General features: G+C 60.2%; 111 protein-coding genes, 1 tRNA gene and 1 riboswitch (1 of these 113 cut by a window edge). Of the genes, 48 read left to right on the forward strand and 64 right to left on the reverse strand.

The genetic code is table 11. The features are described 5' to 3' along the window. From D7241_RS08185 to pdxB, 3 genes are all read right to left on the reverse strand, one after another. Window positions 1–227, reverse strand: the 5' portion of a protein-coding gene (locus D7241_RS08185; RefSeq protein WP_019339308.1) for a YbaB/EbfC family nucleoid-associated protein. 100 nt of this gene lie to the left of the window's left edge; 227 of the gene's 327 nt are visible here — the first part of the coding sequence; it begins with the start codon at window positions 225–227; its stop codon lies beyond the left edge, outside the window. A gap of 15 nt (window positions 228–242) precedes the next feature. After that, window positions 243–2,288 (reverse strand): DNA polymerase III subunit gamma/tau, encoded by a 2,046-nt coding sequence (dnaX, locus tag D7241_RS08190; protein ID WP_408101061.1) that lies wholly within the window; start codon window positions 2,286–2,288, stop codon window positions 243–245. Window positions 2,289–2,403: 115 nt separating this feature from the next. After that, entirely contained in the window at window positions 2,404–3,549 is a 1,146-nt protein-coding gene (gene pdxB / locus D7241_RS08195) for a 4-phosphoerythronate dehydrogenase PdxB (protein ID WP_408101062.1), read from the reverse strand. Between the two features lie 122 nt (window positions 3,550–3,671). Here pdxB and D7241_RS08200 point away from each other — a divergent pair, with 122 nt between their 5' ends. Next, entirely contained in the window at window positions 3,672–5,060 is a 1,389-nt protein-coding gene (locus D7241_RS08200) for an MATE family efflux transporter (RefSeq protein WP_408101063.1), read from the forward strand. A 16-nt stretch (window positions 5,061–5,076) separates the two neighbouring features. Here the strand turns inward: D7241_RS08200 and D7241_RS08205 are convergent, their stop codons facing one another. After that, window positions 5,077–5,832, reverse strand: coding sequence for a sulfite exporter TauE/SafE family protein (locus D7241_RS08205; RefSeq protein WP_255976620.1), 756 nt, complete (start codon window positions 5,830–5,832; stop codon window positions 5,077–5,079). Window positions 5,833–5,938: 106 nt separating this feature from the next. Here D7241_RS08205 and D7241_RS08210 point away from each other — a divergent pair, with 106 nt between their 5' ends. Further along, a complete protein-coding gene (locus tag D7241_RS08210) occupies window positions 5,939–6,895 on the forward strand; it encodes a LysR family transcriptional regulator (protein ID WP_255976622.1) in 957 nt (318 codons plus the stop codon). Window positions 6,896–6,908: 13 nt separating this feature from the next. Here the strand turns inward: D7241_RS08210 and D7241_RS08215 are convergent, their stop codons facing one another. Beyond that, entirely contained in the window at window positions 6,909–7,250 is a 342-nt protein-coding gene (locus D7241_RS08215) for a ribonuclease E inhibitor RraB (RefSeq protein ID WP_408101064.1), read from the reverse strand. Between the two features lie 341 nt (window positions 7,251–7,591). Beyond that, window positions 7,592–8,452, reverse strand: a complete 861-nt coding sequence (gene speE, locus D7241_RS08220) for a polyamine aminopropyltransferase (protein WP_408101065.1) — start codon at window positions 8,450–8,452, stop codon at window positions 7,592–7,594. Between the two features lie 167 nt (window positions 8,453–8,619). Here speE and D7241_RS08225 point away from each other — a divergent pair, with 167 nt between their 5' ends. Next, window positions 8,620–9,564 carry a DNA-3-methyladenine glycosylase family protein gene (locus D7241_RS08225; RefSeq protein ID WP_408101066.1) on the forward strand — a complete coding sequence of 315 codons (945 nt, stop codon included), beginning with the start codon at window positions 8,620–8,622 and terminating at the stop codon, window positions 9,562–9,564. Here D7241_RS08225 and D7241_RS08230 read toward each other — a convergent pair. From D7241_RS08230 to aroC, 8 genes are all read right to left on the reverse strand, one after another. Beyond that, window positions 9,521–10,048 carry a histidine phosphatase family protein gene (locus D7241_RS08230; protein WP_408101067.1) on the reverse strand — a complete coding sequence of 176 codons (528 nt, stop codon included), beginning with the start codon at window positions 10,046–10,048 and terminating at the stop codon, window positions 9,521–9,523. The genes D7241_RS08225 and D7241_RS08230 overlap by 44 nt on opposite strands. A gap of 29 nt (window positions 10,049–10,077) precedes the next feature. Beyond that, a complete protein-coding gene (locus D7241_RS08235) occupies window positions 10,078–10,269 on the reverse strand; it encodes a PLDc N-terminal domain-containing protein (RefSeq protein WP_255976632.1) in 192 nt (63 codons plus the stop codon). 4 nt (window positions 10,270–10,273) lie between these two features. Beyond that, the gene (locus D7241_RS08240) at window positions 10,274–10,483 is read right to left on the reverse strand and encodes a PLD nuclease N-terminal domain-containing protein (protein ID WP_255976634.1); all 210 of its coding nucleotides are present in this window, start codon (window positions 10,481–10,483) and stop codon (window positions 10,274–10,276) included. Window positions 10,484–10,557: 74 nt separating this feature from the next. Then, complete coding sequence (gene mtnC / locus D7241_RS08245) at window positions 10,558–11,241, reverse strand: acireductone synthase (protein WP_408101068.1); 684 nt, start codon at window positions 11,239–11,241, stop codon at window positions 10,558–10,560. 2 nt (window positions 11,242–11,243) lie between these two features. Then, entirely contained in the window at window positions 11,244–11,789 is a 546-nt protein-coding gene (locus tag D7241_RS08250; protein ID WP_408101069.1) for a 1,2-dihydroxy-3-keto-5-methylthiopentene dioxygenase, read from the reverse strand. A 91-nt stretch (window positions 11,790–11,880) separates the two neighbouring features. Beyond that, on the reverse strand, window positions 11,881–12,501 hold the full coding sequence (locus tag D7241_RS08255; protein ID WP_408101070.1) for a methylthioribulose 1-phosphate dehydratase: 621 nt from the start codon (window positions 12,499–12,501) through the stop codon (window positions 11,881–11,883). Beyond that, window positions 12,498–13,649, reverse strand: a complete 1,152-nt coding sequence (locus D7241_RS08260; protein ID WP_408101071.1) for an MFS transporter — start codon at window positions 13,647–13,649, stop codon at window positions 12,498–12,500. The genes D7241_RS08255 and D7241_RS08260 overlap by 4 nt, the downstream gene beginning before the upstream one ends. 75 nt (window positions 13,650–13,724) lie before the next feature. Beyond that, the gene (gene aroC / locus D7241_RS08265) at window positions 13,725–14,816 is read right to left on the reverse strand and encodes a chorismate synthase (RefSeq protein ID WP_408101072.1); all 1,092 of its coding nucleotides are present in this window, start codon (window positions 14,814–14,816) and stop codon (window positions 13,725–13,727) included. 154 nt (window positions 14,817–14,970) lie between these two features. Between aroC and D7241_RS08270 the strand changes: the two genes are divergently transcribed. Together D7241_RS08270 and D7241_RS08275 are read left to right on the forward strand one after the other, a co-directional pair. Then, window positions 14,971–15,936, forward strand: a complete 966-nt coding sequence (locus D7241_RS08270) for an alpha/beta hydrolase family protein (RefSeq protein WP_408101073.1) — start codon at window positions 14,971–14,973, stop codon at window positions 15,934–15,936. 66 nt (window positions 15,937–16,002) lie between these two features. Continuing rightward, window positions 16,003–16,791 carry a hypothetical protein gene (locus D7241_RS08275; RefSeq protein ID WP_408101074.1) on the forward strand — a complete coding sequence of 263 codons (789 nt, stop codon included), beginning with the start codon at window positions 16,003–16,005 and terminating at the stop codon, window positions 16,789–16,791. 41 nt (window positions 16,792–16,832) lie between these two features. Here D7241_RS08275 and prmB read toward each other — a convergent pair whose 3' ends face one another. Beyond that, window positions 16,833–17,753: a 50S ribosomal protein L3 N(5)-glutamine methyltransferase gene (gene prmB, locus D7241_RS08280; protein ID WP_255976650.1), complete on the reverse strand. Its 921-nt coding sequence runs from the start codon at window positions 17,751–17,753 to the stop codon at window positions 16,833–16,835. A 188-nt stretch (window positions 17,754–17,941) separates the two neighbouring features. Between prmB and D7241_RS08285 the strand changes: the two genes are divergently transcribed. The 8 genes from D7241_RS08285 to D7241_RS08320 all read left to right on the forward strand — a co-directional run bounded on the left by D7241_RS08285 (window position 17,942) and on the right by D7241_RS08320 (window position 27,029). After that, entirely contained in the window at window positions 17,942–18,535 is a 594-nt protein-coding gene (locus D7241_RS08285) for a cysteine hydrolase family protein (protein ID WP_408101075.1), read from the forward strand. A gap of 89 nt (window positions 18,536–18,624) precedes the next feature. Then, entirely contained in the window at window positions 18,625–18,942 is a 318-nt protein-coding gene (locus D7241_RS08290; protein WP_255976654.1) for a hypothetical protein, read from the forward strand. Window positions 18,943–18,985: 43 nt separating this feature from the next. Beyond that, a complete protein-coding gene (locus D7241_RS08295; protein ID WP_408101076.1) occupies window positions 18,986–19,543 on the forward strand; it encodes a Smr/MutS family protein in 558 nt (185 codons plus the stop codon). A gap of 104 nt (window positions 19,544–19,647) precedes the next feature. Further along, a complete protein-coding gene (folE, locus tag D7241_RS08300; RefSeq protein WP_255976658.1) occupies window positions 19,648–20,193 on the forward strand; it encodes a GTP cyclohydrolase I FolE in 546 nt (181 codons plus the stop codon). Between the two features lie 916 nt (window positions 20,194–21,109). Next, a complete protein-coding gene (gene nirB, locus D7241_RS08305; RefSeq protein ID WP_408101077.1) occupies window positions 21,110–23,668 on the forward strand; it encodes a nitrite reductase large subunit NirB in 2,559 nt (852 codons plus the stop codon). Next, window positions 23,668–24,045, forward strand: coding sequence for a nitrite reductase small subunit NirD (gene nirD / locus D7241_RS08310; RefSeq protein WP_408101078.1), 378 nt, complete (start codon window positions 23,668–23,670; stop codon window positions 24,043–24,045). Before nirB ends, nirD begins: the two co-directional genes overlap by 1 nt. A 78-nt stretch (window positions 24,046–24,123) precedes the next feature. Continuing rightward, entirely contained in the window at window positions 24,124–24,939 is an 816-nt protein-coding gene (locus D7241_RS08315; protein ID WP_408101079.1) for a formate/nitrite transporter family protein, read from the forward strand. Window positions 24,940–25,307: 368 nt separating this feature from the next. Next, window positions 25,308–27,029: a protein kinase domain-containing protein gene (locus D7241_RS08320; protein WP_408101080.1), complete on the forward strand. Its 1,722-nt coding sequence runs from the start codon at window positions 25,308–25,310 to the stop codon at window positions 27,027–27,029. Here the strand turns inward: D7241_RS08320 and D7241_RS08325 are convergent. Continuing rightward, a complete protein-coding gene (locus D7241_RS08325; RefSeq protein ID WP_408101081.1) occupies window positions 27,015–27,350 on the reverse strand; it encodes a hypothetical protein in 336 nt (111 codons plus the stop codon). The genes D7241_RS08320 and D7241_RS08325 overlap by 15 nt on opposite strands. 241 nt (window positions 27,351–27,591) lie before the next feature. Between D7241_RS08325 and D7241_RS08330 the strand changes: the two genes are divergently transcribed. Further along, the gene (locus tag D7241_RS08330) at window positions 27,592–29,040 is read left to right on the forward strand and encodes an FAD-dependent oxidoreductase (protein WP_408101082.1); all 1,449 of its coding nucleotides are present in this window, start codon (window positions 27,592–27,594) and stop codon (window positions 29,038–29,040) included. Here D7241_RS08330 and D7241_RS08335 read toward each other — a convergent pair. Then, window positions 29,037–29,690 (reverse strand): acetoacetate decarboxylase family protein, encoded by a 654-nt coding sequence (locus D7241_RS08335; RefSeq protein WP_408101083.1) that lies wholly within the window; start codon window positions 29,688–29,690, stop codon window positions 29,037–29,039. The genes D7241_RS08330 and D7241_RS08335 overlap by 4 nt on opposite strands. A gap of 133 nt (window positions 29,691–29,823) precedes the next feature. Between D7241_RS08335 and D7241_RS08340 the strand changes: the two genes are divergently transcribed. Together D7241_RS08340 and D7241_RS08345 are read left to right on the forward strand one after the other, a co-directional pair. Further along, window positions 29,824–30,132, forward strand: a complete 309-nt coding sequence (locus tag D7241_RS08340; RefSeq protein WP_408101084.1) for a hypothetical protein — start codon at window positions 29,824–29,826, stop codon at window positions 30,130–30,132. Between the two features lie 306 nt (window positions 30,133–30,438). Continuing rightward, the gene (locus D7241_RS08345) at window positions 30,439–31,116 is read left to right on the forward strand and encodes a TIGR04211 family SH3 domain-containing protein (protein ID WP_408101085.1); all 678 of its coding nucleotides are present in this window, start codon (window positions 30,439–30,441) and stop codon (window positions 31,114–31,116) included. Between the two features lie 25 nt (window positions 31,117–31,141). Here the strand turns inward: D7241_RS08345 and D7241_RS08350 are convergent, their stop codons facing one another. Continuing rightward, window positions 31,142–33,259 carry a putative bifunctional diguanylate cyclase/phosphodiesterase gene (locus tag D7241_RS08350; RefSeq protein ID WP_408101086.1) on the reverse strand — a complete coding sequence of 706 codons (2,118 nt, stop codon included), beginning with the start codon at window positions 33,257–33,259 and terminating at the stop codon, window positions 31,142–31,144. A gap of 647 nt (window positions 33,260–33,906) precedes the next feature. Between D7241_RS08350 and D7241_RS08355 the strand changes: the two genes are divergently transcribed. From D7241_RS08355 to D7241_RS08380, 6 genes are read left to right on the forward strand one after another with little or no spacing between them, the layout of a single operon-like run. After that, window positions 33,907–34,758, forward strand: a complete 852-nt coding sequence (locus D7241_RS08355; RefSeq protein WP_408101087.1) for an STAS domain-containing protein — start codon at window positions 33,907–33,909, stop codon at window positions 34,756–34,758. Continuing rightward, window positions 34,758–35,120, forward strand: a complete 363-nt coding sequence (locus D7241_RS08360) for an STAS domain-containing protein (protein ID WP_408101088.1) — start codon at window positions 34,758–34,760, stop codon at window positions 35,118–35,120. The genes D7241_RS08355 and D7241_RS08360 overlap by 1 nt, the downstream gene beginning before the upstream one ends. After that, entirely contained in the window at window positions 35,117–35,521 is a 405-nt protein-coding gene (locus tag D7241_RS08365; RefSeq protein WP_255976680.1) for an anti-sigma regulatory factor, read from the forward strand. The genes D7241_RS08360 and D7241_RS08365 overlap by 4 nt, the downstream gene beginning before the upstream one ends. Beyond that, a complete protein-coding gene (locus D7241_RS08370; protein ID WP_408101089.1) occupies window positions 35,518–36,528 on the forward strand; it encodes an ATP-binding protein in 1,011 nt (336 codons plus the stop codon). Before D7241_RS08365 ends, D7241_RS08370 begins: the two co-directional genes overlap by 4 nt. Further along, complete coding sequence (locus tag D7241_RS08375) at window positions 36,521–37,384, forward strand: sensor histidine kinase (protein WP_408101090.1); 864 nt, start codon at window positions 36,521–36,523, stop codon at window positions 37,382–37,384. The genes D7241_RS08370 and D7241_RS08375 overlap by 8 nt, the downstream gene beginning before the upstream one ends. Then, window positions 37,374–39,362, forward strand: coding sequence for a response regulator (locus tag D7241_RS08380; RefSeq protein WP_408101091.1), 1,989 nt, complete (start codon window positions 37,374–37,376; stop codon window positions 39,360–39,362). The genes D7241_RS08375 and D7241_RS08380 overlap by 11 nt, the downstream gene beginning before the upstream one ends. Window positions 39,363–39,505: 143 nt before the next feature. On the opposite strand, the gene D7241_RS08385 is transcribed toward D7241_RS08380, so the two are convergent. The 3 genes from D7241_RS08385 to arsS form a co-directional block, all read right to left on the reverse strand. Further along, on the reverse strand, window positions 39,506–40,186 hold the full coding sequence (locus D7241_RS08385; protein WP_408101092.1) for an RES family NAD+ phosphorylase: 681 nt from the start codon (window positions 40,184–40,186) through the stop codon (window positions 39,506–39,508). Continuing rightward, a complete protein-coding gene (locus D7241_RS08390; RefSeq protein WP_408101093.1) occupies window positions 40,186–40,587 on the reverse strand; it encodes an MbcA/ParS/Xre antitoxin family protein in 402 nt (133 codons plus the stop codon). The genes D7241_RS08385 and D7241_RS08390 overlap by 1 nt, the downstream gene beginning before the upstream one ends. 127 nt (window positions 40,588–40,714) lie before the next feature. Then, window positions 40,715–41,692: an arsenosugar biosynthesis radical SAM (seleno)protein ArsS gene (gene arsS / locus D7241_RS08395; RefSeq protein WP_408101094.1), complete on the reverse strand. Its 978-nt coding sequence runs from the start codon at window positions 41,690–41,692 to the stop codon at window positions 40,715–40,717. A 146-nt stretch (window positions 41,693–41,838) separates the two neighbouring features. Between arsS and D7241_RS08400 the strand changes: the two genes are divergently transcribed. Both D7241_RS08400 and D7241_RS08405 read left to right on the forward strand, forming a co-directional pair. Beyond that, window positions 41,839–42,537 carry a DUF2064 domain-containing protein gene (locus D7241_RS08400; RefSeq protein ID WP_408101095.1) on the forward strand — a complete coding sequence of 233 codons (699 nt, stop codon included), beginning with the start codon at window positions 41,839–41,841 and terminating at the stop codon, window positions 42,535–42,537. After that, entirely contained in the window at window positions 42,530–43,249 is a 720-nt protein-coding gene (locus tag D7241_RS08405; RefSeq protein ID WP_408101096.1) for a glycosyltransferase, read from the forward strand. The genes D7241_RS08400 and D7241_RS08405 overlap by 8 nt, the downstream gene beginning before the upstream one ends. 32 nt (window positions 43,250–43,281) lie before the next feature. Here the strand turns inward: D7241_RS08405 and D7241_RS08410 are convergent, their stop codons facing one another. Continuing rightward, window positions 43,282–45,645 carry a DNA polymerase II gene (locus D7241_RS08410; protein ID WP_408101097.1) on the reverse strand — a complete coding sequence of 788 codons (2,364 nt, stop codon included), beginning with the start codon at window positions 45,643–45,645 and terminating at the stop codon, window positions 43,282–43,284. A 400-nt stretch (window positions 45,646–46,045) separates the two neighbouring features. On the opposite strand from D7241_RS08410, the gene D7241_RS08415 reads away from it, so the two are divergent. After that, the gene (locus D7241_RS08415) at window positions 46,046–47,164 is read left to right on the forward strand and encodes an SMP-30/gluconolactonase/LRE family protein (protein ID WP_408101098.1); all 1,119 of its coding nucleotides are present in this window, start codon (window positions 46,046–46,048) and stop codon (window positions 47,162–47,164) included. 293 nt (window positions 47,165–47,457) lie between these two features. Here the strand turns inward: D7241_RS08415 and D7241_RS08420 are convergent, their stop codons facing one another. Both D7241_RS08420 and D7241_RS08425 read right to left on the reverse strand, forming a co-directional pair. After that, complete coding sequence (locus D7241_RS08420; protein ID WP_408101099.1) at window positions 47,458–48,366, reverse strand: chemotaxis protein CheV; 909 nt, start codon at window positions 48,364–48,366, stop codon at window positions 47,458–47,460. Between the two features lie 124 nt (window positions 48,367–48,490). Further along, on the reverse strand, window positions 48,491–49,678 hold the full coding sequence (locus D7241_RS08425; protein WP_408101100.1) for an acetyl-CoA C-acyltransferase family protein: 1,188 nt from the start codon (window positions 49,676–49,678) through the stop codon (window positions 48,491–48,493). Window positions 49,679–49,991: 313 nt separating this feature from the next. Here D7241_RS08425 and D7241_RS08430 point away from each other — a divergent pair, with 313 nt between their 5' ends. The 3 genes from D7241_RS08430 (at window position 49,992) to D7241_RS08440 (ending at window position 51,149) form a co-directional block, all read left to right on the forward strand. After that, a complete protein-coding gene (locus tag D7241_RS08430) occupies window positions 49,992–50,303 on the forward strand; it encodes a hypothetical protein (RefSeq protein ID WP_408101101.1) in 312 nt (103 codons plus the stop codon). An 85-nt stretch (window positions 50,304–50,388) separates the two neighbouring features. Further along, the gene (locus D7241_RS08435) at window positions 50,389–50,688 is read left to right on the forward strand and encodes a GNAT family N-acetyltransferase (RefSeq protein ID WP_408101102.1); all 300 of its coding nucleotides are present in this window, start codon (window positions 50,389–50,391) and stop codon (window positions 50,686–50,688) included. Window positions 50,689–50,807: 119 nt separating this feature from the next. Continuing rightward, the gene (locus D7241_RS08440; RefSeq protein ID WP_408101103.1) at window positions 50,808–51,149 is read left to right on the forward strand and encodes an FKBP-type peptidyl-prolyl cis-trans isomerase; all 342 of its coding nucleotides are present in this window, start codon (window positions 50,808–50,810) and stop codon (window positions 51,147–51,149) included. Between the two features lie 35 nt (window positions 51,150–51,184). Here the strand turns inward: D7241_RS08440 and D7241_RS08445 are convergent, their stop codons facing one another. The 10 genes from D7241_RS08445 to D7241_RS08490 form a co-directional block, all read right to left on the reverse strand. Further along, the gene (locus D7241_RS08445) at window positions 51,185–52,450 is read right to left on the reverse strand and encodes a D-amino acid dehydrogenase (RefSeq protein WP_408101104.1); all 1,266 of its coding nucleotides are present in this window, start codon (window positions 52,448–52,450) and stop codon (window positions 51,185–51,187) included. A gap of 162 nt (window positions 52,451–52,612) precedes the next feature. Continuing rightward, window positions 52,613–52,710: riboswitch (glycine riboswitch) on the reverse strand. Window positions 52,711–52,915: 205 nt separating this feature from the next. Then, window positions 52,916–56,035: an ATP-binding protein gene (locus tag D7241_RS08450; protein WP_408101105.1), complete on the reverse strand. Its 3,120-nt coding sequence runs from the start codon at window positions 56,033–56,035 to the stop codon at window positions 52,916–52,918. Window positions 56,036–56,267: 232 nt separating this feature from the next. After that, on the reverse strand, window positions 56,268–56,618 hold the full coding sequence (locus tag D7241_RS08455) for a hypothetical protein (protein ID WP_408101106.1): 351 nt from the start codon (window positions 56,616–56,618) through the stop codon (window positions 56,268–56,270). 161 nt (window positions 56,619–56,779) lie between these two features. Further along, window positions 56,780–58,186 carry a DegQ family serine endoprotease gene (locus tag D7241_RS08460; RefSeq protein WP_408101107.1) on the reverse strand — a complete coding sequence of 469 codons (1,407 nt, stop codon included), beginning with the start codon at window positions 58,184–58,186 and terminating at the stop codon, window positions 56,780–56,782. A gap of 410 nt (window positions 58,187–58,596) precedes the next feature. Then, window positions 58,597–59,859, reverse strand: coding sequence for a DUF2254 domain-containing protein (locus D7241_RS08465; protein WP_408101108.1), 1,263 nt, complete (start codon window positions 59,857–59,859; stop codon window positions 58,597–58,599). A gap of 97 nt (window positions 59,860–59,956) precedes the next feature. Further along, window positions 59,957–60,628 (reverse strand): HAD family hydrolase, encoded by a 672-nt coding sequence (locus D7241_RS08470; protein ID WP_408101109.1) that lies wholly within the window; start codon window positions 60,626–60,628, stop codon window positions 59,957–59,959. A gap of 115 nt (window positions 60,629–60,743) precedes the next feature. Further along, a complete protein-coding gene (locus D7241_RS08475; protein ID WP_408101110.1) occupies window positions 60,744–61,217 on the reverse strand; it encodes a DoxX family protein in 474 nt (157 codons plus the stop codon). A 1-nt stretch (window position 61,218) separates the two neighbouring features. Further along, window positions 61,219–62,013 carry a putative DNA-binding domain-containing protein gene (locus D7241_RS08480; protein ID WP_408101111.1) on the reverse strand — a complete coding sequence of 265 codons (795 nt, stop codon included), beginning with the start codon at window positions 62,011–62,013 and terminating at the stop codon, window positions 61,219–61,221. Beyond that, window positions 62,010–62,852, reverse strand: a complete 843-nt coding sequence (locus tag D7241_RS08485; protein ID WP_408101112.1) for a DUF692 domain-containing protein — start codon at window positions 62,850–62,852, stop codon at window positions 62,010–62,012. Before D7241_RS08485 ends, D7241_RS08480 begins: the two co-directional genes overlap by 4 nt. A 15-nt stretch (window positions 62,853–62,867) precedes the next feature. Continuing rightward, window positions 62,868–63,140 (reverse strand): DUF2282 domain-containing protein, encoded by a 273-nt coding sequence (locus D7241_RS08490; RefSeq protein ID WP_255976730.1) that lies wholly within the window; start codon window positions 63,138–63,140, stop codon window positions 62,868–62,870. Between the two features lie 214 nt (window positions 63,141–63,354). Here D7241_RS08490 and D7241_RS08495 point away from each other — a divergent pair, with 214 nt between their 5' ends. The 3 genes from D7241_RS08495 (at window position 63,355) to D7241_RS08505 (ending at window position 65,237) form a co-directional block, all read left to right on the forward strand. Next, entirely contained in the window at window positions 63,355–63,921 is a 567-nt protein-coding gene (locus D7241_RS08495) for a sigma-70 family RNA polymerase sigma factor (RefSeq protein WP_255976732.1), read from the forward strand. Further along, a complete protein-coding gene (locus D7241_RS08500) occupies window positions 63,918–64,559 on the forward strand; it encodes a DUF1109 domain-containing protein (RefSeq protein ID WP_408101113.1) in 642 nt (213 codons plus the stop codon). The genes D7241_RS08495 and D7241_RS08500 overlap by 4 nt, the downstream gene beginning before the upstream one ends. Before the next feature lie 90 nt (window positions 64,560–64,649). Then, complete coding sequence (locus D7241_RS08505) at window positions 64,650–65,237, forward strand: LysE family translocator (protein ID WP_408101114.1); 588 nt, start codon at window positions 64,650–64,652, stop codon at window positions 65,235–65,237. Between the two features lie 39 nt (window positions 65,238–65,276). Here the strand turns inward: D7241_RS08505 and D7241_RS08510 are convergent, their stop codons facing one another. Beyond that, window positions 65,277–66,122 (reverse strand): AraC family transcriptional regulator, encoded by an 846-nt coding sequence (locus D7241_RS08510; protein WP_408101115.1) that lies wholly within the window; start codon window positions 66,120–66,122, stop codon window positions 65,277–65,279. A 249-nt stretch (window positions 66,123–66,371) separates the two neighbouring features. Here D7241_RS08510 and fdhF point away from each other — a divergent pair, with 249 nt between their 5' ends. Together fdhF and D7241_RS08520 are read left to right on the forward strand one after the other, a co-directional pair. After that, window positions 66,372–69,332 carry a formate dehydrogenase subunit alpha gene (fdhF, locus tag D7241_RS08515; RefSeq protein WP_408101116.1) on the forward strand — a complete coding sequence of 987 codons (2,961 nt, stop codon included), beginning with the start codon at window positions 66,372–66,374 and terminating at the stop codon, window positions 69,330–69,332. Beyond that, window positions 69,332–69,814, forward strand: coding sequence for a DUF1641 domain-containing protein (locus D7241_RS08520; RefSeq protein WP_408101117.1), 483 nt, complete (start codon window positions 69,332–69,334; stop codon window positions 69,812–69,814). The genes fdhF and D7241_RS08520 overlap by 1 nt, the downstream gene beginning before the upstream one ends. Window positions 69,815–69,926: 112 nt before the next feature. On the opposite strand, the gene D7241_RS08525 is transcribed toward D7241_RS08520, so the two are convergent. Beyond that, window positions 69,927–70,889, reverse strand: a complete 963-nt coding sequence (locus D7241_RS08525) for a hypothetical protein (RefSeq protein WP_408101118.1) — start codon at window positions 70,887–70,889, stop codon at window positions 69,927–69,929. A 197-nt stretch (window positions 70,890–71,086) separates the two neighbouring features. Between D7241_RS08525 and D7241_RS08530 the strand changes: the two genes are divergently transcribed. Next, window positions 71,087–72,232, forward strand: a complete 1,146-nt coding sequence (locus D7241_RS08530; protein ID WP_408101119.1) for a DUF1615 domain-containing protein — start codon at window positions 71,087–71,089, stop codon at window positions 72,230–72,232. Window positions 72,233–72,343: 111 nt separating this feature from the next. Here D7241_RS08530 and D7241_RS08535 read toward each other — a convergent pair whose 3' ends face one another. The 13 genes from D7241_RS08535 to D7241_RS08595 form a co-directional block, all read right to left on the reverse strand. Next, window positions 72,344–72,598 carry a hypothetical protein gene (locus D7241_RS08535; RefSeq protein WP_408101120.1) on the reverse strand — a complete coding sequence of 85 codons (255 nt, stop codon included), beginning with the start codon at window positions 72,596–72,598 and terminating at the stop codon, window positions 72,344–72,346. Next, the gene (locus tag D7241_RS08540; RefSeq protein WP_408101121.1) at window positions 72,595–73,242 is read right to left on the reverse strand and encodes a cytochrome c oxidase subunit 3; all 648 of its coding nucleotides are present in this window, start codon (window positions 73,240–73,242) and stop codon (window positions 72,595–72,597) included. The genes D7241_RS08535 and D7241_RS08540 overlap by 4 nt, the downstream gene beginning before the upstream one ends. Beyond that, window positions 73,229–74,854 (reverse strand): cbb3-type cytochrome c oxidase subunit I, encoded by a 1,626-nt coding sequence (locus tag D7241_RS08545; RefSeq protein ID WP_408101122.1) that lies wholly within the window; start codon window positions 74,852–74,854, stop codon window positions 73,229–73,231. Before D7241_RS08545 ends, D7241_RS08540 begins: the two co-directional genes overlap by 14 nt. 28 nt (window positions 74,855–74,882) lie before the next feature. Then, entirely contained in the window at window positions 74,883–75,851 is a 969-nt protein-coding gene (gene coxB / locus D7241_RS08550) for a cytochrome c oxidase subunit II (protein WP_408101123.1), read from the reverse strand. Next, window positions 75,844–76,752 (reverse strand): SCO family protein, encoded by a 909-nt coding sequence (locus tag D7241_RS08555; RefSeq protein WP_408101124.1) that lies wholly within the window; start codon window positions 76,750–76,752, stop codon window positions 75,844–75,846. Before D7241_RS08555 ends, coxB begins: the two co-directional genes overlap by 8 nt. Further along, on the reverse strand, window positions 76,749–77,180 hold the full coding sequence (locus tag D7241_RS08560) for a hypothetical protein (protein ID WP_408101125.1): 432 nt from the start codon (window positions 77,178–77,180) through the stop codon (window positions 76,749–76,751). The genes D7241_RS08555 and D7241_RS08560 overlap by 4 nt, the downstream gene beginning before the upstream one ends. After that, window positions 77,177–78,175 (reverse strand): hypothetical protein, encoded by a 999-nt coding sequence (locus tag D7241_RS08565; RefSeq protein WP_408101126.1) that lies wholly within the window; start codon window positions 78,173–78,175, stop codon window positions 77,177–77,179. The genes D7241_RS08560 and D7241_RS08565 overlap by 4 nt, the downstream gene beginning before the upstream one ends. Next, on the reverse strand, window positions 78,172–78,690 hold the full coding sequence (locus D7241_RS08570) for a c-type cytochrome (RefSeq protein WP_408101127.1): 519 nt from the start codon (window positions 78,688–78,690) through the stop codon (window positions 78,172–78,174). The genes D7241_RS08565 and D7241_RS08570 overlap by 4 nt, the downstream gene beginning before the upstream one ends. Before the next feature lie 8 nt (window positions 78,691–78,698). Next, window positions 78,699–79,226, reverse strand: coding sequence for a DUF3341 domain-containing protein (locus D7241_RS08575; RefSeq protein WP_408101128.1), 528 nt, complete (start codon window positions 79,224–79,226; stop codon window positions 78,699–78,701). Next, window positions 79,219–80,574: an NrfD/PsrC family molybdoenzyme membrane anchor subunit gene (gene nrfD, locus D7241_RS08580; RefSeq protein WP_408101129.1), complete on the reverse strand. Its 1,356-nt coding sequence runs from the start codon at window positions 80,572–80,574 to the stop codon at window positions 79,219–79,221. The genes D7241_RS08575 and nrfD overlap by 8 nt, the downstream gene beginning before the upstream one ends. Beyond that, entirely contained in the window at window positions 80,567–83,518 is a 2,952-nt protein-coding gene (locus D7241_RS08585; protein ID WP_408101130.1) for a TAT-variant-translocated molybdopterin oxidoreductase, read from the reverse strand. The genes nrfD and D7241_RS08585 overlap by 8 nt, the downstream gene beginning before the upstream one ends. Window positions 83,519–83,522: 4 nt before the next feature. Next, on the reverse strand, window positions 83,523–84,179 hold the full coding sequence (locus D7241_RS08590) for a cytochrome c3 family protein (protein ID WP_408101131.1): 657 nt from the start codon (window positions 84,177–84,179) through the stop codon (window positions 83,523–83,525). Window positions 84,180–84,537: 358 nt separating this feature from the next. Beyond that, entirely contained in the window at window positions 84,538–84,849 is a 312-nt protein-coding gene (locus D7241_RS08595; protein WP_408101212.1) for a general stress protein, read from the reverse strand. Between the two features lie 442 nt (window positions 84,850–85,291). On the opposite strand from D7241_RS08595, the gene D7241_RS08600 reads away from it, so the two are divergent. After that, complete coding sequence (locus D7241_RS08600) at window positions 85,292–85,459, forward strand: hypothetical protein (RefSeq protein WP_255976776.1); 168 nt, start codon at window positions 85,292–85,294, stop codon at window positions 85,457–85,459. Between the two features lie 99 nt (window positions 85,460–85,558). Here the strand turns inward: D7241_RS08600 and D7241_RS08605 are convergent, their stop codons facing one another. The 5 genes from D7241_RS08605 to D7241_RS08625 all read right to left on the reverse strand — a co-directional run bounded on the left by D7241_RS08605 (window position 85,559) and on the right by D7241_RS08625 (window position 91,446). Beyond that, entirely contained in the window at window positions 85,559–86,746 is a 1,188-nt protein-coding gene (locus D7241_RS08605; protein ID WP_408101132.1) for an MFS transporter, read from the reverse strand. A 176-nt stretch (window positions 86,747–86,922) separates the two neighbouring features. Continuing rightward, entirely contained in the window at window positions 86,923–87,828 is a 906-nt protein-coding gene (gene yedA / locus D7241_RS08610) for a drug/metabolite exporter YedA (protein WP_408101133.1), read from the reverse strand. Between the two features lie 326 nt (window positions 87,829–88,154). Further along, window positions 88,155–90,038, reverse strand: coding sequence for a methyl-accepting chemotaxis protein (locus tag D7241_RS08615; protein WP_408101134.1), 1,884 nt, complete (start codon window positions 90,036–90,038; stop codon window positions 88,155–88,157). 217 nt (window positions 90,039–90,255) lie between these two features. Beyond that, a complete protein-coding gene (locus D7241_RS08620; RefSeq protein ID WP_408101213.1) occupies window positions 90,256–90,975 on the reverse strand; it encodes a pirin family protein in 720 nt (239 codons plus the stop codon). 54 nt (window positions 90,976–91,029) lie between these two features. After that, window positions 91,030–91,446, reverse strand: a complete 417-nt coding sequence (locus D7241_RS08625) for a DoxX family protein (RefSeq protein WP_408101135.1) — start codon at window positions 91,444–91,446, stop codon at window positions 91,030–91,032. Window positions 91,447–91,561: 115 nt separating this feature from the next. On the opposite strand from D7241_RS08625, the gene D7241_RS08630 reads away from it, so the two are divergent. Then, on the forward strand, window positions 91,562–92,464 hold the full coding sequence (locus tag D7241_RS08630; RefSeq protein WP_408101136.1) for a LysR family transcriptional regulator: 903 nt from the start codon (window positions 91,562–91,564) through the stop codon (window positions 92,462–92,464). Window positions 92,465–92,600: 136 nt separating this feature from the next. Here D7241_RS08630 and D7241_RS08635 read toward each other — a convergent pair. Next, window positions 92,601–92,690, reverse strand: a tRNA-Ser gene (locus D7241_RS08635). 130 nt (window positions 92,691–92,820) lie between these two features. Here D7241_RS08635 and D7241_RS08640 point away from each other — a divergent pair. The 7 genes from D7241_RS08640 (at window position 92,821) to D7241_RS08670 (ending at window position 97,026) form a co-directional block, all read left to right on the forward strand. After that, window positions 92,821–93,489, forward strand: coding sequence for a Bax inhibitor-1/YccA family protein (locus D7241_RS08640; protein ID WP_255976895.1), 669 nt, complete (start codon window positions 92,821–92,823; stop codon window positions 93,487–93,489). 89 nt (window positions 93,490–93,578) lie between these two features. After that, on the forward strand, window positions 93,579–93,971 hold the full coding sequence (gene tusD, locus D7241_RS08645; RefSeq protein WP_408101137.1) for a sulfurtransferase complex subunit TusD: 393 nt from the start codon (window positions 93,579–93,581) through the stop codon (window positions 93,969–93,971). After that, window positions 93,971–94,330: a sulfurtransferase complex subunit TusC gene (gene tusC, locus D7241_RS08650; protein ID WP_408101138.1), complete on the forward strand. Its 360-nt coding sequence runs from the start codon at window positions 93,971–93,973 to the stop codon at window positions 94,328–94,330. Before tusD ends, tusC begins: the two co-directional genes overlap by 1 nt. Continuing rightward, on the forward strand, window positions 94,330–94,632 hold the full coding sequence (gene tusB / locus D7241_RS08655; RefSeq protein WP_408101139.1) for a sulfurtransferase complex subunit TusB: 303 nt from the start codon (window positions 94,330–94,332) through the stop codon (window positions 94,630–94,632). The genes tusC and tusB overlap by 1 nt, the downstream gene beginning before the upstream one ends. Continuing rightward, a complete protein-coding gene (locus D7241_RS08660; protein ID WP_408101140.1) occupies window positions 94,629–94,964 on the forward strand; it encodes a TusE/DsrC/DsvC family sulfur relay protein in 336 nt (111 codons plus the stop codon). The genes tusB and D7241_RS08660 overlap by 4 nt, the downstream gene beginning before the upstream one ends. Next, the gene (locus tag D7241_RS08665; protein WP_408101141.1) at window positions 94,961–95,941 is read left to right on the forward strand and encodes a glycosyl transferase family protein; all 981 of its coding nucleotides are present in this window, start codon (window positions 94,961–94,963) and stop codon (window positions 95,939–95,941) included. The genes D7241_RS08660 and D7241_RS08665 overlap by 4 nt, the downstream gene beginning before the upstream one ends. An 86-nt stretch (window positions 95,942–96,027) precedes the next feature. Next, complete coding sequence (locus D7241_RS08670; RefSeq protein ID WP_408101142.1) at window positions 96,028–97,026, forward strand: glutathione S-transferase family protein; 999 nt, start codon at window positions 96,028–96,030, stop codon at window positions 97,024–97,026. 31 nt (window positions 97,027–97,057) lie between these two features. Here the strand turns inward: D7241_RS08670 and cysG are convergent, their stop codons facing one another. The 6 genes from cysG to ftsK form a co-directional block, all read right to left on the reverse strand. Beyond that, window positions 97,058–98,455 (reverse strand): siroheme synthase CysG, encoded by a 1,398-nt coding sequence (gene cysG, locus D7241_RS08675; RefSeq protein ID WP_408101143.1) that lies wholly within the window; start codon window positions 98,453–98,455, stop codon window positions 97,058–97,060. 157 nt (window positions 98,456–98,612) lie between these two features. Further along, window positions 98,613–99,893: a serine--tRNA ligase gene (serS, locus tag D7241_RS08680; protein ID WP_408101144.1), complete on the reverse strand. Its 1,281-nt coding sequence runs from the start codon at window positions 99,891–99,893 to the stop codon at window positions 98,613–98,615. A gap of 72 nt (window positions 99,894–99,965) precedes the next feature. Then, window positions 99,966–100,340 carry a fluoride efflux transporter CrcB gene (crcB, locus tag D7241_RS08685; RefSeq protein WP_408101145.1) on the reverse strand — a complete coding sequence of 125 codons (375 nt, stop codon included), beginning with the start codon at window positions 100,338–100,340 and terminating at the stop codon, window positions 99,966–99,968. Beyond that, complete coding sequence (locus D7241_RS08690; RefSeq protein WP_408101146.1) at window positions 100,337–101,662, reverse strand: replication-associated recombination protein A; 1,326 nt, start codon at window positions 101,660–101,662, stop codon at window positions 100,337–100,339. Before D7241_RS08690 ends, crcB begins: the two co-directional genes overlap by 4 nt. 73 nt (window positions 101,663–101,735) lie before the next feature. Then, the gene (gene lolA, locus D7241_RS08695) at window positions 101,736–102,359 is read right to left on the reverse strand and encodes an outer membrane lipoprotein chaperone LolA (protein ID WP_408101147.1); all 624 of its coding nucleotides are present in this window, start codon (window positions 102,357–102,359) and stop codon (window positions 101,736–101,738) included. Window positions 102,360–102,375: 16 nt separating this feature from the next. After that, a complete protein-coding gene (ftsK, locus tag D7241_RS08700) occupies window positions 102,376–104,778 on the reverse strand; it encodes a DNA translocase FtsK (RefSeq protein WP_408101148.1) in 2,403 nt (800 codons plus the stop codon). Between the two features lie 213 nt (window positions 104,779–104,991). On the opposite strand from ftsK, the gene trxB reads away from it, so the two are divergent. From trxB to infA, 4 genes are all read left to right on the forward strand, one after another. Beyond that, on the forward strand, window positions 104,992–105,939 hold the full coding sequence (gene trxB, locus D7241_RS08705; RefSeq protein ID WP_255976925.1) for a thioredoxin-disulfide reductase: 948 nt from the start codon (window positions 104,992–104,994) through the stop codon (window positions 105,937–105,939). Between the two features lie 50 nt (window positions 105,940–105,989). After that, window positions 105,990–106,670, forward strand: coding sequence for a leucyl/phenylalanyl-tRNA--protein transferase (aat, locus tag D7241_RS08710; protein WP_408101150.1), 681 nt, complete (start codon window positions 105,990–105,992; stop codon window positions 106,668–106,670). A 52-nt stretch (window positions 106,671–106,722) separates the two neighbouring features. Then, window positions 106,723–107,430, forward strand: a complete 708-nt coding sequence (locus D7241_RS08715; RefSeq protein WP_255976926.1) for an arginyltransferase — start codon at window positions 106,723–106,725, stop codon at window positions 107,428–107,430. A 97-nt stretch (window positions 107,431–107,527) separates the two neighbouring features. Further along, entirely contained in the window at window positions 107,528–107,746 is a 219-nt protein-coding gene (infA, locus tag D7241_RS08720) for a translation initiation factor IF-1 (protein ID WP_002553999.1), read from the forward strand. A 175-nt stretch (window positions 107,747–107,921) separates the two neighbouring features. Here infA and clpA read toward each other — a convergent pair whose 3' ends face one another. Next, window positions 107,922–110,192, reverse strand: a complete 2,271-nt coding sequence (gene clpA / locus D7241_RS08725) for an ATP-dependent Clp protease ATP-binding subunit ClpA (protein ID WP_408101151.1) — start codon at window positions 110,190–110,192, stop codon at window positions 107,922–107,924. A 30-nt stretch (window positions 110,193–110,222) separates the two neighbouring features. Beyond that, entirely contained in the window at window positions 110,223–110,585 is a 363-nt protein-coding gene (gene clpS, locus D7241_RS08730) for an ATP-dependent Clp protease adapter ClpS (protein WP_408101152.1), read from the reverse strand. A gap of 214 nt (window positions 110,586–110,799) precedes the next feature. On the opposite strand from clpS, the gene cspD reads away from it, so the two are divergent. Beyond that, complete coding sequence (gene cspD, locus D7241_RS08735; protein WP_408101153.1) at window positions 110,800–111,057, forward strand: cold shock domain-containing protein CspD; 258 nt, start codon at window positions 110,800–110,802, stop codon at window positions 111,055–111,057. A gap of 51 nt (window positions 111,058–111,108) precedes the next feature. On the opposite strand, the gene icd is transcribed toward cspD, so the two are convergent. Next, entirely contained in the window at window positions 111,109–112,365 is a 1,257-nt protein-coding gene (gene icd / locus D7241_RS08740; protein WP_408101154.1) for an NADP-dependent isocitrate dehydrogenase, read from the reverse strand. Between the last annotated feature and the right edge of the window lie 163 nt (window positions 112,366–112,528).

The raw sequence follows: 112,528 nt of genomic DNA on the forward strand, positions 1-112,528 counted from the left end.
ACCGCAGCGGCGATCAGGTCTTCGAGGATTTCCTTGTCTTCCTGCATCAGACTGTCGTCCAGACTGACGCGTTTGACGTCGTGCCGGCCGTTCATCACGACGCTCACCAGCCCGGCGCCGGATTGGCCGGTCACCTCAGCGTTGGCGAGTTCCTCCTGCATTTTCTGCATTTTTTCCTGCATCTGCTGCGCCTGCTTCATCAGGCCGGCCATGCCACCTTTCATCATGGGGTCTACCTCGGATCAGGGTTCGGAGTGTTCTACGGGTTCGATAGTACCGTCGCGAATGACCGCGGCGAACTGTTGCATCAGTTGCTGTACCACGGGATCGGCCTGGATCGATTGCTCAGCTGCCCGTTGCCGCTCGCCGCGACGGCGGGCTGCCGCCTGGGCTGGCGTTTCCTGCTGCGGTGTCTGCAGTTCGATATCCAGCTGCAGCGTACGCCCGTGGTATTGATTCAGCGCATCGTTCAAACGTCGATGTTGCGTCGAATTGAACAGCGCACTCTGCGCCGGGTCCAGGTGCATCAGCCAGCGATCACCTTCCACGGAAATCAGAGTGCAGTTCGCCGCGATGCTACCAGTCAGACCACCCAGGCCGAGTTTCAGATAAATATCGAGCCACTCCGCAGCCAGCCCGGTAGCAGGCTCGACAGCCGGTGTCGGCTCAGCGACCTGCGAATCTGGCGCCAGCTCATCCAGCCCATCGAGATAGGCTTCAGCCTGCGTCTCGACTTCGAAATAGTCCTCATCGGTCAGTGGCGGCTCATCGTCATCCGGCTCGTTGACCTCGACCACTGCAGCGACATGTTCAGGCTCAGCAATCGGCGTGGCCCGCTGCTCCAATGTCTCGCTTTCTACCGCAACCGGCGGTGTATCGGGCGGCTCGTTCCAAGGCACGTCGACAACCGGGGGCGCGGGCTCCAACTTTGCAGACTCGGGCAGAGCTTCAGCCGGCACGGCATTCGTCGGGAGGACCTGTTCGGGCGCGGCAATGACTTTTGCCGGAGCAGGCGCCGGTTCCGACGGTTGCACGGGCGAAGGGGCAACGGCAGCCGGCTGCGCGGGCGCCACCGGCACTGCAACCGGATCGCGAACCGGCGCAGCCAACGTTGCTGTACCGGCCACGTCTGTTGTCGTGGAATCAGTCGTGGCCGGACTGACTCCCAAATTCTTTAGTGACGTTCGCGGCGCGTCTTCACTGTTGGCGGGACGAAACGCGAGCATGCGTAAAAGGACCATCTCGAAGCCGCTGCGCGGATCAGGTGCCAGCGGCAGATCGCGGCGGCCGATCAAGCCCATCTGGTAGTAAAACTGCACGTCCTCGGCCGGCAATGCCTGCGCCAGCGCCAACACCCGGTCGCGATCGCCCTGCCCGTTGTCCACCGCTTCGGGCAGCGCCTGGGCGATAGCGACGCGGTGCAGCACGTTGAGCATTTCCGCCAGCACACCGCCCCAGTCGGGCCCCTGTTCGGCCAGATGGCGAACCGCCTCGAGCAGCGCGCGGGCGTCGCCTTCCAGCAAGGCCTGCAGCACACCATAGACTTGTCCATGATCGAGCGTGCCGAGCATGCTTCGGACGTCATGCGCGAGGACCTTGCCCTCGCCAAAAGCGATGGCTTGGTCAGTCAGGCTCATGGCGTCGCGCATCGATCCGTCGGCAGCACGACCGAGCAACCACAACGCGTCTTCCTCGAACGGCACCTGCTCGACGCCCAGAACATGGGTGAGGTGCTCGACCACGCGCTCCGGCGGCATATTCTTCAGCGAAAACTGCAGACAGCGCGAAAGAATGGTCACCGGAAGCTTTTGCGGATCGGTCGTGGCCAGCAGGAACTTGACGTGTGGCGGCGGCTCTTCGAGCGTCTTGAGCAATGCATTGAACGAATGCGACGAGAGCATGTGAACTTCGTCGATCAGGTAGACCTTGAAGCGCCCGCGGCTGGGCGCATATTGCACATTGTCCAGCAGCTCGCGGGTATCTTCGACCTTGGTTCGGCTGGCAGCGTCGACTTCGATCAGATCGACGAAGCGCCCCTCATCGATCTCTCGGCAGACCGAACACTCGCCACAAGGCGTGGAGCTGACACCGGTTTCGCAGTTGAGGCATTTGGCGATGATTCGCGCGATGGTGGTTTTACCCACCCCACGAGTACCGGTAAACAGATAGGCATGGTGCAGGCGCTGGCTGTCCAGCGCGTTGATCAGGGCCTTGAGCACATGCGTCTGGCCGACCATTTCGCGGAACGAGCGCGGACGCCATTTACGGGCTAGAACCTGATAACTCATAACACCATCGCGGGATAAAGCAGAGGACGGGTAATGCTAGCGGAGCAGGCCGCAAATTGCATCCGGCCTGTCATCCGCAACACTGATGCATATCCCGATTGCGCCGCCCGCCGAGTCAGTCCTTCAAGGTTGCACCGAGGGCTCGGACAAGCTGCTCCACCTGCGGCTGACCGGCACCAACCTCGATCTGCAACCCATCTATCTCGCGACGCGGCGGGTATTGTTTGCGCAATTGATCGAAGCCGATACGGCGCTGGCCCTCGTCTTCGATCAGGCTTCGGCGAAAGGCGGCGTCATCTTTTCTCGGGTCATAGACGGCCCGACAGATTGTCGCCAGCACATCCATGGGCTCGGCCGAGGCATCGAACGACATTGCCCGCAACGGAGGGACAGGCATCAGCCCAGCCAACTCGACCTTCGGCTCCAGCCCCTTGCTGGCGCAAAACGCCTGGTACACCTGAGCCGTCCCTCGTAGTTTGCCGTCCAGGCTGTAGCCCGCAATATGTGGTGTCGCGATCCAGCACAGCTCAGCCAGCTCGACATCGATCTGCGGCTCCCCTTCCCAGACATCGAGCACTGCCTGAATGTCCGGACGCCTGGCCAACTGCCCGCGCAGGGCTGCGTTGTCGACAATTGCACCACGTGCCGCATTGATCAGCCAGGCGCCAGAACGCAGCTGTTCCAGGCGAGACTGGTCAAACAAGTGGAAGGTGGAATGCCTCCCCTCCAACGTTAGCGGCGTATGCAGACTGATGACATCGCATTCCGCGAGTATTTCGTCCAGGCCGACAAACTCACCGACTTCATGTGCCTGGCGCGGCGGATCGCAAACACGCACATCCCAACCCAAGCCGCGCAACACCTCCACTAGCCTTCCACCGACCTCCCCAGCACCGATCACACCATACCGACGGCTGGCCAGATCGACACCCTGGCCCTCCGCCAGAGCCAGCAGGCTGCCGAGCACGTAATCGACGACGCCGCGGGCGTTGCATCCCGGTGCGCTGGTCCAGCTGATTCCCGCTTCCTCGAAATAGTCGATATCCAGATGATCGGTGCCAATGGTGCAGGTGCCGACGAAGCGCACAGCACTGCCTTCAAGCAGCTCACGATCGACACGGGTGACCGAGCGCACCAGGAGCACATCGGTCTGCTCCAGCGCCGCTCTGTTGATACTACGTCCGGGCATGCGGCGAATCTCGCCATGCTCAGCAAAGAAGGCTTCGACCAGTGGGATGTTTTCGTCGGCAAGGATGCGCATTGGCGGGCTCCGTCAGTAGTCGGTCCATTCTAGACCGCGCCGAGCCGCTCTGCTGCCTTCCCGTGAGCGCCTCGTGCGGCGTAGACTAGACCGCTTCCTGTATACAATTGGATAGCCCAGCAATGCCCACTGAGCTAAGACTCAGACGGGTTCGCGTTGAATTGCGCACCCTCTTCGCCCTCGCCTTGCCGATGATGATCGCCCAGCTGGCGAACACCGCCATGGGCTTTGTCGATACCTTGATGGCCGGGCGCGTCAGCCCGCGAGATCTTGCCGCGGTAGCCTTGGGCAATTCGATCTGGGTTCCGGTATTTCTGCTGGTGACCGGCATCATCCTGGCGACGACACCCAACGTTGCCCAGCGCTTCGGCAGGAACGAGCACGAGCAAATCGGTCCGCTGGTGCGCCAAGCGATGTGGATGGGGTTCGGCGTCGGCTCACTGTTCGCGTTGCTGATGTGGAATGCCGAGCCGGTGCTGCACCTGATGCAGGTCGAACCGGCGTTGATCGATCCGACAATGGCCTATCTGCGCGCAGTCGCCTGTGGCTTTCCGGCGGTGGCCCTGTATCAGGTCCTGCGCTGCTACAGCGATGGGCTCGGGCACACCAGACCGAGCATGGTGGTGGGCATCCTCGCGCTGATGCTCAACATCCCACTGAACTACATTTTCATATACGGCAAGTTGGGCCTACCGGCCATGGGTGGCGTCGGCTGCGGCTGGGCCACCGCGCTGGTCATGGGCTTCATGTTGCTGGCGATGCTGTTCTGGGTGCGACGGGCCGACTATTACCAGCCGAGCCGGCTGTTCGCTGAATTCGATTGGCCGCAATGGGCGGTACTCAAACGCCTGCTTTCCGTTGGCGTGCCGATCGGCATCGCGGTGTTTGCCGAAGCCAGCATCTTTTCGGTGATAGCACTGTTGATCGGCGGCCTGGGTGCCACCGTGGTGGCCGGGCATCAGATTGCGCTGAACTTTACCTCGCTGATCTTCATGATTCCGCTATCGCTGGGCATGGCCATTACCGTGCGCATCGGCCAGGCGCTGGGTCGTAACGCGCCGCGGGATGCGCGCTTCGTTGCCGGCGTCGGGATCGTTTCGAGCCTGGTATATGCCTGTTTCTCGGCCGGTACCATGCTTTTGTTCAGTGAGCAGATCGCACGTATCTACACCACCGACCCTGCAGTCATCGCCGTCGCCGCCAGCTTGTTCTTCTACGCCGCGCTGTTTCAATTCTCCGATGTGGTACAGGTCACCGCGGCAGGCGCGCTACGTGGTTATCAAGACACGCGCATGACTATGATTTTCACGCTTTTCGCCTATTGGGGGCTTGGCCTGCCAGTGGGCTACATACTCGGCCTCACCGACAAGTTTGGCGAGCCGAGCGGACCAGCCGGGCTGTGGCAGGGCCTAATCGCCGGCTTGAGCTGCGCCGCGATACTGCTGACCATCCGCCTGGCGCGCAGCGCCCGGCGCGAAATACGCCGGCAGGCGAGCCTGACAGCAGCGTAGCCGGCAGATCAGGCGTTTAGACCTCTAACACCAGCATCACTGCGCTCAGCAGCAGGAAACCGCTGAAGAGTAGACGCAGCAGGCGTTCGGGGAGTGAATGCGCCAATTTCACGCCAAGGCTAATGCTCAGCAGACCACCCACGGCGAGCGGCAACCCCAGCGACCAGTCAACCTGTCCATGGGACGCGTAAGTGACCAATGTCACGCCAGTGCTGGGCGCCGCCAAGGACAGCGAGAGACCTTGAGCGACGACCTGTGAAGTGCCGAACACCGCCGTGAGCACCGGAGTGGCGAGTACTGCGCCGCCTACACCAAACAACCCGCCCAACGCACCCGCACCCGCACCCAGCGCGCCCAACCAGGGCCAGGGATGACGCAATTCGGTACCGCCAGGCTGCGGCTGGAAAAAAACCCGCAAGAGCATGTAGGCGGCCAAAGCCAGTAAAAAACCGACAAAGGCAATGCGCATGTGTCCTGCATCCAGCGAAACCGCAACCGCGGCGCCGGCAATGGCGAAGCAGAAGCTGGTGATGCCGAGCGCTGCCGCATGGCGCGGGTCGATACGGTTGCGTTGATGATATCGCCAGATGGCAAGCAATACGTTTGGCACCACCATTACCAGTGCCGTGCCTTGCGCAACCTGCTGATCCAGGCCGAACAGCACGCCGAGCACAGGAATCGCAATCAGCCCACCGCCGATACCGAACAGCCCGCCGAGCGTTCCCAGCACCAAGCCCAACACGACATTCAGCCCGAATTCGACGAGATCCATCAATTCACTTCCTAAAAAACAGCAATGCTACTCAGCGCCGGCTGGCACGAACATGCAAAGCCACGCACAATCGCTTTGCCATTCACGCAAAAGCGAAACGAACGTTATGGATTCGAATGCCCTGACCGATCAGTTCAGGCTGTTCCTCGATGTGCTCGACACCGGCAGCTTCTCCGCCGCGGCTCGCCTGCATGCACTCACACCCTCCGCCGTCGCGCGACGCATCGATTCGCTCGAACGTTCGCTTGATTGCCAGCTTGTCAGCCGCAGCACTCATGCAATCAAGCCCACCACCGCAGGCCAGGTCTTTGCCGAGCGCGCCAGACGCATCGTTCAGGAGCTGCAGCTGGCCCGCGCCGAAATGACTTCGCTGCAAAGTGCACCGGAAGGTCGTATCCGCATCGATGCGCCGGCACCTTTCGGTCGCAGGCATCTGGCGCCCGCGCTTGCGGAATTCCTGCTGGTTTATCAGGGCGTCGACATACAGCTACGTCTGATCGACAGCTTCATCGACCTGCAAGGCGAGCATCTGGGCGAAGTCGATCTGGTGCTACGTATCGGACCACTGGCCGACACACGCCTAGTCGCTACACCCCTGGCGCCGATGATGCGAATAGCCTGCGCCAGCCCGGCCTACCTTGAACGGCGAGGCATGCCGCGCACCGTAGCGGAACTGCCGGAACATGACGGACTCGACTGGGATGCTCTGGCACCACCTCATGCCTGGCGGTTCGAGCATGAAGGGAAACGACAACTGCTGCGCCCGCGTCGCCTGCGAATGGTCACCAATAATGCCGAAGCGCTACTCAGCGGCACGCTGGCCGGTTTGGGTATAGCGCATCTGCCGACCTGGCTGATCAGCGATCATCTACTGCGTGGCGAGCTGCTGCCGTTGTTCTGCGAGCATGGTTTGCCAATGCCAGAGGCGAGCGGAATCTATGCCCTGCGCCTGACCAGGGAAGCCGATTCGCGCAGCCGACTGTTGCTGGAGTTTCTGAAAAGCCGCTTCGGCCCGGTCCCGCCATGGGACCAGGCACTGCAAAGCGGACTCGGTTTTGGTTGAAGACGGTTGCAGATCAGACAGCGCAACTCGAGAGTTCCTGAGTCACGCCCCAGCCATCGATTACACCTCCAAGCGGCTCGACCAGATTCTCCAGATCCTGCTCGAAGTCGCCAATACCATCGAAGGTGGCATACATCACCTTGCTGACCTGGAGATCCCAGGCGCCGTCGTCACGGGGTGATATCTGAGCATTGACGCACTCGCCTTGAAAATTGCTGGCGGCTGCGCATGCGCACTCTCGGTTGGGGAAAACGGCGTAAAACTCGATCGGATGGACGCGGGCAAAATCGAAACCGCCCTCTTTCATCCTCAGTAGCACGTTGCTGCTTACATCCTCATGGAAGGTGGTACTCATAAAAACAACCTCCTCTCACTCATGGATGAACGGTCTCAGAAATAATGCAATAAGCCTCGTTACGGATGATTGCTGAGACAACGCCAGCCGAGCGCCTTGGACGGCGGGCACTGGGCGCGATAAACCTGATCGGTATTACTAATAGTCCTCTACAACGATAGGTAGTTCGATTCTGACGGAGTTGAAAACTATTGCACTTCGCAGCAGCACACATCCGCCTTTCGAACATACGGCGTATGCATTGCCGCTGCAATGGCCTTCTCGTCGGGCTATTGGCATTGACCAGGGCCAGGCACTGATTCTGTGTGCCCCGCAGCGGACGCTGCGAGGCGCTGAGCAGCTTAGTCGTTGCTCGGCTTGCCGATGGCCTGCAGCACGTATTGAGGCAGCGCGAACGCACCGAGATGGACGTGCGGATTGTAGTAACGCGTGACGATACCGCTGCCGGCGAAACGCTGAGAGAGCGTTTCCAGCGATAATTTGCGACTGTCGGAATCGCAGGCGCCCCAGGCGAAGGTCATGGCGCCGCCGATATAGGTGGGAACTGCCGCCTGGTAGAAGTGCCAGTCCGGGAATAGCCCATTCATGCGCTTGGCGGTGGTCTGCACTTCGGCCAGTTGCATGAATGGGGTACCGTTCTGCGTTACCAAGATGCCGCCATCGTTGAGGCAGCGACGGCAGGCCTGATAGAAATTTTCCGAGAACAATACTTCGCCCGGCCCGATGGGATCGGTCGAATCGGAAATGATCACGTCGAATTTCTCTTCGGTGGTCGCCACGAAGCGCATGCCGTCGTCGATGACCAGATTCAGCCGGGAATCATCGAACGCCCCCTTCGAATGCTCCGGCAGAAACTCCTTGCACATATCTACCACGGTGCCATCGATCTCGACCATGGTGATGCTCTCTACATCGCGGTGCTTGGCGACTTCGCGCAGCATGCCACCGTCACCGCCACCGATGATCAACACGCGCCGCGCCAGGCCGTGGGCCAGAATCGGCACGTGAGTGAGCATCTCGTGATAGATGAACTCGTCTGCCTCGGTGGTCTGGATCACGCCGTCGAGTGCCATGACGCGCCCCATGCGCGCGTTTTCGAAGATGACCAGATGCTGATGCTCGGTGCGCACTTCGTGCAGCATCTTGTCGACCGTGAAGCGCTGGCCGTATCCCTCATAGAGAGTTTCCTGATAGTCGCTCATGGGTGTCTCCCTGATGGATGGCGTAAAAGACAGGCAGCCCGCAGGCTGCGCGACTCGCCCATTGGCAAAGACGGGCATTCTACTTTGGTCCTATGACAGGCGAAACCTCATGCTTTCAAAGCGCATTCGGTGAAGACAGCTCCAGCAGGCGCGGCTATCGTCGGGTTATGACAACGCTTATACGCCTTCCCTATCTCGCCCCCTGGAGCTGGTCGCAATTTCATCAGCACTTCGCGCTGCGCTTGCTGCCAGGCGTCGAGACGCTCGATTCCGATTGCTACAGCCGTACCGTGCGCGTCGGTAGCAGCGTCGGCTGGATCAGCGTTCGCCCGTTGCCAGGACAGTACGCCCTTGAACTGACGCTGAGCGACTCGCTGCAGGAGCACGCATCCGTGCTGGCGTCGCGAGTTCGCAAGATGTTCGATCTCGATACCGATCCGGCCGCCATAGCGCGGCATTTCGCTAACGACCCGCTGCTCGGTCCGGTCGTCGCTGCTAATCCGGAGCTGCGCCTGCCCAGCGCCTTCGATCCATTCGAACAAGCCGTGCGGGCGATCGTCGGTCAACAAGTCACGGTCAAGGCGGCGGTCACCATCACTCGGCGTTTGGTCGAGCGGTTCGGCGAGAAACTACCATCAACTCCAGCAAACGAAGCAGCCGGTTTACTCAGACTGTTTCCCAGCGCCGAGGCTATGGCTAACGCCGTATTGGACAATATCGGCATGCCCGGCAAGCGCGTCGCGACGCTGCAGCGTCTAGCGGCCGCCGTGGCCGATGGCGCGCTGGAACTGCACGTTGAAAACGGCGCGGACGAGCTGATCGGACGATTATGCGAGCTGCCTGGGATCGGCCCCTGGACTGCCGAATATATTGCTTTGCGCGGGTTCGGTGAGCCGGATGCCTTTCCGGCAGCGGACCTTGGCCTGCTGAAAGCACCGCTGTGGGGAAGCGAAGGCATCACAGCCAGGCAACTATTAGCGCGGTCGCAAGCGTGGCGACCTTGGCGAGCCTATGCCGCAGTCCATATCTGGCAGAACTACAGCACCGCCGTAACGGAAACGAAGCAGGTCAAGGCGGTGGAATCTTCGCCAATACATTCGGTGGGTCCGTAACTGGCAAAGCCAGGATCAACCCCTCACCGGAACGAGGAACGACTCCAGTCAAAGCGGTTATGTTGACTTGATGAGTTATCAGCACCACCGGCGGAGCCGCCGGCAGCGAATTGACTAGCTGGCGTAGCGTGGCGGTCTGCACGTTTCGCCGATCAGACTGAGCGAAGAATGAATCAAGTGCCGGCAAGGGCTCAGCCATCGCCAACCCCATCTGCTCCGCGGTTTCCAACGCGCGACACCAACGGCTGCTGAGTACTCTTGGCCTGGAAATACGCTGCTGACGAAGCAGGTCGCCCCACCGCTGCGCCTCTAACCGCCCGACATGATTCAGATTGCGCTGGGTGCTGCAATCTTCGAGAACGAAGCCTGGCGGATCGCCTACTCCGGGTGCGGTTGCATGGCGCAGAAGCAGCACTGCGCGACCCTCGCGCAGTGCTGACCAAGCCTCATCATTAGCGGCAGGCGCATCAAACGCACATAGCATCAGCGCAACAACAATGCCCGCCGCGCAAGCTACAGCCTGACCTTGGCGAAATGCCCGGCAGCAACGAGCCACATAATCAGCCCGACAACTGGCAGCAGCACGATGACGAGGCTCCAGATGATCTTGCGTCCGATCTCGATGCGGCTGCGCCAAACCTGAACGATAGCCAGCAGGTCCGCCACCAGTACCACGACGGCCAACAGAGCGCTCCATGTCTCCACGCGCCTATGGCCTCAGGTTCCTGTCATCGGGACGGTTGCCACGCGGCCCCATGATGCCCCAGATGACCAGGCCGAGAACCGGCAGGATCACGATCAGCAGCACCCAGAGCGCCTTTTTGCCAGTTGTGGCGTCGCTGCGCACAACGCTGACGATGGCCCAGATATCCAATGCAAGAATAAGCAGGCCGAAAATACCGCCGAAGGCATCGGTCATGGCAAGACTCCAAATTACGGTGGGTTCGTAATTAGGATGCCTGGGCGGTTTGAGGGTTCAGTACTCCGATCCGCTCAGTAACGAGCCGGATCGATCGAACCAAAGCTGCCGACAACCTGATGACCCGCCAGCGCGCCACCGTCACGCGCCAGACCGCAGGTGTGCATACCGGCTTCGCGTGCGGCATCCAATTCTTCCACCACATCGGAAAGAAATAGGATCTCTTCGGTTGGCAGACCGATCGAACCGGCGATTTGCGAGTACGACTCGGCTTCGCGCTTATGGCCGGAACCCGTGTCGAAATAGCCGGAAAACAGCGGCGTCAGATCGCCTACCTCGGCACAGCCGAAAATAAGCTTCTGTGCCTGGACCGAGCCCGAGGAATACACGTATAGCGCATAGCCCTGCTCATGCCAGCAGCGCAACGCGTCCACGGCATCGGGATAGACGTGCCCCTTGAGCTGCCCGGCACGGTAGCCTTCGGCCCAGACCATGCCTTGCAGTGCTTTCAACGAGGTGGCCTTGCGGTCTGCGGCAATCCACTCAAGCAAAATCTCCACGACACGTTCGATATTCGCATCCGATTCGCCACTCTCACGGCGTACCGCATCGATCTGAGCAGAAACCGCCGGGTCCTCCGCGTGACCACGAACGAAAGCTGGCAGATGCTTGCGGGCATAGGGGAACAGTACGTCGAAGACGAAACTCACCGCACTGGTGGTGCCTTCAATATCGGTGAGGATGGCTTTGATCGGCATGCTCAGTCCTCCAGACGCGGAAAGCCGCCGGCGATATCTTCGCCAGTGAATTGCGCGACCCATCCTTCAGGATTGTTGAACAGGCGGATGGCGACGAAATGGGGATGCTCGCCCATGTCGAACCAGTGCCGGGTCCCGGCAGGAACCGAGATCAAGTCGTTCTTTTCGCACAACACGGCGTAGACCTTATCCTCGATATGCAGCGTGAAAAGCCCACGACCAGCAACGAAGAAGCGCACCTCGTCCTCGGCATGACGATGCTCTTCAAGGAACTTGGCACGCAACTCGGCCTTCTGCGGATGATCACTGGACAGGCTGATCACATCGACCGTGACGTAGCCGCGCTCACTCATCAACCGGTCGATTTGCGAGCGGTAGGCGGCAATCACCTCTTCCGGGCTGGCACCTGCACCAATAGGCGCACTGGCCTCCCAGCGTTCCAGGTGCACACCGACCTCGGCCAAGGTCGCGGCGATGTCCTCGATATGAGTGAGCACTTTGAGTGGCTGCTCGGGGGCTGTGTCCTGATAAACGCTGAGGATGCTCATGATGATCGTCTCTCCGACCGGGAATGACTCGCCGGCTTTGTCGTCGGTAATTCGGCGGCATGCGCCATGTACGGGTAAAACTACTGGCGGCTCATACGCGCTGCAGCGCCCGCATCTTCAATTCGCATTCGAAAAGGAATTCGAACGCCTCGATCTGGCGTAACGCATCGCTCATCTGCGGCCCCCAGGTATACAGGCCATGGCCGCGTATCAGATAGCCAACACAGTCGGGGTGCTCGTCGAGCCAGGGTTGCACGCGGGAGGCGAGTCGCTCGATATCCTGGTCGTTATCAAAAATCGGCACCAGCACCTGTGACTCGTGAGTCGCAACGCCGCTGAACGCCTTTTGCAGTTCGTAATCGGCAAAAACCAGTGAATCGCTGAGGCAGACACGCGACAACACGGTAGCGTTGACCGAGTGCGTATGCAGAACCGCACCAACCTCTGACCTCCAGCGATACAGCTGCGTGTGCAGCAAGGTTTCCGCCGATGGTTTTTTTCCTTCTTCCAGGCTACGACCATCCATGTCGACAGCCAGCAGATCGCTCACGCCCAGTTCGCCCTTGTGCTTGCCGGATACGGTCAGCAGCACTTCCGCATTGCTCAGACGTGCCGAGTAGTTGCTGCTAGTGGCCGGTGACCAGCCGCGTCCATAAAGGAAGCGCCCCGCGTCGATGATCGCCTGGGACAAATGTTCACGGATGACTGTCATGCCCGGTTCTCCTGCTTAGGGATGGCAATGATAACGGCAGCGGCGAGCGCCGCCAGGCTCGCGATGGCGAAGGTCCATATCGGACCGAGGCTCTCCCAGCTGTAGCCGGAGTAAAGTGCGCCCAGCGCTCCGCCGACACCCGCAAGCGTCGCGTACAGCGCTTGCCCCTGCCCTTGCTGGCGGTGGCCGAAACTCCGCTGGACGAAGTGGATTGCCGCCGCGTGAAAGCTGCCGAAAGTCGCCGCATGCATCAGCTGAGCGAGCAGCAGTACCGCAAGGTGATCGGCCAGCGTCCCCAGCAGCAACCAGCGGATTGCCGCCAGAACGAAGCTTGCCACCAATACCTGGCGCAGCGAGAAGCGCGTAAGCAACGGGGCCATTATCAGGAACACGAGGATTTCTGCTATCACACCCAGCGCCCACAGCAGGCCAATGGTGCCGCGCCCATAGCCGAGCGACTCCAGGTGGATACTGAAGAAGGTGTAGTAAGGTCCGTGGCTGACCTGCATCAGGCCGACGCAGGCGAAGAACGCCAATACACTCGGCCGGCATAGTTGGCGTATGAAACCACCCTGCCCCGCCGTCTCTGGCCGTTGCTCCGGAACCGCATTAGGCACCCACGCACTGCTGATGACGATGCCTGCCATGATCGCCATCATCGCGATGGGATAGACGTCCAGACCGAAGCGTTCGAACAGCACACCAAGCCCGACCACCGCCAAGATAAAGCCGATGCTGCCCCACAGACGAATCTGACTGTAGCGTGACGCCTGTTCGCGCAGATGCGCCAGGGTAATGACTTCGAACTGTGGCAGCACGGCATGCCAGAAGAACGCGTGCAGCGCCATCACCAGCACGAGCCAGGCGTAACTCTTGCTGTAAAAAATCAGACTGAACGAGAGCAGCGTGCAGAGCGCACCGATGCGCACAATGGTCAGGCGCTGACCCGTGGCATCACCAAGCCAGCCCCACAGGTTCGGCGCCAGGCAGCGCATCAACATGGGAATGGCCACCAGCTCGCCAATGCGCTCGGCAGAAAAACCGAGGTGGTCGAAATAAAGCCCGAGATACGGCGCAACGGCACCCAGCACGGCGAAATAGAAGATATAAAAACCGGACAGGCGCCAGTAGGGTAAAGCTGCAGTCATGCCGGCCTCACGCGGCCGACATGCTACGGCCAGGCTGGCAGCGACATGCACGACCCGAAGCGGGAGCCTGGTGACTCATAGTTGCGGGAGGATCGGCGTGCCGACCAAAACATCGGCGTTCTGCCCACGATGACGTAGCAAATGATCCAACAGCACGATGGCCATCATCGCTTCGGCGATCGGCGTGGCACGGATACCCACACAGGGGTCGTGGCGGCCTTTGGTGATGACCTCCACCGGATTGCCATCGACATCGATCGAGCGCCCTGGTGTGGTGATGCTGGACGTCGGCTTCAAGGCCAGGTGCGCGATGATCGGCTGACCCGAAGAGATGCCACCGAGGACACCGCCGGCGTTGTTCGACAAGAAGCCTTCCGGGGTCATCTCGTCCCGGTGTTCGGTGCCGCGCTGGGCGATACTGGCGAAACCGGCGCCGATCTCGACACCCTTGACCGCGTTGATGCTCATTAAGGCGTGCGCCAAATCGGCATCGAGGCGGTCGAAGATCGGCTCGCCAAGCCCCGGTGGCACGCCCTCGGCGACGACGCTAATCTTCGCGCCGACCGAATCCTGGTCACGACGCAGCTGGTCCATGTAGGCCTCCAGCTCCGGTACCTTGTCTGGATCGGGGCTGAAGAAGGCGTTCTGTTCGACGCTTTCCCACGTCTTGAACGGAATCTCGATCGGGCCCAACTGGCTCATATACCCGCGCACCTGAATGCCCAGCGTCGCCAGATACTTCTTCGCGATTGCACCGGCTGCGACGCGCATGGCTGTCTCGCGCGCCGAGCTGCGGCCGCCGCCGCGGTAGTCGCGCAGGCCGTACTTGTGGTGATAGCTGTAGTCGGCGTGAGCCGGGCGGAACAGATCTTTGATCGCCGAGTAATCCTTGGATTTCTGATCGGTGTTGCGGATCAGCAGACCGATCGGGCACCCGGTGGTGCGCCCTTCGAACACGCCGGAGAGGATTTCAACCTCGTCAGCCTCCTGGCGCTGGGTGGTGTGTCGGCTGGTGCCGGGCTTGCGCCGATCGAGGTCTCGCTGCAGATCCGCAACGGACAATTCCAGCCCCGGCGGACATCCATCAATGATGGCGACCAGTGCCGGGCCATGGCTTTCGCCAGCAGTGGTGACGGTGAACAGCTTGCCGTATGTGTTGCCGGACATGCAGGGCGCTCCGCAATCGACCTAAACAGGGGGCGGAAGTATACCCGAGCCGCCGGAGGTTTCACTGCCTCGGGTGGCGGCGCATACTGCTGTCCGCGAACCAAGCGCCCTGCATCGCATCCAACCCGCTTCGTTAGTCATCGAATCTCTGCTCATGCGTTTTCTTTTCCTGCTTGCCCTTCTTGCCATGCCCGCTTCTTACGCATACGCCCAAACGCTGCTGAACGAGGGGATGACTGTGCAGGTGACGGACGGTCGCCTGCATGGCAGCCTGCTGCTGCCAAAGACCACCGAGCCTTTGCCGGTGGCTCTGCTGATCGCCGGGTCGGGCCCTACCGACCGCAACGGCAACAATCCCATGGGCCGCAACGACAGCCTCAAGCGGCTGGCGCAGGCGCTTGCCAAACATGGCGTCGCAAGCCTGCGCTACGACAAGCGCGGCGTAGGTCAGAGCCTGGCGGTGGCGCCGGCCGAAAAACAACTAAGCGTGGATAGCTATGTTGCGGATGCAGTAGCCTGGGCGCGTCAGCTAAAAGCAGACCCGCGCTTTTCCGAGGTGGTGCTGATCGGCCACAGTGAAGGCGCACTGATCGCCAGCCTTGCCGCACCTATCGTCGAGCCAGCCGCGTTGATCAGCATTGCCGGCAGCGGCCGACCCATCGATCGGCTTCTGCGTGAACAACTGCAAGGCCGCCTGCCGCCACCCCTGCTGGCGACCGCGCACTACCTGATCGACGAACTCAAGGCGGGACGCCAGCACGGACAAGTGCCTGAAGAACTGCAGATCCTGTTCCGCCCGAGCGTACAGCCTTATCTGATTTCGCTGTTCCGCCAGGATCCGATACAAGCGTTTGCCAACGTGACTGCGCCTGCGCTGATCATTCAGGGCACACATGACATACAGGTCGATCACGAAGATGCCGAAGCCCTGCAACGCGCCCGCGAAGAAGCCGAACTGGCGCTGATACCTGGGATGAATCACGTGCTGCGCATTGTTCCGATGGACCGCGACAGACAGACCGCGTCCTACAACCAGCCCGAGCTACCTATCGCCCATGCTCTGACCGAGCGAATCAGCCGGTTTTTGCAGAAACATGGCGTATTGCCAGCCTCCAGTTAGCCAATCGGCGGCCGATACGCACCTTACCTGCCGCAATGAATCGACCGCCAGGCTCTGGACGCCGACATGACCGATAGCTCACCAGCACCGAACGACGAAGAAGCCCAAGCGCCCGCAACCCCACAGCCGCACCCCTGGGCCGAGCTTGCCCCGGATCGCTTCCGATTGCTGCGTCTGTCGCCACTACCGACCGACCGAGATACCGGCGTGCGACCGCTACGGTTCGTTGAACTGGCTCAGATCGAACGGCATACGCCTCAGCAAAGCCTGTTGAAGCTGTTCGTGCGACTACCTGGCCAGCTGCTGTCGAAGAAACACAACGTGCTAGAAATCTGGGCAGACCATCGTACCAAGGAGCTGCGCTTCGGCCCCGATTCCGGCCTGCACATGGAGCCTGCCAACCGCGGTCTAGGACGTTTTCTACTGGCGCAGGGAGCCCTTTGGGCGCAAAAGCGTTGGGCGCACTATCTTGTGGAAGGCGGCGCCCTTCCTGCCAAAGATATAACGAGCGAAAACATACGTTTGCGGCGTGATCATTGCCTGCAGACGCAGGGCTTCGATGTGCTCTATCCCGAGCCCCAGCAGCTCAAGGCAACTTACGGTGCGTCTCGTGTCAGCACGCTGCGCCCCGACTGGAATACTGAGAAGGTGCAGATCATCGAGTTGAAGGATGCTGCGGCGATGCTCGAACAGGCTGATCGCAATTTGCAAGAGCAGGAAAACCAGATTCGCGGCATCCAGGAGCGTCTGGACAAATTTCGCCGGGAAGACGGCACCCTCCGGTTCACCATCGCCTGCCTCATCGCATTCTCGCTATTCCAGGCAGGCTTACTGATCTGGATTGCGACTCGCTGACATGCGTGGCATCAACGCGACGTCGAGTGCCTCCCTGCCTTTTACCGTTTGAGCCGCGCGCGAAACAACGCCTGGTGCTCACGGCACTGGCTTGCGGCGAGCAGAAACACGCCATGCCCGCCCGCGGTGAATTCCAGCCAAGTGAAATCCACCTCCGGATAAAGCGCCTCGACATGCACCTGACTGTTACCGACCTCGACGATAAGCGTGCCGGTGTCGGTCAGGTGATCTGCTGCCTCAGCCAGCATCCGCCGTACCAGATCCAGGCCATCGTCACCACACGCCAATCCCAAGGCGGGTTCGTGATGATACTCATCGGGCATGTCGGCGAAGTCTTCCGCATCCACGTAGGGAGGGTTGGAGACGATCAGATCGAAGCGCTGCTTGGGCAACCCATCGAATCCGTCGCTTTGCACGGTATACACACGCTCTTCCAGACCGTGCTGTTCTATGTTGCGACTGGCCACTTCGAGCGCCTCGAAAGACAGATCAGCCAGCACCACTTCAGCATCGAGAAACTCGTAGGCGCAGGCAATGCCGATGCAGCCGGAGCCAGTACACATGTCCAGAATCCGTGTCGGACTCCGCGCCAACCAAGGTTCGAAACGTCGTTCGATCAGCTCGCCAATGGGTGAGCGTGGAATCAGTACACGCTCATCGACAATGAACGGTAGTCCGCAAAACCAGGATTGACCAAGCAGGTAGGCGGTGGGCACGCGTTGCTCGATCCGACGGCGCAGCAAGTTCTGCAGATGCTCGCGCTCGTCATCCTCCAGACGGCAATCCAGATAGCTATCGGTGATTTCCCAAGGCAGGTGCAGAGCGCCGAGCACTAACTGGCGCGCCTCGTCCCAGGCATTGTCGGTGCCGTGGCCAAAAAATAATTGCTCGGCATGGAAACGGCTGACAGCCCAGCGAATATGGTCACGCAAGGTGCGCAAGCGGGAAGGCGAAGCGGTCACGTCGGCATCTCCTGTCAAAAGCGCGAAAGTTTAGCCGAAGGCAGGTCGGGTTTCTCAGACTTATGCGACCGCAATACTGGCCTATCGCCCGTTATTGCCGATTCAGCTGACGAATCATCGGTTTGGGCAGTTCACATCTTGGTCATCTGGCGCCACAATCATGCCCCTCTCACAACAAGGAGTCAGTCATGTCCAAGCCACAGACCATGCTTCAGCTCAGTGGCCGCAGTTATGCACCGGCGACTCTGGCTAATGCGACCCTTGTGGTCATCGACGTTCAGGAAGAATATCGGACAGGAACTCTCGCGCTACCGAACTTGAGCTCGGCGCTGGAGGAGATCAACAGTCTGGTGACCGCTGCCCGCGCGGCTGGAGCGCCGGTCGTGCATGTACATCATCTTGGCATTCCCGGCGGCCTGTTCGATCCCCAGGGCCTGCGCGGGCAGATCATGCCGGAAGCAGCTCCGTTGCCTGGTGAAGCCGTGATAGGCAAAACGCTGCCCAACGCGTTCGCCGGCACCAAGCTTCACGAGCTATTGCAACAGCACGGACGTCTCGACCTTATTGTCTGCGGTTTCATGACCCATTCCAGTGTGAGCACCACCGTTCGGGCGGCGAAGGATTATGGCTATCGCTGTACGCTGGTGGACAAAGCTTGCGCCACTCGCGATCTGCCGATGGGTGAAGGTTCGATCGATGCGGCACAGGTCCATCGCATGGAAATGACCATTCTTGCGGATAACTTCGCCGTCTGCGTCGCCGATGTCGGAGCGCTTGCATAAGCAGGCCGGGCATCAAGCGTTGCCAGACAGGCAAATGAACCTGGCCAGGCAGACCCGGTCATAGCCCTGGTCACGACGAGGTAACCGGAATGAAACGAACCGACGGTTTCGATGCGCGCCGCCTCCGCCCACGCGAGCGGCGAAGCTGGGGTTCGCGTTTCGGCGCGTTTCTTGGCTTGTTGCTGATTCTCGTCGGCGCGCTCCTGACCGCCTTTGGCGCGGCCTCCCTACTCAGTAGCAACGAAGCCTTCGCCCGTATGGCGCTCGATCGCGAGGCTGCCGTGACGCTGCTCGTGCTTGGCCTGATCCTTTTATTGATCGGCGCATTAATCAGGCGCCGAGTGCGACGCAACTTGCGCGAGCCCAGCGGACTCAGCCTCTCCCCCGGCCTAAGAAGGAAACGCTGATCAATACCTTTGGGGTAAAATCGCCAGCTAATGCGGAGGCCCCATGCAAGAAGATGACTTTTCCTTGTTCAAATCTGCGGTTCGCGGTGTCAAGCCGATCGAACACGACCGAGCCGACACCGGCAAACCACGCCGAAACAAAGCGCAGATAGCCACTCGACGAGCGAACGCAGTTATCAATGACGGCGAGGCCCGCATCGACGGGCTCTCGGATCAATTCGTCATCGACGTTGCCGCGGAAGATGAATTGTATTGGGTGCGCGACGGCGTCCAGGACAGCCAGATGCGCAAGCTGAAAGCTGGCCAGATCCCTTTCGAAGGTAGCCTCGACCTGCATGGACTGAGCGTTGAGAAAGCCCGCGAGTTGCTCTGGGATTTTCTGGCCGAAGCCTGCAAGTTCGAGATCCGCTGCGTACGGGTGACACACGGCAAGGCCGCGCGAATCGATGGAAAAAGACCGCTGATCAAGAGCCACGTCAACACCTGGCTACGCCAGCACGCCCAGGTACTCGGTTTTACATCATGCCTGCCTCGGCATGGCGGTACCGGTGCGGTTTACGTCATTCTCAAGCGAACTATGCTAGAAGGCCGTGACGAATAACCGTCGCGCTCAGCTACGCATTCTTCGGCGTGCTGCTTGCAGCCCAGCAGCTGAGTCCCTAACCTTCGCATTCGCGCTTTTTTGCAAGCCTGACAGGTAGTCAAATGTCTCTGGAAACTCATTACACCGCGATCCTTGGCCAGCTTGGTGAGGACGTCAACCGCGAGGGCCTGCTCGATACGCCCAAGCGCGCTGCCAAAGCTATGCAGTACCTGTGCAAGGGCTATCAGCAAACACTTGAGGAGGTCACCAACGGCGCGCTGTTCAGCTCCGACAACAGCGAGATGGTGCTGGTTAAGAACATCGAGCTGTACTCCTTATGCGAGCACCATATGCTCCCATTCATTGGCAAGGCCCACGTAGCCTACCTGCCTAACGGCAAAGTGCTCGGGCTTTCCAAGGTGGCGCGCATCGTTGATATGTATGCTCGCCGACTGCAAATCCAAGAGAATCTGACACGCGAGATTGCCGAAGCGATCCAGAAGGTGACAGGCGCCTGGGGCGTAGCAGTAGTAATCGAAGCGCAGCATATGTGCATGATGATGCGCGGTGTCGAGAAGCAGAACTCCTCGATGGTCACCTCGGTAATGCTCGGACAATTCCGCGAGAACGCCGCCACCCGCAGCGAGTTTCTTGGGCTGGTTAGATAAAGGAAGCTGGAAAGGAATTGTCTCTCCGCAGCTCGGAGAACAGCCGTAATACTCTAGCGCGGCGCTTTTTGTAGAAAGTCTATGTTCGCCCGCGAGCATTTCCTGCAATGTTCGGCTGATAGGCGGAGCCGTTTTTTCGACAGCGCAATGCAATCCTGAACCGCTTTCGGGCCAAGATGATCATGACTTGGATGGTTTTCAAGCCGCGATCCAGACAGCGCTGATATACGCTTGGCCCAACGAGCGGATCGCCGTGCGCCCATGGCTGCGTTGTAAAGCAACCGATGCAACGCCGGGGCGCTTTTCTGTTCGGCTTGCGAGCCCTGGACCTCATTTCTGAATCTCGCTCCCTCGCGTCCATTGCGAGAAGGAAAAATGCACCGGAGTTCTCAGTTGGCCGCGCTGGAACAAGCCGTTAAGGTCTTTTAGGACCTTCCAGTCAAAACATACAAGACGCTATCTGCGGCGAATACCAGGCAGATAACGAGCCATCACGTCGCCGCCCCAAAAAGAGACCAGACGGCAGCTGTCGCACCTATTTGGCTCAGCCGTCCGTCTCGCTGATTAGACTCGATTCGTGTCGCCGCGTCGCTCCGATCAGCCCGCAAAAGCCCGCCCTTGCGTACTCCCAGCCATCCAATAGAGCCAGGATCGAAGGCCGCGACGATCCTGGCACGCTAGATGCTTTGTCATCCGCAAAGCCTGCCGATCGATTCGGCAGAGCATCCCGCAGGTCAACGAAGACCATTAGCCGCAAGCGGCACGGGACGGGTGAAACGGGCAACGCGGCTCGAATCTGACCCCACCAATTTCCGAATACCAGGCAAAGGCGCCTGGAGCTGGCAGACAGCTCCAGGCTTTTTTTTGCTTTTTTGCTGGCGGCGCCTCGAAACGGCTTCGACTGAGGACAACGGTCATGAACGCAATCGTCACCCCGATCAAAAGTGAAACACTGATCATCATCGGCAATGGCATGGTGGGTCATCACTGCGTCGAGCAACTGATCGAGCGCGGCGCGCTGGGCCAGTACCAGCTGCACGTGTACGGCGAGGAGCGCCAGCGCGCCTATGACCGTGTCCATCTGTCCGAATACTTTGGCGGCCGGGATGCCGACTCCCTCGCCATGTGCGAAGCCGACTATTACGCCGCTCACGGCGTGCATATTCATCTCGGCGTGCAGGTACTGGAGATCGACCGCGAGCGCAAGGAAGTGGTCACCAGCGAAGGCCGCAAGGCGTACGACAAGCTGATCCTGGCGACCGGTTCCTACCCCTTCGTGCCGCCGATTCCGGGTGCCGAAGGTAACTCGCGTCTGGTCTACCGCACCCTTGATGACCTCGATGCCATTCGCGCCGCCGCCAGCAACGCCAAACGCGGCGTCGTCGTCGGTGGCGGGCTGCTCGGCCTGGAAGCGGCCAATGCGCTCAAGTCTCTCGGGCTCGAAGCCCATGTGGTGGAGTTCGCGCCCCGCCTGATGCCGGTACAGCTGGACGAGGAAGGCGGCAAGGCGCTCAAGGCTCGTATCGAGTCGCTGGGCGTCGGCGTGCATCTTTCGCGCGCCACGCAGGAAATCGTCATCGGCGAGGAATACGCCTACCGGATGAACTTCAACGATGGCGAATTCCTTGAGACCGACCTTATCGTGTTCTCCGCCGGTATCCGCCCGCAGGATTCGCTTGGCCGTAGCGCCGATCTGGAAATAGCCCCGCGTGGCGGCGTAGTGATCGACGCCGACTACCGCACCAGCGATCCTTCGATCTTCGCCGTTGGCGAATGCGCTTCCTGGAACGGCATGGTGTTCGGCCTGGTCGCACCGGGCTACACCATGGCACGCAATCTTGCCGCCCTGCTCACCGGCGAGCCGCACCAGCCTTTCAGCGGCGCGGACATGTCGACCAAGCTCAAGCTGCTCGGCGTCGATGTCGGCTCCATCGGCGATGCACATGCCGCGACGCCGGGCGCCAAGAGCTATCGTTTCATCGATGAAGCCAACGCCAGCTACCGCCGCCTGGTGCTCTCCGAAGACAGCAAGCGCGTCATCGGCGCGGTGCTGATCGGCGACAACAGCTACTACGACACCCTGCTGCAATACGCGCAGAACGGCATCAAGCTGCCGGCCGATCCGTCCAGCCTGATCCTGCCGCTCTCCGATGGCGCGCCAACCTTGGGCGCCGATGCCCTGCCCGACACGGCGACCATCTGTTCCTGCCACAACGTCAGCAAGGGCGCGGTGTGCTGCCAAGTCGACGCCGGCATCACCGACCTCGGCGAGTTGAAGGCCGCCACCAAGGCCGGCACCGGCTGCGGCGGTTGCAGCGCGCTGCTCAAACAAGTCTTCGAGCATGAGCTGACCGCCCGTGGCGTCGAGGTCGACAAGAGCCTTTGCGAACACTTCGCCCACACCCGCCAGGAGCTATACGGCATCGTTCGCGTCGAGGGCATCATCAGTTTCGAAGAGCTGCTGGCCAAGCATGGCCGCGGCCACACTGGCTGCGACATCTGCAAGCCGGCGGTGGGTTCGATCCTCGCCTCCTGCTGGAACAAGCCGATCACCGATCCAGGCCTGATTCCACTGCAGGACACCAACGACACCTTCATGGCGAACATGCAGAAGAACGGCACCTACTCCGTAGTGCCGCGCATCGCCGGTGGTGAAATCACGCCGGACAAGTTGATCGCCCTGGGTGCCGTGGCCAAGAAATACGACCTCTACACCAAGATCACCGGCGGCCAGCGCATCGATTTGTTCGGTGCCCAGCTGCACGAACTGCCGGATATCTGGGGCGAGCTGATCGAGGCGGGGTTCGAAACAGGCCACGCTTACGGCAAGTCGCTGCGCACGGTGAAATCCTGTGTCGGCAGCACCTGGTGCCGCTACGGCGTGCAGGACAGCGTCGGCATGGCGCTGCGTCTGGAGGATCGCTACAAGGGCCTGCGCTCGCCGCACAAGATCAAGTTCGGCGTCTCCGGCTGCACCCGCGAATGCGCCGAAGCGCAAAGCAAGGACATCGGCGTGATCGCCACCGAAAACGGCTGGAACCTGTACGTGGCCGGCAACGGCGGTATGCGTCCGCGCCACGCCGAGCTGTTCGCTACCGACCTCGATGACGAAACCCTGGTGCGCTACATCGACCGTTTCCTGATGTTCTACATCCGCACCGCGGACAAACTGCAACGCACCTCGGTCTGGCGTGAGTCCCTGGAAGGCGGCCTCGACTACCTCAAGAACGTCATCATCGATGACAGCCTGAACCTCGCCGCCGAACTGGAAGCGCAGATGCAGCTGGTGGTTGACCGCTACGAATGCGAATGGGCCAACGCCATCAATGACCCGGAAAAGCTCAAGCGCTTCCGCACGTTCGTCAACGACCAGCGCGGCGATCCGGACATCCACTTCGTCAAGGAACGCGGCCAGCGCCGGCCGGTGCACGCACATGAACTTCACCTGATTCCCGTAACCGAGGAGGTGCTCTGATGAGCCAGCCCAACGCCGTACGTGTCGATTCCGCTCAAGCCGCCGGCTGGCGTGCCCTGTGCAGCCGCCGCGATCTGGTCGCCAATTCAGGCGTGGTCGCCTGGGTCGATGGCGAGCAGGTGGCGCTGTTCCACCTGCCCAATACCGAGACCGGCGAACAGGTATTCGCGATCGCCAACAAGGACCCGAAATCAGGCGCCAATGTCATCGGCCGCGGCATTCTGGGGCAGCTCAAGGGCGATCTGGTGATTGCCTCGCCGCTGTACAAGCAGCACTTCCGCCTGGCCGACGGCAGCTGTCTGGAATATCCGGAACAGCACCTGCAGGTTTGGCCGGTGCGCCTGAACGGCGATGCGGTGGAAATAGCTGCGGCATGACCGCCGCCCAATACAACAAGTAGCGATACGCCAACGGCAGGCTCAGCCCTGCTTTGCCAACACAAAGAGAATCGAAAAATGTCCTACCTGGTTCCTTCGGAATTCGTCACCAAGATGGTCGACGCGGGCGAGTCCAAGATATTCATGTCCACGCGGGACACCCTGATCCGGGCTTTCATGGCCGGCGCGATTCTGGCCCTGGCTGCGGTGTTCGCAGTTACCGTCACCGTCCAGACCGGCTCACCGCTGCTGGGCGCGGTGATGTTTCCTGTCGGCTTCATCATGCTTTACCTGATGGGCTTCGACCTGCTGACCGGCGTCTTCGTGTTGGCACCGCTGGCCCTGCTCGACAAACGCCCGGGCGTCACCGTCAACGGCGTGCTACGTAATTGGGGCCTGGTGTTCGTCGGCAACTTCGCTGGGGCGTTGACCGTGGCGTTCATGATGGCCTTCGTCTTCACTACCGGCTTTTCGAGCGATCCAGGCGTGATCGGCGAAAAAATCTCTCACATTGGGGAAGCACGGACCTTGGGCTATGCAGAGTTCGGTGCGGCCGGCTGGGCGACCATCTTCCTACGCGGCATGCTGTGCAATTGGATGGTGTCGATGGGCGTGGTGGGCGCGATGATTTCCACCACCGTGGGTGGCAAGGCTATCGCGATGTGGATGCCGGTGATGCTTTTCTTCTACATGGGCTTCGAGCATTCGGTGGTGAACATGTTCCTCTTCCCGTCGGCGATGATCATGGGCGGCGACTTCTCGATCATGGATTACATGATCTGGAATGAAATCCCCACCGCGCTGGGTAATCTGGTGGGCGGTTTGGCGTTCACTGGCCTGACGCTCTACACCACCCATGTGAAGACCGCGCCGAAGCGCGCGCTGGTGCGCTGAGCCAGGCTATCCCCACCGAATGCAGTTATGGCGCCGTATTCGCGGGTATCGAAGCGTCATGTGCCGTGCTCACCGACGCCCCTCACCCCAGCCCTCTCCCCAATGGGGAGAGGGAGACAAGCCTGCGGCCACCGAACGTACCTGAATTACCTCCTACGCATCGCTGACCCAGCCACATCGGATTTGGCCAGCTCGGACTGCCCCCTCTCCCCTCCGGAGAGAGGGCTGGGGTGAGGGGCTGCGGTGACTAAAACGGTTGACGATCTCTCCTTCAGGCAAGACGCGCGAAGCGCCGCACAGCCAGGATGTATGAAACGTTGCTGTTTAACTCTAAGAATTCATTACAGAGAACTCGTCGATTGCAGCAGATGAGCAGTCAACTCAAGGTCTCGGTGGGCCAACACACCGACAAGGGTCGCAAGGAAAGCAATCAGGATTTCCACGGCGTCTACATTCCCAAAGAACCCCAACTGAGCAGCAAGGGCATCGCCATCGCGCTCGCCGACGGCATCAGCAGCAGCGCCGTCAGCCATATCGCCAGCGAATCGGCAGTCACCGGCTTCTTTGCCGACTATTTCTGCACCTCTGACGCCTGGTCGGTAAAGACCTCGGCGCAACGCGTACTGATGGCGACCAACTCCTGGCTGCACGCACAAAGCCAGCAGAGTCAATACCGCTACGACAAGGATCGCGGCTACGTCTGCACCTTCAGCGCCATGGTCATCAAATCGACCACCGCGCACCTGTTCCATGCTGGCGACTCACGCATCTATCGCGTCCTGGGCAATGCGCTGGAGCAGCTGACCAACGATCATCGGATGTGGGTCTCGGAAGACAAGAGTTACCTGAGCCGGGCGCTGGGCATTCATCCACAGCTGGATCTGGACTATCGCGCCGAACAGGTCGAGGTGGGCGATACCTTTATTCTGGCAACCGATGGTGTCTACGAATTCCTCAGCGCGTCGGTCATGCTCGAAGCCATCGCGCGCAGTCCGGAAGATCTCGATGCAGCCGCTCGGGAAATCGTCGCCCAGGCGTTGCAACAGGGCAGCGACGACAACCTCACGGTACAGATAGTGCGCGTCGATGAGCTACCGATCAGGGCGGCGGACGAACTCTACCTGCAACTCACCGAACTGCCCTTCCCACCCATTCTCGACGCGCGAGCCCGGTTCGACGGCTACACCATTATTCGCGAAGTGCACGCCAGTAGCCGTAGTCACGTTTACCTCGCGACCGACGACGACAGCCAAACGCCGGTGATCATCAAGACGCCGTCAATCGACCTGCAACGGGACGCGCAATACCTCGAGCGCTTTCTTACCGAAGAATGGGTCGCGCGGCGCATCGAAAGCGCCCATGTGGCCAAGCCATGTGTGCAGACTCGCAAGCGCAACTTTCTCTATAGCGTGACCGAGTTCGTCGAAGGCCAGACGCTGACCCAATGGATGATCGACCACCCCAGGCCGGACCTGGAAACGGTTCGCGGTATCGTCGAGCAGATCGCCAAAGGGCTACGCGCGTTTCACCGACTGGAGATGCTGCATCAGGACCTGCGGCCGGAAAACATCATGATCGACACCACCGGCACGGTGAAAATCATCGATTTCGGCTCAACCCGTGTCGCCGGCATCATGGAGATTGCTTCACCCATCGAACGCGGCGATCTGCTCGGCACCGCTCAATACACCGCGCCGGAATACTTTCTCGGCGAAGGCGGGACGCCCCGCTCGGATATGTTCTCGTTGGCGGTTATCGCTTATCAGATGCTCACCGGCCACCTACCCTACGGCACCGCAGTCGCCCGCTGTCGCACCCGCGCGGCGCAGAACAAGCTCAGCTACAGCCCGATCCGCGCGCATGACCGCGAGGTACCGGCATGGATCGACGATGTGCTGCGCAAAGCGCTGCACACCGACCCATACAAGCGCTACGAGGACCTGTCTGAGTTCGTGTTCGAGCTGCGCCAGCCCAACCAGGCCTTTCTCAACAAAGCCCGGCCACCACTGATGGAACGCAACCCGGTGTTGTTCTGGAAAGCCGTTTCGCTGGTATTGGCAATAACGGTGGCGGTGCTACTGAGACGATGAAGGACGGTGCGGCGCGTACACATTGAGTGCAGAATCGTCATGGCCATCCTTCGACGGATCGAGAATCCAGCGAAGTTGCATTACCAGTTCCTCACAATTCTCGCCGCGCTGCAGCCAGTCATGAAAGGCGATGCGTGATGCGGTGAGCGCAGTCTCGGCGGCTTCGTCGATGCCATTTTCCGGAGTGCCGGGCTGCCATTGGTCGAACAACGATTTGAGTGCATGTTGCGCCTCGTCCGCACCCAGCTCCCCGTCCGACCAGCGTGACGTGATGTCCTGGGCTTTCTGTAGGGCTGACACCGAAGGGCTTGGCGACTCCATTGGACGACCTCCATGCAATAACTGTGGCCGTTGGACACGCATCGAACCGGCTGAATTCGCACCCACCCATCGATTCGTCTGCCCTGCCGATGCGCCAGTAATCGGTGCCGGCCGGCTGGTCGTGGGAACAACCGCCGATGCGCGGCTGCCACACATGTGCTGTCTGCTGCTTCTGGCCTGCTCGGCCAGTAGCACCCACTCCTCGACATCACTCACCGACAAGGCGAGGCCGCCCGGTTTCATGACCCAAATATCCCGATCTGCCGACCCGCCGTTCGATGTGGTTGTTGTCGGTTCCGGCATTGCCGGTCTGTCGTGTGCATCGTTGTTGGCTGAAGCCGGGCAACGCGTGCTGATGCTGGAGGCCAGCGATGTGCCCGGCGGGCGAGCCAGGAGCTGGGCCGATCCGGCCACCGGCGACAGCGTCGATATTGGCCCGCATGTATTGCTGAACAAATATCCGAACATGCTGGCGATGCTCGAACGCCTCGGCACGTCCGATCAGGTCTGCTGGCAGACAGAAGAGTTGCTGACCGTTCTCGACAAGCATCGACACATCCGCTTCAAGGTCGGTGGTCTGCCAGCGCCCCTGCATTACATGCGTAACCTGCCGCAGGTCCTGCCTAGCGTCCCGTTGCGTCGGCTGCTCAGCAACGTTCCGCTGGCCTGGCGCACCATGCGCAGCTCGCCCAGCGAACTGATGGCCCTCGACGACCGTACCGGGCGTCAGTATCTGCTCGATAACGGCGTCAGCCCGAGCTTCATCGACTGGTTCTGGGCCTCGGCCTCGATGGCGATACTCAATCTGCCAGTCGAGCAGTGCTCGGCCGCATCGCTGATGCGCCTCTTGGCGCAAGGGCTCGGCCATAACGACCTTGCATTTGGTTTTCCGAAGGTCGGGTTGAGCGATCTCTATGCTTGGCCGGCGATTCGTTGCCTGGAGCGCCACGGGGGCGAAGTCAGATTCAGCTGCGCCGCCGCTGGCCTTCATCGGCGAGACGATATCGTCGCAGGCGTAACGCTTGCCGACGGTACGGTTATCCCCGCGTCAGCGGTAGTTCTCGCGGTTCCGCCCACCTCCATCAGCGGCCTGCTGCCAGAAGAGCATCCGCTGGTTGCGGTTGCCGGACGCTTCGAACCCAGCCCCTATATAAGCTGCTACCTCTGGTTCGACCGTGCACTCACCACGGCGCGGTTCTGGGCGAGGCCATGGTCACCGGAGAGCTTGAACACTGATTTCTACGACCTGGCGAATATTCGCCCGAGCTTGCCCGGAGCCGGAGCGATGATCGCTACGAACATCATCTGGAGCCACCGCACGGCTGGCCTGTCGGATCAAGCGATCATCGAGGCAACCATCGGCGAGATTGGCGACTTCGTGCCGGAAGTTCATCAGGCGCGGTTGGTTGCCTCGTCGGTGCACCACATTCCAATGTCGATTCCTTGCGCGCGACCTGGCGTGGAAACCGCGCGGCCCGCTACTCGTCTTGAAAAAGGTGTATTCCTCGCGGGCGACTGGGTCGACACCGGCCTGCCCTTCTGTATGGAGAGCGCCACCCGTGCCGGCGCACTTGCCGCCGAGGCGATATTGGCCGACCAAGGCAAGCTGGTTCGACTGGCGCACCCGACACCGGTACCGGGCGGGCTCACCAAGCTGGTGCGAAAGCGTGATGACGGTGCCGGTTTCTAGACGCCGAAACTCGCCTGCAACTCACAAACCCGGATGCTCAATAACGGCTTGCGCCCATACAAGAAACCGAGCGGGCTCGACGCGGCGAACTCCCAGCGCGCTCGCCCCACCAAGATTTTCCCAGCAACAGCGCAACGTGTGCGCAACGGCCCTCCCCGCCCCGGCTGGATGACGAAACCGCTGACTGCCAGCCGGCCTGGAAGTGCCGTCTTAGGGTCGAACTGTAATGAGGCCATCCTTTCGTCGGTGATGAACATTCGGCCCGTAAAGCTTTGTTCGTCATCGCGACACTCGGTTTCGAAACGGGCAATTTTCTTAGGGATGTGCCACAGATGGCGACCACCGGCAGCGGCGATCGGGTCATTGACCCAGATGTCCTTCACCATACCCGCGGGCATGAGCAAGCCTCTGCCGCGTACCAGCACTACAGTCGCCAATTCGTCGTACCGCAGCGTGCCCCCGCTATAAGTTGCAAACACCGTGGCGACCAGTACATGACCCGCAACGCTGATATAAGGGATGCCGGCTGCGGCTACTGGCAGCTCGGCAGCCCGAGCACGCCAAAGCGACAGGCATGCCGAGCCGTGAAGTTCCCAGGGTGCCGCCGGCACCGAGAGCGCGTCGTTTGTCTGAAGTGTCTCTTCCGCCATGGTCGGTGCCCGGCTTCCGGATGATGCAGCCTTGCAACCAGTCGACACCGCCAAACAGGAGTCGATCCTTCAGGGCGTCGCGAGGCGACGCTTGTGGTCGAAGTGACGAAGCCATTCTGCTCCGGGGTCCGCCATGCATCTGATCCAGCTTTTGCTTCCTCTATATGACAACGACGATCGGCCGCTGCCCAAAGCACTATTCAGTGACGTTCGCCGCGAACTGATCGAACGCTTCGGCGGATTGACTGCCTATACCCGAGCGCCGGTCGATGGGCTCTGGCTGGAGGACGGCGAACATGCCGTACGGGACGATCTGGTGATTTATGAAGTGATGGCGCCCAAGCTCGATCGGGCGTGGTGGCAGGATTATCGATCCTCGCTGGAGACTCGCTTTCGGCAGGAACGAATAATGGTCCGTGCGCATCGCGTCAACCTGCTATGAACGAACCTGACTGCGAAACGGTGATTGCCGAGCGGTCTTCGCTCAGGCAGCCATGCACAACCGTATGAAATTTTAGTGAACTTTGTGAGCGTCGCGCTGTCTCTCCTGCTGCAGGATCACAGGGACGACGGCTGATGGGCCATGCGCCCATTAACGGGAGAAGGCATCTCCCCCTCGCGAACAGCCCGTATCCCATAGACGTTGAGACTGCCCTGTTGCAGCCAGCTGGCGGAACATCGCCAGGCCAGGTTCATTTTTCCGGCCCGTTCACCGGGGCCTTCATTTTCAGTCCACATGAAGACCACCATGCCCATATCCCGTCATCTCGTTGCACTTCTTTCCCGTGTTTCCGGGTCCACCACGCAGCGTCAGGCTTTCCGTGCGGGCCTGTTCGGCACGCTGCTGGCGTTCATAGTGCCCGCTCAGGCCCAGCAAGCGGTCAACGAACGCTGGGTCAGCGACAGCCTGAACACCTACGTACGCAGCGGTCCGACCGACGGCTATCGCATCGTCGGCAGCCTCACGTCTGGGGAGAAGGTCGAACTACTCGACACCCAGGGCGACTACAGTCAGGTTCGCGGCGAAAATGGCGACCGGGTCTGGATCCGCAGCAGTGATCTACAAGACATGCCCGGCCAGGCGGAGCGACTGCCGGAACTGGAGCAAAAGGTCGTCGAACTCAGCGAAGAACTGAAAACCATCGACGACAACTGGAAGGCTCGGGTGCTGGGCATGCAGGAGACGCTTGATTCACGCAAGGCGCTGATCGACGAGCTTGAAGCGCGCCGCAAAGCTCTCGACGAAGCCCTCACCGTCACCGAATCGGAACTGCGCGACGCCCAGGCACGCCTCGGCGATGAGAACAATCAGGTCCTGATGCGCTACATGGTCTACGGCGGCAGCATTGCCGGCGCAGGTTTGCTGGCTGGATTGATCCTTCCAGCCATGACCCGTGGCCGCAAGCGCAACGACCGCTGGTTCTGACGGGCCAGGCTTTTTCTAAAGGGATTTAGCTGGGCACCAATATCTTTGGTTCGACGGCGGTGGTTGCCGACAGCCCTGGTCGCGTCTGTCCGACGCGCTCAAGGATTTGGCCAGCTGTCATTGGCCGATCGAGCAAGAAGCCCTGCAGCGTTTCACAACCGAGACCCGTAAGAAATTCCTGTTGCTCTTCGGTCTCCACGCCCTCGGCGACGATTTCCAGCCCCAGCGCCTTGCCCAACGCAATGATCGCCGACACGATCATTGCGTCCTCGTTGCCGGCGCTCATCTCCTTGACGAAAGCACGATCGATCTTCAGCTCACTGGCTGGCAGACGTTTGAGATAGAGCAGGCTCGAATAACCAGTGCCGAAATCGTCGATGGATGCCTTTACGCCAAGTTCAGTGAGCCTTTTCAGCGTTTCAATGGTGGTTTCCGGATTGCGCATGGCAACGGTTTCGGTGACTTCGACGGTCAGCATCGTCGGTGGGATGGAATGGCGACCGATGGCCTCGGCCACCACACCGAGCAGATCCGGCTGTTCGAATTGCACGGCGGAAAGGTTGACCGCGATGGTCCAGTGGCAGAAGCCCTGTAGGTGCCATTCGTGTAATTGCCGGCATGCCTCGTCCAACACCCATTTGCCCATCGGTACGATCAGACCGGTTTTTTCAGCCAGGGGCAAAAATGCGTCAGGGTAGAGCAAGCCGCGCTGTGGGTGTTCCCAGCGCAACAGCGCCTCAAAGCCTCGCACGGGGCCATCCGGCGCCTCGAATTTTGGCTGGTAATGCAGGCGCAGCTCACCGTGCGATTCGGCCATTTTCAGATCATGCAGCAGCTGTAGCTGCTCGGCAGCGTTGGCATTCATCGATGCTTCAAAGAAGCTGTAACCGTTCCGGCCGGCGCTTTTGGTGTGGTACATGGCCGCATCGGCATGCAGCAGCAGGTCACGTTCGGTCTCGCCATCACCCGGATACACTGCGATGCCGATGCTGAGCGAAACACGCAACTCATAACGCGACAGCACAAAAGATTCATCGATGCTCTGCACTAACTTGTCAGCCAGTGTCGCCGCATCATCCGGACCGGCGATCGATGCCAGCAACACGAACTCGTCTCCGCCAAGCCGCGCCAGCGTGTCCTGAGCACGAATGCACGAACGCAGCCGCTCGGTAACGCTGACCAGCAGTTCATCGCCGATGTGGTGGCCGTAAGCATCGTTGACGGCCTTGAAACCGTCCAGGTCCATGAACATCACGGCGAAGCAGGAGCGCTCGCGCTCGGCGATCCTGAGCGACTGACTCAAGCGATCCTCTAGCAACAGGCGGTTGGGCAGCCGGGTCAGATTGTCATGAAGCGCCAATTGGATCAGCTCACTATTGGCCTTTTCCAGCGAGCTGGCGAGTATCGAGGTGCGCGCCTGCAAGCGGCCGTCCAAAACCGAGACGATCAGCGTAATAGCCAGCACGCCCAGGGTCAGAACGATAACCAGCAGTGCCAGCCAGTTGGTGTCCACGCCGGTATTGGAAGCGCTGCAGAAACTACCTTCAGGAAAGCTCGCCGCAGCCATCCCGGTGTAGTGCATGCCGGCAATCGCAAGCCCCATTACCAGCGCGGCCATTCCTCGCCAGAGCTTCAGATGCGACACGTTCGCGCGCAGGCGAAATGCCAGCCACAGCGCAGCAGCGGATGCCAGAATCGCCACCACCACCGAGGCAATCAGCCAGCCAGCGTGATAGACGATTCCCGGCTGCATGCGCAGCGCGGCCATACCGCTGTAATGCATCGCAGCAATGCCGGAACCGATCAGAATCGCGCCTTGCGCCAAACGCACCCAGGGCAGTGCCCGCTGACAAACCAGCCAGAGCGCGATTGCCGACGCCGCGATGGAAATGACCAGAGAGCCGGCGGTTATCAGCGGATCATAGCCAAGCGGAATCGGCAGACTGAAGGCCAGCATGCCGATGAAATGCATCGACCAGATACCCAACCCCATGGAGAATGCGCCGCCGATCAACCACAGCCGGGCAGCGCGACCCTCGGCCGTTGCGACCCGTCCAGCCATGTCCAGCGCGGTATAGGAGGCAAGCACAGCGACAACGAACGAGAAAAACACGAGGATGTTGTTATAGCTACCAACCAGCATGGCCTGGGTTCCTGAAAAGGATGCGAAGCTTGACCGAACAGTCAATAAGGGCTAAGTGCCATCATTTTGGCATGATAACCGAATGAAGGCCGCTAACCTTCAAAACACATTTCATCGTGCTAGTTCATCGTTCCAAAAACAGCTTTCTAAAGCGAAGAAAATGACCATCTGCCAGGCGGTCATTCAGCGAGCCTTTGAAAAATCAAATAGACAAAGGTGTGCTCGTTGCGAAGAACGTTACCCTCAGCCTGGCGTAACGAGCGCGGCGGATGTGTTGGCGCCCTTCATCCCACTAGGTTGTTGCGAACCCTGGCGTCAGAAAAAAGGGGGTTATGATCCTTGACCGAGCTGTGAACATGAGGCGAAATGTGATGCTGTTCCGATAGGTGATCAGACTGACCTCGGCGAGACACCAGTCTCAAGCAACTCATCGTCACATCACATATGACTGAATCAAGCGTTATTACTCAAGACGCTTGCGTTTATTTAGAGCTCAGTGCTCGGCGAGTTGCAGCCCGCTGACCGTTGAATAAGCAGCTGGCGTTCAATCCGGAAAATTCCACGTTATGGAAGCGGAACGTCCGCAACCAAGCAGAATCCTATCCGCATGCAACAACCTAGCATGCCCTATCAAGGAACTAGCGCTAATGGCTTTATTGCAGGAACGCACACTCAACGTCATCGCCAGCAAGCAGACGGAACTGCTCAACAAGTGGACGTCTGAATTGGAATCCGGCGGCATGTACCGGACCCTCAAGACAGACGATCTTCGCCAACAAACGGCCGACTTCATTCGCTTTCTGATCGCAGGCGCCGGCAGAACCAACTCAGGTGACGTCAGGGACGCTAGCTGGGATGAAATGCGTCTGTTCCTCGAAAAACTGTCGCATAGCCGAGTGCAACTGGGCTTCGATTCACAACAAACCGCAGGCTTCATCTTTTCGATCAAACGAACTCTGATGCCGCTGTTGCAGGAAGAGTATGCCGACGAACCGGCTTTGCTAGCCGAGCAGCTTTGGGCTCTGTCCGAACTGGTTGACGAGCTCGGTTTGTACACGGTGCGTGTATTCCAGAAATCTCGCGAGGCCGTGATCAAGCGTCAGCAAGAGGAACTGCTCGAGCTGTCCACGCCGGTTGTAAAGCTGTGGGATGGCGTGCTGGCGCTGCCCATGATCGGCACCCTCGATTCGCAACGCACCCAGGTGGTGATGGAATCGTTGTTGCAGCGAATCGTCGATACTGGCTCGGAAATAGCCATCATCGACATCACTGGCGTGCCTACGGTGGACACATTGGTGGCACAGCATCTGCTCAAGACCGTCACGGCGATTCGCCTGATGGGCGCTGACTGCATTATCAGTGGCGTACGTCCGCAGATAGCCCAGACAATCGTTCACCTCGGACTCGATCTGCAAGGCATCGTGACCAAGGCATCACTTGCCGATGCGCTGGCACTGGCCTTACGCCGCTCCGGCCTCACTGTAACCAAGGCCGTGTAATGGAGCGTATTCCTATATTGCGAATGGGCGAGTTTTTACTCGTCACCATTCAAGTCGACATGCATGACCAACTGGCCATGACCTTGCAGGACGACCTCGCCGAGCGCATCAGTGCGACTTCGGCCCGTGCCGTACTGATCGACATCTCTGCTCTGGACATGGTCGATTCGTTTATAGGCCGGATGATCAGCTCGATCTCCGGCCTATCCAGCATCATGGATGCCGAGACCGTAGTGGTCGGAATGCAGCCGGCGGTAGCAATTACGCTCGTCGAACTAGGCCTGACGCTGCAGGGTGTCAGCACTGCGTTGAATGTCGAGAGAGGTATGCAGCTGCTGCATAAACGGATGGCCGAAAAATGACCGTTCGCACCAGCGGTAGCTTGCCGGTACGCCTTGAGCAGGACGTGGTGCTTGCCCGTCAGGCGGCCCGCCGATTGGCACAGGATTGCGGCATGCGCCTGATCGACCAAACGAAACTGGTTACTGCCGTAAGCGAGCTGGCCCGTAATACGGTGGTCTACGGCGGCGGCGGCGATATGGATTGGGAAGTCATTGACGAGGGCCCTCGCACCGGTATCCGTCTGACGTTCCGCGATGAAGGTCCCGGCATAGCCGACTTAAAACTGGCCATGACCGACGGCTGGACATCCGGCGGAGGTCTCGGACTCGGGCTGACCGGTGCAAAGCGACTAGTGGATGAGTTCGAACTCGATAGCACCCCAGGCATTGGTACTCGAATCAGTATCACAAGATGGTCATGAACCTCTACGGCTCGCTGACAACGGTATTACCGATCGAGGACAGCAGCCAGGTAGGTCACGCACGCCGCGTTGCGCAGCGCCTTGCTGAAAGCCTGGATTTCGGCGACACCGATGCGGGGCGTGTCGCGCTGGCAGCCACGGAGCTGGCTACCAACCTACTCAAGCATGCCCACCATGGTGCTTTGCACCTGCGCTCGATACCCGCGAGTACCGGCTTTGGTATCGAGATCATTGCGGTGGATCGCGGGCCGGGATTTAACCTCAGCGAATGCCTGACCGATGGCTTTTCCACGGGCGGCACGCAAGGCACAGGGCTAGGCGCCTTGATGCGACAGGCGCAGTGCTTCGATGCGTACTCGGATAGCCGAGGATCGGCCGTGCTCGTTCAGCTATATCCACGCAACGTCTCGGCGCTGCCTTTGCGTGTTGGAGTTAATCAACATTCCTTGGCTGACGATCCGGCGTGTGGCGACACGTGGCACTTGGCGATCGACGAACACCGGATCAGTGCTCTAGTAATAGATGGCATCGGTCACGGAGCAGATGCGCAAGAGGCCAGCGCTGCCGGCGCCATCGTATTCGCAGCGGAGCCCTTCGCCGAGCCGGAAACCAGTATTGCTGACATGCATCAGGCGATGTCTGGTACCCGCGGCGGAGCCGCAGCCGTCGCGCTGTTCGATGCTCGCCTCAAGACCTTACGCTTTGCCGGCATCGGCAACATTGGCGCCAGTCTGCTCAGCCCGGAAAAAGGTCGTGGCCTGGCCTCGCACCCGGGAATAGTCGGTTCGCATTTTCGGAAAGCGCGCGCCTTCGACTATCCCGTTGAAGGTGACCATCTGCTGATCATGTACAGCGATGGGCTGCAATCACGCTGGGACCTGCGCGACTATCCTGGTTTGGTGCACCGACACCCAGCTCTTATTGCAGCCCTGTTGCACCGTGATTTTTGTCGCGGCCGCGACGATGTGACTGTTTTGGTGATTGCCTTGGAGGCGTCTCGTGACTGACTCGACCGTCTATAACGACGCAGAGATCGAAAGACTGCGCAGCGAGAACGAGTCGTTGCGCGCTGAGCTCGAAGAAACCAACCAGGGCGTGCTGGCGCTGTATGCCGAGTTGGACACCCAAGCCGAGCAGCTACGCCAAGCGTCCGATCTGAAAAGCCGCTTTTTGTCCTATATGAGTCATGAGTTCCGCACGCCCTTGGGCTCGATTCGCAGCATCACGCGGCTACTGAGCGACGAACTGGACGGTCCGCTAAGCGACGAGCAACACAAACAGGTTGTATTCATCAGCGGCGCCGCCTCCGAACTGAGCGATATGGTCGATGATCTCCTCGACTTGGCGAAAATCGAGGCGGGTCGCATCACCATCTCGCCGGCGTGGTTCGATATGTTCGACCTGTTCGCAGCCTTGCGCGGCATGTTTCGTCCGATCGTCGATGGTAATTCGGTGGATTTGATTTTTGAGGAGCCGCAAGACATTCCTCGGCTCTACACTGATGACAAGAAGCTGGCGCAGATTCTGCGCAACTTCATTTCCAATGCATTGAAGTTTACCCAACATGGAGAGGTGCGCATTTCCGCACGACCTGAAGGTGAGCGAGAGGTCCGCTTCGCCGTCACTGACAGCGGCATCGGTATTCCTGCGGAGCTGCACGGCAACTTGTTCGAGGACTTCGTGCAGATTGACTCGCCTCTGCAGAAGCGCCTGCGAGGGACAGGATTGGGTCTGTCGCTATGCAAACGCTTCGCCGGGCTACTTGGCGGTCGCGTCGGTTTGGAAAGCACCCCCGGCGTTGGCTCGACGTTTTTCGTGATTATTCCCCTCGCCATTTCTGCGGAGCCGGTCGATGGAGCATAAATCCAGACTGCTAGTGGTTGATGACAATGCTGCTACGCGTTACGCGATACGTCGGGTACTGGAGCGGCATGGCTATGCCGTGCTCGAAGCCGGTACCGGCTTCGAAGGTCAGACCATCATTGCCAACGATGAGGTTGATGCGCTGATTCTCGATGTAAACCTGCCGGACATGAGCGGCTTCGATATTGTCCGACAATTGCGTGCGGATGACTGCACGCGGTTGCTGCCTGTCATTCACGTGTCCGCGGCATCGATCCAGACCGGCGATATGATCACTGGCCTCGACGCGGGCGCGGATGCCTATCTCATTCACCCGGTCGACCCGGACGTGCTCCTCGCTACGCTGCGCACGCTGTTGCGTGTTCGCGATACCGAGCATGCATTGCGTGAAAGCGAAGCACGCTTCCGGGAAATTTTCGCCAACGTGGCAGCACCAATTGGCGTTATCGATACACGTCTGCAAATCCATGAGAGCAATCAGGCATTCGAAATGCTGCTGGGCGATCGACGGGATTCTTCGGCATTGATTGCATGCCTCGCGGAAAACCAGGAAGACAAGCTGCAAAAGCTGCGCGAAAGTTTGGAAAGTGGCATGCGTTGGAGCGATACGCTGACCATGCACGTAGCTGGCGAACTGCGCGAAACGAAATGGCAACTCTCACCCTATCGCGCGTTTGAACTTGGCCTGATATTCGTCGAGGACGTCACCGAGCAACTCCAGCGCGAACGCTCGCAACTGCAGCAGCTCGATAACGTCAACAGCGAGTTGGCGCGTGAAGTGGCCGAACGCGTACGCACCGAAGCGCAATTGATGCAGGCGCAGAAGATGGATGCGCTGGGCAAATTGACTGGCGGCATCGCTCATGACTTCAACAATCTACTGACCGGCATCATTACCGGTATCGAGCTGCTCAAACAGCGGCTTCAGCAAGGGCGTAACGACGCGGTATTACGCTTCGCTGACACTGCGTTGAGTTCCGCACGGAGCGCAGCTTCGATGACCAACCGCCTGCTGGCTTTTGCACGCCAGCAGCCGTTGGATTCTCGACCTGCTGACCTCAATGACGAGATTCGCTCTCTCGAAGAACTGTTACAGCGCACCATTGGCGAACGCATCAGGCTGAACCTGGATCTTTACGAAGCCGGCATGTTCGCCCAGGTGGACGCCAATCAGCTGGAAAGCGCCGTGCTCAACCTCGTCATCAATGCGCGTGACGCACTACCTCAAGGCGGCACCATCACCATCCGAACCGCGGCACTGCGATCGGAAGGAAATGCCGACCTGGCCGATGGCGACTATGTCACGCTGAGTGTCAAAGACGATGGTACCGGCATCGACCCAGAGGTTATTGGCAAAGTTTTCGAGCCGTTCTTTACTACCAAACCGCTTGGCCAGGGCACCGGCCTCGGCCTTTCGTCGATTTACGGCTTCGCCCGCCAATCCGGCGGCGAAGCGCGGATTAACAGCGTCGTTGGTCAGGGCACAGAAGTGACTCTGGTACTGCCCGCCGCCAGCGAAACCATCCGCATATCCGAGCCAAACGACGACATGCCGCAGGGCTATGGCGAGCATGTGTTGATCGTTGAAGACATGCCAGCCGTGCGCATGTTAGTCACCGAAATGCTGGAGGAAGCGGGCTACCGCTGCAGCGGGGTTGGTGATGTCGCGACAGCGCTATCGGTACTGCAGGAAGATCTCAGCATCGATTTGTTACTAACGGATGTCGGCTTACCGCAATTGTCCGGACGTGAGCTAGCCGATGCGGCTCGTGTTCATCGCCCCACCCTGCCGGTATTGTTCATGACGGGATATGCAGAAAATGCAGTGCGTCGTGACCGTTTTCTCGCGGAAGGAATGGACATGGTGGTTAAACCTTTCCAAATTAACGAGCTGCTCGGCAAGGTGCGCCGGATGATCGACGTGTATGCATCGAGCCATACCCCATCGCTGCAAAACACCAAATTTGTCCAACGGTAGCGGCCTTACCCCAGCGAGTCCTACTAAGGTCAGAATCGTCGAGGTCGTGCCAACTCCGCTACGAAACCTGTGGCGTTGGGAATCCTCTCAAGATATCCAGCCCGCTTCGATTGGCGCATTACCCCACGCCACAGTGCGACAGCTCAGACCCGCATTTCGGTAATTTCCAGAACGTGAGTGATGGCGCCTGCCTTTGCATCCCAGACGTACCGAAAGTGCGGCCCCTGGACAGGCAGCGAGACCGCCTGCGGGCGGAACGCTGCGACGCATTCGTGCCCTTCCAGTCGTACGCTTCGGTACAACAGTCCCCAAATCTTGCCGTCTCGGTGCCCGCGGGCGAACGCCTGGCTGCTGCCATAGGCAGCCGGATCGGGCTGATGCAGCTCGGGCATGTCGCGCACGTCAATGAGCGGTTTAACCACTTTGTTCACATATGCGCGCATGGTGATTTCCACGTTCGCCTCGCGAGTCGCTGCAAGAAACCGCTCTTGATGAAACTTGGTTTCGGCAATAGCCGCATCGATCGAGTTGGCGCAGTAATAAACACCGTAGCTGCCGTCGCTGAAACGGCTGAGTTTGCCGATATGGGTGAATGCGGCCATCACCACTGTCGAACCGGGGCCACTGACACGATCGCCAGGCGCGACGCGTTGCAATGCGCCGGCTTCCTCGCGCAAACGGTCATTGGTCATGGCTTCCAGAGCGAAGGCAATGTCCAGATCGTCCGGGCTCAAGGTATCTTCGAATACCGCCAACGGCGGAAACGAGCTGTTGATCAGCCGATACGCTTTACGCCATCCCGGTAGGAGATCCTGCCGCGGCATCAGCCGCGCACTCCGTCGAGATAACGGCGCACATCCGCAAGATCCACCACCTGACCGCCGAGCATGTAATCGAGCGCGCTCGAGCCGTTGAAGGGCGCCGCGTCATTGGGTTTGTGCACCCATTCGTAACCCCGTTCGGCCTGGTTACTGAAGATGATGCGCAGCGCCTTGTGGATACCCATCAAGTAGGAGATCCGCTCCAGCGTGTCGCGTGGCAAACGAACTTCCGGAAGTTTCTTGTATTTGAAGTAAGTGGTATTGCCCACCGAACCCAATAGGACGCGTTGTTGATCGGCGTTGCAATTCCACAAGCCCATCAGATTGAAGAAGAACGTCAGCGCCACTCGCCCGGCATCGGGTGAGGTGATATCCGGTTTGCTGACCGCCTGTTCGAGTTTCATCTTCAGCTCCGCCTGGTTATTGCAACTAAGCGAAGGTTACTACGCATACGCATTAATTCAACAATTAAATTCATATACGGATAACTGAAAGCATTAAAATCCGGTGTGCCCGTTCCTCGGCGCCGTTTCAGTCCCTCAGTGCGCCACCGCAGCTCGATCCTTGCCCGGCAGTGCAGGCGTAGCAGTGATCACGGGTGGCGATGGGGTTGCCGTCCAGGCTCGTTGACTTCAGCAGATCGCGCAGGTGTGCGCGGTCCCGATCGATCAGGCCAGGCAGTGGCATGGGTAGTTCGAGCATCTGATTGAAATCACAGTCGTACAGGTAGCCCTGCCAGTCGACGCTGATCAGATTGCGACACATCACCCCGCCAAGGTTTTCCGGCCGGTAGCTATCGCGCAGCAGCTGCATGTAGTCGCTGAACTGCCCCTTGCTCACCAACGTGCTGCCGAAGCGTGCAATCGGCTGGTTGGTGATGGTCAGCAAGTGATTGAAGCGAATGCCGAAATCTTCAGCCAGATGCGCCTTGTAGTCGGCCTCCAGCTGCGCCTGTGGTGGCGGCAACGTGGGACCCTGCGGGTTGTACACCAGGTTGAGAATCAGCCCGCCGCCCTCTTCCCCGTAACCCAACGCATTGAGCTGGAGCAACCCGGCAATGCTGGCTTCGAACACGCCATCGCCACGCTGCCGGTCGACGTTTTCCCGCGAATAACAAGGCAACGAGGCGGTCACCTCGACTTGCTGCTCGGCCAAAAACGCGGCGAGCTCCTCGTAACCAGGCTCACTGAGAATCGTCAGATTGCAGCGATCGATTACCCTCAGCCCTTCGCGACGAGCATGCACAACGATTTCACGAAAGCGCGGGTGCATCTCAGGCGCGCCGCCAGTAAGGTCCAAAGTCTGCACCGGATGCGCGTCGATAACCTGATGCAGCAAGGCCAGGCTGTCGTCGGTCATGGCCTCTGCGCGAGTCGGTCCGGCGTTGACATGGCAATGCAGACAACGCTGATTGCAGCGGTAGGTCAGGTTGACTTGCAGCGCCTCAAAATGTGCACGGCGAATCGGCGGGAAGCTCAACGCATCGAGCAGAGGTAAAGTGTCACGCATGACAGTCGCTACTCCAGATGCTGATTTTGGAGGCACAGGACGGTTCGAAATCCAGACTGCCGAAGAAACGCACAACGCCGAACGTCCTCCGTCAAAGCATAGCCAAGCCTGCCGAGAACCCGACACCCGACCGCCAGGAGACCACGTTGCTTATAGATCCGACCACAGCAAAACAGACCGCCGCGCCCTGCCTGGTCCTGCTGTGCAAACGACCGGCATTGGGCCACGCCAAACAGCGACTGGCCGCAACGCTGGGGCAACAGTCGGCGTTGGTCGTGGCACAGGCGCTGCTCAACTGTGCGCTGGAAGACCTGCGTCAATGGCCAGGCACACGGGTGATTGCGCCGGATCAGGAACAACACCTGACGTGGGCGAGCTCGCTCGGCGGCGAGGCGACCTGCATAGCGCAATCCGACGGCAACCTCGGCCAGCGCCTGAACGAGCTGGACCGCCAACTGCGCCACGAAGGCCGGCGCCAGCTGATATTCATCGGCAGCGATTGCCCCGCCCTGCTCCCGGACGACTATCGGACCGTCAGCGACCTGCTGCAATCGTTTGATACCGTTTTGCTCGGTGCGCGCGATGGCGGCGTCGTACTGATGGCTTCCAACCTTCCATGGCCTGATCTCGTTGCGCTGCCCTGGAGTACCGATCACCTCGGCAGCTCCCTCGCGCAGCTGTGTCGCCACGATGGACACAGTGTCGTCATCGCTGGCGAGTCGTTCGACATCGACCACGCCGAAGACCTCTCGCACCTAGCAACCACGCTGCTCGGCGATGATCGCCCTGCGCGTCGCCAGCTGCTGTGCCTGCTTCAGCGGCTCGGAATTGGCAGCGATGCCTGAGCGCAGCGGCATCAGCGTGATCGTTCCCTGCTGGCGGGACGAACATGCCTTGGCGCGGCTACTGGGCGGCCTCGGCGAGTTGTTCGCAACAGCTGAAGTAGCCTGCGAAATAATTGTCGTGGATGGCGCCAATAACGAGCAGTGCCGAGACCTTTGCGAGCGACATGCGGCACGTTGGCTGCCGACCAACCCTTGCCGCGGCGAGCAGCTGCGCCTGGGCGCAAGCCAAGCCCGACATCCGCTGTTATGGTTTCTGCACGCCGATGCCCAACTGCACGGCAATCCGCTGTCGGAGATGCAGAACGCAATCGCCAGCGGTGCGGTCGGCGGCTATTTCAGTTTCCGTTTTGCCGGTCGGACAGGCTGGCAAGGCAAGCTGCTCGAGCAGCTGATCGGCCTGCGCTGTCGGTTCGGCGTGCCCTACGGTGACCAAGGCCTGTTCGTCGCAACCGAGGCCTACGAACGCTGCGGACAGCACAGCCCCTGGCCGCTGTTCGAAGAAGTCCAATTGGTGAAATGTTTACGCAAGCACGGCGATTTCATTCGCCTGGATGACGGCATCCGCGTCGACCCGCGGCGTTGGCAGCGCGACGGCTGGTGGCGTCGCTCCCTGCACAACCGCCTCCTGGCGTTACAGTTCGCATGCGGTGTGCCTGTCGAGCATCTTGCACAGCGCTATACAGGACAATGCCCCAGGGATTCGGACAGATAACGCTTCGGTCGAGAATTTCTTCGCGCTTGAGCTCAAAACAGACCGAGCTGTTCATCGATCAGCGCCGAAAAGCTGTCCTCCACGAACGGCAGGATGGCGTCCGCGATCGGCTGCAGCTGGCGTGTCACGTAATGGTCGTAATCGATTGCCGCGCGTCGCACTTCCAAGGGCTCCGGGCCTGCCACGGTGATCAGGTAGCTGATCCAGCCGCCGTTCTGATATTGGCGCTGGCGGCCCTGTTGCAGGTTGTAGTCGTCGGCGATTCGCGCGGCACGCACGTGCGGCGGCACGTTGCGCTCGTAGTCATCCAGGCGACGGCGCAATCGCTTGCGGAAGATCAGCAGTTCATCCAGCTCACCATCCAGGGTGCGGTGTACATAGTCGCGCACGTAGTCCTGGTACGGCTCGCGGTTGAAGATGCGCCGGTACAGCTCCTGCTGGAATTGCTGGGCCAGTGGCGACCAGTCGGTGCGGACGGTTTCCAGTCCTTTGAAGACCAACCCATCGCTGCCGTCGGGGCGCGTGACCAGCCCGGCGTAGCGCTTCTTGCTGCCCTCCTCCGCACCGCGAATGGTGGGCATCAAAAAGCGTTTGAAATGGCTTTCGAATTGCAGCTCTAACGCGCTTTCCAAGCCGAACTCGTGCTGCAGATGCTCACGCCACCACAGGTTGATCCGCTGTACCAGCCGCTTGCCGATGCGCGCGGCATCCTCGTCACTGTGCGCGCTTTTTAGCCAGACGAAAGTGGAATCGGTGTCGCCGTAAATCACGCTGTAGCCCTCGGCTTCGATCAGCTCCCGCGTGCGGCGCATGATTTCATGCCCGCGCAGCGTAATGGACGAAGCCAGGCGCGGGTCGAAGAAGCGGCAACCGCTGGAACCGAGCACGCCGTAGAAGGCGTTCATGATGATCTTCAGCGCCTGTGAAAGCGGCTTGTTGCCTTCGCGCTTGGCCGTCTCGCGCCCGTCCCAGACGCGCTCGACAATGGCTGGCAGGCAATGCCGCGCCCGAGAAAAGCGTGCACCGCGAAAACCCGGTACCGACTCGCTGTCGTCGGGATGGCGCATCCCTTCGACCAAACCCACTGGATCGATGAGAAAGGTACGGATGATCGACGGGTACAGGCTCTTGTAATCCAGTACCAGGACCGACTCATACAGGCCCGGTTGCGAGTTCATCACGAAGCCGCCGGGACTGGCTTCGGGCGGCCGCTCGCCGAGGTTGGGGGCAACGAAGCCCTGGCGGTGCATCAGCGGAATGTAGAGGTGTTCGAAAGCGGCCACCGAACCCCCGCTACGATCGGCCGGCAAGCCGGTGACCGTGGCGCGTTCAAGCAGGAAAGTCAGCAGTTCGGTCTTGTGGAAGATTCGCGTGACCAGCTCGCAATCCTTGAGGTTGTAGCGCGCAAGAGCCGGCTTGTCCTCGGCGAACATGCGGTTGATTTCGTCCATGCGCTGGTACGGCGTGTCGATCGCCTTGCCTTCGCCAAGCAGCGTTTGCGCGACGTTTTCCAGGCTGAACGAGGGGAAGCTCCAGGTCGCCGAGCGCAACGCCTCGATGCCATCGATGATCAACCGCCCCGCCGCCGCCGCGAAGAAGTGGTTGCTGCGGCTGCCATGCTCGCGCCAGGCCATCTCGTCGCCACCGCGCCCCAGCCGCAACGGCACCTGATAGCGCTGGGCCTGTTCACGCAACACGCGCAGATCGAACTGCACCAGGTTCCAGCCGATGATGGCGTCTGGATCATGCAACGCCAGCCAGTCGTTCAGCCGCTCGATTAACTGCTTGCGGCTGTCGCAATATTCCAGTTGGAAATCCACCGTGCCGGCGTCGCCGTTGACTGGCCCGAGCATATAGACCTGACGCTGGCCGCAGCCTTCCAGCGCAATGGAATACAGCTCGCCGCGCATGGTGGTTTCGATGTCCAGCGAGACCAGCCGGAGTTGCGGCCGGTAGTGCGGTGCGGGCTTGATCTGCGCCTCGACCAACGCGCCCTCCGCATCCGGCTGACCGTTGAAGCTGACGGGTGCGGTAATGAAGCGCTCCATCAGATAACGCTCAGGTGGGCGTATGTCGCCCTCATAGACATCGAGCCCCGCGGCGCGCAGACGCTTGTCCAGATTCATCAATTGCCGATGCTGCTTGCAGTACAGGCCGACCACCGGTCGGTGACGAAAATCGGTCAGGCTCAGCGGGCGCAATTCGACGTCGCGCTCGCCCTTGAGCAGCATTTCGACCTTGCGCTGTTGCTCTGCGGGAATGAACGCAACCGAAGGCTGGTACGGAACCCGGAGCCGACGCGGGCCAGCGTTGGTCGCCAGCCAGAATTCCACCTCAGTGCCTGCCGCCGTGTCGCGCCAGTGCCGGGTCAGGACGAAGCCCTGCTGTAAATCCACCGCTAGCTACCTTGGACTGTTTCGTAGCACGCCATTCTACGTCGCATTGTCTTCGCAGGCGCGATGAAGCTAGGCGGAGTCATACGATCACTACGAACCCGTCATTGAGACGAGCATCGCACTGGAATAGCCAATTCATCGCAGGATTGCCTTTGACAAGCCGCTGGGCGCTAACAATACTGAAGCAGGTTGTACGATGACATGACTCAACAATAACAACGGAAATCGACATGTCCCTTTCACCCGCTCCAGCTCCCGCACGCCTGTCGCTGCCGTTACCTCACGCGCACAGCCCACCTCACCTGAACCACTGAACTCACCTGCATCCACTTCTCTGTCGACGCTCGGCAGAGACGCACGCCTTTGCCCACAAAAAGACCTCTACCTAGGACGCACCACGATGACAGTAAGCAAAGATGACTCCGCGATCGACGACCAATGCAGTGCCCGCCGCGCCTTTCTGAAAAACTCGCTGATGGTGTCGGCGGGTGTCGCCTCGATGGGAAGTCTGGGGCTGTCTCGGCTCGCCATCGCCGAGCCGCTGACTCAGCGGTATCCAGATGAGTTGGTTGAGATTCTCGACGAGAGCTTCGCCAAGTACCGACTGTTCAACGCCAGCGTCGAGCGGCTCGCCACTGGCATGCGCTGGGCCGAAGGTCCGGTCTGGGTCGGCGATGGGCGCTACCTGCTGGTCAGCGACATTCCAGAAAACCGGATCATGCGCTGGGATGAAATCACCGGTTCGTTCGATGTCTATCGCGAGCCCTCGAACCACTCCAATGGCCTGGCGCGCGATCTGCAGGGACGACTGCTGGTCTGTGAAGGCTCGACCACCAACGGCCAGGGCCGCCGAGTCACCCGCACCGAACCGGACGGCAGCATCACGGTGCTCGCGGACAGCTTCGAGGGTAAGCGCTTCAATTCGCCCAACGATCTGGCGGTCAAACGGGACGGCTCGATCTGGTTCACCGACCCGCCCTTCCAGACCACCAACTATTACGAAGGCCACAAGATCCAGACCGAGCTACCAGACGCGGTTTACCGCATCGATGGCGAAACCGGTACGGTGACCCGAGTAATCGACTCGATCGCCGGCCCCAACGGCATTTGTTTCTCGCCGGACGAGAAAGCGCTTTATGTAGTCGAAGGCCGCGCCAAGCCCAATCGCCTCGTCTGGGCCTATCCGGTCAACGATGACGGCACCCTGGGCGAGCGCCGCAAGCACATCGAGGCGCAAACCCACGGCGCGCTTGATGGAATCGCCTGCGACGAGGACGGCAATCTCTGGTGTGGATGGGGCAGCTCGGGCTCACCGGAAGCCGACACGGCGGAACTGGACGGTGTGATGATTTTCAACCCGCAGGGCACGGCGATCGGCAAGATCCGCTTGCCGGAACGTTGCGCCAACCTGTGCTTCGGTGGCAGCAAGGGCAACCGGTTGTTCATGGCTAGCAGCCATTCGATCTATGCGTTGTACGTCAACACACGCGACGCGAGCTTCGGCAAATATGGCGCCTGAGTAGGCGCCGCTCGTCTACCCAAACCCAGCTTTAGGTAGGAGCGCGCTTGCTCGCGAAGAGCTGCCGCACCGGGCTCAATGCGTTCGCGAGCAAGCTCGCTCCTACAGAAAGTGCCCCCTCCAGACCTCGGTCTGATCGGGCGAACCGATGGAACATCTCGTCGCGCCCCACTCAACAGACTGCTTTTGTAGGAGCGAGCTTGCTCGCGATCAGCTGCCACACGAGGCCAGAAGCGTTCGCGAGCAAGCTCGCTTCTACAGGTTGGGCGCGCTACCCGGAAGCGCCCGCTCGCTCAGGCGACCGACGCACCCTCGCCCAGATGAATCACCCGCGCAGCGCGCAGCATGGATTTGGCCAGTTCCGGCGGAGAGAATTTCGTCAGAATGTCATTGGCGCCGGCCGCCTTGGCCTTGTCGGTGCTCATCGTGCTATCTAGCGAGGTGTGCAGCAGTACGTAGAGGGAGGCGTAATCCGGGTGCTTACGCAACGCCTGGGTGAAGGTATAACCGTCCATTTCGGGCATTTCGATGTCCGAAACCACGACATTGATCGCCTCGTAGCTGTCCTTCAGGCTGTCGAGCTTCTCGAAGGCTTCGCGAGCGCTACGCACCGCGTGGCAGGTCACGCCCATCTTGCTCAGCGCCGATACCGACATGTGAATCGCCACCTGACTGTCATCGACAATCAGCGCGCGGGTTTCGGTGAGCAGTTGTGCGTCCTGGTCATCGAGGTGGGAAATGTCTGCCTCGATCGGAACCGGCGCGATGTTATGCATCACCTTTTCCACGTCGAGGATCTGAATCAGCTCACCGTCGATGTCGGCCGTCCCGGTAATGAACGAACTGATTCGTGCACCGTAGGGCGGCGGCATAATTTTCGAGGACTGGATGTGGACGATCCTGACCACCGACTGCACGTGCAAACCCTGCTTCGATCGGCTGATTTCGGTGACGATCAGGCAGCCGCCTTTCGGATCCTGCAGCGGCGCCATGCCGATGGCCAGGCTCAGATCGATGACCGACAGCGGCTGACCACGCAGCGTGGCGACGCCCCGTACATGGGGGTGCGCCTCGGGCAGACGGGTCAATGACGGGGTCGGGATTATCTCGCTGACCTTCAACAAATTGATCGCCATCTGCTTGCCACTGCGAAGCGTGAACAGCAGAAGCGATAAGGAGTCGGTGGCGGATGCGTTATTCATGGATAGTCCTGATAGAAAGCCAGTCTCGTGCGGCGAAATCACCTCGCTACAGCCTTGTCGGCTGGCGCGGAGAAATCTTCAATCGAAGACCAACCGCGCCCGACGGGATGCCGGCTTCTACCGATCAGACCCGCTCGAAGATCGCCGCGATTCCCTGCCCGCCGCCGATGCACATGGTGACCAGCGCGTAGCGGCCCTGGATGCGCTGCAGTTCATGCACCGCCTTGACGCTGATGATCGCGCCCGTGGCACCCACCGGATGCCCGAGCGAGATGCCTGAGCCGTTGGGATTGACCCGCGCCGGGTCCATGCCGAGCTCCTGCATCACCGCGCAGGCTTGGGCGGCGAAGGCTTCGTTGGCTTCGATCACATCGATTTGTTCCAGACGGATACCGGTGCGCTCCAGCACCTTGCGCACCGCCGGCACCGGACCGATGCCCATGTAAGCCGGATCGACACCTGCATGGGCATAACCGACCAATCGCGCCATGGGCGTTAGCCCGAGTGCCTTTGCCCGTCCCGCCTCGGCCAGTATCAGCGCCGCAGCACCATCGTTCAGACCGGACGCGTTGCCCGCGGTCACGGTGCCGTTTTCCTTCTTGAACACCGGTTTCAGTGTGGCGAGTCGTTCGGCCGTGAGATCCGGGCGCAGATGCTCGTCGGTGTCGAACAAAACGCTGCCCTTGCGGGTAGCGATCTCGACCGGAACGATCTGCTCACGGAAGTAGCCGTTCTCCAGCGCACGGGCGGCACGCTGCTGGCTCTCCAATGCCAATGCGTCCTGCTGTTCACGGCTGATGCCGTAGCGTTCGGCGACGTTTTCTGCGGTCACGCCCATGTGAAATTTACCCCAGGGATCGTGCAACAGCGTGTTCATGTAGTCGATCGCCGTGCTGTCACCGAGGCGCGCGCCCCAGCGCAGATTGGGCAGGATGAACGGCCCGCGGCTCATGCTTTCGGCTCCGCCACCGATGGCCACATCGGTATCGCCGAGCAGGATCGACTGCGCGGCGGAGATTACCGCCTGCAGGCCCGACCCGCACAGGCGGTTGACGTTGAACGCAGGCGTTTCCAGCGGAATGCCAGCATCCACGGCGGCCACTCGCGCCAGATAGCCGTCTCGGGGTTCGGTGGGTATTACGTTGCCCATCACCACGTGGCCAACCGCTTCCGGCGGCGTGCCGGAACGCTCCAGAACGCCGCGACAGGCGGTAGTGGCAAGGGAAATCAGGTCGACGTCCTTCAGCGCGCCGCCGTAGGAGCCAATCGGTGTACGGACGGCGCCGACAATGACGATTTCGCGTTCAGCCATGCTGTTTTCTTCCATTGATTTCAGATCGCGCCGGTCGAAGCGGCACAGGGTTGGTCGATCCTAGCCGGATAACACTTGAGAACAATACGGACCGCTGCAGAAAGGCTCTGCGAATTTGCAGAACCGTATGGTCATTCCCATCGGACGACGTTGCGATGCGTCTTTCGGACGTGAAAGCTGTATTTCGTAAAACCGTGCCGTCGAAGTCGCGCTGGGCGGAGCCAGGAGTGCGTCCGTCGCCGATGCCACACCAAGCGGGAACATGCATGGCCGCACCGGGCCCAAGCTAGACCACCGACCCGGAGATCCAGCGATGAGCAAGGCAGTCAAACCGGACGCAGAACAACCCTACTTCGATACGCCCGCACACATACCGAGCGGCAGCAACCACCAGATTCCGCACAGTCATCGACTGATCTATCGCGACCACGACATCATCGTGCATATCACCGGTTACGAGTACGAAACCTTCGGTGAAACACTCTGGGCCGTGGGGGCCGAGGTGGTGAAAGACCGCGAGATCGTAGTCCCGGTGAACGTCGATCAGACGCAGCATTACCGCAGCTTCGACGAAGCGCTCGAGCACGGCACGGAACTGGGCAAACGACTGGTCGATGAGCTGTAGCTCGGCGTCACACGGGGATACAGGATATTCCTAGCCAGTATTCGCGGCGCCTTCCCCCTGCATATCATCAGAAGGAAACCTACCGATGAGTGAGAACAACGCGAACGTCCGACACGACGAAGACCAACAGCGTTACCTGCTGGAAATCGATGGCAAAGCGCTCGGCTTTGCCGAATATCGGCAGGACGGCGACCGCCAGATATTCACCCACACCGAAGTGGATCAGAGCCTCGAAGGCCAGGGCATGGGCAGCATATTGATTCGCCAGTCGCTCGACGATGCTCGCCGGCGCGGCAAGCGCGTTGTGCCCGTCTGCGGGTTCGTCGCCGCCTATGTAAAGAAGCATCGTGACTGGGACGACATCATCGACTCGTCTGTTCAGTAGAATAAGCAGCTTGCCCCGCTCCCACAGAACCCCGGGCGCTCGCCCACAGCAAAAGAACAAGGTAACCCGCATCCCTTGGATGAGGTCTGATGCGGCGATGCCCCTCCAGAGAAGAATTTATGAGCAACGAGCTGCAAATCGAGGACATCCTGCTGGGCGACGGCAAGGCAGTCGTCAAGGGTGCGCTAATCACTACTGAATACCGCGGCCAGCTCGAAGACGGCACCACCTTCGACTCCTCCTATGATCGCGGCAAGCCCTTCCAATGCGTGATCGGCACCGGGCGTGTGATCAAAGGCTGGGACCAGGGCCTGATGGGCATGAAAGTTGGAGGCAAACGCAAACTTTTCGTCCCCGCTCACCTCGCCTACGGCGAACGACAGATCGGCGAGCACATCAGGCCGAACTCGAACCTGATCTTCGAAATCGAGCTGCTGGAAGTGCTGACGCGCGATGATTGAATGACTGCGGCGCTAACGCCGCAGCCACAACCAGATCAAACCAACGCGGCCTGCCGGGTCGTATTGTGAGTCGGGTTCGCTGAGCCCAGCGACTGGACGACCACGTCGCCGATCATGTCCGCAGTGATGGCACACAGGGTCCAGCCGAGATGCCCGTGGCCGGTGTTGTAGAACACGCAGGGCGACTTACCGCGGCCGACCTTGGGCATCATGTTCGGCATCATCGGGCGCAGCCCGGCCCAGGGGATGACGCTTTGAGTGCTAATGCCGGGGAAACATTCGGCGACCCAATCCACCAGCGGACGAATACGGTCGGCGCGGATGTCGCGGTTGTAGCCGTTGAACTCGGCGGTGCCAGCCACTCTCAGACGGTGGTCGCCGAGGCGGCTGGTTACCAGTTTGGTTTCGTCGTCCAGCAGGCTGACGGTCGGTGCAGCCGCACGGCTGGCCTCGTCGTTGAGGTTGACCGTTATCGAGTAACCCTTAACCGGATAGATGTTCACCCGATCGCCCAGTTGCGCAGCCAGTGCTCGACTGGCGGTGCCGGCGCAGACGACCATGGCATCGAAATCCAGGCGCTCTTCGCCGCCTGGCGTGGCAATGGTCACGCTGGCACCGTTGCCGTCGGCCGCGACATGTTTGACGTCCTCGCCGTAACGGCAATTTACGCCCAGGCGAATGGCCGCCGCTGCAAGGCCATTGGTGAATTTGTGGATGTCGCCAGTGGAGTCGCATTCGGTGTAGTAGCCGCCGTAATACTGTCCTGCCAGGGTCGGCTCGATGGCGCGCATCTCGTCCAGCGTCACGCTACGGCGCGGCAAGCCGCCCTGAGCCAATAGCGTGGACACCTTGCCGGCATGATCGAAGCCGGCCTTGTCGCGGTAGATGTGCAGGATGCCGGCCTTTTTCAGATCGAAATCGATGCCCTCGTCCTCTGCCCAGGCGAACAAGTGTTCACGGGCAGCGATGGCCAGGCGTGCGGTCTCGATGGTGTTGTTGCGGTATTGCGGGATGGAGCCGATGAACTCGGCGAACCAGGAGAGCTTGTGCCAGCTGGGCTTGGGATTGACCAGCAACGGCGCATCGTTTTTGAGCATCCACTTGAGGCCCTTGAGGATGGTCGACCAATGGGTCCACACCTCCGCGTTGGAGGCAGAAAGCTGGCCACCATTAGCGAAGGAAGTTTCCATCGCGGCGTAGCGGTGCTTTTCGAAAAGGGTCACGGTGAAACCGCGCTTGGCCAGCGCATAGGCAGTGGTGATGCCGGTAATACCACCACCAACGACAGCGATCGTCTTCATTTTGCAGCTCCAGAACGTCAACAGGTTAGAGCCCGCCCGCACATGCGGATCAGGCGCCCCCTCTGTTCTGGACCTGAGAGTTTCACGAGAGCTGGCGTAGCCGGTCCTCGTTTGCTCCTTCGGTGCGCCAAGCGACGAAGCCTGGCGGCTCTTCAGAGTTCACCCGCGATATCGGTCCTTTTGCCTGAGAGTTTCCGGGGCGGTTGCTCCTTCGGCGCTGCATACGGCGATGCCGTTGCAGTCTCTCCCGATACCACACCATCCTTTATCAGGCGATCGACGGCGATCTCCCGATAGACAAAGCAAGGCACGCTGCGTGCCAGAAAATTCATCGCTACATCGGCTTTACCATCCGGCCGACTGGCCAGTGCATTCGAATGCAAGAAAGCGATTGGCGTCCAGCGTTTCTACAGCACAAACCAAATAGAAGATACCCCCGCCGAGCGGCCCGGCACAGACGCAACGTCAGGCGCCCACCACCGAGATCAACCGGGCAATGTCGACTGGCTTGGTCATATGGATGTCGAAACCCGCCGCCAGCGCGTTCTCCTTGTCGCTCGGCTGCCCCCAGCCAGTAATGGCCACCAACAGGACGTCCGCATTAACAGGGTGCGCTCGAATCAACCGCGCTACTTCATCGCCGCGCAGGCCAGGCATGCCGATGTCCAACAACACCACTTCCGGATCGAGCTCCTGGTAGCGCTTGAACGCCTCGATACCGTCGAAAGCCAGATACACCTCGTGGCCTTCCAGCCGGAGGATTTCGGCCATGGTTTCGGCGATGTCGCGGTTGTCGTCGGCAACCAGAATCCGCCGCGTGCGGACCGTAACTCCGCCACGCTCGCTGGGTTGCCGACCGGATTGTGCTACCGCCATTGCCGGCAGACTCAGAATGAATTCTGCACCCAGACCCAGCCCCGCGCTGCTGACGCGAATATCCCCGCCGTGCAGATTCGCCAACCCTCTGGCCAACGCCAGACCGATACCCAGACCACTGTTGACCTGCATCCCGGCTGTGGGTATCTGTGCGAATCGCTCGAAAATCAGCTTGAGGTTTTCACGAGCGATACCCAGGCCGTTGTCTGCCACCGAAATGGTCGCCATCTCGCCGTTCAGCGCGGCGCTGATGCTGATCCGCCCACCATTGGCGGTGAATTTGGCAGCGTTGTTCAGCAGATTGGTGAGGATCTGTTCGAGCCGGAGCGGGTCGGCGTCCAGCAGGATCGGCTCCGCGGGCAGCTTCACGATAAGCTCATGTTGTTTCGCTTCGATCTTGGCGCGAACCGTCTCGACGGCACCATCGACCACTGCCCTCAGGTCCAGCGACTCCTTGCGGAGTATCAGCTTGCCCAGGGTGATGCGGGATATATCGAGCAGGTCGTCCAACAACAACGCCATGTGACGGACCTGCCGCTCAATGATCTGCTGGCTACGCAGCTTCTGCGCCTCGGATGCAGCGGGTGAGCCGAAGATGCCGGCTGCCAGGCGTATCGGTGCCAGCGGGTTACGCAGCTCATGGGCCAAGGTCGCGAGGAATTCATCCTTGCGTCGATCAGACTCCAGGATCGCCTGCTCCTGGCGTTTGGACTCGGTGACGTCGGCAAACCAGACGGCGAGCCTGTGCTCGAAGGGTGTGGCGATCAGGCGCACCCAACGTTCGCTGTCAAAGGCCGTGCTACGCATCTCCACATCACGCGGCTGCTGCTGCGTCGCCACCGCCACCAGCGTGCCCATGGCTTGCGGATTGGCATTGGGCCCGAGTACTTCGCTGAGGCGACGTCCCGTCAGCTCCACGACCATTCCGTGCAAGCTCGTGGCACCGGTTGGATTGATGAAGTCCAGCCGAAAGTCATGCAACTCACCTGCAGCATCAAGGTGTGGCGAGAGGATGGCGAACGGGACGGTAGACGAGTCCAGCGCCACCTGCAGCCGTCTTTCAAGCATGCCCGCCTTGGTCTGTGCCCGCGCCCGATCGATGAATACCGCGGCAAGACCGGCCGAGAGGTCGGCCAGGCGGATCTCCCGCTCGGTCGGTGGTCGCGGCTCTTTGAGCTGCACGGTCAGCGTGCCCAGAACACTGCCATCGCTATGCCGGATCGGCGTGCTGTGAGCAGAGCGAAACCCTTCGGTACGGGATACCGCAAGAAACTCAGTAAAACGCAAATCGGTTTCGGTGTCTGTCACCACTACCCGACAGCCATTCTGTATCGCCGCACCGCAAGCGCCGAGCCCGGGCGCTACGTTGTCCATGAGTTCCAGTGAAGCGGCTGAAAATCCCTTCGATGCGTGAATGCGCAAGGGCGACGCGCCATCGCTGAGCGCCAGCAATCCATGAGTTGCGCCGTGCAGCTCGCACAACGCATCGACAATCGCGTCGAGCTGAGCAGCCAGCGTCGGCAATTGCAGCAGGCGGTTACCTAACGCCTGCAGCACTTCGAGATCGCTTACTTGCTGGGTAAGATCCCGCTGCGCCAGCTCCAGCCGTGACAGCATGCTGTCGCGCTCGGCTTCGCTCGCTTGGAGCGCCTGTGCAGCAGAAGCCAGGGCACGACCGACCTCTCGCACTTCTTCGATTTCGCTATTCGGCGCCTGGACCGACTGGCCCCGGCCAATAGCCTGGGCGGCACGTCGAAGTTGGCGCATCGGCACGTTGATACGCCGCGTCGCGAACAACGCCGCGGCCACCGCGAAGAACATAGAAAGCAGCAACCCACCGCCGTACAAGGTATAGGCCCGCACAGCACCGGCTTCTACCATCTGGGTGGGCACGCCTGTCGCGACGACCCACCTGGACGGATGCAGACGAACGAAGGCGGTATAAACCGAGGAACCCTCCAATGTCATGGACATCCCGATGCCCTCATCGGCGGGATTGTCCATGAGCATCTGCGCGAGTGTCGGCGAGGCCGACTGGCCCACTGTCTCCAGGTGTCGTTGGGAGCGCGCGATACGCCTACCCGAGGCGTCCAGCACAGTGGTAACCCAACCCGGAGGCAGCCGACGGTTGCTGATGACTTCAAGGATGGATTCGGGCTTGAGCACAGCCGTCAGGACATAGCGGGCGCCCGCCTCGATACCGACAGGCACACGTATGGGAATCCCCCACACCCCGCCGGGCCCCAGCCCCATGTTGCCGACCTGCGGCTCGCCAGTGCGCATCACTTCAGCGAAGCTGCGCGGCTCGGCGATCGTCTTGGATGCAGGCGAGTCGTGCTGCGAAACGCGCCGAATAACCTCACCCTCCGGAGTAATGATGAGTAGCGCATACCAGCTGGGCACAGAGGGCAACACGCGCCGGACCATGACGGAGAAGCCGTCGATATCGCCCTCTTCGAGCAACGATGACTGCGACAACGCCTGCAGCACGTCCAAGGAGCGCTTGAGTTCAACCTCGACGGCTGTGGCGGCCAAGCGCGTGGCTTCGAGGCTGCGCTGTTTCGCCAATTGCTTCTGGTCGTTGACGATCGATACCAGGCCCAGCCCGGCCACTAGCGCCAAAGGCATAATCCCGGCAAGCGCGATTGCCAGCAAACGGCTGCGCAACGGTACCGAACGGGCCGGTTTCGCTCCACTTGCCTGATTCAAAATAGCTACCCCTGGGCGCCCTGGCTGAATCAGGGCGTTGATAAATCCTTTGGCGAAACGATACAGCGCCGAGCGGAACGGTTTAGCTTAAGCGATCCGCGCGAGACGAGTATTAGCACTTTGGAGAGCATTTGCTTCAGACCAGTTCATTCGCTCATATGAAGTAGCAAGCACCTGTTGTCAGGTCTTTCGAATCGGATATCAGGTAAAAGATTCACCTGTTCGAATCCCGTCATTCATCGCGTATGCAGGTCAACAGCGCGTTGAGGGTCGAATCCCCGTATTCACCGCTCATGGTAAGCGCGCCGCGGCCACCCGGAGCGATAATCGAGATCGGCGATTCGTCCAACCCTGGCGCAGCCTCGGTATCGCCTGGATGCAGCTGGCAGGCTACCTTGAAGCGCTCGTGATTGGTGATCAGCACCTGTACCAATCCTGACTCGATGCCAGCCTGGGTATCGGTGTCCAGCTCGCTGATCTGCACGTCGAGATTCAGGTCGTTCAGTTCACGTTCCAGCTCCAGCGGATCGGCCGTAACCGTCAACGGCAGCAGGAACAAGCCCAGCAGCAAAATCATTTTCATCGAAATCTCGCGAAAGTCGGCTCAAACCATATGGAGCCGCCAAAACCTTCGCGAGTTCGATCCCATATCTTTGCATCCTTATCCAGCCACGCTGCCTCACGCGGGCAAAAAAAGGCCCGCATCAAGCGGGCCTGGAGCAGCGAATCGGACAGATCTGGCCGCTATTTCGGCAGCTTGAAGGTAATGAAGCTCGCCCGTCCTTCACGGAGTACACGCATCGACACGGAGCGGTTGTTCGGCAAATCCTTGACGACCTGGCTGAACGTGTCGACCGAATCGATGGCTTCATTGTTGAGGTGGGTAATCACATCACCCGGACGTAGGCCAATCATCGCGGCAGGGCCCTGGCTGATATCGCTGATTACCACGCCACCCGAGATTTCAAGCGCCTGACGTTGCGCGTCCGTCAGTGCTGTCACGGAAACGCCCAAGCGATTGTCGCTGTGCGTGGCTCCACCCGAGCCGCCAGCGGACGCAAGGAGATCGCCATCTTCCGGCAACGCGCCAATATCGATAGTCAGGGTTTCGCGGTCACCATCGCGCACCACCTCGAGCTTGGCTTCGGTGCCCGGCTTAATCGCGCCGATCAGGTGCGGCAGGTCACCGGACATATCGATGGACTTGCCATTCAGGCTCAGGATTACATCGCCCACTCGCAAACCACCCTTGGCCGCCGGGCCGCCATCCATGACCTGTGCAACGAGCGCACCGGCCGGACGTTCGAGACCGAAGGACTCGGCCAAGTCCTTGTTTACTTCCTGAATTACCACGCCGAGCCAGCCGCGGCTGACTTTCCCGTCTTCACGCAATTGATTGGCGACGTCCATGGCGACGTCGATAGGGATCGCGAACGACAAGCCCATGAAGCCACCGGAGCGGGTGAAGATTTGTGAGTTTATGCCAACGACCTCGCCTTCCAGATTGAACAGCGGCCCACCGGAGTTACCCGGATTGATTGCCACATCCGTCTGAATGAAAGGCACATAGCTCTCGTTCGGCAGGCTGCGGCCGGTGGCGCTGACCACACCAGCGGTTACGGTGTGATCGAACCCAAACGGCGAGCCGATGGCGACGACCCACTCGCCCACCTTCAACTCCTCGGAGTTGCCTAGCTTTACCGTCGGCAGACCATCTCCTTCGATTTTCAGCAAGGCGACATCGCTTCGCGGGTCGGCCCCTACCAGCTTGGCTTGCAGCTCACTACGGTCGGGCAGGCGGACCATGATTTCATCGGCGTCAGCCACTACGTGATTATTGGTCAGCACATAGCCATCTTCGGAAATGATGAACCCCGACCCCAGCGACTGCACCTCTCGACGGCGATCCGGCTGCTGCGGCATCCCGCGCTCGAAAAACTCGCGGAACATAGGCGGAATGCCTTCGAGGTCAGGCATCTGCGCCTGTGCGCCACGCATGGGTTGGTTCTGCTTGGTACTGATGTTGACTACTGCTGGCGAGGCACTTTCGACCAGCGGCGTGAAATCCGGCAGCTCGGCGTGAGCGACGAGCGTCTGGCCAAACAACGCCACGCCGGCCACGACAGCCATGAAGTTTTTACGAAGAATCATGGTGACTGGTCTCTCCACGATGGAAAAAGATGATTTAAACGCCCCGCTTCTAGCAGGTCGGCGAAAACGTTGGCAAGCCGGCCAAGACAAGACGGGAATCGCTGAAGAGCCGTATATGAGCCTTTTTAAGCGATTTCCAACGCAGTATCGGCAATCCAGATAATTGCCGACGTCATGCTGGCGCAACGCGGCGATCCTGCCCAAGCAGCCCAGGCAAAAAGCAGCGGGCCGCCGCGTCTCGATAGCTGTTTCGACATCAACAACCAGGTCGCGGCCAACCCACCCAAGGGAGCAGACTGTTCCATCAGCCTGAACAGAACTCTACGCCTATGACAGTCAGCTTCGTGTGAAGCGGACGTAAAGGAAAAGTAAGGTTTCCCAACAGCAGAACTGCGACCGGTTGTCCTTCGCTAGTTTGCGTGCTCCAACAGCCCGGATTCTCCCGCCAGTTGCCGCAAGCGTTGCGTGTCTTCGGGCAGAACGAGTGCAGCTTCAGCACGTTTCAGCGCCAGTTCGACATGTCGGTTCGCAGCGACCGTAACCGCCGCATCGCCAAGGCGCCCCAACGATGCCAGTCCTTGCTGCAGGCGGATTCCGACTTCGATCAGCGCCGCGCCATCCCGGGCGATTGGGGTGAAGAAATCATCGAGCATGTCAGCCACGCTCAGCCCCGGCGCGAATACACGGCGAAATAGCGGTTCCTCGGGAGCGACAGGTCTGGAGAGGTGGGAAAGCACCCGAACGCCCCGACCGATGACGTCGATGGCCGTTCCCTGATCGTTCATGGCCGGCGACAAGGCTCGCGAGGCAATCTCGGCAAGCACAGTGACTCCGAAACGCGGGTCGCGGTCGAAGGTCCGTTGCGCGCCGATGATGAATGCATCACGCAGCTGGCCCTCGCATTCGTCCTCGATGCCAATCGTCCAGGCGATTGGCTGAGTCGGTTCGACGAAGGTTCCGGGCAGAACACAAATATAGACCGAGCTGCTCTCCTCCTTCGTCAGCAGGCCTAGCGCAGGCATATCGATGTGCTGCACGAAGCCTACCTTGGTGGGGAACAAGGGACGGGCACCGGGCAATGCCCGCGGATCGACGACCAACGGACAACCGCCTAAAAATGGCTGCTCTATTCGCTGACACAAGGCTTTGGTGGCAGCATCCTCCACCCGTGCGGTCGTCTCTGCGACCCGGCCAAGTCCTGAGAGCTGATCGATCCAGCGTAACAGCGCATAAACGATAAGAACGACCACACCGATGGTCACCGCGAACAGCACGACCCTACCCTTGTCGCCGTAAAGGCCGGTGCTCAGCGCGATAATGCCGACCAGGCTGAAAATGAACGAACCGATGAACGTGGACAGGGTGTTTTGTGTAGTGGGGTCTTCCACCAACAGCGAGATAGCCCGAGGGGTGACATTGCTGGTCGCCGAACCATAGGCCGCCACCATGATGCTCAACGAAAAGGTGGTGACCGCGAGCATGCTCGAAGCGAGCACCCCGAGGATGTTATCGACCGCATCCGAACCGATCTTGGTGGGGATGTCGTCAGGGATATAGGGCGCCACAGCCAGAGCGAGCAGCGCAGTCGCGACACCCAGGACGGAAAACAGGCTGGCTCTGAACCAGGGCCGCTTGCTGATACGGATGAGAAACCACTTCCAACGCTCGACCATCTGCTACTCGCCATTCGTCCGTTTCAGTACAGACAAGACCGGACAATGACCGTTGCGCAAGGTGAGCAGTTTGTTAATCAGCCGCCGCGGTCGCAGATCAGCTCTTCAAGAACCGGGTAACCGCTGCCGGCAGGTCACGCATATCGCTGATCACCGCCGACACTCCCAGCTCACGCAGCGCTTGGTCGTGGCCGGCCGGAATATGGCTGGCACCGGTAAAGCCGATCACCCGCATGCCGGCGGTGCGCGCGGCCAGCACGCCGGTCGGGCTGTCTTCGACCACCAGGCAATGCCCGGGCGCAACGCCCATGCGTTCGGCGGCCAGCAGATAAACATCGGGGGCGGGCTTGGGCGAAGCCACCATTTCAGCACAGAAGATATTGCCCGCGACCCGCTCGCTCAGCCCGGCGCGACGCAGTGATGATTCAACGTTGTGCAGGCGGCTGTTGGACGCCACGGCCAGTGGTAGATCAATGGCATGCAACGCGTCACGCACGCCCGGAATTGCCTGGACTTCTTCTGCCACCGTTTTCTCGCTTTGGCGCCGCAGATCGTCATCGAAGGTCGATGGCATCTTCAGGTCGAAGCGCTTTTCGATCAGGTCGATGATGCTCGGCACCGTGAGGCCGAAGGTGCCTTCCAAGGCTTCACCCAGTAGCTCGGCCGGGACGTGGAGGCTCAGCGCCTCGAACAACACACGGTGGCTGATGATTTCGCTGTCGACGATCACGCCATCGCAATCGCTGATCAGCAGGTCGATAGTGGCCATCGGGTCTCCTGGTGGTGGATGCGCGGCAACGGCGCGACGCCTCCAATGCGCGGACAGGCCTTGGACTGCGACCAGCCCGTCGAGTTTTATCCAGGCCACCATTCACGCGGATCGCTCAGCGAATTCCCAGCAGTCGGTCCAGCGACCACCAGCCTGCACCGCGGCCGACGATTATCAGCAGCAGGCCCATCCAGGTCAGATGGGTGGGCCAGGCGTCGGGATACACGAACACCTGAATCACCAGCGTCATCCCCAACAGCGCTAGCGCCGATAGCCGCGCCAGCAGGCCCAGCACCAGCAGCAGGGGAAACAGATGCTCGGCGTAGGTCGCTAGATGCGCCGCCAGCTGGGGCGAAAGCAGCGGCAGTGCGTATTCGGTCTCGAACAGATCGTACGTGCCCGATTTGATCGTCAGTATGCCGCTGACCTTGGTCCGACCGGAATAGAAGAACACGGCGGCAATCGCCAGGCGAGCGACCAGCGACAATACGGAATCGCTGATAACGGCCTGCAGCCAGCCGGCGATCCGATTCCAGCGTTGAAGCAACCGCGGGTGAGCGGTGGATGAGGTTCTGCGTGTCGCGTCCATATCAATCGCCTCCATTACTCGTCAGGTCGCTGGGCTCAGCGGCAAATACGCCGGCCTCGAACAGGCGAGCCAGCAGGTCGTTGAAGTCCAGATCGGGTTGGGCTTGCAGCGCCAGTGTCGACGCTTCGTCCAGTCTGCATCGCGCCGCGCACGCATCGAGAAACGCGCAACCGCCGGCCCCCAACGGCTGCCAGACAACGCGTCCAGCCAGGCGGCACATCAACCCACCTTCGCCTTGCCAGATTAGGGGTTGCGGCACGTCCAACTCTTCGCGGTTGCAGCGCCAGATGGTGAATACGGGCAATGCGAACCATTGCCAGCGTGTCGCAGCGCATGGTCTGAGGTGCAGCTCGGCAAGCGTCTCAGGCGCCTGCGCGGCGAATGCATCCAGTATCAGCGGTGCTTGTTCCGCGGCGCTGAACGCTTCGATCCAAAGCCGATCCAGGCGTGCCACCCCCGCTAGATAAGGCAGCTCGCGTGCTGGCTCGAAGGCCTGCAGAAAGTCCGCGAAGTCGACCCCATATTCGATCAGCTGCGCCCGTACCGGAGGCGAACTCCGCACATAGTGGGCCGCCGCGGCGGTAAACCATTCGGCGCCGACCAGCCGCTCGACTGTCGGGAAGTTAGCCCGTAGCGCATCCACGCAGCCTTTCGTCACCGTATTGCGATACACCGCGAAGCCTGGCTGAGACGTGAGCGTCGCGATCAAGCCATCCGCTTCGTCGAAAGCTGCCGGCTCGACGCCCTCCAGAGCGTCGACGAACGCGTCCTGAAACCGCCCCAGCGACATACTCATCCCACCCTCCTCTGGCGATCGAGCAAGCGCTGCGCGCAATCGCGCTCGTCCAGCAAGTCTGCGAAAACCGGCAACTGATCATCACGCTCGATCAGCGTGGGCCGCGCGCCGATTCGTTCGATCAGTCGCTGATACAAGGCCCAGACCGCCGCGGTGATCGGCGCATCGTGGGAATCGATCAGTAAACCGGAATCGCCTTGCGGATCTTGGCTATGGCCGGCCAGATGCACTTCGAGCACCGCCTGAGCGGGGAATCGATCGACATAGGCAAGCGCATCGAAACCGAGGTTATGCGCGCTGACATAGACGTTGTTGATGTCCAGTAACAGGCCGCAGCCACTGCGCCTGGCCAGCTCGGCGAGAAAGTCGATCTCATTCCAGTCGTGCCCCTCGATGCGCAGGTAATGGCTGGGATTCTCTACGGCGATCTGCCGGCCGAGAAAATCCTGGGTGCGCTGGACGTTATCGACGATCCGCGCAAGCGAAGCGTCCGTGCGGGGAAACGGCAACAGATCGGGATGGTACTGACCTCGCCAGGCGGACCAGGCAAGATGCTCCGAAACAAGGGCTGGCCGAACCCGTTCGGCCAAGGTTTTGAGGCGTTGCAGATGCAGCTCGTCCGGCGGGCAATCGGCTGCCAGCGACAGCGACACGCCGTGCAGCGACAGCGGATGCCGCTGCCCGACCGCCTCCAGCCAGGCCAGACGAGGGCCGCCGTTGAGCATGTAGTTCTCCGGATGTACCTCGAACCAGAGCCCGGAGGCGGTACATGCATGCGCCGCCTCGTAGTACTCCGGCTTGAGACTGAGGCCGGCACCCAGCTGAGCTGACATGATCATCGGCAGCCTAGGCGATCAGGATTCGATCGGTGTCAGCGAGCCCATGCCCTTGGGTGTCTCGATCGAGGTGCAGGTGCCGGCCGGGACGTTCTTCCACGCGTTGCCCTGGTAGTCCATTTTCGACGTACCAGCGCAGCTGGTTCCGGCACCCGCTTTGCAATCGTTCTGACCCGCGAGCGAGACGCCATAGCATTTTTCCATGGCGCCTTCGGTTTTTTCGGCAGCCGTGGCACCGGCAGCAAGGGACGCGAGGGCAACGGCAGCAGCGGTAAGAGCGAGAGTATTCATGTGGTTCTCCATACGGTTCGCGGATGCGACCAGCGGGTTTGCTGGCCACTCAATCGATAGTTCGTAAGGAGCGGGTCGATGGTTACAGGCCGAAGAAAATATTTTTGAGATTTCTTTCAACCCGCCCTACCGTAGCGACGCCCTCAACTTGATGGCTCACTGAACCCAGAAATTGCAGCAGCGAAAAATTCTTCTCTTGTAACCAGAGCACCGAATGGAACGAACTACCCACCATGAGGCATTGAAGGCGCGCGAGATCCGCCTGCAAGCGCTGCTGTTGCGAGGCCTGGAGGGTGACGAGGCGGCCTACCGGCAATTCCTGACGTTGCTCGGTGCGCATCTGCGCAGCTTTCTCAGGCGCCGGCTGCACTCGGCAGACGTTGAAGATCTGCTGCAGGAAACCTTGTTGGCGGTGCATAACGCGCGTCACACCTATCGCGCAGACCAGCCGCTGACCGCCTGGGTACAGGCCATCGCGCGCTACAAGCTGATGGACTATTTTCGCGCCCATGCACGACGCGACGCACTCAATGACCCACTGGACGACGAGGTAATGCTGCTTGCAGGTGAGGATCATCAGGCCGATCAGGCACAGCGCGATTTGACCCGGCTGCTCGAACAGTTGCCCGATAAGCAGCGATTGCCGATTCTTTACGTGAAGCTGCAGGGGCTCTCGGTGGGCGAAACCGCCACACTTACGGGTCTATCCGTATCGGCCGTCAAGGTCGGCGTGCACCGCGGTTTGAACGCACTCGCCGCCCTGATTAGAGGTTCCCGATGAAAACCGATGACCTGATTTCAATGCTTGCCAGCAACGTGCCGCCCATCGAACGTCGGATCGTCGCCAAGCGCTTCAGCCTCGCCGTGGTGATCGGCCTGTTTCTCGCACTGCTGGTATTGCTGATGTTCTTTGGCGTGCGTCCGGACCTCGCCGAAGTAGCAGCAACGCCACTGTTCTGGGGCAAATTGGCGCTGCCCGCTTCGCTGCTTGGCGGCGCCTTGATGATGAGCAGCCGCCTGGCTCGGCCCGGCGTGCGCGCCGGCGGCAGCTGGGCAGCGATCGGCCTGCCGGTGGCTGCCGTGTGGCTGGCGGCAGCGGGTCTGCTGCTCAGCGTATCGGCCGACAGTCGCTGGACGCTGGTGCTCGGCAATACCTGGCGAACCTGTCCGATCAATATCGCCGTGCTTTCCATACCGGCGCTCGTCACGGTGTTCTGGGCCATGCGAGGTCTGGCGCCGACTCGGCTGCGCCTGGCCGGGGCGGCGAGCGGCCTGTTGGCCGGCTCGATGGCGACGCTGGCCTACAGCCTGCATTGCCCGGAGATGAGCGTGGCCTTCTGGGCGGTCTGGTACGTGCTGGGCATGCTGCTACCCACCGTCATCGGTGCCCTGTTGGGGCCGCGACTGCTGCGCTGGTAAACCGTCAAGACGCGCATTTCATTCAATACCGGCACAACGCCTCCTCCTATCTTCGCGCGGTCATCCCTGCGCGAAAACTAGGAGTTTTTCATGAGTCTGTTCCTCTCCATGGCCGCCTTTGCGCTGGCCTCTTCGATCTCACCCGGTCCGGTCAATATCGTCGCGCTGAGCGCTGGTGCCCAGTTCGGCCTGCGTGCCGCCATGCGCCATGTCAGCGGGGCCACTATCGGCTTCACCGTGCTGCTGTTGCTGATCGGCCTCGGACTCAGTGAGCTGTTGGGGCGATGGCCCTGGCTGACCGACTCGATCCGCCTCGCCGGCGTCGCATTTCTGCTGTACATGGCCTACCGGCTGGCAAGCGACGACGGTCGGTTGAATACGAACAAACCGACCCTGGAACCGACGATGGTCTATGGCGCGATGATGCAGTGGCTGAATCCGAAAGCCTGGTTGGCCTCGGTGGCCGGCATGGGGCTATTCGCCGCCGCCGGTGATGCGCCTTCGGTATGGCGCTTCGCGGCGATCTACTTCGTGATCTGCTATGCCTCGCTTGCCTGCTGGGCCTATGCCGGGACTTTTCTGCGGCACTACCTGAACGATGCCGCGCGGATGCGACTGTTCAACCGGTCAATGGCGGCGATGCTGGCCGGCTGCGCGGCTTATTTGTTGCTGTCCTAGTAGACCGCTCCCGGCGCCACATAGGCGGGTCGTTTCCTGCTAAATGCGGCGCGGGCCACGGTAGTGTCCGGGCGTTGCCGCCAGCAATTGTTTGAAGGCGCGCTGCAGATGCGCCTGATCCGCAAAGCCCGCGGCCAGCGCCACCTCGGCGATCGGCATGCCGCGACGCAATTCGGCGCGCGCGAACTGCACACGACGGTTGGTCAGATAGGCGTGCGGCGTCATTCCGTAGTGCTTCTTGAACGACCGGATCAGGCCGGATGGCGACACGCCGGCCGCCGAGCAGATCTCTTCCAGCTTGAGGGAGCGCTGATAGTTGTCGGCGATGAATTCGGCTGCGCGCCTCAACTTCGGATCGCTCATCGGTGCCACGCCCTCCATCCCCAGCCGCCGGTGCATGGCGCCGAAAAACTCCACCGCGGCGCTGTGTTTTTGCAGGTGCTCCGCGTACTCATCGATCAACACTGCATGGAAGCGTCTGAAACCTGTCTGCAACGACGGGTCGCGCGTCAATGTCGGTGTAAAGCACCGAAACCCGCTGCGGCCCAGCCCCAGTTCAGCCTGCAGATTGGCCAGCCAGCCAGCATCGACATAGAGCATGCGATACGCCCAAGGCTGACTCTCGATCGGATTACAGGCGTGAACATCCCCAGGGTTCATCAGCACCAACGTCCCGGCATCGATACGGCATTCATGCCGGCCGTTGATATAGGTGCTGGAGCCACTGTCGATCAGTCCAACGGAGAAGGTTTCGTGACTGTGCCTGGCATAACAGACACTGCGCCCATCTGCGACCGTACGCGCCTCGATGAAAGAGAGCGCTGCGTGCCGCCAGAAGCTGGAGCCCGCAAGCGCGTGCCGGTCGGTGAGGTTTGGCTGATGCATTACGGGCCTTTCGCGAGCTGCCAGGAGAGGATTCAGGTTAGCCGAAAAATCCATCTGCGACCGCTTTGTAACGCGGCATCGATGGTAAACGCCGACGTTGGAATACGCCTGGCTCCTCTCGTCGCGGATTGGACACAACCCTGAACGATCACATCGACAGCCAGTCACCTTTTATAGCCATCCACGCTAGGAATAGACACGTGCTGTATCCGTTGCCGACGCCTAACCATAACAATCCACGGAGGCCTGATGACCGACTGCACGATCCACTTCGACGGCGAACCCCTTTCGGGTGACGCCGATACCCCGCTAATCGATTTCCTGGCCAAGCACGACATCAACCTGCCTCACGTCTGCTACCACCGCGCCTTGGGCTCACCGCAGACATGTGACGTCTGCTGGGTACAGGTCGATGGCGAACTGGTGCGCGGCTGCACGCTCAAGGCTCAGGAAGGGCTGACCGTCACCAGCCAGGTCGAGCTGGCACGCGATGCACGCGAGGAAGGCATGGATCGCCTGCTAGCCAAGCACGAGCTGTACTGCACGGTTTGCGAGCACAACACCGGTGATTGCACGCTGCACAACACCTTTGCCGACATGCACATGCCCATCCAGCGCTACCAGTTCCAGCGCAAACCCTACGAGAAAGACCACTCCAACCCCTTCTATACCTACGACCCGGACCAGTGCATCCTCTGCGGCCGCTGCGTCGAGGCCTGCCAGAACGTCGAAGTCAACGAGACGCTGTCGATCGACTTCACCATGGATCATCCGCGCGTGCTTTGGGATGGTGGCAAGCCCATCGATGATTCGAGCTGTGTGAGTTGCGGCCACTGCGTCACCGTCTGCCCTTGCAACGCGCTGCTGGAAAAGACCATGCAGCCCGACGCCGGTCCATTCACCGCACTGCCGCAAGACATCAAGCGGCCGATGATCGACATGGTCAAGAAGCTGGAGCGGACCATCGGCGCACCGCCGATCACTGCCATCTCCAAAATGGACATGCACTGGCGCCAGCCGGAAATCAAGCGTACCAAGACCGTGTGCACCTACTGCGGGGTCGGTTGCTCCTTCGAGATGTGGACCCGCGACCGGCACATCCTCAAGGTGCAACCGGTGGTGGATGCGCCAGCCAACGGCATTTCCACCTGCATCAAGGGCAAGTTCGCCTGGGACTTCGTCAACGATCCCAAACGCCTGACTACGCCACTGATTCGCGAGAACGGCAAATTCCGAGAAGCCAGTTGGGACGAGGCGCTCGACCTTGTCGCGCACCGGCTGTTGCAGATACGCGACACCCATGGGCCGGACGCCATCGGCTTCATTGGCTCGAGCAAGGCGAGCAACGAAGAGGCTTACCTGACGCAGAAAGTCGCGCGCGCGATCATCGGCACCAATAGCGTCGATAACTCCTCGCGCTACTGCCAGAACCCGGCGACCAAGGGCCTGTTCCGCACCGTCGGCTACGGCGGCGACTCGGGCACCATCGAAGATATGGAAAAAGCCGAGCTGATCGTGATCGTCGGTAGCAACCTGTCCGAGAACCACCCCGTGATCGCCTCGAAGCTCAAGGCGCAAAAGAAGCACCGCGGGCAAAAGTGGGTGGTATTCGACCCGCGCAAGCATGAGATGGCCGAACGCGCCGACCTGCACCTGCGGCCCAATTCGAGCACTGACATGGTCTGGGCCTCGGCGCTGTCGCGCTACATGTTCGAGCATGGCTACGCCGACCTCGCTTTCCTCAGCGGCAAGGTCAACCAGGTCGAGGAATACAAGAAATCCCTCGAACCCTTCACCATGGACTTCGCCGCCGAGGTCACCGGGATCGCCAAGGACCATCTGATCGCAGCCGCCGAGCTGATCGGCCAGGCGGAGAGCGTCTGCCTGCTCTGGGCCATGGGCATCACCCAGCACAGCCATGGCTCGGACACCAGCACGGCGCTGTCGAACCTGCTACTGGTTACCGGCAACTACGGTCGGCCCGGCACCGGCGGCTATCCCATGCGCGGCCACAACAATGTGCAGGGCGCCAGCGACTTCGGTTGTCTGAAAAACATGTATCCGGGCTACGAAAAAGTCACCGAAGAAAAGAACCGCGACAAGTGGGCCAAGGCCTGGGGCATACCACCCGAACGGCTGTCGCTGGAAAAAGGCAACGACAACTTCACCATGGTCCAGGGAGCCGACGAGGGTTCGGTCAAGGCGATGTACATCATCGGCGAAGAAACCGCTTTCTCCGACGCGGACACCAAGAACGTGCACAGCGGCTTCGAGAATCTGGATTTCATGGTGGTGCAGGATATTTTTCTCAGCCGCACCGCCGAATTCGCCGACGTGGTACTACCCGCCTGCCCAAGCGTCGAAAAAGACGGCACCTTCACCAGCACCGAGCGGCGCATCCAGCGCTTCTATCAAGTGTTGCCGCCACTCGGGAACAGCCGGCCGGATTGGGAAATTTTTACCGACCTGGCCAAGCGCATGGGCCACGACTGGGGTTACACCCACCCCTCGCAAATCATGGACGAGGCGGCCGGTATCGCCACGATGTTCCAGGGCGTGAGTTACGAACGACTGGAAGGCTGGCAATCGTTGTTCTGGCCGATGCAAAGCGATGGCAGCACTACGCCGCTGCTTTATACGGACCGTTTTCACACCGACGATGGCAAGGCCGTGCTCTTCCCCTTGGAATGGAAGGCTCCGGCCGAGGCGGCCGACGGCGAATTCGACATCATGCTGGACAACGGACGGATGCTGGAACAGTTCCAGGGCACCAACCAGACCGGCCGTGGCCCGCGCATCTGGTCGCAGGCGCCCAACTGGTTCGTCGAGGTCAGCCCGGAGCTGGCGAGCGAGCGTGGCATCGAGGACGGCACCTGGCTGAAAATCAGCTCGCGTCGCGGTTCGATCGAGGTACGCGCGCTGGTGACCGATCGGGTCGCTGGCAAGACGCTGTTCCTGCCGATCCACCAGGGCAAGCCGGGCGTCAATCTGCTCACCGGCGAGCACCACGACCCCGACGTGAATACGCCCGCCTACAAGGAAACCGCCGTCAAGATCGAAGTGCTTCGCAAAGGCGAAAACCCGCTGCCACGCAACAGCTTCCGCTACGGCGATCGCACCCCCAACGATGGCGTGCCGGTCGAGGTCAAATGGTACCAGGATGACTATGTCGCGCCGCCCAGCAGAGCCCCGCACCCGGAGAGATTCTAATGGCTGAACGTATCGACTATGACGTCAAGCCGACCCCCATCGGCCCCACCGCTCGGGAAGAGCTGGACACCCTTCTCGAAACCCTGCACCAGCGCGGCGTGCTGCGCCTGGCCAACGACATGGTCGGCGCCAACGATCGCATCCTCAAGGTGCTGGTGGACGGGCTCAGCAAGGACGGCTCGCTCAATGCGATCCAGAACCTGTCGATCCTCGGCATGGCGCTGTCGCGCATCGAACCGGCGCAGTTCTACAAGGTGGTGTTCGCCTTCCAGTCGGCGTTCGGTGCCGTTAGCGGTTACAAGCCCGACGGCAAGCACGACGAAGCGCCGGGCGTGACTGGCGCCTACAAAATGCTGCATGACGATGACCTCTGGGCCGCGCTGATGCCGATCATCGAGGGACTCAAGACGTTCGCCGGCGAACTGGACAAGGAGGCGGAGAAGCCGATCACCGCGTTCAGCGGCAAGCGGACCGAACAGTGAGGCGCTGACAGCGCTTTCGCTTTCGCTTTCGCTATCGCTATCGCCGTCGCATCAGCAGAGGCACAGCGCTCCGCGTCACAGGGACGCGGAGCGCCCTGCCCTACGGGCCGAGTCAGAGTATCTCCAGCCCTTCGCACTTGTAGTCGCCGATAAAGATATCGTCCTGCAGCACGTCACCGTCGAGGTTAAAGCAGAACAGGTAACTCTCGGTGCGATCGCCGATCTCCACGCTTTTGAGCCCGACGCACTCGTCCGCGTGTCCCGGCAGGATCTTGAACGAAGAAATACCGCGCTCGGGAATCCGCTCGCCCACTTCCAACGTGCGTATCTGGCTGAAGTCTTCGTTGGCGAAGATCAACATGTTGGCGCCGCGCTCGCTTGCGTCTACCGCTTTGTCGAAGGGTTCGTTCGAAATCTTGCGCGGGAAGAACAGCCACTCACGGCGGTACGGATGCCATTCCGCCGCTTCATGGATGACGTAGCCGTCGGGGCCGACGCCGAGCGCGTCACGGATGCGCTGGTAGCGATCGGCCCAGTTGACGCTGCGCACGCCATAGTTGCGATCGAGCATCTTCACCCATTCTTCGGCCGATTTCTTACCGTGACTTCCGATGACGAGTTGATCGTTCCAAAGCGTCGCCCACTCGCTCTTGAAGCCTTTGAATTCCTCATCACCGCTGCCGGTCATGAGGATGTTGCGTGGCACCAACTGATTCTGACCGCGAACTTCGCAGACCAGCCCGGTGCGATCGTCGAAGGTGACCAAGCGTTTACCGAACATCACAAGTTCGGAAAACTCGGCACCACGCCCGCCTTCGGCAATCAGACTGATCAGCTGAAATTCGCCCCCCTCCGCCTCCGGTATGTCCTCGAACCGGTATCGAGGCCGGCCGGTTTGCGGGTCCGCCTGCCGATGCAGACGGTCATGGCGCAGGGTCGATTGCCAGGCGATCCGCCCATCTTCCTGCTCCACCTGCGAGGCGTGGTCCTCATCGGTAATGATCGCGAGCAGATACTCGGATGTGGTGCTGTCGTAGCGCTCGAGTCGCCGAATGTCGAAATGCTGTTCACTCATGGATGGGTACTCGATTGAGACGCGGCGCCAATAGCACAGCGCATGGTGGGCTCGTCTGGGTTCGGACAACGCGCGCAGTGCAAGTTCCGGTGGCGGAGCCGACGTGCTTTGATTGCCACCAGGCTTTCACGCAGACTGCGCAGCAGCTTCGTCTGTTTCATTGTCGAAGCCCCACAGTACACGACGATCGGGACGGCATGATTTTTCATCTTTTTCAGCGACACTCACAGACCGGCGACGCCTCGCCGCTTACTCGCCGCGCCGCCGCCAGTATCGGCGGCGCCCTGCTGCTGAGCCTGGCCGGATGCGGCAGCCAGCAACCGGAAACGCCCGCGCCACGCCCCGATGAGGTCCGCGCCAAGATCGTTCGGCTGATCCCGAGCGATATCCCAAACCGCCAAGGTTGGGCGACAGATATCTATGCCGCGTTCGATTCATTGGATATCCCGCCGAACAGCGAAAATATCTGCTCGGTCCTGGCTGTCACGGTGCAGGAATCCACCTTCCAGGCGACGCCTCCGGTCCCCGGCCTGGCGAAGATCGCTCGCGAAGAGATCTACCGGCGTGCGTCCCGTCTGCATGTGCCGCGCTTCATCGTAGACGCGGCGCTGGACGTCCAATCGCCCAACGGCAAGAGCTACAGCCAACGCCTCGCCGCGGTGCGTACCGAGGAACAGCTGAGCGCGATCTTCGACGACTTTCTCGGCATCATGCCACTCGGCAAGCAGCTGTTCGGCACGCTCAACCCGGTCAAGACTGGTGGCCCGATGCAGGTCAGCATCGCTTTTGCCGAAGATCGCGCACGCGACTACCCCTACCGCCGCGAAGGCTCGATTCGGGACGAGGTTTTCACCCGCCGCGGCGGCATGTATTTCGGCATCGCGCACCTGCTTGACTACCCCGCCAGCTACAGCCAGCCGCTTTACCGCTTCGCCGACTTCAATGCTGGCTGGTATGCCAGCCGCAACGCCGCCTTTCAGGCCGCGGTCAGCCGCGCCAGCGGCACCAAGCTGGCGCTCGATGGCGATTTGATCATTCACGGCAGTAGCAAGGCCGGTCAGACCGAGATGGCCGTGCGCTCGCTGGCCAGCAAGCTGGATATGAGCGACACCGCCATCCGCAACGCGCTGGAACGCGGCGATACCCACGGCTTCGAGAAAACCCGGCTATACGAGCGCGTCTTCGCCTTGGCCGAGAAACGCGCGGGCAAATCTCTGCCGCGCGCGTTGCTGCCGGGCATTCGCCTGGAAAGCCCGAAAATCACCCGCAACCTGACCACCGCCTGGTTCGCCAACCGTGTCAACGACCGACACCTGGCTTGCATGAAGCGCGCCGGCAGCTGAGCCGGCACACGCTGTCGCGGGGCTCGACGCGATGTTCAACCAGGCCATTCTTGGTGGCGATTGGCGCCAGCCGATGCAGTCAGTTGAACCCCTGGAGAGCCCTTGCGTTTCCTAGCGCGTGAGAAGGTCCGCAAGCGTCAGGCTGAATATCAGCAACAACCAGAAGCCAGCGCCCAGCGCGAAGAAACGCACCAGCGCCGAATGGGTGCCGAGCTGCATGAAGCCGATGATGACCAACGCCACCTGCCCCGCCGCACCGAGCAATACCCAGCGGGACCAGGCCGGCAACAGCAGAGCGAGCAGCACATTGGCGCCCAGCAGAAGCAAGAGGCCCGCGTAGGTCAGCAGCAATCCGCGCAGACTCATGCCGGTCTCCCGAGCAGATAGAGGGTGGGATAGAGAAAGATCCAGATGACGTCTACGAGGTGCCAGTAAAGGCCGACCATTTCCAGCGTGATGGCACGTTCCGGCAGTTTCATATGGCCGAAGTGGATGCGCGCCGCCATGCCCAGCGCCAGCACCACGGCGATCAGCACGTGCAGGCCATGCAGCCCGGTCGAGAGCAGATAGATGTTCATATACAGCCGCGCCGCCGGTTGCGTCAGTGGCGATTCGTCGCCCATGTTCGGCAGCAGACCTTCACGGTATTCCCAGGCGTATTCGAAGCCTTTGAGGCCAAGAAAGCCCAACCCCAGCAATGCCGCGACCAGCAGCCATAGCTGCATCTTGCGATAGTCCTGCAAGCGTGAAGCACGCACCACGAGGCTCATGCACAGGCTGCCGGTCAGCAGCAGCGCGCTATTGAAGCCGGCCAGCAGAAAATGCAGATGTCCCACCGCTTCGGCCACCGCCTCGGGGTGCGCGAACCGGTAATAGCAGATCACCAGAAGCAGCACGCCGAACATCATCAATTCGGTCGCGAGGAACAGCCACATGCCCAGATAGGTCGCCTCACGCTGTTGCGCGGCGGTCTGGAAATGTTCGGCGAGATAGCCCTCACGAACGTCCATGCGTGGCCTCTGGCGGATAGTCGTAGGCTTCGAAGTCGACTATCGGTATCTCGGTGAAATTGTGCGTGGGTGGTGGCGACGAGGTGCGCCACTCCAGGCCGGCCGCCTCCCAGGGATCGTCATCGGCGATCGGCCCGTAGCGCAGCGACCAGAGCAGGTAAAAGAACGGCAGGATATAGGCCACCGCAAGTATCCCGGCGCCCGCCGAGGACAGCACGTGAAGGAATTGAAAGTCTTCGCCATAGCTGTGATAGCGCCGCGGCATGCCCAGGTAACCGAGCAAAAATTGCGGAAAGAAGGTCAGGTTGAAGCCGAAGAAGATCATTACCGCAGCGATCTTGCCCCAGAGCTGCGAATACATCCGCCCGGTCATTTTCGGCCACCAGAAGTGCAACGCACCGAAGAACCCGGCTACTGCCGCGCCGACCATGATGTAGTGGAAATGCGCCACCACGAAGTAGGTGTCATGCACGTGCACGTCGGCAGCCAGCAGTGCGAGAAACAACCCGGTCACCCCGCCGACCACGAACAGCCCGATGAAGGTCAGCGCGTAGAGAAAGGGCGCGTTGATGGTGAGGTTGCTTTTGTAGAGCGTCGCGGTCCAGTTGTAGACCTTGATCGCCGACGGGATGGCCACCAGAAAGCTGAGCAGCGAAAAGACCATGCTGGCGTACATGGACTGGCCAGCGACGAACATATGGTGGCCCCAGACCATGAAGCCGATGACTGCAATGGCGAGGCTGGAGTACGCGACGAATTTATAGCCGAAGACGCGCTTGTGCGCGGCGGCGGTGACCAGCTCGCTCATCACGCCCATGGCCGGCAGGATCATGATGTAGACCGCCGGATGGCTGTAGAACCAGAACAGATGCTGGAACAGCAAGGGATCGCCGCCCAGCGCCGGGTCGAACACACCGATGTGGAACAGATGTTCGGCTGCCACCAGAAACAGCGTGATTGCCAGCACCGGCGTCGCAAGCACAAGGATCACCGAGGTCGCGTAGAGCGACCAGACGAACAGCGGCAGCCGGAACCAGGTCATCCCCGGCGCGCGCAGGGTGTGCACGGTGACGATGATGTTGAGCCCGGTAATGATCGATGAAAAGCCGGTGATGAAGACACCAAGAATGACCGCAACCACATGGCCATTGCTGAACATGGTCGACAGAGGCGTGTAGAAGGTCCATCCAGTGTCCACCCCGCCGGCCAGCAGCGAGAAAATCGTGAACAACCCACCGCCGACCAGCAAATACCAACTGAACAGGTTGAGTTTGGGAAACGCCATGTCCTTCGCACCGATCATGATCGGAATGAGGAAATTGCCGAACACCGAGGGGATCGAGGGAATTAGAAAGAACCACACCATGATCACACCGTGCAGCGTGAAGGCACGGTTGTAGCCGTCGGCGGTCAGCAGGTCGCCCTCCGGCGTGACCAGTTCGATGCGGATCGCACTGGCCGCCAGCCCGCCGAGAAAGAAAAACGCAGTCACCGCGATCATGAACAAAATGCCGATGCGCTTGTGATCGGTGGTCATCAACCAGGTGCGTAAGCCATGCTCATCCGCGAGGTAGCTCGGACGTTGGTTCGCGGCGGGATTCTTTTCGCTCAACGGCGCATCTCCTTTTTGTTGGGGTGGCTCAGGGCTGCTCGGGGTCGTCCTGCCCGCCTTCCCCGACGCGACCGAGCGACTTGATATAGGCCGTCAGGCGCAGCACTGCTTCTTCGTCGAGAACATTGTCGAAACTCGGCATGATGGGCTCGAAGCCGGCCACCAACTGTTTGTTTGGCAGCAGAATGCTGTCGCGGATGTAGCCGTCATCTGCCACCACCGATTGGCCGTTCTGCAGCGCCACGCGGCGGCCATAGAGGCCCTCCAGACTTGGTGCGTGGGCGACGTTCGCCTCGCCGTGGCAGCCGCTGCAACCGAACTGGCGAAACAGTGCCTCGCCCTGCTCGGCCAGGCTTTCCGAGGTGCCGGCCTGCTCCAGCCAGGCCTCGTACTCCTGCGCCGGCTGGATGATCAGGCTGGCGAGCATATGGGAATGGTCGGTGCCGCAATATTCGGCGCAATAGGCATCGAATCGACCGGTCTTGTTGGCCTCGAACCAGAGCTGGGTATAGCGCCCCGGCAGCAGGTCCTGCTTCACCCGTAGCGCCGGGAAATAGAGGCTGTGGATCACGTCCTGGGAAATCATGTTGAGCTTCACCGGGCGCCCCACGGGCACGTGCAGGGTGTTGATTTCGCGCTGGCCGCCGGGGTGCTGGAATTTCCACATCCATTGCTTGCCCACCACCTGGATTTCCATCGCGTCGGGTGGCGGCGTGCGCACTTCGTAATAGAGCCTGGCAGAGACCAGGTAGATGACCATGGCACCGACGAAGGGAATCGCGATCCAGGTCAACTCGATCTTCATGCTGCCCCGCGGGCGATGGTCGCGCGGCACCTTGGTGCCCTTGCGGTAGCGGAAGGCGAACAGCGTCAGCAGCACGAATACCGGCACGACGAAGAACATCATCATTCCGGTGAAGGCAATGACCAGCCAGTCGACATTTCCGGCATAGCTGGAAGCGACTTGCGGCCAGAAGCGGACAAACTCTTCATTCATCCGCAGCACCCCGCTTGCGCCGTTCACGCCAGAGCGTCAGGCCAATGAAGCCACCCAGCGCAAGCGTGGTGCCGATGCCACCAACCTGCAGGGCGGCGATGACGATGTTGTCGTAGCCGCCAGTACGCGGATTGTAGTGATAGCAGAGCAGCAACAATTGATCGCCGAGCGAGCCAACGCGCCCCTCGCCGGCGTCGGTCAACGCCAGGCGCATGTCGTCCGGCTGGTAGCCGAGGCCGTACAGCCAGCGCACCAGTTTCCCAGCCGGGCTCAGGGTCGCGATGGCCGAGGCGTGGGCGTACTCCTGGATTTCCGGGTCCCAGCGGTAGCGAAAGCCGATAGCCTGGGCCAGCGCGACGCCGGCGGATTGTTGCGGGACGGATGATGCCCCGGTGCCAGGGTTTGATGGGTTGTTGCTCGCCTGTTTCATGGGCGCGCTGTCCGTCAGGAAGTGCACGTGCGGCGAGTCCGCCAATTGCGGCCAGCGCTCGCGCAGCTTGGCACGCTCGGCCTGGGCATCAGCGGGGGTTTCGCTCGGGTCGAAGCTGAAGGCGATCACCTCGTAATCCTTGCCGACCTCGAACGACAAAGCCGTGAGCAGATTGAACAGGCTCGCCAACTGCGCACCGCAGACATTCGGGCAGCGGTAATAGACCGGCGCGAGGATTACCGGGCGTTCGGCAATCAGTTCGCCAAGCTCAACCAACTTGCCTTCGTCATCCCGGAAGCGCAGGTCGAGCGGCGCCTGAGCGCCGGGCTTTTGCTCGATCCCAGCGGCAGCGAACGGATCGAACGGCGCGTCGGCTGCGGCCAGGCCACCGTGCAGCAGGACGAGCAATGCCAGAAGCAAAGTGACGAAGTAGCGCTCAAAGCGGGACGTGGCCTGGGGTTGATGCCTCACGGCTGCGCCCTCCCCTTGGCCTGCTGCACACGCGGCGGCGTTGTTTCGCCTGGCTCAGCGCGCGAGGGCCAGCCGCGTTCAGCCAACAAGGCCATGCCACGCTGCACCGGAATACGCGCCAGACCTGCCTCGCGGTCGACCCAGCCATAACCTGAAATCAGCATGCGTGCCTGGCTGAGCACCCGGTTGCCGCCGGCGCGCGGATCGTTCTCAAGACGCGGCTCCGGCGGTATTTGCAGCTGCCGTTCGAGCGCCGTGGTTGGCGGCTCGGGTTGTTTGTCGTACCACCACAACAGCCCCGCGACGCCCGCTCCGGACAGCAGCAACACGACGAAAATACTGAAGCCGACCATCATCAGCACCTTGACGTTGGCGTCGTGATGCTCGAAGCCGTCTTCTCTGGAAACCGGATCGACCGGCACGCTCATGTCGTCCTCCTCGGCAGCAACGCCAGCGCCAGCAGCCCGCCGCCAGCGAGCCAGGCGAAGATCAGGGACACACCCAGCAACGACGGTTGAACATGAGCGAGACCCGGCAAACTCAGCCAAGCGCCCTCGGCCAGACCCAGCAGTAGCGTCGCCGTCGCCAGACCGGCAAGCAGCCTGGGGCGCTGTGAAATCGGCCAGAGCAGTGCGAGGAACACCAGCGTCTGCCCCGCGCCGAGCAGCCAGGTCAGCCACAGCCAGCCGCCTTCGCCGCGATGCTGATACCAGCGAATCTCCTCCGGCAAATTGCCATACCAGATCACCAGATACTGCATGAAATGCAGATACAGCCAGGCCAGCACCGCGGCAGCCAGCATGCCGCGCAGCACGCCGGGGCGTTCGGCGTTCGCCGACAGTGTCAGCAGGCAGCTGAAGGCGACGCCGCCGAGTAACAGCCGTGCGAACCAGATCAGTCCGTAAAGGCTCGATTTGAAATGTGGGTCCAGCGACATGGACCAGTCGATCGCCGCCAGAGACGTGCTCAACACCAGCGCAATCAGGCCGATCCCGGACGCGGCAGGACGCGCGATCGCGGTCGGCAATATCCAGCGCGCCAGCGCAATCCACAGTGCCAGGTAGAGCACGCCGCGTATGGCGAAACTCGGCCAGGCAAGCCACAGACCGCGAAATCCGCCCGCCTCGCCCCCGACCCACTCGTACAGCACGCCCGCACCGGCCAATACCGGCAGGGCCATCAGCGCCAGCACCGGCATGGATCGCCCGCTGACCACGGCCCAAGGCCAGAGCTGATCGCGTGCGCTGCCGCTGACCAGCGCCAGGCTGAGCCCCAGGCACACGCCACCCAGCGGCACAGCGGCAAACCCAAGCAGGCTGGCGAGGCTGGCCGCAACCGCTTCCCGGCTGGCGAAAACCAGGCACAGCAACCATCCGAGCAGGCCCAGCACGCCAGCCGCCGTCGCCGCTTTGCGTGCGCTCATGGCAAGGCCTCCAGCGCCGCACGGTCGGATTGCGGCAGGGCGTTCAGCTCCGCGCGGCGGCTGAATTGCAGTGCGCGAATGTAGCCGACGATGGCCCAGCGATCCGCAGGCGCCACACGCGCCGCATAGCTGTACATCTGCCCGTAGCCGTGAGCGATAACATCCATAAAATGCCGGTCCGGGGCGTCGATCAGCCTGGGTTCGGTGAAATCCGGCGGGCGCGGGAAGCCACGGTTGACCACGGTGCCGTTTCCATCACCGGCGAGCCCGTGGCACGGCGAACAGAAGATTCGGTAGCGCTCTTCCCCACGCTGCAACAGCGCCATGGTCATGTCCGGTCGCTGTGCCAGTTCGGCATCGCGGGCCAGATCGCCACGTGCGACGGTCCCGCCTGGAGGCGCCTGATTGACCTTACCGTCGGCAAAGAAAACGCTGGACTCCTGTGCCCTGTCCCGCGGCTGGCGCGACATGTCATCGCAACCGGCAAGCAGCGCTGGCAGCAGCACAGCGGTCATCCAGCGCCTCATGCCGGCACCTCGCTGACCGACACCGCTCGCTCCGCCAGCCACAACGCCGTTCCGGTGCGTTGGTACAGCGGATCGTCGGCACGGATGCACAGCAGGAAGCGGTCATCGCTGGCACGGCCGAAGGCCTCGACCTCGTGCAAAGGATGCCAGAGCAGCGGCAGCCGGCACCGCCAGAGCAGGCCGAACACGGCGAACAGCGTGGCGCTGCTGACCATGATCAAAAAGGTGACGATGCTGAACGATTGCAGTGCGATCAGCGGTCGGCCGCCAACTTCCAGCGGATAGCTGAGGTTGGCGTAAATCTGCATGCCGAGGCCGAGCGCAACACCGACGAGCGCGCCGACCACGCCGAACCAATAGACGCTGTTGCTGCGGTGTTCGAGTATCTCTTCCAGCCCCTCCAGCGGAAACGGGCTGTAGGCTTCCAGCCGCTTGTAACCCGCCTCACGCGCTGCGCGGGCGGCGTCGAGCAGCGCCTCGGGCTGAGCGAAATCGGCGAGCAGGCCGTAGTGATGCTCACTCATCGGCGCCTCCGCGATAGCGGTGCAGCACTTTCTTGACCTCGAACGTCGAGACCATCGGCAAGAAGCGCATGAACAGCGAAAACGGCACGAGGAACAGGCCGAAGGTGCCGACGAACAGCGCCCAATCCCAAAACGATGGGCTGTATGGCTGCCAGCTCGACACCAAATAGTCCCGCGTCGGCGGCTGGACGATGAGCATGTAGCGCTCGCACCACATCCCTACCAGCACGCCGATTGCGATTGCCAGCATCGTCCGGCCGTTGCGCCGCACCGTCGGCCACCACAGTGCCTGCACCACCACCAGATTGAAGAAGATCGCCAGCCAGAAACTCCAGGCGGTCGGTCCTGCCATTCGGTTGAGGGTGACCAGAATTTCGTGTTCCTTGCCCGAGTAGAACGCGATGAACGGCTCGAGAATGTAGCCGTAGCCGGTCATCCAGGCACTGGCGAGCAACAGCAAGCCGAGCTTGTTCAGGTGATCGTCGGTGATCAGATTCTGCCAACCAAAGAAGCGCCGCAGGCCGAGCGCGATGACGATGACCATGGCGAAGCCGGAAAACACCGCGCCGGCGACGAAATACGGCGGGAACACGGTGGAGTGCCAGCCGGTTTCGGGAGCGAGATCGAGCAGGAACGAATAGCCGCTGGATACCGAGAACACCAGCGGCACCGCCAGCAGCGCGATGAAGCGGTAGGTCCGGCGCCAATGGCTCCAATGCGAGCTCGCGCCCCGCCAGCCGAGCGCGAGCAAGCCGTAGAACACCTGATAGTGCCGCTTCGTCGCCCGATCGCGCGCCGATGCGAAATCCGGGATCGAGCCCACAAAAAAAAATAGCAGCGACACGCCGAGATAGCCGAGCACGGCGAAGAAATCCCAGGCAGTTGGGCTCTTGAACTGTGGCCACAGCTCCATGGTGTTCGGGTAAGGCGCCGTCCAGAAGAACAGCCAGGGACGCCCCAGGTGCACGATCGGGTAGATACCCGCGCAGACCACGGCCATCAGCGTCATCAGTTCCGCCAGGCGGTTCAGTGAATTGCGCCAGGGCCGGTTGAGCAGCAACAGCAGCGCGGAAATGAACGTTCCCGCATGGCCGATCCCCAGCCACCACATGTAATTGATGATGGCGAACCCCCAGTTGACCGGGATGTTGTTGCCCCAGACGCCAACGCCATTCCATAACACCACGGTCGCGGCGGCGAGAAACACGCCGAGCAGCAGGCAGCTACAGAGAAACAGCCCCCACCAGGCGCGGCGATAGCGATTGAAGTGCACCGGGACGTCGAGCACCCGTGCAGACACGTCACCCAGCGGCAAGTCGCGGCGCAGGAAATGCGGTGTGTCAGCCATCGCGTTCCCCTTTCGCCGATTCCAGATCCAGCGGCTCCGCCTCGCCCGGAAGTACCGGCGCGTCTTCGACCAGGCCAAGGTAGGTGGTTTTTGGCCGGGTATTGAGCTCTTCCAGCAAGGCGTAATGGCGCTTGGTATGGCGTTCACGGTTGACCTCGGCTGCCGGGTCGAGCAGGTTGCCGAAGACGATCGCCTGGGTCGGACAGGTCTGCTGACACGCTGTTTTCACCTCGCCGTCGGAAATTTCCCTGTCTTCGATTCGAGCGGCGATGCGCGCCTCGCTGATGCGCTGGACGCAGTAGGTGCACTTCTCCATCACGCCGCGGCCGCGCACGGTGACATTGGGATTGCGCTGCGCCTGCAACGCTGGCGGGTCGTCTGCCGTGAGGTTGTACCAGTTGAATCGCCGGACCTTGTACGGGCAGTAAGACGAACAGGTGCGGGTGCCGATGCAGCGGTTGTAGATCTGCTCGTTCAGCCCGTCGGGGCCGTGGACCGTGGCGTTCACCGGGCAGCCCACCTCGCAAGGTGCCTGATCGCAATGCATACAGGGCACGGGCTGAAATGCCGACTTCGGCTCGCGCGGATCGCCGCCGTAATAGTGATCGACCCGCAGCCAGTGCATCTCGCGGCCCATCTGGACCTGTTCCTTGCCAACCACAGGAACGTTGTTCTCCGCCTGGCACGCCACCACGCAGGCATTGCAACCGATGCATTGGTCCAGGTCGATCACCATGCCCCATGCGGTATCGCTTTTCGCCTGCGGCGGGTACAGGGTCGGTTGCGCGGGTTTCGGCGGTTCGTACTGGTACGCCTCTTCACGCGGCAGGCAGCGGATCAGGTCCTTGCCTGCCAGCACGTGGTGCGGCTGGGTTGAAGCCAGCTCGATTTGGCCTTCCAGACGCGTCAACACCGCGCCGCTGCGCATCCACGGATCATCCGCCGTGCGCAGCGGCGCGACGTTGTAGCCGAGGCCATCGCCCACCCGGCCGGCACGGGTGCGCCCGTAACCGCCGAACAGGCTGAGCGTGGCGTCAGCCTGGCCCGGCATTACCCAGGCCGGACCTTCAATGAAGGCGCCGTCAATGGTGGCCTGCAGCCGGTCGCCACTGCTGATGCCGCGCTGCTCACTCAGGCTTGGGGAAATACCGATGACGTTGTCCCAGGTCAGCTTGCTGATCGGCTTGGGCAGTTCCTGCAGCCAGCCGAGATTGGCGAAACGGCCGTCCCAGACGCTGGGATCGGGTCGGAACAGCACAGTCAGCCCCTCTTGCGGCTCCACCGAATCCCAGCGTGGCGGCTTTACGGTCACTTCGACCGGCTCGTACGCCGAGGCGCGGATAAAGCCTCGCTCCAACGCTTCACGCCAGGCGCGATCGTCCAGGCTCTGCCAGGTCTGACGCACCATCGCGCGGGCATCCGGCGTCAGTTGACCCTGAAGCAACGCGAGGATCTCGTCCGGCGAGCGGCTGCTGTAGAACGGGCGCACCAACGGTTGTGCCAGACAAACGCTGCCGTCCGCGGCGCGCATATCGCACCAGCCATCGAGCGCATGGCTCAACGGCAAGTGCCAGTGGCTATGAGCGGCGGTCTCGTCGTAGTAGAGGCCGGCATGGATACGCAGCGGGACCTGCTGCAGTAAGCGCTCGAACTCAAGGTTGCCCGGCGCGGTGTGTACCGGATTGCAGTCGAGCATCAGCAGGGCCTCGACCTCGCCGTGTTCCATCGCGGTCGTCAACGCTGGGAGATCATCCAGACGTCTGCCGCCGGCTTCGATCCAGGTTATCGGCTGGGTGTATTCGAGGGTGTGGCCGATATTGCCGAGGCGCTGATTGAGCCAGTGCACCGCTGCCTGCACGTCGAGCGGTGCGAATTCGCCAGCGGTGATCAAACAACGCCCCCGACGCGCCTGCAGCCCTTCCGCCAAGGTCTCGATCCAGCGTTGCGCATCGCCTGGAAGCGGCGGTGCAGAGCCTTCGCCGAGCGCTGCGGCCAATGCCTGAACATAGCTGCGCAGCTCGGTCGGCTCGACACGCCGTCGCTCCGAGGCCTTGGCGCCGGTCACGGTCGATAACGCCTCGATGACGAACAGGCGGGCCTCGCCCTCACCTCGCGCTGCCCGCCGCTTGCGCTCGCTCCAGCCCAGCGCGTGGGGTAGTTCGTGTGGGCCTGCGCCAAGCCAGTCATGTTCGAAGCTCAACACCCACTCGGCATTTTCGAAACGGTAATGGGTTTCCAATGGCTGGCCGGTCGCCTGTTCGGTGGCCGTGTAAGCGTCGCCCTGCCAGGGTTCGAAGCGATACAGGCGCGCTTCGGGCCAACGCTTCAGCAATTCGGCGAACTGCCGCTGCAGCGTTGGCGAACTGCTCGCCCCGGCCAGCAGATGCAGGCCGCGCCCGCCGCTGGCGTCCCACTCGGCCGCACGCTCGAAAGCCACCGTCTGGAAGGCATTCCAGGTGGTGCCGCGCCCCTGATAACGCGGCGCTTGCGATCGATCCGGGTCGTACAGTTGAAGGATAGCGGCCTGGGTGAACGCGGTGGCTGCGCCGAGGCTGGAGGGGTGATCGGGATTACCTTCCAGCTTGGTCGGGCGGCCAACATGGGTGCGACCCAGCACAGGCTGGGCGTAGCCGGCGAATGGAACTGCGGTGGCGTACCAACGCGCCTCACCGGGAATCACTTTTTCGGGCTGCACGACGTAGGGCACACCATGTTCGGGTTCCTGGCCGCACCCGGCGAGACCGGCCATAGCCATCGAGGCGCCCATCAGTTGCAGGAAACGCCGTCGATCCATCGCAGGCGCAATGCCCGGAAACTCCGCATCGACGAACTCGACGAACGCCGGCTCATCGGCCAGCTGCTCCAGGCTGCGCCAATAGCGCGGGCCATGCTGGCCTTCGAGGCGCTGGCGAATAACCGAATAGTCGAGTGGCGTGCGTTCCATTGAGTTACCTGTGGCAGATGTAGCAGTCGGTCAGGTTTTGCGTCTCGATGTGGTTCTCCCGAATCAATCGCTCTCCCAACTGTTGACGGTCATGCGAGGTACTCCAGCCCATCTCTGTGACCGCATCGCGGGGACGCAACCGTGGCGCCGGGTTCTGGTGGCAATCAACGCACCAGCTCATGGTGAAGGTCTCGGCCCGGTACATCAGGGGCATGGTGTCCACCTGACCGTGGCAGGTTTCGCAACCGACCCCAGCGTTCACGTGGACGCCATGATGGAAATAGACATAGTCGGGAAGCTCGCTGACCCGGTTCCAGCGCAGCGGCTCTTGCCGTGCGAGGCTCTGGCGCACCGGCGCGAGCATCTGCGCACCGGTCCATATCTGCGAATGGCAGCTCATACAGGTATAGGTTGGCGGCAACCCAGCGACTGGGCTGACTTCGACGCTGTCATGGCAGTAGCGGCAGTCAATTTTTAGCGCCCCGGCATGATGTTCATGACTGAACGGCACCAGTTGCTGCACTACCCACCCTTTATCAGTGATGTAGTCAGAACGATCCAGCACCACCAGCGCAGCGAACAGCGCAAAAAGTCCACCTATCAAGATGAACAAGGCCAGACGCAGCCACATATCAGCCGAACGCGGAAAAACCTGAGCCATGACCCCTTCAGATTGGTTTGTATCAATCTGTTTCGGCCGCGAAGCGCGCCGGGAGTTCACCAACGATGCCATCACTGTCGCGGCAAATCCCGCAGCAAGCGAAGTGAGTTATCGAGATGCTGCGAGCGGAGCGGCCTAACTAGGATTTTTTTGATAAGCCCGACCGAACTGACTCTTTGGCAGCTACAGTTAGAAATATTAAATATCTCAACCGCTGGTCGTGATAAATAACAAGCGGGATAGCCGAACAGGCAACGTCAATATCAATCGAATAAAGATTAATTTCCGACAGAAAAATAAAAAGCGGGACTCGCATTGCGAGTCCCGCTTTTTTTGATGCTAGCGACTTGCTATTTCATCAGGAGCTACGGCCACCGCCGTGGCTGTTCTGGCCGCCCTTCTTACCAGCTTCGGATGCCTTTTCGCGGTCATTGGCAAAGTTGCCGCCGCTGTTCTGGCCGCCTTTCTTACCAGCCTCTGAGGCCTTTTCCCGGTCGTTGGCGAAGTTGCCGCCACTGTTCTGGCCACCTTTGTGGCCAGCCTCAGAAGCGCGCTGCGGATCGTTGGCAAAGTTACCGCCGCTGTTGTGGCCGCCCTTCTGACCAGCTTCGGAAGCCTTTTCGCGATCGTTGGCAAAGTTACCCGGATTTCCGCTCTTATCATTCGACATGAGATCACTCCAGTTACTTGGTGGTTCTAAAAATGGCGACTGCACTACAACCGCCTCACTACTTCGGAGAGCAACAAGCGCGCAAGAGTTCGTCGAAAGTTACGACCGACGATGAACGGTTGATTGGCACAACAACAAGCCAAACGGCTGCATCTTTTTAATTAACAGACTACACAGTAGTTGCGTTTCGATAGCAACGAAACGGCAAAACCAACTACCGCCAGGCTTACGTCATAATGGTTTTTTGCAATGATGCGAATCAAAGAAGCGCACCGTTGAATATCGGCTGGACCGCTCATCTGGTTCGAGAATCATGCCGGCATTGTCAACAAGCTGTAACTCGCCCCAGGCAATCTCAGCTCCATGGAAAGCCGCGACGGCTGGCGCAAGGACGCGACTATCTCAAGACCACCAACCACTCGATCGAGCTATTGGAGGCCGTATGAACAGCAAAACCTTGGAAAACCTGGTCAAGCATTCCGATCTCAGCGTCACGCAGCCGCTGGAACTCTGGAAGCAACTGCACCGAGACAAGCGCGACTACCGACCAAGCGCCGCCGCCCTGGCGCGGCGCGCATCGTTCGATATCGGGTTTTGCACCAGCCGGTAGCGTTCAGGACCGGTCGGCGCCTGAAGGACGTCAGCAGACGTCCTGGCTGAACGCTCACCTGTTAGTGAATTGGCCGCCATCGACCATGAAGCACCGGCGCTAATCAGCCTCCGCCTTGCGCTCCTGCTTGAGCAGCAGCCACACAATCGCCAAGCTGGCAACGGCCATGGCCGCTGCGCCGAGAAAGATGCTCTGCATACCAATGTAGACGGCCAACACTCCCATGATTGCCCCGGACAGCCCCAGCGCCAGATCGAAGAACATAGCGAAGACGCTGAGCCCGGAGCTGCGGTTGGCGACTCCGACCCGGGAAACCACGCCGACGCCCAATGCCGGATAGAGCAAGGATAGTCCGCACCCGGTCAGGGCTGATCCGGCCAGCGCAACACCCGGAGCCTCGGCGAGCCAGAGCATGACCAGACCGAGAATTTCCACCACCAGACAGATCACCGCGACCGAGTAGCCGCCTACCCTATTGATCAAGTTGGGGAACAGAAGGCGTGTTCCGATGAAGGCAAAGGCGAAGGCGGTCAGGCACCAGGCGGCGCCCTCCCAGCCGCGCGCGTCGTAATACAACGCGATAAAAGCGGTCAGCGTCCCGTAACCGATGGTCGCTAATGCCAAGCTGATACCGGGCGGAGCAACTTTCCAGAGCACCTTGCCAAACGGCAGCCGTTCGCCCGGATTGAGCGGTGCGTCGCCCCGTCGCCAAGCCAGCGCCAATCCGATCGCCGCCAGCAGCATGGTCACCGCGCCAAGGCTCCACAATCCCAGCGATTGCGTTAGAAGCACGCCCAGCGGTGCGCCGATACCGACCCCACCGTAAGCAGCGACGCCGTTCCAAGAAATCATCCGCGCCGTGCTTTCCGGTCCCAGACGACTAATGCCCCAAGTGATTGCGGAGATACCAATCAGGCTCTGCGTGAAGCCAAGGATCAGCCGGCTCACCAGCATCACGCCGATGCTCGCCATTGGCCAGGATTCGAGCAATGCAGAGATCAGCAACAGCAGTCCACTGACCAGGCTGGACGCCATGCCGATCAGCACGGTTTTTTTTGCGCCACGCTCATCCGCCAGCCGCCCGGCGAGGGGGCGGCAGAGCAAGGTGGTCAGATATTGCGCACCGATAACGATGCCCGCTATGGCGGTGCTGAAACCGAGGCTTTCATGGATATAACCCGGCAGCGACGCCAGCGGAATACCAATGGAAATGAAGGAAATGAAGTTGAAGACCACCAGCGACAAAATGAAAAAGGTGTCGTTGGTAGGTGTTTTCGCAGCGGGCATCGGTACGCCTGTAGATGAGATGAAATGCAAATTGACTGCGCCGGAGCAGCGGCGTCCCGGCGCGGGCAGGAACAACCCGCCATGTACCTCAATGGATTATGACCACAGCCGAACGGTTTCGCTCTTGGGAAAGCGGCACTCATCATACAACCGCGATGCGACCGCGGCATTGCGATTCAGACAGGCTTCGCTGCGACAGCCGCTTTCGGTCTGCGCCACTGCGGCAACCCGATCAACACCACGGCACTGACGATCACCGTCATCGCCAGCCATTCCACCGTGCCAATGTGCTCACCGGCGAAGGTGATACCTAGCAGCACCGCGACTACCGGATTAACGTAGGCGTAGCTGGTGGCCGCAGCGGGCCGCACATGCTTGAGCAGATAAAGATAGGCACTGAAGGCAACGATGGAGCCGAGCAGCATTAGATAAGCAAGGGCAAGCCAGCCGGCAAGATCGGGCATCTGCTGCATGCGCTCACCACTTGCGACGCTGCCAAACAACAACACCACTCCACCAACCAGCATCTGCGCTGAGCTGGCCATGGCGCCACTTGGCAGGCTGAGATGTCGGCTCCACATCGAACCGAGCGCCCAGCTCGCCGCCGCGAGCAATACCAGTACCGCACCCAGCGGACTCGCCTGCAGATTATGACCGAGGTTAAGCAGGCCGATCCCGATCAGCCCGAGCAAGATGCCGCCCCACTCCAGTCCGGTGGTGCGCTGACCCCAGATCAGTCCGAACAACAGCGCAAACAGCGGAACCGTGGCAATGGCTAGCGCCGCCACCGCCGACGCCACGCCAAGATGCTCGGCAAGGGTCACGCCGCCATTACCGCAGCTGAGCAACAGAAACCCGACGATGGCACACGACCGCCACTCCTTCGCTGTCGGTACAGGTACATCGCGCCAGCGCAGCCAGGCAAACATCAGGCTGCCGGCAATGACGAACCGCAATCCGGCAAGCAGCATCGGCGGCCAGGATTGCACACCAACCTTGATGACGAAGTAAGTGGAGCCCCAGATCAGATAGAGCGCGAGGAAAGCGCCCACGAGCAGCAACGGAAAGCGGCGCGAAGACATGGGACAGACCCGAGTGGGAAATGGGACCGATCATTCTAGGCAGGTCGCCAGTAGGGCAATAAGCACAGTCAGGTTTTTGTTTGCCGGTGCAGTTTGTCGCACCACCTGGTTTGCTGCAGTTGTCCAAGCCAAGGGACTGTTGAGCATGGACATTTCACAGTTGCCGTCGGATCTTGCCGCACACCTCTGTTTACGTTTGCCGCTATTGGGCCTTTATCGAGCTTGAAGCTGTCGAGAAACGGTTTGGACAGAACTGCCTGCCGCCCCGATTCAATGGCTCAGCGATAACGGCTCGGCGTACACCGCTGAACAAACGCGGCTGTCGCTCAGACGACGCGGAATTTTCCGGTGCGTTCGCTGAGTGCTTCGACCTGCGACTGAAGCCCCTGAGTGTGCGTATCCAACGTCTGGCGCAGGCTACGGGTTTCGCCGGTGTGGGTATTGATGTCCTCCATCTTCATAGCGATGTCGTCGGTGGTTGCGGAAATCTCTTCCACTGCCACCACAACCTGACTCATCTCTGCGGTCAGGGTTTCCACCGATTGGGTGATGTCGCCAATAGCGCCGGCCACCTCACCAGCATCGGTTTCGCTCTGCTGAGCGAGTGATAGACCGCTGCCGATCAGTTCGTCCATCTTGCTCGTCTGGCGGTCCAGCTCGCTGACGATCGCGGCGATATCGGTCGTGGCGGCTACCGTCTTCTGTGCAAGTGAGCGTACTTCGTCGGCAACCACCGAGAAGCCGCGACCAGCCTCGCCGGCACGGGCAGCCTCGATGGCAGCGTTGAGGGCAAGCAGGTTGGTCTGTTCCGCCAGGCCATTGATTACGCCGATGATGCTATTGACCTGCTTGCCGCTCTGGGTCAGCGATACGACCTGTTCGTGCGTGGTCCGAATCAGACCGGACAGACGGCGAATATTGTCGACGCTGGAACCGATGATTTGGCTGCCGACCTGCGCAGAGTTGCAGGCGGACTGGGACGCGGTGCCGACCTCATTGGTCCGCCGCGCTATCTCGCTAACCGTGGCGGAGATCTGGTGCGAGGCCGACGCTGCCTGCTCGGTCTGCTGCTCGACCTGCTCGCTGTTGACCTCAAGGCGGTTCATGGCTTCCTTGAGGTGAGCATACAGGCGCTCCATATCTCGGTTGCCATCGGCCACCTGACGAATCAGGCCGCCGACACGCTGAATCATGTCGTTGGTGGCGATACCCAGCTGGTTGAATTCGTCCTTGCGGTTGTTGCCGATGGCCAGTTGCCCAGTCAGGTCTCCAGCCGCCACACGGGCGAGTAGGTCGGTAACGCGCTTCAATTGGCCGAACAGGGCGCCAGATGCGCGCCCCAGAGTGATCATCAGGAATATCGAGCCACCAAGGAAGGTCAGCCCCAAAATGATCAGCGTCGACTGGCGAGCCTGTTCCACTTCCCGGCCGGTGCTGGCGACGATGCCGTTGGCGAGCGCGGTGTCTAGCTCGTCAACCGTCGTTTCGATCGTTGCCGCCTGGGTCTTCATCTGCTCCTGCACATCGCGGATCTGACCGATCAGTGCATCGGCCAGGCCGAATGTTTGCTCATACTCACGCACGCTCTCGCCGACTTTGCTGTCTTGCCAGTCGAGCTCGATGATCTGCTTTTGCATGGCGGCGATCGCCTCCCGCGCGTTCGCGGCGAAGGAGGGATCGAACGTTGACAGGTAGTCGCGCTGCTTGGTGAGCGCGGTCGCGACGAACGGCTGTATCAAACCGATATTGATCTTTTCCAGCTCCGCAGCGGCGAGAACAAGGGACTGACGCAGCTTGTCCGTCGCGCGCAGGCCGAGGCTCTGATTGAGCTCGAGCCACTGCCGCTGCAAAGTCAGGTCACTGTCGAGCAAGGCAGCGATCTTTTCAGCGCGCTTGATGGTGGGTTCGTCATTCAATTGGCGAGACGCTTCGGCGAAGGCCTTGGCGCTGACCTCTAGGGAGCTCAGTTGCTCGCCGAAGCGTTCGACTGTCTCCGGGGTGAGCTGGGCACGTAGATTGCGCAGGCGCAGCCAGTCATTGAGCAACTCGGTCGACTGCGCCTGGAAATCGGTCGCAACCTGCTGTGCATGAAACGCGCTCGCGAGCCGCTCGTTGACCCAGAGAGCGGAGCCCGCCATTACGGCCAAGCCGAGCAGGCAAATCGCGATCAACCAGCGGAATTTTTGTTTCCAGGAAAGCTGAAGGGGCATAACAGGCTCCATTGTTGTTTTTATATACGACGTGTCAATGCATCGGCCGGGCTGCTTATTTCTTGAACGCGTCGGATCGCCGTAAAATGGATCGCCCCGGGTTTCGTGGAGGTTTCAACTCTAGATGACGCCATGGCAGGTCTATGGCCCGGCCAACTGTAGAAAAGGCCGGTCAAGACTGACCGGCCGCTCGTTCACGGCATACAGAGGCCCACCGCTACACCCTTGGTCGGTCCATCGGGCGAAGGTCGAACACCAATACCTCAGCATTTTCACCATGGGAGAACTCAAGCGTGTCGGCGTCACGGATCTTCAACCCATCTCCTTCGTTCAAGCGTTGTCCGTTCACGCTCAACGATCCTGCCGCCACATGGACATAGGCATTCCGCAACGCAGGCAGCGCCAGCGACGCACGTTCGTCACCATCGAACAGTCCCGCATAGACGCGGGCGTCCTGATTGATGGTCAACGACCCATCATCCCCATTTGGCGAGAGCACTAGGCGCAGCTGCCCACGCTTATCCGCTGCCGAAAAGTTTTGCTGCTGGTAGCGCGGAGCGATGCCTTTTGCAGCCGGCACTATCCAGATCTGCAGAAAATGGACGGGCCGGGTCGAGCTGGCGTTGTATTCGCTGTGAGCCACGCCGGTACCGGCACTCATCAACTGTACGTCGCCTGGGCGAATTACCGACCCAGTGCCCAGTGTGTCCTTGTGCTCCAGCTCTCCATCGAGCACATAGGAAAAGATCTCCATGTCGCGGTGCGGGTGTTTGCCGAAGCCACCGCCAGCGGCTACCCGGTCGTCGTTGATCACAAGCAGGTCGGAAAACCCCACATGCTCCGGATCGTAATAGGAAGCGAAGGAAAAGCTGTGGCGCGATTTCAGCCAGCCATGATCGGCCAGACCACGCTCAGATGCCTTACGGATTTCAGTCATGCTGGTCATGCGTTTCTCCTTGAATCAGAAAGGTGGCCGCTTAGGCTGTTTTGGTTAGACGATCGCGTGAGTTGGCTTTGCTTTGCGCAAATGATCAAGGCTGAAAGCGCCAGCGCCAAAGGCCGCCACCTGCACTAAACCACCTACGATCGACAGGTTTTTCAGGAAGTGAATCAGCTGGCCCTGGTCACCGAGCTGGTTGTGGAACACCACGGCCGTGATCAATGTGAACAGCGCCATTACGGAGGCGACGAGCTTGGTGCGGTAGCCCACCAACAGCGCCGCGGCGAAGCCCAGTTCGATGACCAATGCGCCAGCCAGCGCCACTTCGGGCAACGGCAGGCCAGTGCTGGCGATATAATCGATGGTTGCGCTCGGTGCGGCCAGCTTGCCGAAGCCGCTTACCAGAAACAGCGAAGCCAGAAGTGCACGGCCGGCAAGGGTTGCGCTTGCATGTGAAATGGTAGTCATCGAAATCTCGTTGAGGTTTGAAGGGCTGTGTTCAGCACCGTGGAAACAGATTACTGTCCTCTCCTGTATCGATAAATGACTTGAAAAGCGTTTAATCGTCCACCAGGAGGAGACAATGAACCAACTCGAGGACATGCGCCTGTTTGTCAGCGTGCTGGACTGCAAGAGCTTCACGGCAGCGGCGGAAACGCTGGGCCTGTCCAAGCAGTTCGTGAGCCGCCGAATGACGGCCCTGGAAGCGCGGCTAGGGGTGCGTCTGATCAACCGGTCTACACGGAAGCTGAACGCGACCCCTGTGGGCCTGGCCTATTACGAACGAGCACGGCGGATACTTGATGACGTTGATGAGGCCGAGCATCTGGTTACCTTGCAAAGCAACTCCCCGCGCGGTTTGCTGCGGCTGTCTGCACCCATGTCGTTCGGGACCCTGCACCTGAGTCCCTTGCTGCCCGGTTTCCTGCAGCGATACCCCGACGTAAACATCGAGCTGGACCTCAGCGATCGGGTGATCGACCTGCTCGAAGAAGGCTATGACATGACCGTGCGAATCGGCGTACTGGAGGACTCAACGCTGGTCGCGCGGCAAATCGCGCCGCTGGAAACCGTCACCTGTTGCAGCCCTGATTATTTGCGCCAACGTGGCGCGCCACAGCTCCCATCAGATGTCCGCGCCCATGATTGCCTGTTGTATGGGCACGGCAAAGCTGTTGACTGGAGCTATTGGATCGATGGGCGAGTCGAGCGAATCGGGGTTCGGGGTCGGCTGCGGGTGAATAACGGCGAGCTGGTCCGTGATGCGGCCGTTGCAGGGCTTGGACTCGCCATGCTGCCAACCTTTATAGCCGGTACGGCGCTTGAGGCAGGCACCCTGGTTCGCGTGTTGCGCGAATACGAGTTGCCATCGGCGAAGGTATACGCCGTCTACCCGCAGCATCGACAAGCAAACGTGCTGGTCCGCTTACTGATTGACTATCTGAAGGATTCATTAGCGGAAAGCTCGCATGCGGCTTTTAGCTGAAGAGCCAAAGCCAGGGCGCGCTTACATTCAGCCTGACGCTCTCTCTAGCTTGGGAACAATATGGGAACACTCGCACCCGCTTTTCCTATCCCCAGAAACGCGAAAGCCCCGAATACGGGGCCTTCAGCTTTCGATATGGCGGAGGAGGTGAGATTCGAACTCACGGAAGAGTTTCCCCTTCGACGGTTTTCAAGACCGTTGCATTCAACCGCTCTGCCACTCCTCCGCAGAGAGCGGGCGCAATAGTACCGGAACGAAACACACTGTCAAACTCTGTTATTAGGTCGAAACAAAAGCTCTGCTATGATCCGAGGCAATTCACCTTAGGCTGAATTCATTTTTACAGGAGTATCGCCATGCTCAAGCAACAGTATGCATCTACGCACACGCAGGTTGAACAACAGGAAGTTGGCCGCGTTCTGCGCAATACCTACGGCCTGCTGGCCATCACCCTGGGCTTCAGTGCCCTGGTCGCCTATATGGCGATGCAAGCCAACGCGGCCTACCCGAACATCTTCGTGGTATTGATCGGTTTCTACGGCCTGTTCTTTCTGACCGTCAAGCTGCGCAACTCGGCCTGGGGCTTGCTTTCCACCTTCGCGCTGACCGGTTTCATGGGTTACACGCTCGGTCCGATTCTTAATATGTATCTGGGCACCGCCAACGGCGGTGAGCTGATCGCTTCCGCGCTGTCGATGACCGCCCTGGTGTTCTTCGGCCTGTCGGCGTTCGTGCTGATCACTCGCAAGGACATGAGCTTCCTCAGCGGCTTCATCACTGCCGGTTTCTTCGTCCTGCTGGGCGCTATGGTCGCTAGCTTCTTCTTCCAGATCAGCGGCCTTCAACTAGCGATCAGTGCCGGCTTCGTGCTGTTCTCCTCGGTCTGCATCCTCTACCAGACCAGCGCCATCATTCATGGTGGCGAGCGCAACTACATCATGGCGACGATCGGTCTGTACGTTTCGCTGTATAACCTGTTCATCAGCCTCCTGCAGCTGATGGGCATCATGGGTGGCGACGACTGATAGTTGCCCGAATGAATCAGCCCGCTTCGGCGGGCTTTTTCGTTTTTGAAGCTGGCGTATCATGTCGACCAGTAATTCAACGGTGCCTCATGAAATTCGCAATCGCCCTCTTTTCGCCCGCTCACTCCCCTGCTTCGCGGCGCGCTTTGCGCTTCGCTGAGGCGGTGCTGGCGGGCGGGCACGAGATTGTCCGGCTGTTTCTCTACCAGGACGGTGTGCACAGCGCCTCAGCCAATACCGTTACCGCGCAGGACGAGCTCGATGTTGCTGAACAATGGAACCATTTCGTCAGCAGCCACGGACTCGATGGCGTGGTCTGCATCGCCGCCGGCCTACGCCGTGGCGTGCTGGACGACTCGGAGGCCAAACGTCACGGGCGGCCCGCGGCTAACCTGGCGCCTAGCTGGGAGCTTTCGGGTCTAGGTCAGCTGCACGAAGCGGCTCAGCACGCTGATCGCCTTGTCTGCTTTGGAGGCCACTGATGGCCCGCTCGATGCTGATCATCACGCGTCAATCGCCTTGGTCAGGCCCCTCAGCTCGTGAGGCCCTGGATATTGTTCTCGCTGGCGGTGCTTTCGAACTGCCGCTGGGGTTGCTGTTCCTTGACGACGGCGTGTTCCAGCTCGCTCCGACGCAGCACGCAGCAAAACTGCAACAGAAGGATCTGACAGCGAACCTACAGGCGCTGCCGATGTTTGGTGTCGACTCGTTATTCGCAGCCAGACGCAGTCTCAGCGAGCGCGGGCTGGACGAGGCCACCCTATCGTTGCCGGTTGAAGTGCTCGACGACGCCAGCCTCAGCGCCCTTATCAATCGCTATGACCATGTGATCACGCTCTGATGGCCACTTTGCACCTGCTTTCACACTCCCCTTTTTCAGACGGTCGCCTGTCTAGCTGCCTGCGCCTGCTTGCGACCGACGATGCGGTTTTGCTAAGCGGCGACGCCGTCTACGCCCTGCAGGGCGGCACAGCCCAACGTCATGCGCTGGACCTGATGCCCGATAGCGTGGCGTTGTTAGCGCTGGAAGAAGACGTCACCGCACGCGGCCTCGACAACCTGCCCGAGCGCCTGCAATTGGTCAGCTATCCGGGTTTCGTCGAGCTGTGCTGTCGCTACGCACGGACCAATTCCTGGTTATGAGCGCATTGATAGTGAATGGCATGAGCATTGCCATCGATCAGGAAGGTTTTCTGGTCGATCTGGACGAGTGGACCGAGCCCGTCGCCGAAGCTCTTGCCCAGGCCGAAGGGTTGAATCTGGAAGCCGAGCACTGGGAAATTCTTTGGCTGCTACGCGAGTTTTATCGCGAATTTCAGCTTTCGCCAGCTACGCGCCCGCTGATCAAGTACACAGCCCTGAAACTCGGCCCGGAAAAGGGCAACAGCATGCACCTGAACCGTTTATTCAAAGGCACCCCCGCCAAGCTTGCGGCAAAGCTGGCGGGCCTGCCGAAACCGAGCAACTGCATATGAGCCTAGTCACCCCTCCCGAACACCCGTTTGCCGTGTTCGTCCGCATTCTTGGCAAAGGCAAGCGCGGCGCCCGTGACCTCACCCGGGATGAGGCTCGCGAAGCCATGGGCATGTTGCTTGACGGCAAGGTCGAGGACACGCAGCTCGGTGCCTTCCTTATGCTGCTACGACACAAAGAAGAAAGCGCAGAGGAGCTTGCCGGCTTCACCGAGGCCGTTCGTGAGCGACTGCACGCACCGGCGATCGCCGTTGATATCGACTGGCCGACCTATGCCGGCAAGAAACGTCACTTGCCCTGGTATCTCCTTGCTGCGAAGTGCCTGGCGCAGAACGGGATTCGCATCCTGATGCACGGCGGCGGTGCGCATACGGCAGGACGGATGTACACCGAGCAGCAGCTGGATTTGCTCGGAATCGCCCACTGCGAAGATTGGACTGCAGCCGCCGCAGCCCTGAACAGCACCAACCTTGCGTTTATGCCGCTCGGCGCCTGGATGCCCGGCCTGCAGCGAATGATCGACCAACGCAACATCCTCGGCCTGCGCTCGCCAATTCATTCGCTGGCGCGCATTCTCAATCCGCTGGGCGCTCGCTGCGGCCTGCAGAGCATTTTCCATCCGGGTTATCAGGCCAATCACCGAGAAGCCAGCCGTCTGCTCGGCGATACGGCCATCGTCATCAAGGGTGAAGGCGGTGAGATCGAGGTCAACCCGGACGGTGTCGCGCACCTGTACGGAACCAGCGACGGCGAGGCCTGGGACGAGGACTGGCCAGCGCTCTCTCCACAGCGTCACGTCAAACCGGCGCAGCTTGATCCACAGCATCTATTGGCCGTCTGGCAAGGCGCCGAGGACGCCTATGGCGAACTGGCGGTCGTGGCAACCATGGCGCTGGCGTTACGGGGGCTTGGCCAGTCGCGCGAGCCTGCATTCATACAGGCGCGGCAGTACTGGGCGCAGCGCAACCCATCGAACTGAGTGATGGGTTTGACCCGAGATTGCGACCCGTCCATCGAACCTTGCCTCATAAACTGCCCCTACCTTAAAAGCGTGAGGAGGCAAATATGGGGCTCTTGGTCGATGGACAGTGGCAAGACCGCTGGTACGAAAACAGCAGTGACGGAGAATTCCAGCGTGAGCAGGCACAACGACTCGACTGGGTTACCCCGAACGGCGCACCTGGCCCGGATGGCCAACAGGCCGTCAAGGCGGAAGCCGGTCGCTATCACCTTTATGTGTCGCTCGCCTGCCCTTGGGCGCACCGCACCCTTATCTATCGCAAACTCAAGCAGCTCGATTCGTTGATCGATGTTTCGGTCGTCAGCTGGCTGATGGCGGAAGACGGCTGGACCTTCGATCAGCACACCGGATCAAGCGGTGATGCGCTGGACGGCCTGCGGTATCTGCACCAGCGCTACACCTCCGATGACGAGGGCTACACCGGTCGCGTGACGGTTCCGGTGCTCTGGGATCGACAGGAGCAACGCATCGTCAATAACGAGTCGGCAGAACTGATCCGTATTTTCAACAGCGCATTCGACGGATTGACCGGCTCCAGGCTGGACCTGTACCCCGAGCCGCTGCGGGCCGAGATAAACAGCCTGAACGAGCGAATCTATCCAGCAGTGAACAACGGCGTCTACCGTGCCGGTTTCGCCAGTACACAAAAAGCTTACGAAAAGGCGTTTGACGAAGTGTTCAGTGAGCTCGACCAGCTGGAACGGCGACTTGCAGAGAAGCGCTACCTGACGGGTGAATACCTGACCGAAGCGGACTGGCGACTATTCACCACAATGATCCGCTTCGACGCAGTGTATTACGGTCACTTCAAGTGCAACCTACGGAGAATCGAAGACTATCCCAACCTGTCGAACTGGCTGCGTGAGTTGTATCAATGGCCAGGGATCGCCGAAACCGTCGACTTTTCTCACATCAAGAGCCATTACTACGCGAGCCATCGCCACATCAACGCCAACGGCATCGTGCCCAAGGGGCCGCAGGTGGAGCTGAATCGCGCGCATGATCGCGAGCGGCTGCCTGCCAAAGGGATCTGGTCGCGCTGACACCTGTGAATGGCGGTTGATTGATAGCACTCTATTCGGCTTCGGGACTCCGACCCTCGAACCAGGCGAGCTTTTCGCGAAGCTGCACCACCTCGCCGACGATGATCAGGGTCGGCGCCTGAACCTGCTCGTTCGCAACCCGCTCGGCCAGATTGGCCAAGGTGCCGGTAAAGACTCTCTGGTTGCAGGTGGTGCCCTGCTGAATCAGCGCGGCGGGCGTATCGGCCTTGCGACCATGAGCGATCAACTGATTGCAAATAACCGGCAACCCAACCAACCCCATGTAGAACACCAGGGTCTGACTTGGCGCCACCAGTTCCGGCCAGGGCAGATCGCAACTTCCATCCTTCAAATGACCAGTGACGAAACGAACCGACTGGGCATGATCACGATGCGTCAGCGGGATACCAGCATAGGCAGCGCAACCGCTGGCTGCTGTGATTCCGGGAACGACCTGGAATGGAACGCCGTTGGCTGCAAGCTCTTCGATCTCCTCACCGCCACGACCGAAAATGAACGGGTCGCCACCTTTCAGGCGCAGCACCCGCTTGCCCTGCTTGGCCAGCGTCACCAGCAGTTGGTTAATCTGCTCCTGCGGTACCGCGTGATCGGCGCGCTGCTTGCCCACGTAAATCCGATCGGCATCGCGACGGCATAGTTCAAGGATCGCCGGCGCAACCAGACGGTCGTAGAGCACCACGTCGGCCTGCTGCATCAGGCGCAAGGCGCGAAATGTCAAAAGGTCCGGGTCGCCTGGTCCAGCACCGACCAGATACACCTCGCCCAGGCTCTTCGGCAAGGCGCCGGAGAGCTTTTCTTTCAATAACCGCTCCGCCTCATGCATCTGCCCTGACAGCGCCCGTTCGGCAATATTGCCTTGGAACACCTCCTCCCAGAACACCCGCCGCTGCTGCACATTTGGCAACTGCGCTTTGACCTGCCTACGAAATCGCTTCGCCAAGCCGGCCAGTTGGCCATACACAGCGGGGATCCAGGTCTCGATACGAGCCCGCATCAACCGAGCCAAAACTGGCGCGTCACCTCCACTGGATACCGCAACGATCAGCGGCGAACGATCAACAATTGCAGGAAAGATAACGGTGCAGAGATCGGGGGAATCCACCACATTGACCGGCATGCCGAGCGATTTCGCATCTTGCGATACCCGCGCATTCAATTGCTCGTCATCGGTGGCGGCAATGGTCAGCACGCAGCCGGAAAGATCGCTGGAAACATAGCCTCGAATCGCCATCTCCCCGCCGCCTTGGGCAACCAGTTCGCTCAGCTGTGTCTCGATCTCTGGCGCAACCACCCGCAGCACCGCGCCGGCTTCGGATAACAAACGGGCTTTGCGCAGGGCAACTTCGCCACCGCCGACGACCAGTACCGTACGGCCCTTCAGATTGTGGAAAAGTGGCAGAAAATCCATGAGCGAGTCCTGATGACTATTTGAGTGGAGCCATCTCAGCCACTACGGCAGAGACGCCCCCTGTCGAGAATCAAATTCCGGACGGGCCGTTCAGCGCCGTCGAGCATTCTTCGCTGATGCCAGCTCGACCCGCTCCGGCAGCACGTTACCGACGGAATCAACCGATGACTTCGACACCAGCCATGTAGGGCTTGAGCACGTCTGGCACACAGATGCTACCGTCCGCCTGCTGGTAGTTTTCCAGTACCGCTACCAGCGTACGGCCGACCGCCAGGCCTGAGCCGTTGAGCGTGTGCACCAATTCGGGCTTTCCAGTTTCCGGGTTGCGGTAACGCGCCTGCATGCGGCGCGCCTGGAAGTCGCCGCAATTGGAGCAGGACGAGATCTCGCGGTACTTGTCCTGGCTCGGCACCCAAACTTCCAGATCGTAGGTTTTGGTCGCTCCGAAGCCCATGTCTCCAGTGCACAGCGCCAGCACCCGATACGGCAACTCCAGTAGTTGCAGCACCCTCTCAGCATTCGCCGTAAGGCCTTCGAGCGCCTCGAACGACTGGCTAGGCTCGACGATCTGGACCATCTCGACCTTGTCGAATTGATGCTGGCGGATCATCCCGCGGGTATCGCGCCCCGAGGCACCCGCCTCGCTGCGGAAGCACGGCGTATGTGCAACGAACTTCAGCGGCAGCTGCTTGGCATCGAGAATCTCACCGGCCACGATGTTAGTGAGCGACACTTCGGCAGTCGGGATCAGGTACAGATCGGCCTCGTTCTCGCGGCTGATCTTGAATAAATCTTCCTCGAATTTCGGCAGCTGGCCGGTGCCCTGCAGTGCCGGCGCCTGCACTAGATAAGGCGTATAGGCCTCTTCGTAGCCATGTTCGCGGGTGTGCAGATCCAGCATGAACTGCGCAAGCGCGCGATGCAGGCGCGCAATCGGACCGCGCATCAGCGCAAAGCGCGCCCCGGACAGCTTCGCAGCCGTTTCAAAATCCAGCCAGCCGTGCTGTTCGCCCAGGGCGACGTGATCTTTGACTTGAAAATCGAAGGCCTTGGGCGCGCCCCAACGACGTACCTCAACGTTTTCGTCTTCATCCTTGCCCACCGGGACTGATTCGTGCGGCAGATTCGGCAGGCTCAGCATCAGCTGATCCAGTTCGCTCTGGATGCTCTCGAGCTCGATTTTCCCGGCTTCCAGCTCAGAGGCCATGCGATCGACATCGGCCAACATCGGTGCAATGTCTTCACCGCGCTGCTTGGCCTGGCCGATGGATTTCGAGCGAGCGTTGCGCTCGGCCTGGAGCTGCTCAGTACGGGTCTGGACCGTTTTGCGCTGGGCCTCCAGCGCCTCGATACGCGTCACGTCCAGCTGGTAGCCGCGGGTTGCGAGGCGATCAGCGACGTCTTGCAGCTGTGTGCGTACCAGTTTCGAATCAAGCATGGCGGGTCTCGTCTGTGAAAGCTTTGAGGAAAGTCGGAGAGGAATCGAAGTTTACTGCGATAGTGGTCAGGTTCATAACCTGCCGAGGCTCAACCCAGCCCAGGTGGCCAGCAGACCGCCGAGCATGCTGATGCCGATATAACCGAGGGCCGTTGCGAATTGTCCACTTTCCAGCAACCGTAATCCGTCCAGGGAAAAACTGGAGAAAGTAGTCAGAGCCCCGAGGAAGCCGATAATCAGCCCGGCGCGCAGTTCGGGTGAAATGTCCGGGCGCGCAAGGAACGTCGCGTATAGATAGCCGATCAACAGACAGCCGAACAGATTCACCGCCAAGGTCGCCAGGTAGAAATGCCTGGGCCAGTGCGCCGATACCCAGGTCGAGACGCTAAAGCGAATCATCGTACCGACCACACCACCAGCCGCTACGGCAAGCGTCATCCGTATCATGTCTTTCTCCGTTGCCGTGGGCTTTCCCGATCGAGGCGGGTCAGATGCTCGAGCTTGTCGCGAATCTTGCTTTCCAGTCCGCGCGGCACCGGATGGTAGTACTGACGCGGTGCCATCGCGTCAGGAAAATAGTCTTCACCGGCGGCATAAGCGTCGGGCTCGTCGTGGGCGTAACGGTATTCGTTGCCATAGCCCAATTCCTTCATCAGGCGGGTCGGTGCATTGCGCAGGTGTAGCGGCACCTCTTGCGAGCCGCTCTCCCGAACATCGCGCATCGCGGCATTAAACGCGCTGTAAACCGCGTTGCTTTTCGGCGCGCAAGCGAGATAGACGATAGCCTGGGCAACGGCTAGCTCACCTTCCGGACTACCCAGACGCTCCTGAACGTCCCAGGCGGATAAACACAGGCTCAGCGCGCGCGGATCGGCATTACCAACCTCTTCGCTGGCCATGCGCACCACACGCCGCGCGATATACAGTGGATCGCAGCCGCCGTCGATCATCCGTGCGAACCAATACAGCGATGCATCGGGGTTCGAACCGCGAACCGATTTGTGTAATGCCGAAATCTGGTCGTAGAAAGCCTCTCCGCCCTTGTCGAAACGCCGGCGGCTGTCGCCCAACAGATCCTGGAGTAGCTCGACACTGATTTCGCCACCCTCTTCGGCTAGGTCAGAGGCATTCTCGAGGAGGTTCAGCAAACGTCGGCCATCGCCATCGGCGGCCGCCACCAGAATCTGAAAGCTCTCTTCGGGCAGGCTCAGATGCAGCTCGCCGAGCCCTTTGGACTCGGTCAACGCACGGGCAACCAACTTGCGCAGCGCAGCCTCATCCAGGCTTTTGAGTACGTAAACCCGTGCCCGTGAGAGCAAAGCGTTGTTCAATTCGAAGGATGGATTTTCGGTGGTGGCACCGATGAAAATCAGCGTGCCGTCTTCGACATAGGGTAGAAACGCATCCTGCTGGGACTTGTTGAAACGGTGTACTTCGTCCACGAACAGAATGGTGCGACGGCCGTACTGGGCCGCCTGCTGTTTCGCAATTTCCACCGCCTGGCGGATTTCCTTGACCCCAGCCAGCACCGCCGAGACGGTTTCGAAATGAGCATCGGAAACCTTCGCCAACAACCGCGCCAACGTCGTCTTGCCTACACCTGGCGGTCCCCAGAACACCATTGAGTGTAACGCGCCCTGCTCCAACGCCTCGCGCAGCGGCTTGCCACGTGCCAGCAAATGCTCTTGTCCGACATACTCGTCGAGGCTGGCAGCTCGCAGTCGAGCGGCTAGCGGTTGAGCAACAGGATCGCGGCTGAACAAGTCCATTGAGGACGGCTACCTCTCATGCAAACGGCCTGCGGAAAGCAGGCCGTGTCGGTTGACGAAACGTCACTCGAAGTCACTCGGAGATGACATCAGTCCCTTCGGGGATTTCGAAGGTGAACAGGTCCGGCTTTAGCGGTTCGTTGAGCCTGACATTCTGAAACAGGATATTGGTGCGCTGGCCAACACCATCGATCATCTGCATGTCATTGATCACACCGCCGCGGAACGACAGGCGAAGGCTGTCGAACAAGGTGTCCTTGGCTTTCGGCTTGAGGGTGAAATCAACCACTTCTCCCGCCTCCTGATGTGACACTTCGAAATTCTCGCTGATGGCCGAAACGTCCCCAGAGAGCAACAACGCCGGCGTATGCGTCAAACGTCGGTCCAGGGTCTGGATCGTCACTTGCTCCAGGTCTGGGTCATACAGCCAGACCTTCTTGCCGTCAGAAACCAGCAGTTGCTCCATGGGTTCATCGGTGTGCCAGCGAAACTTTCCTGGGCGCTGCAAAGCCATCTCGCCGGAGGTTTCCTGCAGCTGGGTCCCGGTACCGTCGAGTGATAGCTGGGAAAAGCGGCCGGTCAGGGTTTCAGCTTTTTGCAGCAGCCCCGTAAGGCGCTCTGCAGAGCCTTGGTCGGCATGCGCAGGAACCAGCCAGAGCAGCAGAGCAGACGCGAACAGCAAGCGAATCAATTGCATGTAACCTCGATGCGACTCAATCGCGGATGGGAGGCGGCGCGAGCACTTCGCGCGAGCCGTTGGTATTCATGGATGTCACAACGCCGGCCATTTCCATGGATTCGATCATGCGGGCGGCGCGGTTGTAGCCGATCTTCAGCTTGCGCTGCACGGCGGAAATCGACGCACGACGGCTTTCGGTTACGAAGCGAACTGCCTCGTCGTACAGCGGATCGTCCTCGCTGTCTTCGCCGCTTCCGCCGTCACCACCACCATCAAAGCCGCTACCGGACTCTTCGGCGCCGACTAGAATTTCCTCAATGTAATCTGGGGCACCTCGTGCCTTCCAGGCCTCGACTACGCGGTGCACTTCGTCATCCGAGACGAAGGCGCCATGTACGCGGATCGGCAATCCTGTGCCCGGAGGCAAATAGAGCATGTCGCCATGGCCGAGCAGTTGCTCAGCGCCGCCCTGGTCGAGAATGGTGCGTGAGTCGATTTTGCTCGATACCTGGAACGCCATACGGGTCGGAATGTTGGCTTTGATCAAACCAGTAATCACGTCAACCGATGGTCGCTGGGTGGCCAGGATCAAATGGATCCCTGCCGCTCGAGCCTTTTGTGCGATGCGCGCGATCAGCTCTTCAACTTTTTTGCCGACGATCATCATCATGTCGGCGAATTCGTCCACCACCACGACAATGGTCGGCAGCTTCTTCAACAGTGGCGCCTCGTCCTCCATGCTTTCGCGACGATACAGCGGATCGGTAAGCGGCGTCCCGGCCTCCTCCGCTTCCTTGACCTTACGGTTGAAGCCAGCCAGGTTGCGCACACCCATGGCAGCCATCAGCTTATAGCGGCGCTCCATCTCGGCGACGCTCCAACGCAACGCGTTGGCTGCCTCTTTCATGTCGGTCACAACCGGACAGAGCAGATGCGGAATGCCTTCGTAGATCGACAGCTCGAGCATCTTTGGGTCGATCATGATCAGCCGCGCATCTTCTGGTGTGGACTTGAACAGGATGGACAGGATCATCGCGTTCACGCCAACCGATTTACCCGAGCCGGTGGTACCTGCGACCAGCAGGTGCGGCATCTTCGCGAGGTCGGCGATCACCGGTTTACCGCCGATATCATGACCAAGCGCGATGGTTACCGGCGACTTGGCATCGTCATAAGGCGCAGACGAAAGGACTTCCGAGAACCGCACGATCTGCCGGTCCTCATTGGGAATCTCGATGCCGACCGTCGTCTTGCCGGGGATGACTTCGACGACGCGCACACTGATCACCGCCAGCGAGCGCGCCAAGTCCTTGGCAAGGTTTGAGATGCGACTGACCTTGACGCCAGCCGCCGGTTGGATTTCGAAGCGAGTAATCACCGGGCCGGGATGTACGGACTCGACGATGACTTCGACGCCAAATTCCTTCAGCTTGATTTCGAGCAGCCGCGACATGGCTTCCAGCGACTCGGGCGAATATTGCTTCTGCTGCTTTTCGGCGACGTCTAGCAACGAAAGTGGTGGCACACTGCCTTCGATTAGCGGATCGACGAACAGGTTGGCCTGCTTTTCCTTCAGCGCTCGCTTACTCTGTTCAACCGGCTTTGGCGGTGCCGCTGGCGCAATCATCGGTGCCGGGCGCTTGTCGCGCTCGCTCATATGCTTGCTCAGGGATTCTTCGCGCTCGAGCAAGCGCTCCCTCACCTTTGCACGCTCACGTCGATCAGAGAGCGAACCTGCCACATCATTGACTACGTCGTCGGCTTCGCGGAGTTGCGCGACTATCTGCTTGCGTTCGTTACGGGCCGACCACCAACGACTGAAGAAGCTCTGGATCAGCTCGATCAGGTCGAGCGTAATCTTGCCGGTCAGGTCCATCACCTTGAACCAGGAAAGGTCAGTGAATACCGTCAGGCCGAACAGAAAGAACGCGAGCAGCAGCAATGTACTGCCTTGCACGTTGAGTGCAGCTTCGGCGAGCTGACCAAGACTCTCACCCAGCGCACCGCCAGCCGAAGCAGGCAGATTGTTGGCGAACTGGAAATGTATATAGGCCAGCGCGGAGCCGGAGAGAATTAGAAATACGAGCCCGATCAATCGCCAGGAAAATAACCAGCCGTTCCATGCCCAGGGCTGATGACGAGCACGAAACACCTGCCAGGTCTTGATACCCAGTAGCAACGGAAACAGAAACGCAAAATACCCGAGCACCATGAACAGGACATCGGCGAACCAGGCCCCAGCACGACCGGCGGCGTTCTGTACCTGCTGAACGTTGCTGGTATGGGTCCAGCCGGGATCAGTCGGATCGTAGGTTAGCAATGCCATCCAGAGATACGCGCACAATGCACCGAGCGCGATCAAGGCACCCTCTTTGAGACGGTACTGCAATTGCTGCCGCCAGACGGACGCTGGCGCGGTAGAGGAGGTATTCTTCAAAACGCTTTATTTCCTGCGCCAGCGGCGCGCTCTATGAACCGTAGTCAGCTTGAATCTGGGCATTGTACGGGTTTGTCGATTCGATGGCATGCCGGTTCCGTGCCGGCTTGGGCTTTTCTCAATGCTTCGGTGTAGCATAAACGCCAGTTTTTTCAGCGTGGCTCGACTGGAGCACGCTTCTCTATTGGCAACAAAGGCTTATGAGGGCTTTTTATGAATGAAGTCAAGCATTCACGTCTGATCATCCTCGGCTCGGGCCCTGCCGGTTATACCGCCGCGGTATATGCCGCCCGCGCCAACTTGAAACCCGTCATGATCACCGGCATCCAGCCAGGTGGACAGCTCACCACCACGACCGAGGTGGATAACTGGCCGGGAGACGTCGAAGGCCTCACCGGCCCGGCGTTGATGGAACGGATGCAAAAGCACGCGGAACGCTTCGACACCGAAGTGGTGTTCGATCACATCCACACTGCCGAACTGCAGCAGCGCCCCTTCATCCTCAAGGGCGATAGCGCCACCTACAGCTGCGATGCCCTGATCATCGCGACAGGCGCCTCGGCACAATATCTTGGCTTGCCGTCGGAAGAGGCGTTCGCAGGACGCGGCGTTTCGGCTTGCGCCACCTGCGATGGTTTCTTCTATCGCAACCAGGTGGTCGCCGTGATTGGTGGTGGCAACACAGCGGTGGAGGAAGCGCTCTACCTGTCGAATATCGCCAAAGAGGTGCACCTGATTCATCGTCGCGACAAGCTGCGCTCGGAGAAGATCCTGCAGGACAAGATCATGGAGAAAGCCGCTAACGGAAATATCCGCCTGCACTGGAACCACACGCTGGAGGAAGTGCTGGGAGACGCCAGCGGCGTTACTGGCGTGCGCCTGAAAAGTGCGCTGTCGGGTGCGGAGCAGAAGCTCGAACTGTCGGGCGTGTTCATCGCCATCGGTCACAAGCCCAACACCGACCTTTTCCAGGACCAGCTTGAGATGAAGGACGGCTACCTCAAGATCAAGGGCGGCAGCGAGGGTGACGCGACCTGCACAACCATTCCAGGCGTATTCGCGGCAGGCGATGTGGCTGACCACGTGTATCGCCAGGCGATTACCTCTGCCGGTGCAGGCTGTATGGCCGCGCTCGATGCCGAGAAGTATCTGGACCAGTGATCCCTTTTGGCGGATGCCCTTCGCATCCGCCTCATCCTGACCTATTCACTATGCTGACCTGGCTGCAGCGCGACGACCTGTCGTTCCCCCCGCTCGAAAAGGCCATGCGCGAGCCCAGCGGATTGCTCGCGGCTGGAGGCGATCTCTCGCCCGAGCGCTTGATCGCCGCCTACCGACATGGTTGCTTCCCCTGGTATCAAGATGGACAACCGTTGCTCTGGTGGTCACCTGACCCTCGCACGGTTCTTTATCCCGACGAACTGCATGTCTCGCGCAGCCTGGGTAAGAAGCTGCGCCAGGGAACATTTAACGTTACTTTCGATCGCGCCTTTCGAGATGTTGTTCAGGCCTGCGCCGGACCACGCAGCTATACCGATGGCACCTGGATCACCACACCGATGCAGGACGCTTACACAAAGCTGCATCAGCTCGGCGTCGCACACTCAATCGAAGTCTGGCAAGACCAACGGTTAGTCGGCGGCCTCTACGGCCTTGCCATCGGTCAACTATTCTTCGGCGAATCAATGTTCAGTCGCACGACCGATGCGTCCAAGGTGGGATTCGTGACATTGGTGGAACATCTCCGAGACTGGGGCTTCAAATTGATTGACTGCCAGATGCCGACGCAACATCTAGCCAGTTTCGGCGCCAGGGGAATTTCCCGTAAAACCTTCGCCGAGACGCTCGCCAGGCACTTGGACGAACCCAACTCAGCCCGATGGGAGTCCTAGTCGACGAAGCCAAGCTGACCTACACTGACTTCATGATTTTCGAGAGCTGACCATGACTTCACTGGCTCGTCTCAAGTTCTACGCTACCCAGCCGCACGCGTGCAGCTACCTGCCCGACGAACAGGCCACCACGCTCTTCCTCGACCCCAGCCAGCCGATGGATGTACAGGTGTATGCCGAGCTATCGGAAATGGGGTTCCGTCGCAGCGGCGATCACCTTTATCGCCCCCACTGTCAGCGCTGTACGGCCTGTATTCCCGCGCGAATTCCGGCAGACGGGTTAGAGCTCAATCGCCAGCAGAAACGCATCCTCAAACGTAACGCGGACTTGGTCGTCACGAGTGTCCGTCCCTCGTTCACCGAAGAGTATTACTCGCTCTACGCAACCTATATAGAGCAGCGCCACGCTGACGGTGACATGTATCCGCCGAGCCGTGATCAGTTCCATACATTCCTGGTCCGCGACCTGCCATTCTCCCGTTTCTATGAGTTCCGCCTCGATGGTCGTCTGCTCGCGCTGGCGGTGACCGACGTGCTGCCCAACGGGTTGTCCGCTGTGTATACCTTCTACGATCCTGGAGAGGAGCGCCGCAGCCTTGGCCGCTTCGCAATCTTGTGGCAAGTCAGCGAGGCAGCGCGGTTAGGGCTGAAGGCAATCTATTTGGGCTATTGGATCAAGAATTGCCGCAAGATGAACTACAAGACTGAATATCGACCAATTGAACTGCTAGTCAACCAACGCTGGATTACTCTGAGCTGAACCCTTGGCTCTCGGGGCCCTTTCAGGCACAATACTTGCCGCTTTTACCCGGACATTCTTGTGCGGGGCAATCATTGAACACCGAGGGCTTTACTGAATGTCGAAAGAAGACAGCTTCGAAATGGAAGGTACTGTCGTCGACACCCTGCCCAACACCATGTTTCGTGTGGAGTTGGAAAATGGGCACGTCGTTACTGCGCATATTTCCGGAAAGATGCGCAAGAACTACATCCGGATTCTCACCGGTGACAAGGTTCGTGTAGAACTGACCCCTTACGATTTAAGCAAAGGTCGCATCACCTACCGCGCCCGCTAACGGGACGCGAGAAAGAATGCCCGGTAAATAACCGGGCTTTTTTGTTTGTGCTGCATCACGACCCAACTAGAAACACGCCTGTAATCCAGGTTAGTTAGACAGCGGTTTTTGACACACAAGCCGGACAGAAAAACGCCCAGCAATGCCAGGCGTGTTCGTTCCCACCCTCACTAGGTCAAGCTAGCTCCGCCGTGGTTTCGAAATCGAAGAACGGCTCTCCGTCACGAATATCAATGTGAACCACACCACCATGCTCAGCCAATTCGCCGAATAGGATCTCCTCCGCTAGCGGTCGCTTGATCTTGTCCTGAATCAGACGAGCCATTGGCCGTGCGCCCATCTGCGCATCGTAGCCGCGTTCAGCCAGCCAGCCGCGCGCCGCGTCCGATACCTCGAGCGTAACGTGCTTGTCCTCAAGCTGCGCCTGCAGTTCGATGAGGAACTTGTCGACGATGCTTTTGATGACTTCGTGGCTGAGGCGACCGAACTGGATGATGGTATCCAGACGATTACGAAACTCCGGCGTGAAGCTCTTTTTGATCACCTCCATCGCATCGGATGCATGATCCTGATGGGTGAAGCCAATCGAAGCGCGCGCCGCAGTCTCCGCACCGGCGTTGGTCGTCATGATCAAAATGACATTGCGAAAATCTGCTTTGCGCCCATTGTTATCCGTCAGAGTGCCGTGATCCATTACCTGCAGCAGCAAATTGAACACTTCCGGATGCGCTTTCTCGATCTCATCCAGAAGCAGTACACAATGTGGCTGCTTGGTTATTGCCTCGGTCAACAATCCACCCTGATCGAAGCCGACATAACCGGGAGGCGCACCGATCAGCCGCGACACGGTATGGCGCTCCATGTATTCGGACATATCGAAGCGCACCAGCTCGATACCAAGAGCCCTTGCCAGCTGACGCGCAGCTTCTGTCTTACCGACCCCGGTGGGGCCTGCAAAAAGAAACGAACCTACCGGTTTGTCCGGCGCCTTCAGCCCTGCACGGGACAGCTTGATGGCTGTCGCAAGCGAATCAATTGCATCGTCCTGACCGAAGACAGTCAGCTTGAGGTCACGCTCGAGGTTGCGCAGCAGTTCTTTATCGGAAGTACTAACATGCTTGGGTGGAATACGCGCGATTTTGGCGACTATGTCTTCAACCTGCTCGACATCAATGCGCGCGAGGCGCTTTTCTTCTGGCTGTAGACGTTGATAAGCGCCCGCCTCGTCGATGACATCAATCGCCTTGTCTGGCATGTGGCGGTCGTTTATATAGCGCGCAGCCAACTCCGCAGCTGCACGGAGTGACTCGTCGCTGTATTCGATGTTGTGATGCTGCTCGAAACGGCCCTTCAGCCCTCGCAGAATCCCGATAGTGTCCTCGACGGATGGCTCGGAAACGTCGACCTTTTGGAAGCGCCGGGCCAACGCTCGATCCTTCTCGAAGATTCCACGAAACTCCTGAAATGTAGTCGAGCCGATGCAGCGGATTTCACCGGAAGAGAGCAGCGGCTTGAGCAGGTTGGAAGCATCCATCACGCCGCCCGACGCCGCTCCCGCTCCGATGATGGTATGGATCTCGTCAATGAACAGGACTGCTTGAGGGCGCTTGCGAAGCTCATTCAACAGCGCCTTGAAGCGCTTCTCAAAGTCGCCTCGATATTTGGTGCCGGCAAGCAAGGCACCGAGATCCAGCGAATAAACGACGCTATTGGCGAGTAGCTCAGGCACCTGATTGTCTACGATGCGCTTGGCCAACCCTTCGGCAATCGCGGTTTTGCCGACCCCCGCCTCACCGACGAGCAATGGATTGTTTTTACGGCGACGTGCCAGAATTTGAGCGACGCGTTCGACCTCGTGCTCGCGCCCCACCAGCGGATCGATACGACCCTGACGGGCCAAATCGTTAAGATTGCTCGCGTAGGCGTCGAGCGGGTTGCCTGCTGCGGAGGATTCGCCACCCTCTTCGTCCTGCATTTCCGAATCACTTTCAGCGTTGCCGCTGTTGCCCGGCACTTTGGAAATTCCATGGGCGATATAATTGACGACATCAATACGCGCAACATTCTGCTGCTTGAGCAGGAACACCGCCTGGCTTTCCTGCTCGCTGAAAATCGCAACCAGGACGTTCGCGCCAGTGACTTCGCGTTTTCCGGAGCTCTGAACGTGGAAAACGGCACGCTGAAGCACCCTCTGGAAGCCCAGGGTTGGCTGAGTCTCGCGCTCTTCATCGTGCTGAGGAATCAACGGCGTGGTGGAGTCAATGAACTCCTGTAGATCGTGTCGCAATTTATCGAGGCTGGCTCCGCAGGCGCGCAAAACCGTTGCGGCTGCTTCATTGTCCAGCAAGGCTAACAAGAGATGCTCGACCGTCATGAATTCATGACGCTTGGTACGAGCCTCCTTGAAAGCCAGATTCAGAGTGACTTCGAGCTCACGGTTCAACATAGCTTTCACCTCTTACCCAGCAGTCGGGGTTTAACCGTCCTTCTCGATCTCACAAAGCAGCGGATGCTGGCATTCCCTTGCATATTGATTGACCTGCATCGCTTTGGTTTCAGCGACGTCCCGCGTGTAGACACCACAGACAGCCCGCCCTTCGGTATGAACCGCCAGCATAATCTTGGTGGCAAGCTCCCGATTGTGATTGAAAATTCCTTCGAGCACCTCCACGACGAAATCCATCGGCGTGTAGTCGTCATTAAACATGACAACTTTGAACATGGGTGGTGCCTTCAGTTGCGGCTTGGCTTCTTCGACCGCCAAGCTGGAAGCGTCATCGTCCAGCGGCTCAGGACGATCTTGATTGGATATTAGTCGAATCTCTGGAGATGCACGCATGCGTATAACAGTTCTAGGTGGGGGCGCCGTGGCCGGGTAATTGGAAGGGCTTCACAGCCACCTGACGAGTCGCCTTGACTATCGGCAAAACGATGATACAACCAGTATGTGCCACAACGGCAACGGGCTGCGCGCGTGGGGCCATGTGCTGCATCAGCGCGGAATGAAATGGATGTTACTCCAGTGATGGACTTCTTTGCAGAGGGATAACAGCATGCTAAGCGGTAAGGTCAAGTGGTTCAACAACGCCAAGGGCTATGGATTCATCGTAGCAGACGGCGGCGATGAGGACCTGTTCGCCCACTACTCTGCCATTCAGATGGAAGGGTATAGAACTCTCAAGGCTGGGCAAGCGGTCATGTTCGATATTCTGCAAGGTCCCAAGGGCCTGCATGCAACCAATATCAGGTCGTTGCCAACCACTGCGGATGCAGTAGCGCCTGTCACGCAGGATTCCGCCGTAGAAGCCTGATCTCAGGTAACGAAAAGGCCGATCAGTGATCGGCCTTTTCGTTATGCCTGTTTACATGTGGGAGATCATGGCGTCGCCGAACTCAGAGCAGGACATCAGCTTTGCTCCGTCCATCAGGCGCTCGAAGTCATAGGTCACTGTCTTGGCATCGATTGCGCGTTCGGTTGACTTGATGATCAGATCAGCAGCCTCGATCCAGCCCATGTGACGTAGCATCATTTCGGCAGAAAGGATCAGCGAGCCCGGGTTGACCTTGTCCTGACCGGCATACTTCGGCGCGGTACCATGGGTCGCTTCGAACATGGCTACGGTGTCGGACAGGTTGGCACCCGGCGCGATGCCGATACCACCAACCTCTGCCGCCAAAGCATCGGAAAGGTAGTCGCCATTGAGGTTGAGTGTAGCGATCACGTCGTACTCGGCCGGACGCAACAGGATTTGCTGCAGCATGGCGTCGGCGATAGCATCCTTGACCACGATGCTCTTGCCGGTAACAGGGTTCTTGAACTGCATCCAAGGCCCACCATCGAGCAATTCGGCGCCGAATTCGTCACGCGCCACCTCGTAGCCCCACTCCTTGAAGGCACCTTCGGTGAACTTCATGATGTTGCCCTTGTGAACCAGAGTCACCGAGCTGCGATCATTGTCCACGGCGTATTGCAGAGCCTTGCGAACCAGACGCTTGGTGCCTTCCAGTGAAACCGGCTTGATGCCGATACCGCAGTTTTCGGTGAAGCGGATCTTCTTGACGCCCATTTCCTCGGTGAGGAATTTAATAACCTTTTCGCACTCAGGAGAGCCAGCCTTCCACTCGACACCGGCGTAAATATCTTCCGAGTTCTCGCGAAAAATGACCATGTCTACGTCGGCGGGCTTCTTTACTGGGCTGGGCACGCCAGTAAACCAGCGAACCGGGCGCTGGCATACATAGAGATCAAGCTCCTGACGCAGCGCGACGTTCAGCGAGCGAATACCACCACCGACCGGAGTGGTCAGCGGGCCTTTAATAGACACCACGTAGTCGCGAACCACTTCCAGGGTTTCCTTCGGCAACCAGGTGTCTTGGTCGTACACCTGAGTCGCCTTCTCGCCAGCGTAGATTTCCATCCAGGCAATCTTGCGCTTGCCGCCGTAGGCTTTTTCAACAGCCGCATCGACCACCTTGATCATCACTGGACTGATATCAACACCAATACCGTCACCTTCTATGTAAGGGATGATCGGATTGTTGGGGACGTTCAGGGTGTTATCGGCATTGACGGTGATTTTGTCACCGCTCGCAGGCACCTGGATCTTTTGGTATCCCATGCTGGACTCCGTTTCTGTGGTTAAACATTAAACAGTGGTCATCTCCGAAGAGTACCCCAGTTGAATCGGCCGAAACCATATGTGCGTTCGTCTTATGGTCTGGGCATTCTTAGACAACAGGGCGCGGTGATATACTGCTTAGGTGACTAACGAGTCATGAGGA

This window comes from Stutzerimonas sp. VN223-3 (genome assembly GCF_045999685.1).
GTDB lineage: Bacteria > Pseudomonadota > Gammaproteobacteria > Pseudomonadales > Pseudomonadaceae > Stutzerimonas > Stutzerimonas stutzeri_AR.

What these genes read in the sequence shown, in the direction of transcription:
- dnaX (WP_408101061.1), bottom strand. Translation starts at nt 2,288, where the DNA reads ATGAGTTATCAGGTTCTAGCCCGTAAATGGCGTCCGCGCTCGTTCCGC.
- pdxB (WP_408101062.1), bottom strand. Translation starts at nt 3,549, where the DNA reads ATGCGCATCCTTGCCGACGAAAACATCCCACTGGTCGAAGCCTTCTTT.
- D7241_RS08200 (WP_408101063.1), top strand. Translation starts at nt 3,672, where the DNA reads ATGCCCACTGAGCTAAGACTCAGACGGGTTCGCGTTGAATTGCGCACC.
- D7241_RS08205 (WP_255976620.1), bottom strand. Translation starts at nt 5,832, where the DNA reads ATGGATCTCGTCGAATTCGGGCTGAATGTCGTGTTGGGCTTGGTGCTG.
- D7241_RS08210 (WP_255976622.1), top strand. Translation starts at nt 5,939, where the DNA reads ATGGATTCGAATGCCCTGACCGATCAGTTCAGGCTGTTCCTCGATGTG.
- D7241_RS08215 (WP_408101064.1), bottom strand. Translation starts at nt 7,250, where the DNA reads ATGAGTACCACCTTCCATGAGGATGTAAGCAGCAACGTGCTACTGAGG.
- speE (WP_408101065.1), bottom strand. Translation starts at nt 8,452, where the DNA reads ATGAGCGACTATCAGGAAACTCTCTATGAGGGATACGGCCAGCGCTTC.
- D7241_RS08225 (WP_408101066.1), top strand. Translation starts at nt 8,620, where the DNA reads ATGACAACGCTTATACGCCTTCCCTATCTCGCCCCCTGGAGCTGGTCG.
- D7241_RS08230 (WP_408101067.1), bottom strand. Translation starts at nt 10,048, where the DNA reads ATGCTATGTGCGTTTGATGCGCCTGCCGCTAATGATGAGGCTTGGTCA.
- D7241_RS08240 (WP_255976634.1), bottom strand. Translation starts at nt 10,483, where the DNA reads ATGACCGATGCCTTCGGCGGTATTTTCGGCCTGCTTATTCTTGCATTG.
- mtnC (WP_408101068.1), bottom strand. Translation starts at nt 11,241, where the DNA reads ATGCCGATCAAAGCCATCCTCACCGATATTGAAGGCACCACCAGTGCG.
- D7241_RS08250 (WP_408101069.1), bottom strand. Translation starts at nt 11,789, where the DNA reads ATGAGCATCCTCAGCGTTTATCAGGACACAGCCCCCGAGCAGCCACTC.
- D7241_RS08255 (WP_408101070.1), bottom strand. Translation starts at nt 12,501, where the DNA reads ATGACAGTCATCCGTGAACATTTGTCCCAGGCGATCATCGACGCGGGG.
- D7241_RS08260 (WP_408101071.1), bottom strand. Translation starts at nt 13,649, where the DNA reads ATGACTGCAGCTTTACCCTACTGGCGCCTGTCCGGTTTTTATATCTTC.
- aroC (WP_408101072.1), bottom strand. Translation starts at nt 14,816, where the DNA reads ATGTCCGGCAACACATACGGCAAGCTGTTCACCGTCACCACTGCTGGC.
- D7241_RS08270 (WP_408101073.1), top strand. Translation starts at nt 14,971, where the DNA reads ATGCGTTTTCTTTTCCTGCTTGCCCTTCTTGCCATGCCCGCTTCTTAC.
- D7241_RS08275 (WP_408101074.1), top strand. Translation starts at nt 16,003, where the DNA reads ATGACCGATAGCTCACCAGCACCGAACGACGAAGAAGCCCAAGCGCCC.
- D7241_RS08285 (WP_408101075.1), top strand. Translation starts at nt 17,942, where the DNA reads ATGTCCAAGCCACAGACCATGCTTCAGCTCAGTGGCCGCAGTTATGCA.
- D7241_RS08290 (WP_255976654.1), top strand. Translation starts at nt 18,625, where the DNA reads ATGAAACGAACCGACGGTTTCGATGCGCGCCGCCTCCGCCCACGCGAG.
- D7241_RS08295 (WP_408101076.1), top strand. Translation starts at nt 18,986, where the DNA reads ATGCAAGAAGATGACTTTTCCTTGTTCAAATCTGCGGTTCGCGGTGTC.
- folE (WP_255976658.1), top strand. Translation starts at nt 19,648, where the DNA reads ATGTCTCTGGAAACTCATTACACCGCGATCCTTGGCCAGCTTGGTGAG.
- nirB (WP_408101077.1), top strand. Translation starts at nt 21,110, where the DNA reads ATGAACGCAATCGTCACCCCGATCAAAAGTGAAACACTGATCATCATC.
- nirD (WP_408101078.1), top strand. Translation starts at nt 23,668, where the DNA reads ATGAGCCAGCCCAACGCCGTACGTGTCGATTCCGCTCAAGCCGCCGGC.
- D7241_RS08315 (WP_408101079.1), top strand. Translation starts at nt 24,124, where the DNA reads ATGTCCTACCTGGTTCCTTCGGAATTCGTCACCAAGATGGTCGACGCG.
- D7241_RS08320 (WP_408101080.1), top strand. Translation starts at nt 25,308, where the DNA reads ATGAGCAGTCAACTCAAGGTCTCGGTGGGCCAACACACCGACAAGGGT.
- D7241_RS08325 (WP_408101081.1), bottom strand. Translation starts at nt 27,350, where the DNA reads ATGGAGTCGCCAAGCCCTTCGGTGTCAGCCCTACAGAAAGCCCAGGAC.
- D7241_RS08330 (WP_408101082.1), top strand. Translation starts at nt 27,592, where the DNA reads ATGACCCAAATATCCCGATCTGCCGACCCGCCGTTCGATGTGGTTGTT.
- D7241_RS08335 (WP_408101083.1), bottom strand. Translation starts at nt 29,690, where the DNA reads ATGGCGGAAGAGACACTTCAGACAAACGACGCGCTCTCGGTGCCGGCG.
- D7241_RS08340 (WP_408101084.1), top strand. Translation starts at nt 29,824, where the DNA reads ATGCATCTGATCCAGCTTTTGCTTCCTCTATATGACAACGACGATCGG.
- D7241_RS08345 (WP_408101085.1), top strand. Translation starts at nt 30,439, where the DNA reads ATGCCCATATCCCGTCATCTCGTTGCACTTCTTTCCCGTGTTTCCGGG.
- D7241_RS08350 (WP_408101086.1), bottom strand. Translation starts at nt 33,259, where the DNA reads ATGCTGGTTGGTAGCTATAACAACATCCTCGTGTTTTTCTCGTTCGTT.
- D7241_RS08355 (WP_408101087.1), top strand. Translation starts at nt 33,907, where the DNA reads ATGGCTTTATTGCAGGAACGCACACTCAACGTCATCGCCAGCAAGCAG.
- D7241_RS08360 (WP_408101088.1), top strand. Translation starts at nt 34,758, where the DNA reads ATGGAGCGTATTCCTATATTGCGAATGGGCGAGTTTTTACTCGTCACC.
- D7241_RS08365 (WP_255976680.1), top strand. Translation starts at nt 35,117, where the DNA reads ATGACCGTTCGCACCAGCGGTAGCTTGCCGGTACGCCTTGAGCAGGAC.
- D7241_RS08370 (WP_408101089.1), top strand. Translation starts at nt 35,518, where the DNA reads ATGAACCTCTACGGCTCGCTGACAACGGTATTACCGATCGAGGACAGC.
- D7241_RS08380 (WP_408101091.1), top strand. Translation starts at nt 37,374, where the DNA reads ATGGAGCATAAATCCAGACTGCTAGTGGTTGATGACAATGCTGCTACG.
- D7241_RS08385 (WP_408101092.1), bottom strand. Translation starts at nt 40,186, where the DNA reads ATGCCGCGGCAGGATCTCCTACCGGGATGGCGTAAAGCGTATCGGCTG.
- D7241_RS08390 (WP_408101093.1), bottom strand. Translation starts at nt 40,587, where the DNA reads ATGAAACTCGAACAGGCGGTCAGCAAACCGGATATCACCTCACCCGAT.
- arsS (WP_408101094.1), bottom strand. Translation starts at nt 41,692, where the DNA reads ATGCGTGACACTTTACCTCTGCTCGATGCGTTGAGCTTCCCGCCGATT.
- D7241_RS08405 (WP_408101096.1), top strand. Translation starts at nt 42,530, where the DNA reads ATGCCTGAGCGCAGCGGCATCAGCGTGATCGTTCCCTGCTGGCGGGAC.
- D7241_RS08415 (WP_408101098.1), top strand. Translation starts at nt 46,046, where the DNA reads ATGACAGTAAGCAAAGATGACTCCGCGATCGACGACCAATGCAGTGCC.
- D7241_RS08420 (WP_408101099.1), bottom strand. Translation starts at nt 48,366, where the DNA reads ATGAATAACGCATCCGCCACCGACTCCTTATCGCTTCTGCTGTTCACG.
- D7241_RS08425 (WP_408101100.1), bottom strand. Translation starts at nt 49,678, where the DNA reads ATGGCTGAACGCGAAATCGTCATTGTCGGCGCCGTCCGTACACCGATT.
- D7241_RS08430 (WP_408101101.1), top strand. Translation starts at nt 49,992, where the DNA reads ATGAGCAAGGCAGTCAAACCGGACGCAGAACAACCCTACTTCGATACG.
- D7241_RS08435 (WP_408101102.1), top strand. Translation starts at nt 50,389, where the DNA reads ATGAGTGAGAACAACGCGAACGTCCGACACGACGAAGACCAACAGCGT.
- D7241_RS08440 (WP_408101103.1), top strand. Translation starts at nt 50,808, where the DNA reads ATGAGCAACGAGCTGCAAATCGAGGACATCCTGCTGGGCGACGGCAAG.
- D7241_RS08445 (WP_408101104.1), bottom strand. Translation starts at nt 52,450, where the DNA reads ATGAAGACGATCGCTGTCGTTGGTGGTGGTATTACCGGCATCACCACT.
- D7241_RS08455 (WP_408101106.1), bottom strand. Translation starts at nt 56,618, where the DNA reads ATGAAAATGATTTTGCTGCTGGGCTTGTTCCTGCTGCCGTTGACGGTT.
- D7241_RS08460 (WP_408101107.1), bottom strand. Translation starts at nt 58,186, where the DNA reads ATGATTCTTCGTAAAAACTTCATGGCTGTCGTGGCCGGCGTGGCGTTG.
- D7241_RS08465 (WP_408101108.1), bottom strand. Translation starts at nt 59,859, where the DNA reads ATGGTCGAGCGTTGGAAGTGGTTTCTCATCCGTATCAGCAAGCGGCCC.
- D7241_RS08470 (WP_408101109.1), bottom strand. Translation starts at nt 60,628, where the DNA reads ATGGCCACTATCGACCTGCTGATCAGCGATTGCGATGGCGTGATCGTC.
- D7241_RS08475 (WP_408101110.1), bottom strand. Translation starts at nt 61,217, where the DNA reads ATGGACGCGACACGCAGAACCTCATCCACCGCTCACCCGCGGTTGCTT.
- D7241_RS08480 (WP_408101111.1), bottom strand. Translation starts at nt 62,013, where the DNA reads ATGAGTATGTCGCTGGGGCGGTTTCAGGACGCGTTCGTCGACGCTCTG.
- D7241_RS08485 (WP_408101112.1), bottom strand. Translation starts at nt 62,852, where the DNA reads ATGATCATGTCAGCTCAGCTGGGTGCCGGCCTCAGTCTCAAGCCGGAG.
- D7241_RS08490 (WP_255976730.1), bottom strand. Translation starts at nt 63,140, where the DNA reads ATGAATACTCTCGCTCTTACCGCTGCTGCCGTTGCCCTCGCGTCCCTT.
- D7241_RS08495 (WP_255976732.1), top strand. Translation starts at nt 63,355, where the DNA reads ATGGAACGAACTACCCACCATGAGGCATTGAAGGCGCGCGAGATCCGC.
- D7241_RS08500 (WP_408101113.1), top strand. Translation starts at nt 63,918, where the DNA reads ATGAAAACCGATGACCTGATTTCAATGCTTGCCAGCAACGTGCCGCCC.
- D7241_RS08505 (WP_408101114.1), top strand. Translation starts at nt 64,650, where the DNA reads ATGAGTCTGTTCCTCTCCATGGCCGCCTTTGCGCTGGCCTCTTCGATC.
- D7241_RS08510 (WP_408101115.1), bottom strand. Translation starts at nt 66,122, where the DNA reads ATGCATCAGCCAAACCTCACCGACCGGCACGCGCTTGCGGGCTCCAGC.
- fdhF (WP_408101116.1), top strand. Translation starts at nt 66,372, where the DNA reads ATGACCGACTGCACGATCCACTTCGACGGCGAACCCCTTTCGGGTGAC.
- D7241_RS08520 (WP_408101117.1), top strand. Translation starts at nt 69,332, where the DNA reads ATGGCTGAACGTATCGACTATGACGTCAAGCCGACCCCCATCGGCCCC.
- D7241_RS08525 (WP_408101118.1), bottom strand. Translation starts at nt 70,889, where the DNA reads ATGAGTGAACAGCATTTCGACATTCGGCGACTCGAGCGCTACGACAGC.
- D7241_RS08530 (WP_408101119.1), top strand. Translation starts at nt 71,087, where the DNA reads ATGATTTTTCATCTTTTTCAGCGACACTCACAGACCGGCGACGCCTCG.
- D7241_RS08535 (WP_408101120.1), bottom strand. Translation starts at nt 72,598, where the DNA reads ATGAGTCTGCGCGGATTGCTGCTGACCTACGCGGGCCTCTTGCTTCTG.
- D7241_RS08540 (WP_408101121.1), bottom strand. Translation starts at nt 73,242, where the DNA reads ATGGACGTTCGTGAGGGCTATCTCGCCGAACATTTCCAGACCGCCGCG.
- coxB (WP_408101123.1), bottom strand. Translation starts at nt 75,851, where the DNA reads ATGAATGAAGAGTTTGTCCGCTTCTGGCCGCAAGTCGCTTCCAGCTAT.
- D7241_RS08560 (WP_408101125.1), bottom strand. Translation starts at nt 77,180, where the DNA reads ATGAGCGTGCCGGTCGATCCGGTTTCCAGAGAAGACGGCTTCGAGCAT.
- D7241_RS08565 (WP_408101126.1), bottom strand. Translation starts at nt 78,175, where the DNA reads ATGAGCGCACGCAAAGCGGCGACGGCGGCTGGCGTGCTGGGCCTGCTC.
- D7241_RS08570 (WP_408101127.1), bottom strand. Translation starts at nt 78,690, where the DNA reads ATGACCGCTGTGCTGCTGCCAGCGCTGCTTGCCGGTTGCGATGACATG.
- D7241_RS08575 (WP_408101128.1), bottom strand. Translation starts at nt 79,226, where the DNA reads ATGAGTGAGCATCACTACGGCCTGCTCGCCGATTTCGCTCAGCCCGAG.
- nrfD (WP_408101129.1), bottom strand. Translation starts at nt 80,574, where the DNA reads ATGGCTGACACACCGCATTTCCTGCGCCGCGACTTGCCGCTGGGTGAC.
- D7241_RS08585 (WP_408101130.1), bottom strand. Translation starts at nt 83,518, where the DNA reads ATGGAACGCACGCCACTCGACTATTCGGTTATTCGCCAGCGCCTCGAA.
- D7241_RS08590 (WP_408101131.1), bottom strand. Translation starts at nt 84,179, where the DNA reads ATGGCTCAGGTTTTTCCGCGTTCGGCTGATATGTGGCTGCGTCTGGCC.
- D7241_RS08595 (WP_408101212.1), bottom strand. Translation starts at nt 84,849, where the DNA reads ATGTCGAATGATAAGAGCGGAAATCCGGGTAACTTTGCCAACGATCGC.
- D7241_RS08600 (WP_255976776.1), top strand. Translation starts at nt 85,292, where the DNA reads ATGAACAGCAAAACCTTGGAAAACCTGGTCAAGCATTCCGATCTCAGC.
- D7241_RS08605 (WP_408101132.1), bottom strand. Translation starts at nt 86,746, where the DNA reads ATGCCCGCTGCGAAAACACCTACCAACGACACCTTTTTCATTTTGTCG.
- yedA (WP_408101133.1), bottom strand. Translation starts at nt 87,828, where the DNA reads ATGTCTTCGCGCCGCTTTCCGTTGCTGCTCGTGGGCGCTTTCCTCGCG.
- D7241_RS08615 (WP_408101134.1), bottom strand. Translation starts at nt 90,038, where the DNA reads ATGCCCCTTCAGCTTTCCTGGAAACAAAAATTCCGCTGGTTGATCGCG.
- D7241_RS08620 (WP_408101213.1), bottom strand. Translation starts at nt 90,975, where the DNA reads ATGACTGAAATCCGTAAGGCATCTGAGCGTGGTCTGGCCGATCATGGC.
- D7241_RS08625 (WP_408101135.1), bottom strand. Translation starts at nt 91,446, where the DNA reads ATGACTACCATTTCACATGCAAGCGCAACCCTTGCCGGCCGTGCACTT.
- D7241_RS08630 (WP_408101136.1), top strand. Translation starts at nt 91,562, where the DNA reads ATGAACCAACTCGAGGACATGCGCCTGTTTGTCAGCGTGCTGGACTGC.
- D7241_RS08640 (WP_255976895.1), top strand. Translation starts at nt 92,821, where the DNA reads ATGCTCAAGCAACAGTATGCATCTACGCACACGCAGGTTGAACAACAG.
- tusD (WP_408101137.1), top strand. Translation starts at nt 93,579, where the DNA reads ATGAAATTCGCAATCGCCCTCTTTTCGCCCGCTCACTCCCCTGCTTCG.
- tusC (WP_408101138.1), top strand. Translation starts at nt 93,971, where the DNA reads ATGGCCCGCTCGATGCTGATCATCACGCGTCAATCGCCTTGGTCAGGC.
- tusB (WP_408101139.1), top strand. Translation starts at nt 94,330, where the DNA reads ATGGCCACTTTGCACCTGCTTTCACACTCCCCTTTTTCAGACGGTCGC.
- D7241_RS08660 (WP_408101140.1), top strand. Translation starts at nt 94,629, where the DNA reads ATGAGCGCATTGATAGTGAATGGCATGAGCATTGCCATCGATCAGGAA.
- D7241_RS08665 (WP_408101141.1), top strand. Translation starts at nt 94,961, where the DNA reads ATGAGCCTAGTCACCCCTCCCGAACACCCGTTTGCCGTGTTCGTCCGC.
- D7241_RS08670 (WP_408101142.1), top strand. Translation starts at nt 96,028, where the DNA reads ATGGGGCTCTTGGTCGATGGACAGTGGCAAGACCGCTGGTACGAAAAC.
- cysG (WP_408101143.1), bottom strand. Translation starts at nt 98,455, where the DNA reads ATGGATTTTCTGCCACTTTTCCACAATCTGAAGGGCCGTACGGTACTG.
- serS (WP_408101144.1), bottom strand. Translation starts at nt 99,893, where the DNA reads ATGCTTGATTCGAAACTGGTACGCACACAGCTGCAAGACGTCGCTGAT.
- crcB (WP_408101145.1), bottom strand. Translation starts at nt 100,340, where the DNA reads ATGATACGGATGACGCTTGCCGTAGCGGCTGGTGGTGTGGTCGGTACG.
- D7241_RS08690 (WP_408101146.1), bottom strand. Translation starts at nt 101,662, where the DNA reads ATGGACTTGTTCAGCCGCGATCCTGTTGCTCAACCGCTAGCCGCTCGA.
- lolA (WP_408101147.1), bottom strand. Translation starts at nt 102,359, where the DNA reads ATGCAATTGATTCGCTTGCTGTTCGCGTCTGCTCTGCTGCTCTGGCTG.
- trxB (WP_255976925.1), top strand. Translation starts at nt 104,992, where the DNA reads ATGAATGAAGTCAAGCATTCACGTCTGATCATCCTCGGCTCGGGCCCT.
- aat (WP_408101150.1), top strand. Translation starts at nt 105,990, where the DNA reads ATGCTGACCTGGCTGCAGCGCGACGACCTGTCGTTCCCCCCGCTCGAA.
- D7241_RS08715 (WP_255976926.1), top strand. Translation starts at nt 106,723, where the DNA reads ATGACTTCACTGGCTCGTCTCAAGTTCTACGCTACCCAGCCGCACGCG.
- infA (WP_002553999.1), top strand. Translation starts at nt 107,528, where the DNA reads ATGTCGAAAGAAGACAGCTTCGAAATGGAAGGTACTGTCGTCGACACC.
- clpA (WP_408101151.1), bottom strand. Translation starts at nt 110,192, where the DNA reads ATGTTGAACCGTGAGCTCGAAGTCACTCTGAATCTGGCTTTCAAGGAG.
- clpS (WP_408101152.1), bottom strand. Translation starts at nt 110,585, where the DNA reads ATGCGTGCATCTCCAGAGATTCGACTAATATCCAATCAAGATCGTCCT.
- cspD (WP_408101153.1), top strand. Translation starts at nt 110,800, where the DNA reads ATGCTAAGCGGTAAGGTCAAGTGGTTCAACAACGCCAAGGGCTATGGA.
- icd (WP_408101154.1), bottom strand. Translation starts at nt 112,365, where the DNA reads ATGGGATACCAAAAGATCCAGGTGCCTGCGAGCGGTGACAAAATCACC.